At 60.6% G+C, this 115,343-nt stretch carries 93 protein-coding genes and 1 tRNA gene (2 of these 94 cut by a window edge); 30 read left to right on the top strand and 64 right to left on the bottom strand.

Annotated elements, in window-relative coordinates; translation table 11 throughout:
* Window positions 1-2,497, bottom strand: the 5' portion of a protein-coding gene (locus NW808_RS06380) for a cation-translocating P-type ATPase (RefSeq protein WP_414420658.1). The gene continues 269 nt to the left of window position 1, outside the view; only the first 2,497 of its 2,766 coding nucleotides appear in the window; it begins with the start codon at window positions 2,495-2,497; its stop codon lies beyond the left edge, outside the window.
* 154 nt (window positions 2,498-2,651) lie between these two features.
* Here NW808_RS06380 and NW808_RS06375 point away from each other — a divergent pair, with 154 nt between their 5' ends.
* Both NW808_RS06375 and NW808_RS06370 read left to right on the top strand, forming a co-directional pair.
* Window positions 2,652-4,430 (top strand): flavin reductase, encoded by a 1,779-nt coding sequence (locus NW808_RS06375; protein ID WP_414420657.1) that lies wholly within the window; start codon window positions 2,652-2,654, stop codon window positions 4,428-4,430.
* An 802-nt stretch (window positions 4,431-5,232) separates the two neighbouring features.
* Window positions 5,233-5,814 (top strand): DUF726 domain-containing protein, encoded by a 582-nt coding sequence (locus NW808_RS06370; RefSeq protein WP_414420656.1) that lies wholly within the window; start codon window positions 5,233-5,235, stop codon window positions 5,812-5,814.
* A gap of 27 nt (window positions 5,815-5,841) precedes the next feature.
* Here NW808_RS06370 and NW808_RS06365 read toward each other — a convergent pair whose 3' ends face one another.
* Together NW808_RS06365 and NW808_RS06360 are read right to left on the bottom strand one after the other, a co-directional pair.
* Window positions 5,842-6,225 (bottom strand): class I SAM-dependent methyltransferase, encoded by a 384-nt coding sequence (locus tag NW808_RS06365; protein WP_414420686.1) that lies wholly within the window; start codon window positions 6,223-6,225, stop codon window positions 5,842-5,844.
* Window positions 6,194-6,514: a hypothetical protein gene (locus NW808_RS06360; RefSeq protein WP_414420655.1), complete on the bottom strand. Its 321-nt coding sequence runs from the start codon at window positions 6,512-6,514 to the stop codon at window positions 6,194-6,196. Before NW808_RS06360 ends, NW808_RS06365 begins: the two co-directional genes overlap by 32 nt.
* Window positions 6,515-6,796: 282 nt before the next feature.
* Here NW808_RS06360 and NW808_RS06355 point away from each other — a divergent pair, with 282 nt between their 5' ends.
* Window positions 6,797-7,084: a gas vesicle protein GvpG gene (locus NW808_RS06355; RefSeq protein ID WP_414420654.1), complete on the top strand. Its 288-nt coding sequence runs from the start codon at window positions 6,797-6,799 to the stop codon at window positions 7,082-7,084.
* A 245-nt stretch (window positions 7,085-7,329) separates the two neighbouring features.
* A complete protein-coding gene (gene gap / locus NW808_RS06350; RefSeq protein WP_414420653.1) occupies window positions 7,330-8,349 on the top strand; it encodes a type I glyceraldehyde-3-phosphate dehydrogenase in 1,020 nt (339 codons plus the stop codon).
* Window positions 8,350-8,360: 11 nt separating this feature from the next.
* Here gap and NW808_RS06345 read toward each other — a convergent pair whose 3' ends face one another.
* Window positions 8,361-8,930, bottom strand: a complete 570-nt coding sequence (locus tag NW808_RS06345; RefSeq protein ID WP_414420652.1) for a 2'-5' RNA ligase family protein — start codon at window positions 8,928-8,930, stop codon at window positions 8,361-8,363.
* 79 nt (window positions 8,931-9,009) lie between these two features.
* On the opposite strand from NW808_RS06345, the gene NW808_RS06340 reads away from it, so the two are divergent.
* On the top strand, window positions 9,010-9,411 hold the full coding sequence (locus NW808_RS06340) for a (2Fe-2S) ferredoxin domain-containing protein (RefSeq protein WP_414410642.1): 402 nt from the start codon (window positions 9,010-9,012) through the stop codon (window positions 9,409-9,411).
* On the opposite strand, the gene NW808_RS06335 is transcribed toward NW808_RS06340, so the two are convergent.
* A complete protein-coding gene (locus NW808_RS06335; protein ID WP_414404926.1) occupies window positions 9,399-10,031 on the bottom strand; it encodes a lysophospholipid acyltransferase family protein in 633 nt (210 codons plus the stop codon). The genes NW808_RS06340 and NW808_RS06335 overlap by 13 nt on opposite strands.
* A gap of 197 nt (window positions 10,032-10,228) precedes the next feature.
* On the opposite strand from NW808_RS06335, the gene NW808_RS06330 reads away from it, so the two are divergent.
* Window positions 10,229-11,344 carry an NAD(P)/FAD-dependent oxidoreductase gene (locus NW808_RS06330; protein ID WP_414420651.1) on the top strand — a complete coding sequence of 372 codons (1,116 nt, stop codon included), beginning with the start codon at window positions 10,229-10,231 and terminating at the stop codon, window positions 11,342-11,344.
* 13 nt (window positions 11,345-11,357) lie between these two features.
* On the opposite strand, the gene galE is transcribed toward NW808_RS06330, so the two are convergent.
* The 4 genes from galE to NW808_RS06310 all read right to left on the bottom strand — a co-directional run bounded on the left by galE (window position 11,358) and on the right by NW808_RS06310 (window position 14,633).
* Window positions 11,358-12,353 (bottom strand): UDP-glucose 4-epimerase GalE, encoded by a 996-nt coding sequence (gene galE, locus NW808_RS06325; protein WP_414411387.1) that lies wholly within the window; start codon window positions 12,351-12,353, stop codon window positions 11,358-11,360.
* 68 nt (window positions 12,354-12,421) lie between these two features.
* Window positions 12,422-13,903 (bottom strand): cobyric acid synthase, encoded by a 1,482-nt coding sequence (locus tag NW808_RS06320; protein ID WP_414420650.1) that lies wholly within the window; start codon window positions 13,901-13,903, stop codon window positions 12,422-12,424.
* 99 nt (window positions 13,904-14,002) lie between these two features.
* Window positions 14,003-14,074 (bottom strand) — tRNA-Gln (locus NW808_RS06315).
* A 67-nt stretch (window positions 14,075-14,141) separates the two neighbouring features.
* Entirely contained in the window at window positions 14,142-14,633 is a 492-nt protein-coding gene (locus NW808_RS06310) for an FHA domain-containing protein (protein ID WP_414410647.1), read from the bottom strand.
* A gap of 275 nt (window positions 14,634-14,908) precedes the next feature.
* On the opposite strand from NW808_RS06310, the gene NW808_RS06305 reads away from it, so the two are divergent.
* The 3 genes from NW808_RS06305 to NW808_RS06295 are packed head-to-tail and all read left to right on the top strand — an operon-like array spanning window position 14,909 to window position 17,649.
* Entirely contained in the window at window positions 14,909-15,757 is an 849-nt protein-coding gene (locus NW808_RS06305) for an inositol monophosphatase family protein (RefSeq protein WP_414404931.1), read from the top strand.
* A 30-nt stretch (window positions 15,758-15,787) separates the two neighbouring features.
* Window positions 15,788-16,699 carry an ABC transporter substrate-binding protein gene (locus tag NW808_RS06300; protein WP_414420649.1) on the top strand — a complete coding sequence of 304 codons (912 nt, stop codon included), beginning with the start codon at window positions 15,788-15,790 and terminating at the stop codon, window positions 16,697-16,699.
* Window positions 16,657-17,649, top strand: a complete 993-nt coding sequence (locus tag NW808_RS06295; protein WP_414420648.1) for a DnaJ domain-containing protein — start codon at window positions 16,657-16,659, stop codon at window positions 17,647-17,649. Before NW808_RS06300 ends, NW808_RS06295 begins: the two co-directional genes overlap by 43 nt.
* A gap of 12 nt (window positions 17,650-17,661) precedes the next feature.
* Here the strand turns inward: NW808_RS06295 and NW808_RS06290 are convergent, their stop codons facing one another.
* The 13 genes from NW808_RS06290 to NW808_RS06230 all read right to left on the bottom strand — a co-directional run bounded on the left by NW808_RS06290 (window position 17,662) and on the right by NW808_RS06230 (window position 34,918).
* Window positions 17,662-19,215 carry a lysostaphin resistance A-like protein gene (locus tag NW808_RS06290; RefSeq protein WP_414420647.1) on the bottom strand — a complete coding sequence of 518 codons (1,554 nt, stop codon included), beginning with the start codon at window positions 19,213-19,215 and terminating at the stop codon, window positions 17,662-17,664.
* Window positions 19,216-19,282: 67 nt separating this feature from the next.
* A complete protein-coding gene (trmB, locus tag NW808_RS06285) occupies window positions 19,283-20,005 on the bottom strand; it encodes a tRNA (guanosine(46)-N7)-methyltransferase TrmB (protein WP_414420646.1) in 723 nt (240 codons plus the stop codon).
* Between the two features lie 62 nt (window positions 20,006-20,067).
* Window positions 20,068-20,988, bottom strand: coding sequence for an L-lactate dehydrogenase (locus NW808_RS06280; protein WP_414410669.1), 921 nt, complete (start codon window positions 20,986-20,988; stop codon window positions 20,068-20,070).
* A gap of 75 nt (window positions 20,989-21,063) precedes the next feature.
* Window positions 21,064-21,906 (bottom strand): ABC transporter ATP-binding protein, encoded by an 843-nt coding sequence (locus NW808_RS06275; protein ID WP_414420685.1) that lies wholly within the window; start codon window positions 21,904-21,906, stop codon window positions 21,064-21,066.
* Between the two features lie 34 nt (window positions 21,907-21,940).
* Window positions 21,941-23,932, bottom strand: coding sequence for a nitrate ABC transporter ATP-binding protein (locus NW808_RS06270; RefSeq protein WP_414420645.1), 1,992 nt, complete (start codon window positions 23,930-23,932; stop codon window positions 21,941-21,943).
* Between the two features lie 54 nt (window positions 23,933-23,986).
* The gene (gene ntrB, locus NW808_RS06265) at window positions 23,987-24,940 is read right to left on the bottom strand and encodes a nitrate ABC transporter permease (RefSeq protein WP_414420644.1); all 954 of its coding nucleotides are present in this window, start codon (window positions 24,938-24,940) and stop codon (window positions 23,987-23,989) included.
* A gap of 133 nt (window positions 24,941-25,073) precedes the next feature.
* Window positions 25,074-26,396 carry a CmpA/NrtA family ABC transporter substrate-binding protein gene (locus NW808_RS06260; protein ID WP_414420643.1) on the bottom strand — a complete coding sequence of 441 codons (1,323 nt, stop codon included), beginning with the start codon at window positions 26,394-26,396 and terminating at the stop codon, window positions 25,074-25,076.
* A 32-nt stretch (window positions 26,397-26,428) separates the two neighbouring features.
* Window positions 26,429-27,982 carry a ferredoxin--nitrite reductase gene (locus NW808_RS06255; RefSeq protein ID WP_414420642.1) on the bottom strand — a complete coding sequence of 518 codons (1,554 nt, stop codon included), beginning with the start codon at window positions 27,980-27,982 and terminating at the stop codon, window positions 26,429-26,431.
* Window positions 27,983-28,157: 175 nt separating this feature from the next.
* Window positions 28,158-29,057: an ABC transporter substrate-binding protein gene (locus NW808_RS06250; protein ID WP_414420641.1), complete on the bottom strand. Its 900-nt coding sequence runs from the start codon at window positions 29,055-29,057 to the stop codon at window positions 28,158-28,160.
* 32 nt (window positions 29,058-29,089) lie between these two features.
* Window positions 29,090-30,412, bottom strand: a complete 1,323-nt coding sequence (locus NW808_RS06245; protein WP_414420640.1) for an energy transducer TonB — start codon at window positions 30,410-30,412, stop codon at window positions 29,090-29,092.
* Window positions 30,413-30,458: 46 nt separating this feature from the next.
* Window positions 30,459-32,888 (bottom strand): TonB-dependent hemoglobin/transferrin/lactoferrin family receptor, encoded by a 2,430-nt coding sequence (locus NW808_RS06240; protein ID WP_414420639.1) that lies wholly within the window; start codon window positions 32,886-32,888, stop codon window positions 30,459-30,461.
* 63 nt (window positions 32,889-32,951) lie between these two features.
* Window positions 32,952-33,785 carry an ABC transporter ATP-binding protein gene (locus NW808_RS06235; RefSeq protein ID WP_414420638.1) on the bottom strand — a complete coding sequence of 278 codons (834 nt, stop codon included), beginning with the start codon at window positions 33,783-33,785 and terminating at the stop codon, window positions 32,952-32,954.
* Window positions 33,782-34,918 carry a FecCD family ABC transporter permease gene (locus NW808_RS06230; protein ID WP_414420637.1) on the bottom strand — a complete coding sequence of 379 codons (1,137 nt, stop codon included), beginning with the start codon at window positions 34,916-34,918 and terminating at the stop codon, window positions 33,782-33,784. The genes NW808_RS06235 and NW808_RS06230 overlap by 4 nt, the downstream gene beginning before the upstream one ends.
* A 372-nt stretch (window positions 34,919-35,290) precedes the next feature.
* Here NW808_RS06230 and mutS point away from each other — a divergent pair, with 372 nt between their 5' ends.
* Window positions 35,291-37,966, top strand: coding sequence for a DNA mismatch repair protein MutS (mutS, locus tag NW808_RS06225; RefSeq protein ID WP_414420636.1), 2,676 nt, complete (start codon window positions 35,291-35,293; stop codon window positions 37,964-37,966).
* 4 nt (window positions 37,967-37,970) lie between these two features.
* Here the strand turns inward: mutS and NW808_RS06220 are convergent, their stop codons facing one another.
* Window positions 37,971-38,534: a cofactor assembly of complex C subunit B gene (locus NW808_RS06220; protein ID WP_414420635.1), complete on the bottom strand. Its 564-nt coding sequence runs from the start codon at window positions 38,532-38,534 to the stop codon at window positions 37,971-37,973.
* Between the two features lie 549 nt (window positions 38,535-39,083).
* Between NW808_RS06220 and sigC the strand changes: the two genes are divergently transcribed.
* Complete coding sequence (sigC, locus tag NW808_RS06215) at window positions 39,084-40,184, top strand: RNA polymerase sigma factor SigC (protein ID WP_414393961.1); 1,101 nt, start codon at window positions 39,084-39,086, stop codon at window positions 40,182-40,184.
* Here sigC and murJ read toward each other — a convergent pair.
* The 6 genes from murJ to NW808_RS06185 form a co-directional block, all read right to left on the bottom strand.
* Entirely contained in the window at window positions 40,181-41,776 is a 1,596-nt protein-coding gene (gene murJ / locus NW808_RS06210; protein WP_414410838.1) for a murein biosynthesis integral membrane protein MurJ, read from the bottom strand. The two genes, sigC and murJ, sit on opposite strands and share 4 nt — an antisense overlap.
* Window positions 41,777-41,945: 169 nt before the next feature.
* Window positions 41,946-42,290, bottom strand: a complete 345-nt coding sequence (locus NW808_RS06205) for a DUF4278 domain-containing protein (RefSeq protein ID WP_414420634.1) — start codon at window positions 42,288-42,290, stop codon at window positions 41,946-41,948.
* A gap of 171 nt (window positions 42,291-42,461) precedes the next feature.
* Entirely contained in the window at window positions 42,462-43,298 is an 837-nt protein-coding gene (locus tag NW808_RS06200; RefSeq protein ID WP_414420633.1) for a HEAT repeat domain-containing protein, read from the bottom strand.
* A gap of 18 nt (window positions 43,299-43,316) precedes the next feature.
* A complete protein-coding gene (locus NW808_RS06195; RefSeq protein ID WP_414406279.1) occupies window positions 43,317-44,174 on the bottom strand; it encodes a phycobilisome rod-core linker polypeptide in 858 nt (285 codons plus the stop codon).
* 187 nt (window positions 44,175-44,361) lie between these two features.
* On the bottom strand, window positions 44,362-44,844 hold the full coding sequence (locus NW808_RS06190) for a phycocyanin subunit alpha (protein WP_414393953.1): 483 nt from the start codon (window positions 44,842-44,844) through the stop codon (window positions 44,362-44,364).
* 85 nt (window positions 44,845-44,929) lie between these two features.
* Window positions 44,930-45,448 carry a phycocyanin subunit beta gene (locus tag NW808_RS06185; RefSeq protein WP_414393951.1) on the bottom strand — a complete coding sequence of 173 codons (519 nt, stop codon included), beginning with the start codon at window positions 45,446-45,448 and terminating at the stop codon, window positions 44,930-44,932.
* A gap of 691 nt (window positions 45,449-46,139) precedes the next feature.
* Here NW808_RS06185 and NW808_RS06180 point away from each other — a divergent pair.
* Window positions 46,140-46,751: a chromophore lyase CpcT/CpeT gene (locus tag NW808_RS06180; protein ID WP_414420632.1), complete on the top strand. Its 612-nt coding sequence runs from the start codon at window positions 46,140-46,142 to the stop codon at window positions 46,749-46,751.
* A gap of 112 nt (window positions 46,752-46,863) precedes the next feature.
* Window positions 46,864-47,865 (top strand): phenylalanine--tRNA ligase subunit alpha, encoded by a 1,002-nt coding sequence (gene pheS / locus NW808_RS06175; RefSeq protein ID WP_414420631.1) that lies wholly within the window; start codon window positions 46,864-46,866, stop codon window positions 47,863-47,865.
* Between the two features lie 6 nt (window positions 47,866-47,871).
* Here pheS and NW808_RS06170 read toward each other — a convergent pair whose 3' ends face one another.
* From NW808_RS06170 to NW808_RS06115, 12 genes are all read right to left on the bottom strand, one after another.
* The gene (locus NW808_RS06170) at window positions 47,872-48,165 is read right to left on the bottom strand and encodes a PipX family protein (protein ID WP_414393947.1); all 294 of its coding nucleotides are present in this window, start codon (window positions 48,163-48,165) and stop codon (window positions 47,872-47,874) included.
* Between the two features lie 101 nt (window positions 48,166-48,266).
* The gene (locus tag NW808_RS06165; RefSeq protein WP_414393945.1) at window positions 48,267-48,848 is read right to left on the bottom strand and encodes a TIGR04376 family protein; all 582 of its coding nucleotides are present in this window, start codon (window positions 48,846-48,848) and stop codon (window positions 48,267-48,269) included.
* A 112-nt stretch (window positions 48,849-48,960) separates the two neighbouring features.
* Entirely contained in the window at window positions 48,961-49,716 is a 756-nt protein-coding gene (locus NW808_RS06160) for an ABC transporter ATP-binding protein (RefSeq protein WP_414393944.1), read from the bottom strand.
* Between the two features lie 59 nt (window positions 49,717-49,775).
* Window positions 49,776-51,536 carry an MBL fold metallo-hydrolase gene (locus NW808_RS06155; protein ID WP_414420630.1) on the bottom strand — a complete coding sequence of 587 codons (1,761 nt, stop codon included), beginning with the start codon at window positions 51,534-51,536 and terminating at the stop codon, window positions 49,776-49,778.
* Between the two features lie 203 nt (window positions 51,537-51,739).
* A complete protein-coding gene (locus tag NW808_RS06150; RefSeq protein WP_414420629.1) occupies window positions 51,740-53,233 on the bottom strand; it encodes a cellulose synthase in 1,494 nt (497 codons plus the stop codon).
* 104 nt (window positions 53,234-53,337) lie between these two features.
* Complete coding sequence (rpmA, locus tag NW808_RS06145; protein ID WP_414393939.1) at window positions 53,338-53,601, bottom strand: 50S ribosomal protein L27; 264 nt, start codon at window positions 53,599-53,601, stop codon at window positions 53,338-53,340.
* A gap of 37 nt (window positions 53,602-53,638) precedes the next feature.
* Window positions 53,639-54,031, bottom strand: coding sequence for a 50S ribosomal protein L21 (gene rplU / locus NW808_RS06140; RefSeq protein ID WP_414420628.1), 393 nt, complete (start codon window positions 54,029-54,031; stop codon window positions 53,639-53,641).
* Between the two features lie 102 nt (window positions 54,032-54,133).
* A complete protein-coding gene (locus NW808_RS06135; protein WP_414420627.1) occupies window positions 54,134-54,883 on the bottom strand; it encodes a photosystem reaction center subunit H in 750 nt (249 codons plus the stop codon).
* Between the two features lie 61 nt (window positions 54,884-54,944).
* Window positions 54,945-55,226, bottom strand: coding sequence for a chaperone modulator CbpM (locus NW808_RS06130; protein ID WP_414393933.1), 282 nt, complete (start codon window positions 55,224-55,226; stop codon window positions 54,945-54,947).
* On the bottom strand, window positions 55,223-56,155 hold the full coding sequence (locus NW808_RS06125) for a DnaJ C-terminal domain-containing protein (protein WP_414410848.1): 933 nt from the start codon (window positions 56,153-56,155) through the stop codon (window positions 55,223-55,225). Before NW808_RS06125 ends, NW808_RS06130 begins: the two co-directional genes overlap by 4 nt.
* 202 nt (window positions 56,156-56,357) lie before the next feature.
* Window positions 56,358-57,212: a M28 family peptidase gene (locus NW808_RS06120; protein ID WP_414420626.1), complete on the bottom strand. Its 855-nt coding sequence runs from the start codon at window positions 57,210-57,212 to the stop codon at window positions 56,358-56,360.
* Entirely contained in the window at window positions 57,212-57,991 is a 780-nt protein-coding gene (locus NW808_RS06115; RefSeq protein WP_414420625.1) for an HAD family hydrolase, read from the bottom strand. Before NW808_RS06115 ends, NW808_RS06120 begins: the two co-directional genes overlap by 1 nt.
* Window positions 57,992-58,103: 112 nt before the next feature.
* On the opposite strand from NW808_RS06115, the gene lpdA reads away from it, so the two are divergent.
* On the top strand, window positions 58,104-59,486 hold the full coding sequence (gene lpdA, locus NW808_RS06110) for a dihydrolipoyl dehydrogenase (RefSeq protein WP_414420624.1): 1,383 nt from the start codon (window positions 58,104-58,106) through the stop codon (window positions 59,484-59,486).
* Between the two features lie 71 nt (window positions 59,487-59,557).
* A complete protein-coding gene (locus NW808_RS06105; RefSeq protein WP_414410852.1) occupies window positions 59,558-60,859 on the top strand; it encodes a class I SAM-dependent methyltransferase in 1,302 nt (433 codons plus the stop codon).
* Between the two features lie 23 nt (window positions 60,860-60,882).
* Here the strand turns inward: NW808_RS06105 and NW808_RS06100 are convergent, their stop codons facing one another.
* Together NW808_RS06100 and glgB are read right to left on the bottom strand one after the other, a co-directional pair.
* Window positions 60,883-62,277, bottom strand: a complete 1,395-nt coding sequence (locus NW808_RS06100) for a TldD/PmbA family protein (protein ID WP_414420623.1) — start codon at window positions 62,275-62,277, stop codon at window positions 60,883-60,885.
* Window positions 62,278-62,301: 24 nt separating this feature from the next.
* A complete protein-coding gene (gene glgB, locus NW808_RS06095; RefSeq protein ID WP_414420622.1) occupies window positions 62,302-64,602 on the bottom strand; it encodes a 1,4-alpha-glucan branching protein GlgB in 2,301 nt (766 codons plus the stop codon).
* A gap of 239 nt (window positions 64,603-64,841) precedes the next feature.
* On the opposite strand from glgB, the gene tatA reads away from it, so the two are divergent.
* The 5 genes from tatA to NW808_RS06070 all read left to right on the top strand — a co-directional run bounded on the left by tatA (window position 64,842) and on the right by NW808_RS06070 (window position 69,475).
* Complete coding sequence (tatA, locus tag NW808_RS06090) at window positions 64,842-65,096, top strand: twin-arginine translocase TatA/TatE family subunit (protein WP_414420621.1); 255 nt, start codon at window positions 64,842-64,844, stop codon at window positions 65,094-65,096.
* Between the two features lie 197 nt (window positions 65,097-65,293).
* Window positions 65,294-65,659 carry an NAD(P)H-quinone oxidoreductase subunit M gene (locus NW808_RS06085; RefSeq protein ID WP_414420620.1) on the top strand — a complete coding sequence of 122 codons (366 nt, stop codon included), beginning with the start codon at window positions 65,294-65,296 and terminating at the stop codon, window positions 65,657-65,659.
* 42 nt (window positions 65,660-65,701) lie between these two features.
* Window positions 65,702-66,133: a DUF2996 domain-containing protein gene (locus tag NW808_RS06080; protein ID WP_414412301.1), complete on the top strand. Its 432-nt coding sequence runs from the start codon at window positions 65,702-65,704 to the stop codon at window positions 66,131-66,133.
* A 129-nt stretch (window positions 66,134-66,262) separates the two neighbouring features.
* Window positions 66,263-67,738 carry a glycogen synthase GlgA gene (gene glgA, locus NW808_RS06075; protein WP_414393913.1) on the top strand — a complete coding sequence of 492 codons (1,476 nt, stop codon included), beginning with the start codon at window positions 66,263-66,265 and terminating at the stop codon, window positions 67,736-67,738.
* 123 nt (window positions 67,739-67,861) lie between these two features.
* Window positions 67,862-69,475 carry a glycoside hydrolase family 57 protein gene (locus NW808_RS06070; protein ID WP_414410858.1) on the top strand — a complete coding sequence of 538 codons (1,614 nt, stop codon included), beginning with the start codon at window positions 67,862-67,864 and terminating at the stop codon, window positions 69,473-69,475.
* Between the two features lie 70 nt (window positions 69,476-69,545).
* Here NW808_RS06070 and ilvB read toward each other — a convergent pair whose 3' ends face one another.
* Window positions 69,546-71,342 (bottom strand): biosynthetic-type acetolactate synthase large subunit, encoded by a 1,797-nt coding sequence (gene ilvB, locus NW808_RS06065; RefSeq protein ID WP_414420619.1) that lies wholly within the window; start codon window positions 71,340-71,342, stop codon window positions 69,546-69,548.
* Window positions 71,343-71,585: 243 nt separating this feature from the next.
* Window positions 71,586-72,002, bottom strand: a complete 417-nt coding sequence (locus NW808_RS06060) for a thioesterase family protein (protein ID WP_414420618.1) — start codon at window positions 72,000-72,002, stop codon at window positions 71,586-71,588.
* A gap of 105 nt (window positions 72,003-72,107) precedes the next feature.
* Here NW808_RS06060 and NW808_RS06055 point away from each other — a divergent pair, with 105 nt between their 5' ends.
* Window positions 72,108-74,291 carry a tetratricopeptide repeat protein gene (locus NW808_RS06055; protein WP_414420617.1) on the top strand — a complete coding sequence of 728 codons (2,184 nt, stop codon included), beginning with the start codon at window positions 72,108-72,110 and terminating at the stop codon, window positions 74,289-74,291.
* Here the strand turns inward: NW808_RS06055 and NW808_RS06050 are convergent.
* The 6 genes from NW808_RS06050 to NW808_RS06025 form a co-directional block, all read right to left on the bottom strand.
* Window positions 74,244-75,116: a M56 family metallopeptidase gene (locus NW808_RS06050; protein ID WP_414420616.1), complete on the bottom strand. Its 873-nt coding sequence runs from the start codon at window positions 75,114-75,116 to the stop codon at window positions 74,244-74,246. The two genes, NW808_RS06055 and NW808_RS06050, sit on opposite strands and share 48 nt — an antisense overlap.
* Window positions 75,113-75,547 carry a BlaI/MecI/CopY family transcriptional regulator gene (locus NW808_RS06045; RefSeq protein WP_414393902.1) on the bottom strand — a complete coding sequence of 145 codons (435 nt, stop codon included), beginning with the start codon at window positions 75,545-75,547 and terminating at the stop codon, window positions 75,113-75,115. Before NW808_RS06045 ends, NW808_RS06050 begins: the two co-directional genes overlap by 4 nt.
* Before the next feature lie 90 nt (window positions 75,548-75,637).
* The gene (gene serS / locus NW808_RS06040; RefSeq protein ID WP_414420615.1) at window positions 75,638-76,945 is read right to left on the bottom strand and encodes a serine--tRNA ligase; all 1,308 of its coding nucleotides are present in this window, start codon (window positions 76,943-76,945) and stop codon (window positions 75,638-75,640) included.
* A 23-nt stretch (window positions 76,946-76,968) separates the two neighbouring features.
* Entirely contained in the window at window positions 76,969-77,961 is a 993-nt protein-coding gene (ilvC, locus tag NW808_RS06035) for a ketol-acid reductoisomerase (RefSeq protein ID WP_414420614.1), read from the bottom strand.
* Between the two features lie 70 nt (window positions 77,962-78,031).
* Complete coding sequence (locus tag NW808_RS06030; RefSeq protein ID WP_414420613.1) at window positions 78,032-79,459, bottom strand: glycosyltransferase family 2 protein; 1,428 nt, start codon at window positions 79,457-79,459, stop codon at window positions 78,032-78,034.
* Window positions 79,460-79,639: 180 nt separating this feature from the next.
* A complete protein-coding gene (locus tag NW808_RS06025; RefSeq protein WP_414410866.1) occupies window positions 79,640-80,101 on the bottom strand; it encodes a YlqD family protein in 462 nt (153 codons plus the stop codon).
* A 275-nt stretch (window positions 80,102-80,376) separates the two neighbouring features.
* Here NW808_RS06025 and hemC point away from each other — a divergent pair, with 275 nt between their 5' ends.
* A complete protein-coding gene (hemC, locus tag NW808_RS06020; RefSeq protein WP_414420684.1) occupies window positions 80,377-81,363 on the top strand; it encodes a hydroxymethylbilane synthase in 987 nt (328 codons plus the stop codon).
* A 989-nt stretch (window positions 81,364-82,352) separates the two neighbouring features.
* Here hemC and NW808_RS06015 read toward each other — a convergent pair.
* The 4 genes from NW808_RS06015 to NW808_RS06000 all read right to left on the bottom strand — a co-directional run bounded on the left by NW808_RS06015 (window position 82,353) and on the right by NW808_RS06000 (window position 87,874).
* Window positions 82,353-83,762, bottom strand: coding sequence for a DUF2157 domain-containing protein (locus tag NW808_RS06015; protein WP_414420612.1), 1,410 nt, complete (start codon window positions 83,760-83,762; stop codon window positions 82,353-82,355).
* Between the two features lie 49 nt (window positions 83,763-83,811).
* On the bottom strand, window positions 83,812-84,582 hold the full coding sequence (gene purC, locus NW808_RS06010; RefSeq protein WP_414410883.1) for a phosphoribosylaminoimidazolesuccinocarboxamide synthase: 771 nt from the start codon (window positions 84,580-84,582) through the stop codon (window positions 83,812-83,814).
* An 18-nt stretch (window positions 84,583-84,600) separates the two neighbouring features.
* Window positions 84,601-86,007 carry a sugar transferase gene (locus tag NW808_RS06005; protein ID WP_414420611.1) on the bottom strand — a complete coding sequence of 469 codons (1,407 nt, stop codon included), beginning with the start codon at window positions 86,005-86,007 and terminating at the stop codon, window positions 84,601-84,603.
* A 142-nt stretch (window positions 86,008-86,149) separates the two neighbouring features.
* A complete protein-coding gene (locus NW808_RS06000) occupies window positions 86,150-87,874 on the bottom strand; it encodes an electron transfer flavoprotein (protein WP_414420610.1) in 1,725 nt (574 codons plus the stop codon).
* Between the two features lie 359 nt (window positions 87,875-88,233).
* Here NW808_RS06000 and NW808_RS05995 point away from each other — a divergent pair, with 359 nt between their 5' ends.
* Window positions 88,234-89,655, top strand: coding sequence for a DUF2079 domain-containing protein (locus NW808_RS05995; RefSeq protein WP_414420609.1), 1,422 nt, complete (start codon window positions 88,234-88,236; stop codon window positions 89,653-89,655).
* A gap of 139 nt (window positions 89,656-89,794) precedes the next feature.
* The gene (locus NW808_RS05990) at window positions 89,795-90,286 is read left to right on the top strand and encodes a bis(5'-nucleosyl)-tetraphosphatase (protein ID WP_414420608.1); all 492 of its coding nucleotides are present in this window, start codon (window positions 89,795-89,797) and stop codon (window positions 90,284-90,286) included.
* A gap of 21 nt (window positions 90,287-90,307) precedes the next feature.
* Here NW808_RS05990 and NW808_RS05985 read toward each other — a convergent pair whose 3' ends face one another.
* From NW808_RS05985 to mrdA, 4 genes are all read right to left on the bottom strand, one after another.
* On the bottom strand, window positions 90,308-91,219 hold the full coding sequence (locus NW808_RS05985; RefSeq protein WP_414420607.1) for a hypothetical protein: 912 nt from the start codon (window positions 91,217-91,219) through the stop codon (window positions 90,308-90,310).
* A gap of 202 nt (window positions 91,220-91,421) precedes the next feature.
* The gene (locus NW808_RS05980; RefSeq protein ID WP_414420606.1) at window positions 91,422-92,579 is read right to left on the bottom strand and encodes a pyridoxal phosphate-dependent aminotransferase; all 1,158 of its coding nucleotides are present in this window, start codon (window positions 92,577-92,579) and stop codon (window positions 91,422-91,424) included.
* A 60-nt stretch (window positions 92,580-92,639) separates the two neighbouring features.
* Window positions 92,640-92,948 (bottom strand): HU family DNA-binding protein, encoded by a 309-nt coding sequence (locus NW808_RS05975; protein WP_414393879.1) that lies wholly within the window; start codon window positions 92,946-92,948, stop codon window positions 92,640-92,642.
* 280 nt (window positions 92,949-93,228) lie between these two features.
* Window positions 93,229-95,121 (bottom strand): penicillin-binding protein 2, encoded by a 1,893-nt coding sequence (mrdA, locus tag NW808_RS05970; RefSeq protein WP_414420605.1) that lies wholly within the window; start codon window positions 95,119-95,121, stop codon window positions 93,229-93,231.
* On the opposite strand from mrdA, the gene NW808_RS05965 reads away from it, so the two are divergent.
* The gene (locus tag NW808_RS05965; RefSeq protein ID WP_414410877.1) at window positions 95,120-96,463 is read left to right on the top strand and encodes a lipopolysaccharide biosynthesis protein; all 1,344 of its coding nucleotides are present in this window, start codon (window positions 95,120-95,122) and stop codon (window positions 96,461-96,463) included. The two genes, mrdA and NW808_RS05965, sit on opposite strands and share 2 nt — an antisense overlap.
* Before the next feature lie 120 nt (window positions 96,464-96,583).
* Window positions 96,584-97,876, top strand: coding sequence for a serpin family protein (locus tag NW808_RS05960; protein ID WP_414420604.1), 1,293 nt, complete (start codon window positions 96,584-96,586; stop codon window positions 97,874-97,876).
* A 3-nt stretch (window positions 97,877-97,879) separates the two neighbouring features.
* On the opposite strand, the gene NW808_RS05955 is transcribed toward NW808_RS05960, so the two are convergent.
* Window positions 97,880-99,661 (bottom strand): NFACT family protein, encoded by a 1,782-nt coding sequence (locus NW808_RS05955; protein ID WP_414420603.1) that lies wholly within the window; start codon window positions 99,659-99,661, stop codon window positions 97,880-97,882.
* 82 nt (window positions 99,662-99,743) lie between these two features.
* Window positions 99,744-100,313: a DUF3727 domain-containing protein gene (locus NW808_RS05950; protein WP_414393870.1), complete on the bottom strand. Its 570-nt coding sequence runs from the start codon at window positions 100,311-100,313 to the stop codon at window positions 99,744-99,746.
* 155 nt (window positions 100,314-100,468) lie between these two features.
* Here NW808_RS05950 and NW808_RS05945 point away from each other — a divergent pair, with 155 nt between their 5' ends.
* From NW808_RS05945 to NW808_RS05930, 4 genes are read left to right on the top strand one after another with little or no spacing between them, the layout of a single operon-like run.
* Entirely contained in the window at window positions 100,469-103,342 is a 2,874-nt protein-coding gene (locus NW808_RS05945; RefSeq protein ID WP_414420602.1) for a helicase-related protein, read from the top strand.
* Window positions 103,339-108,024 (top strand): DUF559 domain-containing protein, encoded by a 4,686-nt coding sequence (locus NW808_RS05940; RefSeq protein WP_414420601.1) that lies wholly within the window; start codon window positions 103,339-103,341, stop codon window positions 108,022-108,024. Before NW808_RS05945 ends, NW808_RS05940 begins: the two co-directional genes overlap by 4 nt.
* 30 nt (window positions 108,025-108,054) lie before the next feature.
* On the top strand, window positions 108,055-108,324 hold the full coding sequence (locus NW808_RS05935; protein WP_414420600.1) for a type II toxin-antitoxin system VapB family antitoxin: 270 nt from the start codon (window positions 108,055-108,057) through the stop codon (window positions 108,322-108,324).
* A gap of 30 nt (window positions 108,325-108,354) precedes the next feature.
* Entirely contained in the window at window positions 108,355-113,406 is a 5,052-nt protein-coding gene (locus NW808_RS05930) for a DEAD/DEAH box helicase (protein WP_414420599.1), read from the top strand.
* Here NW808_RS05930 and NW808_RS05925 read toward each other — a convergent pair.
* The 3 genes in view from NW808_RS05925 to pds are tightly spaced (at most 50 nt apart) and all read right to left on the bottom strand, a layout consistent with a single transcriptional unit that may run on beyond the window.
* A complete protein-coding gene (locus tag NW808_RS05925) occupies window positions 113,403-114,218 on the bottom strand; it encodes an ABC transporter permease (protein WP_414420598.1) in 816 nt (271 codons plus the stop codon). The two genes, NW808_RS05930 and NW808_RS05925, sit on opposite strands and share 4 nt — an antisense overlap.
* A gap of 50 nt (window positions 114,219-114,268) precedes the next feature.
* On the bottom strand, window positions 114,269-115,156 hold the full coding sequence (locus NW808_RS05920; RefSeq protein ID WP_414420597.1) for a phytoene synthase: 888 nt from the start codon (window positions 115,154-115,156) through the stop codon (window positions 114,269-114,271).
* 48 nt (window positions 115,157-115,204) lie between these two features.
* Window positions 115,205-115,343, bottom strand: partial view of a 15-cis-phytoene desaturase gene (gene pds, locus NW808_RS05915; RefSeq protein WP_414410914.1) — the end only. Its footprint extends 1,274 nt past the window's final position; 139 of the gene's 1,413 nt are visible here — the last part of the coding sequence; the start codon falls outside the window, past its right edge; its stop codon occupies window positions 115,205-115,207.

The following is a 115,343-nucleotide window of genomic DNA, read 5'->3' as shown; positions in this document are numbered from 1 at the left end:
CCATCTGAGCAATGCACAGGGTGGTAAAGACCATCGTGCGCCAGTGGGGGATATGGGCTTTCACGATGGCCATCATTAGGATCGTGGAGATGGCAAAGACCACGCCGACGCGCACCATGTAGGCTCCCAGCCCCTGGGCGAAGATGCTTTCCTTGGGGTTGAAGGGAGGGCGCTGCATCACCCCCGGCTCCGCTGGCTCCATTGCCAAAGCCAAAGCCGGCAGCCCGTCGGTTACCAAGTTCATCCACAGGATCTGCAGGGGCGTCAGCGGCACGTCCTCTAGGCCCAAGAGAGGTGTAGCCGCCACAGTCAACACCTCGCCGATGTTGCTGCCCAAGATGTATTTCACAAAACGGCGGATGTTGTTGTAGACCACCCGTCCTTCTTCAATGGCCGCCACGATGGTGGCAAAGTTGTCGTCCAAAAGCACCATGTCGCTGGCCTCTTTGCTTACATCGGTGCCGGTAATCCCCATGGCGATGCCGATATCTGCTTGGCGCAGGGCAGGGGCGTCGTTGACCCCGTCCCCCGTCATGGCCACAAACTGGTTTTGTTTCTGCAGGGCCTGCACGATGCGCAGCTTGTGCTCGGGGGCCACGCGGGCATAGACGTTGACCCTTTGCACCGTCTGCAGCAGCTCCTCAAAGCTAAGGCGGGAGAGGGTGCGCCCATCAATGGCCTGGCTCTCGGAGTCGAGAATGCCCAGCTCGCGGGCAATAGCTATGGCAGTGAGTTGGTGATCGCCGGTTACCATGAGGGTGCGGATCCCGGCCTGGCGGCAGCGGGCTACGGCTTCCCGCGCTTCGGGCCGAGGGGGATCGTACATGCCCACTAAGCCTAGCCAAACCAAGTTGCGCTCGATCTCCTCGAGGTTCTCCGGGATCCCCTGCAGCCGCTGGGTGGCCACCCCCAAAACCCGGATGCCCTGGGCCGCCAAACGGTTGTTGGCAGCCAGAATGGCTTGTCGATCGGCTTCTGACAGCGCCTGCCAAGTTCCACTTTTCTGGATATAGGCACACTGCTCCAGCACCAGCTCGGCAGATCCCTTGACGTAGACGCCATAGCTGCCCTCCTCTTGCACCACCACGCTCATGCGCTTGCGCTCCGAGCTAAAAGGGATCTCCTGCACCCGCGGGTGCTGCTCCTGCAAAGAGGCTTTCTGCAGGTTGGCCTTGGCAGCAGCCACCAGCAGGGCGGCTTCCGTGGGATCCCCCAGAATCGACCAGGTGGGGGCGGCGCCGCGCTGGGCTGGGAGGGCAGCTTGCAACAGGGCGTCGTTGCAGAAGACCACAGCCCTGAGAAGGGCCTGCAGGTCGGGGGCGCTCTGGGGATCGATGGGCTGGCCGCCGCAGTAGAAGGATCCCTTGGGAATGTAGCCAGTGCCGCTGACGTGGTAGTGGCGGTCGGGAGTGAGGATGTCGGTGACCACCATTTTGTTTTCGGTGAGGGTGCCGGTTTTGTCGGAGCAGATGGTGGTGACGGATCCCAGCGTCTCCACGGCTGGCAGGCGGCGGATGAGGGCGTTGCGGCGCGCCATGCGCTGGGTTCCAATAGCCAAGGTAACCGTGGTTACAGCCGGCAGCCCTTCCGGAACCACCGCCACGGCCATGCTGAGGGAAGTTTCCAGCAGCGAGGTGAAAGGCGCTAGGCTTCTGGCCTGCAGCAGCCCAACGATCACCACCAGAGCCACCAAGACCAGGGATCCCGACACCAGCACATTGCCCAACTGGCTCATGCGCCGCTGCAGGGGAGTGGGCTCGTTTTCCACTGCTTGGAGCAGCTTGGCCACCTTGCCCAGCTCCGTGTTCATGCCGGTGGCAGTAACCAAGAGGATCCCTCGCCCCTGGAGCACCTCGGTGCCCATGAAGGCCATGTTGCGCCGCTCTCCGAGCTCAGTTTCCTCGGGGAGGACACAATCGGCCTGCTTGGTAACCGGCACCGCCTCCCCTGTCAAAGCCGCCTCCCGCACCTGGAGGTTGACTGCTTCCACCAAGCGCCCGTCGGCTGGGATCTGCACCCCGGCTTCCAGCAGCACCCGATCCCCTGGCACCAACTGGTTAGCAGGGATCTCCTGCCACAGGCCGTCCCGCTGCACCCGCACGCTGGGGGAGGCCAGTTTTTTCAGGGCGGCCAGCGCCTTTTCCGCGCGGCTTTCTTGCAAGTAGCCCAGCAAGCCATTGAGACCCACCACCAGCAGAATGGCCAGGGCGTCCTTAGGAAACTCTCCCTTTTGCAGATCCAAAAGGGCTGAGATCGCCGCCACGGCGATCAGCATCAGCAGCATGACATTGCGGAATTGGTCAAGGAAGAGCTGCCAGGCGCTGCGGCCAGGAGAGGAGATCAGCTCGTTGGGGCCGTATTCCCGCTGCCTTTGGGTAACCTGCTGGCTAGTCAGGCCACAGTCGGGGTCGCTTTGCAACTTCTGGATAACAGCCGGAAGAGGCAGGCTATGCCAAGCAGGGGCATCCGAATGAGGAGATCCAGCAGCTTGGATCATGGGGACACTCAGGGTCAATAGACAAATTGTACGTTAGCTGTTGTCAGCCCTCTGATCCCGCTCCAGTAGCGGGTCTTTCGAAGTTTTCCAAAGAGGATCCCAGTCTCGCTGATTTCGTGGCAAGGTGGGGACAGATGCCGCATCGGAGGCTGCTATGGAGAGCAAGACTCCTGCTCGCGATGTCCAGGTGGCCACCATTGGCTCCTCTACCCTGGTTTTTCGCTCCCGCACCTGGAATCGCCTAAAGTTTGAGCTGGAATATGCCCGGCAGCGGGGCACCACGGCTAATAGTTATCTCATCCAGGCGCGGCAGACCTTGCTCATCGATCCCCCAGGAGAATCCTTTACCGACATCTTCTTGGAGGAGCTGGCCCAACACCAGTACCTGCAGCGGCTGGACTTTATCCTACTGAGCCACGTCAACTTCAACCGCATCGCCACCCTCAAAGCGCTTCTGCCGCTGGCTCCCTATGCGGTGGTGCTCTGCTCTAAGCCCGGATCCCTCACCCTGCGAGCGGCCTTTGAAGGCATGGAATCCCCAACTCCTAGCCGTGACGAAGAGGAGGCTGCCGATTTTGGCATTGCCTACGGAGCTAACCAGTCCTTTCGCCTGCGCGTGATCCGAGATGGGGATCGCCTGGATCTGGGGGAAGGCCATGAGTTGCATTTTCGCACCGTGCCCACGCCCCGCCACCCCGACGCCCTCTGCACCTACGATCCGGCCACGGGGATCCTCTTTACCGACAAGCTGTTTGGCGCTCATGTGTGCGACGAGCAGGTGTTCGACGAGCATTGGCGGCAGCTCAGCGAAGACCGCCGCTACTACTTTGACTGCCTGCACCGCAGCCAAGCGCCCCAGGTGAAGGCAGCCCTGGCCAAGTTGGAAGAATTCCCCGCCCAAATCTACGCCCCTGCCCACGGCCCCCTGGTGCGCCACAGCCTGCGACGGCTGCGATTGGATTACCACCTGTGGTGCGAGGAGAATCCCCTGGAGCAGCGGGTAGCTCTCCTGTACACCTCCGCCTACGGGAACACCGGCCTGATGGCGGTGGCTATTGCCCAAGGCTTGGAGCGGGCGGGAGTTACCGTGGAGCGGATTAACTGTGAATGGGCCACTCCTGAAGAGATTGCACAAGCCCTAGAGCGCTGCCAGGGGTTCATTATCGGATCCCCCACCTTGGCCGGCCATCCTCCAGTTCAAATCCAAACGGCCCTGGGCATCATTCTCTCTTCCGTTCCCACCACCAAGCTGGCCGGGGTCTTTGGCTCCTACGGCTGGAGCGGCGAAGCCGTGGATCTCATTGAGAGCAAGTTGCTCAATGCCGGCTTTACCCTGGGGTTTGCAACCATCCGCGCTAGGTTCAAGCCTACCCATGCAATCCTGGAAGCCTGTCAGGAGGCGGGATCCCAGTTTGCCCAAGCCTTGCGCAAGGCCAAGCGAGCCCGCACCTCCCGCCAAGGGGGTGTTGAAGCGCAGGCGGATCGGCTAGTGCAGGCCTTCAGCCGGGTAGTGGGATCCCTCTGCGTGGTTACCGCCCTGCAAGATGGGATCCCGCGCGGCTTTCTCACCTGGTCAGTGGCCCAGGCCAGCTTCAACCCCCCAGGCCTTACCCTCTCTGTGAGCAAGGAAAGCGAGGCAGAGTTGCTTACCCGTCCCCAGGTGCCCTTTGTACTCAACATTTTGCGGGAGGGCAAAAGCAGCAGCCTGCAGCGGCACTTTCAACGGCCTCAACGCCCTGGCGAAGAGCGCTTTGCTGGTCTAGCCATTGCCACTGCCGAGAATGGCTGCCCGATCCTTTTGGATGCCCTGGCTTACCTAGAGTGCCGTGTCAAAAGTTGGATGGAGTGTGGCGATCGCTACCTAGTCTATGCCGAGGCAGAGCGCGGCAAGGTGCTAGATCCCACAGGAGTTACCGCCATGCGGCGCGGGTAGAGTAAAGTGGAACAAGTTAAGTTCTTTGCTAAGTCTTCGCTCTCACGGGAGAAGTAACCATAAAAGAGATTTTTCAGAGCCTCCTAGACGCTCCTACCCAGATTGGCGGAAAAGCTGTAGAGGCAGTCGCTGGCACTGCTGCGGTTGCTTGCCAGCTTGCCGAGACAGTTGCGAAAACTGTTGTTGATCCAGCTACCGAAGCTACGAAGAAAACCGCAGAAGCGCTTACTGAGATCAGCAAAGAAACTTCCAAAATTGCAGAAGCCCTCATTAATGAGGATAAAGACTACAAGCCTTATGTGATTCCCATACTAAAGACTATCGCCTCGAAGAAAGTATTCTAGGTGGGCAATCTCTGCTGGTCTCTGCTTTCAAGGAGAAAGCAATCATGGGGATCATCGAGGAAATCCTTTGGGGAGCCCCAAAGGCGGCTGCGGAGATTGCTGCCGAGGTTGTGGGAAAATCTGCAGGTGCTGTCCTTGGCACTGCTAAGGTCGTCGGTCAGGCGACTCAAGCAGTTGCCCAAGCTGCTTTCGACCTAGGTACTAAGGTCGATCGAGGAGCAGGAGAAGTTCTTGCTGGAGCTAGCGCAACTGCTCTCCATCTTGCGGGAACTCTTGCTGACGGAACCTGAAACTATCTTGTCGAAGAAGCTGTCCACCACAAGCCTGAGCTGATCCCTATCGAGCCCTCCCTAGGCTGGGACGAGGCCCCGGTTTTTATCAACGGTTTTCTCAGCGAAGGCGAAACCCAACCTTGGAAAAAAAGACTATTGTGGGAAACACTCCGACGGGCTGGGTGCATGGGATCCCTATACTACCTCTGGTGGGATGCTTCCAATCCGATGAGCTTGGCCTTATCTACCCTCAAGCTTGGCGTAGGACTACTTGCCCATTGGGAAGCCCACAAAGCTAAAGCCAAAAAAGTGGGGCTTGACTATGGCTATCCTCTGCTCTCCTCTTTGCCGGAAAGACAGATTACGCTGATGGGGTTTTCCTTGGGAGCTAGGGTAGCCTACTACATTATGCGAGGTTGGCCTAAGACTGTAGATCCGCGCCTTAAAGATATCATTCTGCTCAGCGGTGCTGTCAGAAGGCAAGCCGATAAGCAGTGGAGCCTGCATGTAGAAAATATCACGGGAAAACTGGTGAATATCTACAACGAAGACGATCTGGTTTTGGCCTACGTCTTCAAAGTCCCATCCCTCAACCGCAGCCCCTGCGGGATCAAGCCAATTAAAGAGTTTCACCCCAGAATCGAGAACCTTAATGCCACTCACTCAATTGGCTCTGTAGAGCACAGCTACAAAGCCTATCTACCTCACCTGGAGCTCCTTCTGGATCAGAAGCTGGACTGGAAAGCTCGCTGCAGTCGCCTGCGCTAGGTGGTTAACTGCAGCTAGCCTCTAGCCCTAGAAAACCACAACCAGAGACTTTTGTTGCTGGCGGTCACCCTCCGGAGAGAGCTCAGCTTCAAGAGCAGTTGGCTTTGTCTGGAAACAGCAGTACACAAACTTTTGCACAGCGCCAGCGGGGGTGCGGTGTTCTTCTTGCTCATACTTTAGGAGGTTGAAAGCGCTACCGAACTCTGCCTGCAAGAGATCGGGCGAGTAGCGCACAACAGGCAGGCCAGTGCATTGCGTAGGCCTGTCTTCACCGAAGGCAGCTATGATAGCAAACCCTCCTGGCTTTACTGCTCTCAGGACATTGGCCACGTATGCTCGCCGATCTTGAGGATTCGTAAGAAAGTGAAACGTTGCCCGGTCATGCCAAATGTCGTAGGTGTTGGCCGGCAGAGTTAGCTGGGTAATGTCGCCCTCTACCCAGTTGACTGTGTTTCCCCAAGCGGGCCTTTGCCACTGCCAGAGCTGCCGCAGAGATATCGAGAACTGTTAGCTTGCGGTAGCCCGCCTCCAGCAGTTCATCTACCAACCTGGACGCTCCCCCGCCAACGTCAATAATCGAGGCTGAGAAGCCCAACCCCGTCTCCCGAATAAGACGCAGCGACCGCTCAGCGCGTGGCTGAAACCAACTGAGAGACTCGGCTCGCTCGGTCTTGTAGCCGTTCTCCCAGTGTTGCTTCATCTTGCTGACCTGTGTTTGCTTATATGACCATATTTTCATGCTAGCAGCCAGGCAGCACACAACACCCCCCGCTGGAGGTGCTGGAACAGAGGCAACTCGCAGTAGAGTCCACCGGCAGGGATCCCTCTGTGCGTGCCCTCTGAGCGAGAGTTGATGCTCTCGGAACAGCTAGCCCAGCCGCCGCTAGAGGAGCTGCCTTTGCTTGGCTCTGGCTAGCTGGCCTTGCGTGCAGGCAGGATCTGCGTTGAGTAGAATCGACCTGTCCTTACCAGGAAAGCAAGGATGGTTTGGCAGTTGTTGACGTGGCCAGCGCAGGGCTTGCTATGGCTAGCAGAGCAGATTCGCGAGCGGGCCGAGGCGCAACTTGACAGCAGGGAAAACCTCCAGAAAGAGCTTACAGCTCTGCAGATCCAGCTTGATCTAGGGGAGATCGACGAGGAGACCTATACCCGCCGAGAAGAGGAGATCTTGCTGACTTTGCAAGCCCTGGCGGAAGCCGAAGCAGCTACCAATGGGGAAGCAAGGGATCCTCAAAACTCTTTGCCATGCCCCCAAGACAGCTTGCCCTAAGAAGGAATCTATCCCGCTGATGCAACCAAAAGCTAGGTACCTCGGAGCGGTTGCAGTCTTTGAGCCTAGCTACAGGCAAGGAGTCTGCTTGCCGTAGCAGCCGGCAGTCTGCCCCCTACCCACGCAATTGAGGAGCGCCAAGCTCGCCAGAGCCTGAACTTCATCTTCAGATTCAGAATGTTCAGGGCTTGCGGTATCATGGGCTAAGCAGCCCCCGAACAATTGGAAGCAGCGAGGTCAAGGCAGTGGTTAGGGTAGCCATCAACGGATTTGGTCGTATTGGTCGCAACTTTTTGCGCTGTTGGCTAAGTCGTCCGCAGTCCAATGTCGATATTGTTGCCATCAACGACACTTCAGACGCTCGCACGGCTGCCCATTTGCTCAAGTACGACTCCATCCTTGGAACCCTACAAGGAGTGGAAGTGGAGGCTAGCGAGGGTGGTTTGCTAATTAACGGCAAGCACATCCATGCCGTTTCCGAGCGCAACCCCAGCAACCTCCCCTGGAAAGAGTGGAAGGTGGATCTTGTAATCGAGGCCACCGGCGTTTTCTTGGACTACCAGGGGGCCTCCAAGCACCTGGAGGCGGGAGCCAAAAAGGTGGTGATCACTGCCCCAGCTAAGGGAAGTGACATCCCTACCTTTGTCTATGGTGTTAACCAGCACACCTACGACCCGGTGCGGCACAACATTGTCAGCAACGCTAGCTGCACCACCAACTGCCTTGCCCCGATTCTCAAAGTGCTGCTGGACAAGTTCGGTGTGCGGCGGGCTACCATGACCACCACCCACAGCTACACGGGCGACCAGCGCATTCTGGATGGAGGCCACCGCGATTTGCGGCGGGCGCGGGCAGCAGCGCTGAGCATGGTGCCAACTACGACGGGGGCAGCCAAGGCGGTGGCGCTGGTGATTCCTGAATTGAAAGGCAAGCTCAACGGGGTGGCGGTACGGGTTCCCACGCCCAATGTCTCTTTGGTGGATTTGGTGGTGCAAACAGAGCGCCAAGTAATTGCCGAGGAGGTCAACGCCGCCCTGAAGGAAGCCTCGGAAACGACCATGAAAGGGATCATCGCCTACTCAGACGTTCCCTTGGTTTCTATCGACTACCAGGGCCACAGTTGCTCCGCCATTGTGGATGCAGAGCTGACCAGCGTCCTGGACGGGGATCTGGTTAAGGTCATGGCCTGGTACGACAACGAGTGGGGCTACTCGCAGCGAGTGCTGGATCTGGCTGAATACATGGCTGCTCGCTGGGTAGAGTAGTTGACCAGTCCTCATCCCTTAGCGGCAGAAAGGGGAAATTCGGCAAAAACTTGCCAGCGCTTGCCGTCGTGGACGAGGAGAGTGAGGGCAGAGGCGAGGAAGGATCCCTGGAAGGGACGATTCTGGAAGAGTGGCCAGGCAGCGCGGAACTGGTCTGGCCGGAGATCTCGAAAGGCTACCGTTATGTGAGGCACAAAAGGACGAGGGGGAGGTGTTGTGGCCTGCTGCCTGAGAAGAAGGCTCATGTGCTGCTGGGCCCTAGCCTGCAACTGCTGCAGCTCTGAGGAGGGCTCAACGTGAATATAGATAACCCGCGGCGCAAAAGCGCCAAAGCCATGCAGCTCAACGGTAACTGGGGCCTGCTCTTTGGCAAATTCTTCCAGGGACCCCGTCAGGGCTGCCAGCTCAGCGGTGGGCCACTCAAAAGGAGGCACGAGGGTGATGTGAGGGGGTGAGCGCAGGGCTGCTCGGCTGGCAAATTGCTCGGCAAACTGTTGTTTGATTGCCGTCACCTGCTCCTGCAGGTCTGCTGGAGGAAGAAGGGCAAGAAACAACCGCTGCTGGGGAGCATTGATGAGCATTGCCAAGCAGGCAAGAGGTACTTTCCTCCAGGCTAGGGCATCGCCTAATTATCTAGCGACGCAGTGGTAAGAATCCCCCATGACCCAGCTTTCCCCTGTCTCTCCAGAGCCTCAGCCGGCTTCGATTCCCTCCTACCATTGGCATCTATTTCTCTGCGCCGACCAGACCAAGCCCAAGTGCTGTGAAAAGGCGGTGGGGCTGGAGGCCTGGGAATACCTGAAGCTGCGGATTCAGCAGTTGAACCTAGAGCTGGCGGGCGTTGGCTCTCTGCGCGTCAACCGCACCAAGGCCAATTGCCTACGGGCATGCAACTATGGCGTTCCCGGGCCTGTGCTGCTGGTGTACCCCGGTGGGTTTTGGTACCACTCGGCCACGCCGCCAGTGATAGAGCGGGTGCTGCAAGAGCACATCCTGGGCGGGAAGCCGGTGGCTGAGTACCTCGTTGCCCAAGCTACTCTGATTGCCCCTCAGCGCCCCTGATCCAGGAGGAGGTGAATGGCCTCCACACAGGCTGCCGTTACCCGCTGCAGCTCAGCTTTCTCGCTAGAAACTGGCGGGGGGATCAGCTTGCCGATGCGCACGGTGATGGGGCAAAACAAACGCGGCCAGCGGGATCCCTTGGGCAGCACCTTCTCGGTGCCCCAGAGGGCGACAGGGAGCAGGGGTGTCTGGGTGCGCGCTGCCACCAAGGCTGCCCCCAGGTGAGGCTGGGGAATGCGGCCATCGGGGGTACGGGTGCCGTTGAGAAAGATCCCTACTGCCCATCCCTTGGCCAAAGCTGCCTCTGTGGCCTGCAGGGCGCTGCGATCTGCCCCACCTCTTTTTACTGGATAGGCGCCGTAGAACCGGATCACCTGCTTGAGCACGGGCACTCGGAACAGCTCTTCTTTGGCCATGAAGGCTACAGGGCGGCGCACCGCGTTGGCCAGCAAGGGCGGATCCAGGTGGCTAGCATGGTTGCTGACGATAATGAGGGATCCCTGGCGAGGCACATTTTCCTGCCCATAGGTGCGGCCAAAATACAGTCCCCGAAACAGCGGGTTGACCACTAGCCACTTGAGCAGCCAGTAGGCCAACCAATCCCGGCGGCGATAGCCCATCGCAAAGCTCGAGATTCTCTAGAGTTAGCAACAGCTCCCTCTTTGAGTGTAGGGGAGAGGGGTAGCGGAGGGAACAAACAGCGAACGCTAGCATCTAGACTGAGAAAAACCTCCAGCACAATTGGGGAGCGGTTCATAGGCGAAGTCGGGAGCCAGCAGTTCAAGATCACCGCGCCCGGCAGGATCGAGGAGGAGTCGTGAACTGTGACGCGTTGGTCATTGGCTGCGGGGTGGTGGGTTGTGCCATCGCCTATGAGCTAGCAGCAGCAGGGCTATCAGTCATTGGGGTAGATGCTGGGGAGCCGGCCTCAGGGGCTACCGGCGCGTCGCTGGGGGTGTTGATGGGAGTCTGCAGCCGCCAACCCAGCGGGGAGGTGGTGCAGTTGCGCCTAAAAAGCCTGGAGCAGTTTGATCCCCTGATTGCTCGGCTGGAAGCAGACTTGGGCCGCACCTTGCCCGTCAATCGGCGCGGCATCCTCCGGCTCCTCCAGGAGGAGGAGGTAGCAGCCTGGCGAGAGACCCTGGCAGCTCGTCAACAGGCGGGCTATGACCTCCAGTGGCTGAGTCCGGCGGAGGTGAGATCCCTGCAGCCTGGCCTGCGTAGCGACCTGGCGGGGGCTATCTACTCTCCCCGCGATCGCCAGATCCACCCCAAGCTCTTCACGCAGGCGCTCTTGGAGGCAGCTCAGCGCCGAGGAGCCCGCTTTTTCTTTCACCAACCGGTTTACAGCTTTCAGCGCAGCCCAGATCCCCCCTTTCGCGTAGAGGTGGTTCACACCCCATCCCTCACCTTGGCGGCGGGGTACGTTGTTCTCGCTGCTGGGCTGGGCAGCTCTGCTCTGGCCAAAGAGCTGGGCTTGCAGATGCCGCTGCAAGCTGTTAAGGGCCAGGCCCTGCGGATTCAAGCTGCTGGGATCCCGTGGGGGCCAGTGGTGGCTGACGGGGATCTCAACTTGGTTCCTCTGGGCGATGGATCCCTGTGGGTGGGGGCGACGGTGGAATTTCAGGCCTCCCACGCCGGGCCAACCCTGCTGGCTCTTCAGGATCTACTGACCCGCGCCATCCGGCTTTGCCCAGCTTTGGCGGAAGCAAGGCTATTGGAGCACTGGGCCGGCCAGCGGCCGCGACCCCTGGGGCAGCGCGCTCCCATCCTAGGGCCGGCTCCTGGCTATGCCAATCTGCTCGTTGCCACTGGCCACTATCGCAATGGGGTCTTGCTGGCTCCCATTAGCGCCGCCATCCTGCGAGACTTGATCCTAGAAGGCAAAACCGACCTGGACACCCTCAGCGCCTTTGCCCCCCGCCAGAAGTGAGTAGCACGGAGCACTAGCAACGTGGTCTTTGAAAATAGGGCCGCTTCTGCTGCCAGCACCAGGCAGTTTGAAGGATCTCAGCCAAGTTGGTATAGCGGGGCCGCCAGTTGAGGTCACGGGTAATGGCCGTGGCGTCGCCCACCAGCCGCGGCGGATCCCCGGGTCGGCGTGCCCCCACTTGCACAGGGATCTGCTTGCCGGTCACGGCCTCGGCTGTGGCAATCACCTCCCGGACAGAAAAACCTTGGCCATTGCCCAAGTTGTAAGCAGGTTGCAGAGGCTTGCCAGCCGCCAGCGCCTCTAGGGCCAAGACATGGGCTTGCGCCAGGTCGGCAACATGGATGAAGTCGCGGATACAGGTACCGTCAGGGGTATCGTAGTCATCCCCAAAGATGGTTAGGTGAGAGCGCTGGCCAGCGGCAACTTCTAGGGCTAGGGGGATGAGGTGGGTTTCTGGGTCATGGGCCTCGCCGATTTCGCCGTCAGGATCGGCGCCAGCGGCATTGAAGTAGCGCAGGCTAACGGATTGGATCCCGTAGGCAAGCTGGAAGTCCCGCAGCATCTGCTCCACCATGAGTTTGCTCTGGCCGTAGGGGTTGATGGGGCGCTGGGGGTGGGTTTCCGGGATGGGGATCTGCTCCGGCACGCCGTAAGTGGCACAGGTGCTGGAGAACACCAGGTAGGGGATCCCGTGATCCCGCATCGCCTCCAACAAGGTCAGGGATCCGGCCACGTTGTTGCGGTAGTATTTGCCCGGATCCTTGACCGACTCGCCCACGTAGGCATAGGCGGCAAAGTGAATTACCCCTTCGGGGCGGTACTGCCGGATGACTTGATCTAGCCGATGGCGGTCGGCAATGTCGCCAATTTCCAAGGGCCCCCAGCGAACAGCCCAGGGGTGGCCGTAAACCAGGTTGTCGTAGGCAATCGGCAGGTGGCCATGGGCCGCCAGGGCTTTACAGGTGTGGCTGCCGATATAGCCTGCGCCGCCTGTAACCAGAAGCCGCATAGGCCAGGGGGAAGGAAATCCCTGTCTAGAATACAGCCATTCTCGCAGGCCTCGGCTATTGCCCCGCCCTATTCCAAAAGCTGCTGCCACTCGAGATGAGGCCGCCAAGCTTCTGCCAGGCGATCCAGCAGTTCTTCCCGCTGCTGGGCGTAGTGGCCCTCCAGTTCTGGCAAGGGATCCCAGCCTTTTTGTCGGCGCAGCCAGTTTAGCCATTGCCGCCGCCAGCGGTGGTTGTCGAAGAGGCCGTGTAGATAGCTGCCCCAGACCCGGCCTGTGGGATCCCGCCAACCCAAGCCTTCTTGCTCAAAGATCGGCAGGCAGCCTGAGGAATTGGCCTGGGTAGATCCTTGGTGGATCTCATACCCCTGGACAGGGGTGGTGGCAGGCCAGCGGCTTTGTGTTTGCACCTGCTGGGTGACCTTGGTGGGCTGCAAGACAGTGGTCAGCGGCAAGAGGCCCAACCCGGGGTAGGTGCCGGCAACTCCCTCTCGGCCTTCAGGATCGGCGATGGTTTGTCCCAACATCTGCAGCCCGCCGCAGATGCCAACAATGTGGCCGGAATAGTGGCGCAGTTGGTCGGCTAGGCCACTCTGGCGCAGCACCAGCAGATCCTTGAGGGTGGTTTTGCTGCCGGGCAGGATGACCACATCGGGGGATCCCAGGCTCTGGCCAGGGCCAACCCAGCGCAGATGGACGCTGGGCTCTGCTAGCAAGGGGTCGAAGTCGGAGAAATTGGCCACCTGGGGCAGGCGAACCACGGCAATCTCCAGCCGGTCTCCCCGCCGGGGACGGCGAACTTCCCAGAGGTGGGGGCCGGCCTCCAGGCCCAGCGAATCTTCCTGCGGCAGCGTCCAGTCCAGCCAGGGCAGAACTCCAACCACGGGGATCCCGGTGTAGTTCTCCAGCCAATCGAGGCCAGGCTGCAGCAGCTCCCGCGCGCCGCGAAACTTGTTGATGACAATGCCGCGGATCAGGGCCCGTTCCTCTGGCTCCAGCAACTGCAGGGTGCCCACCACATGGGCTAGCGCCCCCCCTCGGTCAATATCTGCCACCAGCCAGGTGGGGGATCCCAGATGCAAAGCCACCCGCATGTTGGCCAGATCCCGCTGCTTGAGGTTGACCTCTGCCGGACTGCCCGCCCCCTCGCAGACAATCCACTCGTACTGCTGCTGCAGGCGAGCCAGGGCTGTTTTCACTGCCTCCCAGGCAGGCGCAAACCAGCGCTCGTAATACTCACTGGCACAACAGGTGTCCACCGCCACGCCGTTGAGGACCACCTGGGAAGTTAGGTTGCCCTGGGGCTTGAGCAAAATCGGGTTCATCTCCACGGCGGGCGGGATCCCGGCGGCCCAGGCCTGCAGGGCCTGCGCGTAGGCAATCTCGTGGCCCTCGGCAGTGACATAGGCATTCAGCGACATGTTCTGGGCCTTGAAGGGGGAAACCCTCTTCCCCGCCTTCTTCAGGAGGCGACAGAGGGCAGCCACCACAAGGGTCTTGCCCACATGGGAAGCTGTCCCCACCACCATCAAGGAGCGGCACAGCTGGGCCATTGCGGATCCCCTGAGCTTTTCGACGGGCAGACCCTCCCTCCAAAGGGGCAGAAGAAAAGGGAGGGAAGCAGCTTCCTCTCCCACGCAAACTCACTCGAGCTGGGGCAGATGGATTCGAACCACCGAATGGCGGGACCAAAACCCGCTGCCTTACCACTTGGCGATGCCCCAATTTACCTTGCCTAGCTAGCTCAATATAGCGATGTGGCCTTGAATCTGTCAACGGTTCCTTGGTCGCCTAGGTCGCGGGGAAGCTGCAGCTATTTGCCAGAGGGCCAGAGTCGACCTCAGAAGGGCTGGGCAGCTGGGGGATGGGGACCACTTCGAAGAAGTAGGCCCGGATCTCCGGCCCAAAGTAAATGACATCCCCACTTCTCAGGTAGTGGGTAGCCACGCGGCTGCCGTTGACGAATACGCCGTTGGTGCTGGAGTGCCCTTGGCGGTCGCCGTCGATGAGACAGTAGGTAAACCCTGTGCGGCTAGACCGGGTAGGCACCCGCACCAGGTAAGCATGGCGGCGCGAGACAAACTGGTTGACAATCTGGATGGTGTTGGAAGGGTCCCGGCCAATGGTGTAGATATCCCCCCGCAGGATGTAGCTGCAGGGCCGCACAGGATGACAGAGGCAAAGGGTGAACTCCGGATAGGACAGAGGTTGCTCGGGAACTGGCTCGAACAGCTCTTCTGCCAGTTCCAACTCCTGGCTAGCGGACAGCTGTGCTCCGCCCACTTCTGTAGTCGCAGTAAAAAAGTCGTTGAGGTTAGATGGCAACGGCTTTCCCTCTCCCACCTTCAAGCACACCCCATTCAACCTAGGCTTTCCAGGCAACTCACAAAACCCGCAACTTGCAGGTTCCCACCTCCTCCAAATTTTGCATCAGGCAGAGCTTTTCTCTGGCTGTCTGGGCCCGCTTGGAGCGGCAAGCCTTGCTAGCAGACAGGCTATTCTGGGTAGCAGGTCTATAGCTTACTTTATAACCCTCTTTATAAGCCTAAGGTGCGGATGTGACGGAAGCTCTGTTGCGTCGGTTGGATGTGGCTACAGAAGCGGCTCTGGAGGCGGCAGCACTGTTGCGGGAGTACGTGGACAAAGCTCTGGCTATTGAGGAGAAACGTCCAGGGGACTTGGTGACAGCAGCAGACCGCGCTTCCGAGGAGCTCATCTTGAAGATCCTGAGGCGCCACTTCCCCGAAGATGGGATCTTGACGGAGGAATCGGGCCAGCAGGGATCCCCAGAAGGCACCTACACCTGGGCGATCGATCCCTTAGATGGCACCACCAACTTTGCCCACGGCTACCCCTTTGCTGCCGTCTCTATTGGCCTGCTGGAGGGGCGGGAGCCGGTGCTAGGGGTGGTCTGCGACATCTTTCGGGGGGATCTCTTTCGCGCCGTACAAGGGATGGGAGCCACCCGCAACCGCAAACCCATCCGCGTCTCCTCTACTACCGAACTCTCCCGCAGTCTCCTGGTTACTGGCTTTGCCTACGACCGCCGGGAAACTCCGGACAACAACTACGCTGAGTTCTGCCACTTCACCCACCTCACCCAGGGAGTGCGGCGAGGGGGATCGGCTGCCCTTGACCTGGCCTACGTGGCCACTGGCCAGTTGGACGGCTATTGGGAGCGGGGTCTCTCCCCTTGGGACATTGCCGCTGGGATTGTCTTGGTGCGAGAGGCCGGCGGCAAGGTTACCGCCTACGACGGCAGCCCGGTAGATGTGTACAGTGGCCGCCTGCTGGCCAGCAACGGCTGGCTCCATGCTGCTCTCCAAGAAGAACTGGCCCAGGTCAGCCCCCTGCCGGTTTCCTTCCCGCTGCGGCGGAATCGCCAGCTCGGAGAGCGCAGCAGCTAAAGTCAAAGTCTACGTAAAGGCCAGCAAGTCATGGCGCTTTTGCAAAGCAAGGGAGGCAACTTAGTCGGGAAAAGACTCCGGCGTTGTTGTTGGGCGGCAGGGTTTGGCCTGGTGCTTCTCTTGGGGATCCCCGCCTACCCTCAGCCTGCCCAAAAGCCAGCCTCAGCCGCCCTCGTGGGTTCCGACTCCCGTTGGGCCCGAATTCGGGCGCGGGGCCGTCTGCGGGTTGGCCTGGATCCCAGCTTGGGCCCTGCCTACCTCTACACCGACCTGGGGCGAAAAACCTACGCCGGCTTTGAGTGGGAGATCCTCGAGGCCATTGCCCAGACGCTAGAGGTGCGGCTTGAACCTGTCTACATCCCCTGGAGCCAGCAGTTGACGGCCTTGCAGGCGGATGAGGTGGATCTCATTTGGGGAGCGCGGGAAGGCCTGGGCCTGGATTCGCAGCAGTTTCTCGCCACCCGACCCTACTACCTCAGCCCCCAGCGCTTGGTGGTGCGGGATCCTGGGCAAGGGGAGCCCCCTATCCAGTCTCTGGCCCAGCTCTTTGGCCGCAAGGTGGGCATTGTAGTCAATAGTACGGGAGCAGCGCTGTTGGAAGCCTACAACGAGAGGCGGGGCAACCCCATCCGGCTCTTTGCCACCAGCAACCCCGAGCGCCTGTTTGCCCAGCTCCAGGCCGGCCAGTTGGATGCGGTGCTCGTCGATCAGCCCGTGGCTGTCCTGGGCCTGCGGCAGGCGGGATCCCGGCTGCGCCTAGTGGGGCCGCCTCTCTTCCCCATACCTTTGGTGGGAGTGGTATCCTCGCAGCACCCTTCCTTGAAGGAAGCGGTGGATGCAGCGATTGCAACCCTGGCCGAAAATGGAACTCTGCAGCAAATCTTGGAGAGGTGGCAACTATGGGAGCCAACGCTGATGTCCCCCGCATTGACCGGGGGCTAGCCCGTTACGAGACTGACCACTTTGCCATCCTGGGCGTGCCCCTCACCGCCGACCCCAAGAGGATTCGGCGCGGCTACCTGCAGGCGGCCAGGGCCCTGCACCCGGATCGCTTTGTCGGGGATCCGGAAGGGGCAGAGCGGGCCAATGTCCTCTTTGCCAAGCTGGTCAACCCGGCCAACGAGGTGCTGACCAAAGAGCGGGAGCGGTCGGAATACGAGGCTCTGCTCAAGCTGCGCATCCAACGGCTACTGGAGTCGCCGCCTGCAGATCTCTGGCCTACGGGAGAGGCAGTCAAAGGTTTGGCCGAGTCTCCCAACTGGGAGGAAGAGTATGTCCAGCGGGTGGAAAAGCTGGCCAAAGAGCAATACAGCTCCCTGGCCACCCTGCTGGAGAAAACCGAGCAACTGAGCGAGCTCAACCTGGCCTATCTGTTGCTCAAGGCTGGCTACAAGGCAAGCCCAGCTCCTGCCCCTAAAACCACCCCCCTGGGCGGGATCCCGACCAGCCCCCCAGTTCCGCCGCCCCCTTCTCCTGCCGCCCCGCCTCCACCTCCCCAACCCAGTCCTGCCGAGACCCGCTTCCTGCAGGCGCTGGACATGATTGAGCGCAAGCAGTACCGGGCTGCCATCCAGTACTTAAACTTTGCCATCAGCGCCCAGCCCAACGTGGCCCGCTACTATCTGCACCGGGGTATTGCCCACCTGAAGCAGGGCAACGCCGGTATGGCCAAGGCTGACTTTCTGCAGGCCAGTCGCCTAGAACCCAACAACGCCGAGTTGATGGCCGAAGTGCGCCGCTGGCTGCAGCAGGTCACCACCCAGCAGCCGGTTCCCGTTTCCTCGGCTAGCCGTCAGACCTCCCAGCCCCAAAAAGTGGTGCCGCCCTCCCGCAAGGGAGAAAGCGGTGGCTTCTGGAGCCGCCTCTTCGGCATCTTCGGCAAGAAAAAGTAGGCTCAGCTCCCTTCAGGAAGCGCCTGCCAGCACCAGCAGCGTGACCAGGGATCCCGTGTTCCAGAGGCTGTGGAGCAGGATGGGGGCTAGCAGGTTGCGGCTGTGGCTGTACACCACTCCCAGCACTACCCCCAGCATGGTCAAGGGCAGCAAATCGGCAAGGTTGAGGTGAGCAACGGCAAAGGTGAAGGCGCTTAGAGCAATGGCAGCCCCCATCGGCAGGTAACGGCTCAGCGTCGGCAGCCAAAAACCCCGAAACAGCACCTCCTCAAAAACGGGGGCACAGACAGAGACCACAGCTAGAAATAGCAACCGCGCCCCCCAGCCGTGGCTCTCCAAAAGCAGCGGCAAAATGGGGTTGCCGCCCCCCGCCTGCGGCAGCAGTAGCTGCGACAGCGCCGCCGCCAGCACCACCAGCGGTAGGGCCGCCCCGTAGCCGCACAGGCCCCAGAGCAGCCAAGGACCCCCTAGGCGCACCTGCAGCACTTTTTGCCAGCCTGGGTAGGCACGTAGGAGCCAGGACAATAGCCCTGCCCCCAGCAAAGCCCCAGAGTTGTAGGTGAGAAACAGGATCGCTCCTTGGTGCCAAGGGCTAAGCTGCTGGGCTTCCAGGCCAAGGAGGGTGGTGTAGAGTCGAGGCACCAAGGCGTTGAGGAGAAGAAACCCCAGGAACCATCCCGTTAGCACTGCCTGCGCCCCGATCCCTGGCCAAGGCACCTCCCAGGGAGGACCCACGAGAGAACGTTGGCGCCAGAAGCTCCAGCCCAGCCAGCCCACTAGGAGGATCAGCCCCAGCAGCGCCCCCAGCAGGGGGATCCCGCCCACCACCGCCAGTCGGAACAAAGCTGCCAGAGCCAATTTTTCCTGCTGCTGGTTAAGGGCATTGAGGCTGTCGCCGCGCTGTTGTAGCCGGTAGAGCTGCTGCAGGGCCACCGCCTCAAACCAGCCGTCCAGGTGGTTGTGGAGATGTACCTCGGCCTCTGGCAGGATGCGCCGCGGCGTCCCCCATAGCCCCTGCAAGACCTGGGCCGCCTCCTTTTGCGGGGATTCCAACTCGAAGGGACGGCTGGGATCAACCACCTGCTGCCACTGCCGGTGGGCCGCCTCCAGATCCTCCTGGTAAGCGTAGAGCAAGCCCAGGCGCAGCCGTAGCCCGTCCAGCTCTGCCTGCAGCTCCTGGACAGAAGCCAGGAGAGCGGGATCCCCTGTGGACCCTTCGCCCCTCGTCTCCAGCCCTGCCACCCGTTTCAGGCGCTGTAGGCGCCCGGCGTAGTTGTCGGCCACCTGCTGGTAGCGACTGCTAGCTACCTTGAACACCTCCTGATCCAGCAGAGCTCGGGCCAGATCCTGATAGCGAGGATCGTCAAGGGTGCGGGCAGCCTGCAGGGCAAGATCAACTTGCAACAGGTCCAGCTTCGTTTGCAGCGGCGGCTGGAACCAACTGCTGGCCAACGCAAGCCCAACAATGACAAAAGCCAGCAAGCTGAGCAGGTTGAGGAGCCCCCGGCGAACAGAAAGCCAACCGAAAAAGGGATCGACAAAAGCCGTGGCTTCAGAGGGAGACATGGCAGCAACAGCGGCAACTCCAGCGGCTTATATCCTAGCTTCTCTTGGCCTCAGCCGACTGAAGGAGTCAGCGTCGCTCCAGCCAATAACGGTAGATGGGCAGCCCCAACTGCAGACACTGCCACTCCCGCTCAGTAGGAATGCCAAAGGGGTTGTCATCGAGGGGACCCTGGTAGGGATTCCAAAACTGCGGATGCTCCAGGAAACGAGCGACCATCTCCTCGGCAACTTCCTGCACGTCCGACTGCAAGAAAACAGGGCTGCCCGGTTGCAGCAGCAGCGCCAGATCCGCCACCAGTTGGGGCTGGACGATCCGCCGCTTGTGATGGCGCTTTTTAAACCAGGGATCCGGAAATTGAATGGTGACGCGGCTAAGATCCCCGGGAGCAAACAGATGCCTTAGGGAGACGTTGATGTTGGCAAACAGGAAATAGACATTGTCCAGCCCCAGCTCGTCCCGCCAGGCATTGGCCCGCTCCACCAGCGGCTGCCGAATCTCCACGCCCAAAAAGTTCCAGTCGGGCTGTTCCTGAGCCAGGCGCAGCAGAAAGCGCCCACTCCCGCTGCCGATATCCAAGTGAAAGGGCTGTCCCAGCCGCCGATACACCCGTTCCCAGTGGGGTGGGGAAGCAGGCTGTTGGTACTGAGCCTGCAGGGGGTTGACGTGTTGCCGCAGCCGTTGGCCAAGCCCCTTTTGCAGCGGGAGGTCAGCCCAGGGGGGAGAAGAAGAGCCCTCCTTGGGTTGGCTTCTAGGACTCCTAGGACTGGGCCGTTGCACTTCTGTTGCCATAAGCGCCAGCTTCGGCTCTTGCAGAGGGAACCCTCCGCCAGGGGAAATCTAAGCTACCTAAGCTACCACTGGATACTGTCAATGACCTGCCGCAAGATCTGGGCCGAGCGGTGCAATTGCTGCTGCTCGCTCTCGGTAAGGGCCATGACTAGCGTGCGCTCCACCCCTTGCCGTCCAACGACCCTGGGCAAGCTAAGGCAGACCTCCGGCAGGCCGTACTCCCCCTGGGTGAGGCTGCTCACGGTTAAAACCCGCCGCTGATCCCGCACCAGCGCCTGGACAATCTGCGCCACCCCTAGGCCAATGGCATAGCTCGTGGCCCCTTTGCGGCGGATGATCTCGTAGGCGGCGTTGCGCACCTGCTCGAAAATATCCCCCAAGTGGGCGGGATCCCAGGCCGGCGAAAGCTGGCCAATTGGCGTGCCGGCGATATTGACCTTGCTCCAGACGGCCACCTCGCTATCCCCATGCTCGCCGATGATGTAGGCGTGCAGGCTGCGCGGATCCACCCCCAGCCGCTGGGCCAAAAGGTAGCGAAAGCGGGCCGTATCCAAGACCGTTCCCGACCCCATCACCTGCCTTGGCGGCAGCCCCGACAACTTCAAAGAGACATAGGTCATGACATCAACGGGGTTGCTCACCACGAGGAAGATGGCTTCTGGACAATGCTCCATCAGGGCCGGGATCAGGCTTTTGAAGATCTCGACGTTGCGGTGGACCAAATCCAAGCGGCTTTCTCCAGGCCGCTGCTTGGCCCCTGCCGTTAAAATCACCACATCAGACCCGGCGCAGTCGGCCAGCTCCCCTGCCCAGATCCGCGTCGGCTCGACAAAGGGGATCCCGTGCACCAGGTCCATCACTTCCCCTTCCAGCTTGGCGCGGTCGATATCGTGAAGAACCAGCTCGTCTAGCGTGTTTTGGATAACCATCGCGTAGGCACAGGCCATGCCCACTTGCCCAGCGCCGATGATGGATCCCTTCAAAAGGCGACGGGAAGCCTGCTGCTTAGCCTGCTGCTGAAGGGGCGACGGAGGTTGGTGCCCAGAGGCCGTCATGGCTTAATCCAAGACATGGGCAAAGCGACGGTAGAGAAAGTCGAGGGCAGAGTGGCGCAGCTCGTAAAACTCAGGCATTTCCAGGATACGGGAGCGGATGCGCGGTCGCTCGAAAGGAATGGTCAAGATCTCGCCAATACGAGCAGCAGGGCCGTTGGTCATCATCACCACCCGGTCTGATAGATAAAGAGCCTCGTCGATGTCATGGGTAATCATCAAAACCGTGCAGCGGTGATCCCGCCAAATGGCTAGCAGCTCATCCTGGAGCTCTTCCTTGGTGATGGGATCCAAGGCCCCAAAGGGCTCGTCCAATAGCAGCACTTCAGGGCGAACGGCCAGAGCGCGCGCAATGGCCACCCTTTGCTTCATGCCGCCAGAAAGCTGCTTGGGCCGCTTGTGGGCTGCTTCGGCCAAGCCCACGAGTTCCAGGTGTTCCTGAACGATTTCCCTTTTCTCTCTGGGGGATTTATCAGGATAGACCTGATCCACCACCAGATAAACATTTTCAAAAGCTGTCAGCCAAGGCAAAAGGGAATAGTTCTGAAACACCATCATCCGATCCGGCCCTGGAGCAGTGATGGGCTGGCCCTTGAGGGTAATGGACCCGGACGTTGGAGCAGAAAACCCGGCCACCATGTTGATCAAGGTGGACTTACCACAGCCGGAGTGGCCAATAATGCAGACGAATTCCCCGGCAGCTACTTCCAGATTGATGTTTTCCAAGGCAACAAAAGGCCCTGCCGCAGTCCAGTAGGTCTTGCCCACATTCTGAAGACGCAGAAGAGGCAGCCCTGCGGCAGAAACTGTTGAAGACAACGGCGAGGAAGATAGGCGAGAGCGGGTCATCATGGCGTTTTCGGGTTGAGTAAGGTAACAAAAGCTAAACTTCGCTAAGCCGGTAGTTCTGCAGCTTCGGCTCCTGCCCTATGGCCACCGACTCCAGGTAGGCAATGGGATCCTCGCCATCAAAGCGAGATCCATCGCCAAAGAGCAAAGCTCCACGGTCGTGGGCCCGATCCGGCAGCCCCAGGTCGCTGGCAGCTAGGGCATAGGTCTTGTCGTCTAGCACTTGCTCGAGGACGGAAACCCAATTGCGAGGAAAAGCGCAGAGGCCCCAGCGAGCCATTTGCGTCAGGATCCAGAGGTGCTCCAATCTTTCCGGACAGGTGTTGCGCCCGTTGGCAAACTGATGGAAACCGACAATCACTTGCGACTCATCGGCAATTCCCCGCTGCAGGACACCCCTCCACCCCGGCTGCAGATCCTCCAGGGCCGCGCCCACATACTGGGGCTGAGCCAGCCACCCCAAGATCTCAGAACGGTGCTGCGGCTGATCGCAGTAGTGACAAGCCTCCAGTAGTGCCTTGACCAGAGCCACGTGGGTGTGGGGGTAGCTTTGGGCCCAGTCCTGGCGCACTGTTAGGACTTTCTCGATGTGGCTGGGCAAGATTTCGGGAGTGGTGGTGACGATGAACCCCAGCCCTTCCCTAACGGCGCGGGAGTTCCAGGGCTCGCCCACGCAGTAGCCATCGATGTTGCCGGCCTTGAGGTGGGCCACCATCTGCGGCGGCGGGATCACTGTCAACGTGACGTCGCGATCCGGATCCACCCCTCCGCTGGCCAGCCAGTGCCGCAACAAGAAGTTGTGCAGGGAAGCTGGGTGAACCACCCCCAGGGTAGGGACGGCCTCTGGGGTTTGCCTTAGGTAGTTGCCAAGATCCCAGGGGCTAAAAACCCCCTGCAACAGAAGTCGACGCCCAAAGGTAATGGCGCTGCCGCCGCGGGAGAGGGTTAACGAGGTTACCAAAGGCACCGGCACTCCCCCCACTCCCAGAGTGGACGCCAACGGGATCCCGGCCACCACCACAGCCGCATCCAGCCGACCGGAGCGGATCCCTTCCCAGATGGTTTTCCAGCCCGGCTCCCGCACCAGGGTGACCTGTTCCAGACCGTGCTTTTGAAACAGGCCTTTTTCTTGGGCCACCACCAGCGGGGCGCAGTCGTTGAGGGGCACAAAGCCAATTGCCAAGTTGACTTTTTCCAGCCCCCCCTTGGCAATGGCCACGCGGGTGAGAGTTTTCTGGCGGGCCCGCTTTTGCTGGTTGAGAAAGTAGATCATCTCGCCCCGCAGGCTGTAGTACTCGGGGTGATTCACCACTTCCAGGCGGTGGCGGGGGCGGGGAAACGGGATTCGCAAGATCTGGCCGACGCGGGCCTCAGGGCCATTGGTGAGCATCACCACTCGATCTGAAAGCAAAAGCGCCTCGTCCACATCGTGGGTCACCATGACGCAGGTGAGCTGCTCGGCCTGGGCAATCTCCATCAGTTGCTCCTGCAGGCTGCCGCGGGTAAGGGCGTCCAGGGCCCCGAACGGCTCATCCAACAGCAGCACCCTGGGGCGAATGGCCAAAGCCCGGGCAATGGCCACCCGCTGTTTCATCCCCCCCGACAGATGGGCCGGGCGCTTGTCGGCTGCCCCCTGCAGCCCCACACGCCGGATGTGCTCTTCCACAATCTGCTTCCGCTCCGCTTTGGGAAGGGATCCCAGCACCTCGTCTACGGCTAGAGCAATGTTTTCCCGCACCGTCAACCAGGGCAGCAGGGAATAGTTCTGAAACACCACCATGCGATCCGGCCCGGGATCCGTCACCTGCCGGCCCTCCAAGAGAACACCGCCCCGGGATGGCTTCTCTAAGCCGGCAAGGATATTGAGCAAGGTCGATTTGCCACAGCCGGAGTGGCCAATGAGCGAGACAAACTCCCCTTTTTGGATCTCTATGTGGATGTCTCTCAGGGCAGGGTAGATCTCTCCATTGTCTAGGAGAAAATCTTTGTCTACATGATCAACTTCGATGTAGGGCTGGGTCTTCATAAGGCTACCTAAGGGATCCCTTGCAGTGGATTGTTGGGAGCAGGAAAACTTAGCCTAGTGATCTTCGCTCACCACTAGCGAGCCAATCCAAGCCGTGATGCGATCCAACAACAGTCCAACTAGGCCAACATAGACCAAGGCCAGAATAATCTCGCTAACGCGGGAGCTATTCCAGGCATCCCAAATGAAGAATCCAATGCCCACGCCGCCAATTAACATTTCTGCTGCCACAATAGCCAGCCAAGACAGGCCCACCCCAATGCGCAAGCCAGTAAAAATGTAGGGCACGGTTGCCGGGAAGACGATCTTGAAGAAATACTTCCAGCCAGACAGACGCAGAATTCTGGCCACATTGCGGTAATCCTGTGGGATTCGCTGCACGCCAGCGATGGTGTTGATCAAAATAGGCCAGAGGGCCGTGATGAAGATAACAAAAATGGCAGAAGGATTGGCATCGCGAAAGGCGGCCAAGGAAATGGGCAGCCAGGCTAAAGGTGGAACCGTGCGCAGCACCTGAAAAATGGGATCCAAAGCCTCGTAGAGCCAGCGGTTAACCCCAATGATCATGCCGCCCACAACCCCCACCAGGCCGGCCAGGGCAAACCCAATGAACACCCGCCGCAAGCTGGCCCAAATTTGCCAGAACAGCCCTTTAGCATTGCCGCCATAGTCAAAAAAGGGATCTTTAATGAGGGGATCCCAAGTGTCCTGCCAGACTTGGAGAGGTGTGGGCAGGTTGGCCCCGGGCCGGCTGTAGGCAACTTGCCAGAGAATGAGCAGGATTAGAATGGCCGTGGCGGGCAACAGAATGCGGCGCAGCACCTTGTAAACCTGAACCCGTTGCCGCCAAGCAAAGGTAGAGCTAGCGGGTGAACCAATGCCGGCGTTGGCCTGAAGAGCAAAACCTGGGCCAGTTTTCAGCAGCCATTGTCCTAGGCCAGCCAGTAGGGAAAGGAAGATCCGCAAGAGGTGGTAGCTCGACTTTAGGGCGGATTTGGGAAGTCTCATAGTCTACTAGGAGTGAGGTTGAAGTTAGCTTAGAGGGATCCCAAGAGAGAAGGGGTTCAACTTGAACACTCTAGGTAGAAGTTGGCGGATCCCTTCTCTCCTGGGCAGTTACCAACTCAGGCAAGTCAGCAAGTTAGGCCAGCTTCTTAATCGCCAACTTCTCCAGATAGGCGGCAGGATTTTCGGGATCGAACTTCACCCCATCGAAGAAGGTTTCCACGCCGCGGGAGGTGCTGGGGGGAATAGCAGCCTGCTGGCCAATGGCTTTGGCGGCCTCGCGCCAGAGATCTTCTCGGTTGACCTTATTCACCAAAGCTTTGGTATCGGTGTCAGCAGGTAGGTAACCCCAGCGGATGTTTTCGGTCAAGAACCAGAGATCGTGGCTCTTGAAGGGGTAGGAAGCACTATTTCGCCAGAACTTCATCAAATGGGGGCTGTTCTCAACAACCTTGCCGGTGCCGTAGTCGAAAGTGCCTTTGGCGCGGCCCAAGATATCCGCTACGGGAACCCCCAACCAGCGACGGTTGCTAATGATGCGGCACATTTCTTCTTTGTTTTCCATCTGATCGCACCAGATCTGGGCTTCTAGGATTGCTTTCAACAGGGCCAGGGTGGCTTTCGGGTGCGCATCCACCCAGTCGGCCCGCAGGGCAAAGGCCTTTTCCGGGTGGTTGTTCCATAGCTCGCCGGTGGTGAGGGCAGTATACCCCTCTTTTTGGTTCACCAGCTGGGCATTCCAAGGCTCGCCCACACAGAAGGCTTCCATGGTTCTGGATTTCATATTGGCCACCATCTGCGGCGGCGGCACCACAATGAGGGAGACATCGCGGGTGGGATCGATCCCGCCTGCCGCCAGCCAATAGCGCATCCACATGTCGTGGGTACCGCCGGGGAAGGTCATCGCGCATTTGGGCTCTTTGCCGGCTGCTCGCAACTCGGCAAACTTAGCTTTGAGGGGGGAACTATCCAAGCCAATTTTCAGATCCCGATATTGGTTGGAAATGCTGATGCATTGACCGTCGAGATTGAGACGGGCCAAAATGTACATAGGCACCGGCTTGCCATCGGTAACTTTGCCGGTGGTGATGAGGTAGGGCATGGGACTGAGAATGTGCGCCCCATCGATGCCGCCGGCGGCGGATCCCAGCACCAAGTTGTCGCGGGTGGTGCCCCAAGAGGCCTGCTTGACCACCTCCACGTCTTTCATGCCGTACTTGGCAAAAAACCCCTTCTCTTTGGCAATGATGAGGGGGGCAGCATCGGTGAGGGCGATAAATCCCAGCCTGGCTCGCGTGGTTTCTGGGGTATCAGCTTGAGCTACCCAGTAGCCCTGCCCCAAGGATTGGGATTGGGCGCGGGGGATCCCAGCCGTAGCTGCTCCAGCCGCAAGGGCAGCTGCCCCAGCCAAAAACCGGCGACGGGAGATGGGAGAGGAAGTGTTGAATAGCTTAGACATCACAACCTCCAAAATTTCGAACGACAAACTGCCTAGTAGGTCATCAAGGGGGAAGCAGAGGTCTGAGCAGCCGAGGGATCACGACGCGGCCTGGCCCCGAAGTGCTCAATCAGCAGCTCCACCAAGACGGGCTTGAGGTCTTCGCAAGGGATCCCTTGGCGCACGCATTCGCCCAGCTTGGCGTCTTTGCCCACTTCTCCTCCCATGTAGATGTCCACCGCCTCCACCGGCTTGCCGTTCTTGCGAACGGTGGTGCCCATGAGGCCAATATCGGCCACCTGGGGCTGGCCGCAGGAGTTGGGACAGCCTGTCCAGTGGATGCGCACCGTTTGAGGAATCTCCAGCTCGGCTTCCAGCTCTTCCATCAGGGCCACGGCGCGGTTTTTGGTCTCGATGAGGGCAAAGTTGCAAAACTGGTTGCCCGTACAGGACACCAACCCCCGCTGCAAGGGTCCCGGGTTGGGGGAGAACTTTTTCAAGAGCGGCTCTTGGAGAAGCGGCCCCACCCGCGAGTCGGGCACATTGGGGATGAGCACGTTCTGCTCCACCGTTAGCCGCAGCTCTCCGGAGCCGTACACCTCCGCCAAGCGAGCCAGCTCCCTCATCTCCGGGACGTTGAGCCGCCCGACGGGCACGTGCAGGCCTACAAAGTTAAGGCCCAGTTGCTTTTGGGCGTGTACTCCCAGCAGATCCCGCTTGTGCCAGACCACCTCGTCTTTTTCCGCCGCTCTGGGCAGAGGGTGGCCAATCTGCTGCTCCACCGCCACCCGAAACTTCTCCAGGCCCCACTCGTCAATGAGCCACCTCAGCCGCGCCTTTTGCCGGTTGGCCCGCAGGCCGTGATCCCGATAGACCAGCAGCACCGCCTCACATAGAGGAACCACATCGCGGGGATCTACCCAAACGTCCAGCCCGATGGCCTCGGCACAGCGGCGGGCCGAAAAAAAGCCTCCCACCAAGACGTTGAAGCCCAGCTTGCCCTCTTTGAAAGCAGGCACAAAAGCCAGGTCGTTGATCTCGGCATGCACCGAGTTGTCGCGACAACCGCAGATGGCGATGTTGAACTTGCGCGGCAGGTTGGTGAAGGAAGGGTTGCCCTCGCCGTTGTTGGTTACCATGTCCTGCACTTTGCGGGTGAGGCCACGCACGTCGATCAGCTCATCCGGGTCGATACCGGCCAGAGGGGATCCCGTGATGTTGCGCACGTTGTCCATGCCTGACTGGATGCTGGTCAGGCCCACCTCCTTGAGTTGCCGCAGAACCTGAGGCATGTCCTCAATGGGAATGCCCCGCAGTTGCAGGTTTTGCCGAGTGGTGATGTCGGCTACGCCATCTTGGCCGTAGGGGCGGAGGATCTCGGCCAACTTGCGCATTTGGCCGCTGGTCAGGATCCCATTGGGCAGGCGCAGCCGCAGCATGAACTGGCCAGGGGTGCGCTTGCGAAAGAAGATCCCCAGCCACTTGAGGCGGTGATCTCGGTCGTCTTCGGGGATGTTCTCCCAGCCCATTTGGGCAAAAGCTTCCAGCTCGTCCTTAACCGCCAGCCCATCCTTCTCGCTTTTAAGGCGTTCAAACTGGTTCGCCATGATCGCTGCCGTGGGATAACACCGCCTACCCTAGCGATGACGAACCATTGACTTTGGTATTTAGCGTTACATTTCTTAATGGGCTATGCGATTTCGGCATAGCTAAGTTGTGGTTTATGCATAGGAGAGGGGGATCCCCTTTCCCCTGCTAGGAAAAACAGCGTTTACTGCCCCTCTATCCCACCTTCAAAAGAACCCTAGCCAACTGCTCGCAGGCTGCCCTGATCTTCTCCAGGGTGCCGGGATTGACCAAGCCGTAGTAGTCAAATCCATAAACTTTCCCAGTTTGGACGGCTTGCAACCGATTCCAAAAGGGGCGGGAACGGAAAAACGCCAAGGGATCCGCCGCCTCCGGGTTGACCACCAGCAGAACTTCTGGGTTGGCTTCCAGGATGCGCTCTGCCGAAAGGGTGACGTAGCCCCGAAAAGGCCCTTGGCTTTGCAAAGTAGCGGTGAGATTGTCCGCGCCAAAGCGTTCCAGCAGATCCCCGGCCCAGCTTTGCCGGTTGGGAGAAAGAATCGGCTGGGTGCCCACCAAGAGCAAGGTTTTGGGTCGAACGCGGGGCAGTTCCTGGGGCAAAAGGGATCCATACTGCCGCAGCAAGGGATCGGGATCCGCCCCCAAAGCAGCAGCCAGGGTGGCAATCGTCTCTTCCAAAGCAGCCCAACTGTCCACGCGGGTGAGGTAGGTGGGGATCCCCAGCTCCTGCAGCCGTTCTGCCAGAGCCTCGTGAAAGCCACTGGCCCCCACCACCCAGTCCGGTTGTAGGGCCACAAGCTGCTCCAGGTTGGGTTGGTTGCCCAGCCCCAGGCGGGTCAAGCCTTGGAAGCGGGGATCCTCCTCCAACAAACGACTGGCAGGGATCCCCACCAACCTATCGGGGGCCAAGCGATAGAGGATATCGGCAGTCAAGGTGGTGAGGCTGACTACCCGACGAAAAGGACTCTGTCTTGCTGACAGGAGTGGCTCCTGAGGGATCCGACCTTGGGCTTGGGCCAAACGCCCCATTCCCCAGGCCCCCACGCTGGCCAGACCAAAGGCGAACAGTTGACGGCGAGAAAGACGAGACAGCATAGACAATCTCCAAAACAATTCCCAAACAGCAATCAATTGAGGGTGAACTGGATGGGCACCACCACCCAAGACTCGATGGGGACGTTGTTTCTCAAGGCCGGGCTGAATTCCCACCGCTGCACCGCCTCCTGCGCTGCCCTATCCAGGGCGGGAAACCCACTGGAAGAGGCGATCTCCACCTGCTGCACCTGCCCCTGGGCATTGACCTTGGCCCGCAGCAGCACCTGCCCCTGTTGGCCGAGACGGCGAGCTTGAGGAGGGTAGGGGGGCGGAGGATTGCGACCGGGGATCGGGCGGGCCAGGACGTCCGGCTGGGGGTTGGCAGCCACTGTCGATGGGGAGGAACTGGGGGGGGTGGCAGGTGTTGGGGCAGAGGAATGGGGTTGGGCCGCACCTATACCGCCAGGTGTCCCAGTTTCAGGATCCCTTGGCCCCAATCTGCTCTCGCTGCCGGGGGAAGGCGGAGCGGCGGCAGTCTTTACGCTGGAACGAATCCCTTGGATCAAGGGGGTAAAGCGGGGCAGAGGGGTGCTTGAGGTAACCGGGGCGGAGGTGAGTGGAGTCGCTGTAGAGGTGGGGGTAGCCGCCGGAGTTGGGGTGGGCTGTTGTGGCGGAGGAGTGGGTTGCGGGGTGGCTGTCGGTAATGGGGTCAGCGGAGGAGTAGGGGTGGGTTCTGGCTTTGCCGTGGGAATGGGTGTAGGGGTCGGTGGAGGCGTAGGGGTCGGAGTTTGCAGGGCCAGCAAAGATTCAGCCTCCGGGATGGCTGGCATCTCGATCTCTTGGGGCACAGGCTCCGGTGGGGATAGATCGTCTGCAGGGGGCGATTCCGGGGCCGGGCCGGGCGGCTCTGCTGTTGGCTCTGGTGGGAGAGATTCTATGGATTCTGAATCCGGTTCGAGCAACTGTGGCTCGGGATCCTCCAGCAAAAGCGTGACTGGGATCCGGAGTTCTGCGTCTGATAAAGGCCGGGATCCCCACCAAGCCAGCCCCAGCAGCGCCATCAGGTGCAAGAGGAGGGAAATCAACCCCTCCCAGCGCAGCGGTCGGAGATCCCTGGCTCGCAGGTGGAGGACGGTCCCCGGCGGATCTTCCCCCTCCTGGCAAGCTGTCCAGAGGGCAGCCCAGCTATAGCTGGCCACCCAAGCCTCTTGCAGCAGCTCCTCGGCACACTCCAGCCAGCCGCTCTCTCTTGCGCCAGCCCAAAGCCACAACGCCAACCAAGCCAGCCCCGCCTCCCAGGCCATGCCCGCCTGCTGCCAATACCACCCCTGCAGTCGCCACAAAAGCTGGGGACAGGACTTCCGAAGAAGAGAGAGGGATCCCTTGGGGGTGCGGGCAGGTGGCTCGGCAAGCATCGGTTAGAGCAGGATCCAGAGTAAACACGGCCTCGGGTCTTGGCCCCTAAAACCGGGTGGAAAAACTGAGCGCAGCATGCCGTCCCGGCTGGGCCAGCCGTTCCACTTCAGGGCCGACAAAGAGAGAGCGGGTTTCGGAGTAGAGAAAATACCTTTCATCAAAGAGATTGAACACCCCGAAATTCAATTGCCAGTTGTCGTCCAGGTTGTAGTAGCCCAGCAGATCCACCACGGTGTAGCCCTTGGGCACAAACGGAATTTGAGGTGGAGCGTTGGGGTTCCGTTGCACTACCTCCCGTTGCGGGTCGCGGGGATCCGCCACCAGCGTGGCCACCAACCTGGCTCCCCAGATCTGGCTGGGATCGTCGTAGTGCAGTCCCAGTACTGCCGTCAGTGGCTCAATGGAAAGGAGGGGTTTGTTTTCGGTGAGGTTATCCCCCACCGCCCAGGCAAAGCTGCCATTGAGGCTCCAGCCGGTCAAATCGGGGCTGAAGAAGTACTGCCCGGTGGCTTCTACACCATAGATGCGGGCCCGACTGACGTTCTGGCTCTGAAAGAGAGTCACCGGTGGAGGTGGCGGGCTCCCTGGCGGGCCGGGGGGTGAAGGCTCGGATCCCACCGCCCGGAAAGCCTCGATAAAGTCGTTGTAGGTGTTGTAGTAGGCGGCCAAGCTAAAGCTGGCCTGGGGGTAGATCCCCCGCAACCCCACTTCAAAGCCTTGGCTGGTTTCCGGTCGCAAGTTGGGATTGGAAAGGGTGCGGTAGCGGAAGAAGGGGCTGACCAGGTTGGTGAAGCCGCTGTTGATTTCGTTGTACTGAGGGGCCCGAAAACCGGTGTTGTACTGGGCCGTAAAGGTGAGGTTGGGATTAATCCTCCACACCAGGCCCACCTTGGGAGAAATGGCATCGGCAAACAGGCTGGCGGCTTCTGCCCCACTTTTCAAGAAGGCTTCGTCAGGGCTGGGGGTGAGGCGGTAGGTGTCGTAGCGGATGCCGGGGATGAGGGTAAAGTTGCCGCCCCCAAAGTCGATCTCATCTTGCAAATACAGCCCAAAGCGCACGGTATCGGAGTCGGGAAAATCTTTGGTGGGAAAAGTGTCCGGGGGGATGTTTTGGGTGACTGCCCCGGTCAGCAGGTTGGTTTGGAAGCGGTTGCGGGGACGTTCGTTGCGGGTGGTGGAGATCTCCATTCCATACACCAAGCGGTGGGAGAGATCCCCGGTTTGGAAGCGGCTCTGGGCCTGTACGCTGGCTCCCAGAATGTTGCTGACCAGCTCGTTGAAGGTATCCCGACGCACAGGCACGGGCCGACCTTGTACCGTGAGGGTGCGTTCTTCCACGCTGGGCTCCTGGGTGCGGGCCGGCTGGTAGTAGATCTGGACGGTGGCCAGCTCAAAAGCGGGGGTATCGGGGTTGGCGTAGCGATATTCCAAGCTGAGGCGGCTGCGCTCGGTCTCAATGGTCTCCCTGAAAAAGCGGATGCTGGGATCCAGGTTGCGGGGCGAAAAGGTGGTGGTGGTGCGGTTGTTGAAGTATTCCGCCGTCAGGGTGAGGCTGTCAAAGGGACTGAAGCGATAGACCAGCTTGGCCAGAACATTGTCTCCCTCCACCGTTTGCCGATCCTTGAAACTGGGATCCGCTTTAATATCCGGCTCTCTGGCGTCGCGGCGAGTGTAGATGAGCAGGGCCTCTAAGTTATCCTGCCGACCCGCCAAGCTAAGGGTGTTGACGTACCCTTGGTTTTTGCTGTCGTACTGGCTGGACAGGCCCACATGGATGTCCCGTTCCCCCAGCAGATCGGCTGGATCCAGGGTGGTGTAGGTCACCACACCCCCCAGCGCGTCGCTGCCGTAGAGGGTGGAGGCGGGGCCGCGGATAATTTCTACAGTTTTCAGGGTCTCCAGCTCAAAGGTATCCCGGCCAATGGTGAAGGGGCCGAAGGAAAATCGCTCCGGCTGGCGGATCCCATCCACCTGGATCAACACCCGGTTGGCGTCGAGGCCGCGGATGTTGAAGTCCTGCAGGCCGTAGCGAACGCTGCGCCGCACGCTTACCCCCGGCTCGTAGCGCACCAGATCCTGAATGTTTTGAACCAGCTCCCGCCGCAACCGCTCCCGGTCGATGACGGTAATGCTGGCGGGTGAGTCGGCCAAAGTGCGCTCGGTGCGAGTACCGGTTACGGTGACCTGTTGCAGGTTAAAGATCGGCGTGCCTTCCTGCTGGAGAGCCCGAAGTTCGGCCTGTAGCCGCTCCACCTCTGCCTGATCCCCCCGCCGGCGAGCAGCCTCTATTTGCGCCTCCAGCTCCCTAATCTGCTCTTGCAAGGTGGTCGGCGCAGGAGTGGCCTGGGCCAACAGCGGCGGAGTTGTCGAATCAGGGATCCGGGCATTGGGCTGAGCCTGGGACAGGGATCCCCAGCCCACTCCCAAACTCAACCCCAAACTCACCACCCGCCACCAACGACCGTTCACGCGCATAACCTCTCAGACTCCTCAAATCCACCCCAGGAAAAACTCACTCCAAACCGGACAAACCCTCCCTCAGCCCCCTGACACCGGCAGGGAGAGGAGCCTTGCTGCCGCTGGAGCTGTGCTGCGCAGGGGGCAAAGCTGGGGCCCTACCGGAGTCGAGATCCACTCCACCTCCAGGCCAAACACCTGTCGCACCCGGCTGGGGGTCAACACCGCCAAGGGAGACCCCAGGGCCTGCATCTGGCCGGATCCCAGCAAGGCAATCTGCTCGCTGTAGCGAATGGCCAAATTCAGGTCGTGCAGCACCGTAACTACCGTCAGGCCCTGCTCCTGCTTCAGCCGTTGCAACAGCTCCAGCAGCTCCAGTTGGTGGCGCAGATCCAAAAAGGTGGTGGGCTCATCCAACAGCAACACCTGCGGCTCCTGCACCAAAGCCAACGCTAGAAAAGCCCGTTGCCGCTCGCCCCCCGAAAGGGTTTCCACCCGCCGCAGCGCCAGGGATCCCAGTCCCGTCTGCTCTAGAGCCCACTCCACCCGCTGCCAATCGGCCCGCGTCAACTGCCACGCCCACCAGGGCTGGTGGGGAGAACGCCCCAGACTGACCAATTGCCGCACCGTTAGCCCTGCCGGGATCCGCTGCTGCTGCGGCAAAAGAGCCAACTGCCGGGCCACCTGCTTTGGAGTGAGTTGAGCGTGCAGATCCCGACCGCCCAAGTACACGCGCCCAGCTTGGGGAATCAGAACCCGACTCAACAGTCGCAGCACCGTCGATTTGCCGGAACCATTGGGGCCGACAATGCTCAGCCATTCCCCCTTTTGCACGCTGAAGCTCACTTGTCGCACCACCGTCCGGGATCCGTAGCCCCCGCTCAAATCCTCGACCTGCAGGATGGGCTCTCTCATCGCCCTGCCCCCTGCTGCCACAGCAGCCAGCCGAAAAAGGGAGCCCCCATCACAGCGGTGACAATCCCCACCGGCAGCTCTATCGGGCCCAAACGGCTCAGGATGTCGGCACCGCTCAGCAGGGTCGCCCCTGCCAAGGCAGAAAGGGGCAACAGCCAGCGGTAATCGGATCCCACCCCCTGCCGCACCATGTGGGGCACCACCAAACCGACAAAGCCGATCAACCCCCCCACACTGACAGCGGTTGCCGCCAGCCAAGCCGCCACCAGACCAATCACTACCCGCGTCCGCGCCAGAGGGATCCCCAAGCTCACCGCCATCTCTTCCCCCAAGCTCAGCAGGTTTAAAGCCCGCGCCTGCCCCCATCCCAATCCCAAGCCGACCAGGATATACGCCCCGGCCACCTGCACCTCTGGCCAGCCCCGCCCGCTCAAGCTGCCGATCAACCAGGTGAGAGCCACCTGCACCCGGTCATCTGCCATCAACAACAAGGTGGAGCTAATGGCCCCAAACAGGGCGCTGACGGCCACCCCCGCCAAGATCAGCCGCTCCACCGCCAGTCCCGAGGGAGTACGCGCCAACCCGTACACCAACACGGTAGTCAGCACCCCGCCCACCCAAGCGGCCAGGGGCACCCAAGCCGTCCACTCTCCCAAGGTGAGCAACCCCACCGCCGCCAGGCCCGCCCCCGCCGAAATGCCCAGCAGGTAGGGATCCGCCAGCCCATTGCCCAGCATCCCCTGCAACAGGGCCCCTGCCATCCCCAGAGCCGCCCCCAGCAACTGGGCCAAGAGCGCCCGCGGCAGCCGCAACTGCCAAACAATCGTCTGCCGAATGGGATCCCCCTGCCCCCACAGGGCTTGCCAGAGTTCTGGGAAAGTCATGGGAACGGATCCCAAAGCAATCGAGACCAAAAGTACTAGGAAAATGAAACTCAATAGCAAACAGGTCAAACCGATTGGCGAGAGCAGCCGCTTTCTTTGCCCCCAGCCGCTGCCCCCCTCAACCTCTGTATACGGACACTCGCGATCGACCAGCACCGGGAAAACCTCTCGAGCTTTGCCCAGGAAGAGAGCCTTCTGAGGCCAAGAAACCCCCTCCGCCCGCAAGGGCGGGATGGAAAACTCAGCCAAGTTGGCCAGGCCTCCCTCCCGAGCTTTATTGAAAGTAAACTCAACAAAACGTAGTCGCTAGAATAGCAAGGCTTCTTGGATGTTGCAAGTCAGTTTCAATAGCTTGTGCCTAAATTTCTCCCTCTTGCGCTTCAGGGCTTTTGGACAAGACCGGGCAGCGCCTCTGCCCAGCCATTCGGACTTATCTCAGGGGGGATCCAACTACCCTGAGCGAGGTCATGGCAACCAACCGCGAAATGGGAATCAGGGGAGAAGGGCTGGGGAAACGTCTCAAACTTCATCTAGACCTGGATCTAGAATGGCCCAAGCTGGTCGGCCCGAGTTGGCTAGACTCCGAACCTTCAGCCCATTGCTGGCCCACGTTTTGATGCCATGAGTTCTTCCGCCGAGCCTACTTGGGATGCCTTAGAGGTGGATCCTGCCCTGCTCACCCCCATGATGCAGCACTACGTAGAGCTGAAGCGGCAGTATCCCCACGCCATCTTGCTCTACCGCCTAGGGGATTTCTACGAGATGTTTTTCCAGGACGCGGAAGTGGTGTCGCGGGAGCTGGAGCTGGTGCTCACCGGGCGGGAGGCAGGGGTCATAGGACGGGTGCCCATGTGCGGGATCCCTTACCACGCCTTTGACCGCTATGCTGCCCAGTTGGTGGCCAAAGGCTATGCCCTGGCCGTCTGCGACCAGATGGAGCCGGCGGATCAGGCCAAAGGCTTGGTGCGGCGGGAAGTGACGCGGGTCATCACCCCCGGCACGGTCATCGAAGAGGAGCTGCTGCAGGCACGGCAAAACAACTACTTGGCCGCCGTGGTCCGCCTGAGAGGCTCCAAGCAAACCCCCTGGGGCCTGGCTTACGCCGACATTTCTACCGGCGAGTTCTGGGTCTGCCAGAGCGAGGGGCAAGAGCAGCTAGAACAGGAGCTGGCCCGGCTGCAGCCGGCGGAGATCCTGCTGCCCACCGAGGAAGGGCTAGGCCTGGGCTTAATTCGGCCTGGGGATCCCCAAGCTCCCCTGGGCCTGCCCGGCCAGTACACCTATACCCTGCGCCCGGCGGAGCCCTTTGAGCTGGCGGTGGCGCGAGAAAACTTGCTACAGACCTATGGCCTGCGCTCTTTGGAGGGCTTGGGCTGCAAGGAGCTGCCCCTGGCAATTCGGGCGGCGGGAGGGCTCTTGCACTACCTGGAGGAGACGCAGAAGAACCTGGTGCAGCCTTCTCCCCAGGGGGGCCACCCCCTCCTACGTCCCCCTCGCACCTACCAGTTGACGGATTACCTCATCTTGGATCCCCAAACTCGCCGCAACTTGGAGCTCACCCAGACCATCCGCGAGGGGGCCTTTGTCGGATCCCTGCTCTGGGTGCTGGATCACAGCCGCACTGCCATGGGAGGACGCACCCTGCGCCGTTGGCTGCTGCAGCCTTTGCGGGATCTTGAGCAAATCCGCCTCCGCCAGGACACCATCCAGGAGCTGTTGGAAAACCCCTCCCTGCGCACCCGCCTGGGATCCCTGCTGGACTCTCTCTATGACCTGGAGCGCTTGGCCAACCGCGTCGCCTCCGGCACCGCCAACCCGCGCGAGCTGGTGGCCCTGGGCTCCTCCTTGGGCAAACTGCCCCAACTGGCGGAGCTGGTGGCCGAAGCCAAGACCCCTCTCCTGCAGAGCTTGCAGCAGGTGGATCCCGCCCTGGTTGACCTGGGCCGCCGCATCGAGCACACCCTCCTGCCCTCCCCTCCCCCTGTGCTCACCGAAGGGGGGCTAATCCGGCCCGGCGTCGATCCGGAGCTGGACAGGCTGCGGCAGCAGGTGGAGCAAGACCGCCAGTGGATTGCCCAGTTGGAGAAAACCGAGCGCGAGCGCACTGGGATCCCCACCCTCAAAGTTGGCTTCAACAAAGCCTTCGGCTACTACATCAGCATCAGCCGCGCCAAGGCCCAGCAGGTGCCCAAGGAGTACATCCGCAAGCAGACCCTGACCAACGAAGAGCGCTTCATCACCCCTGAGCTCAAAGAAAAAGAAGCCCGCGTCCTCACCGCTCAGACTGAGATCAACCAGCGGGAATACGAGCTGTTTGTGCACCTGCGCCAAGAGGCGGGATCCCAAGCTGCCGCCATCCGCCAGGTGGCCCAGACCCTGGCCGCCGTCGATGCCCTCTTTGGCCTGGCCGAGGTGGCCGTGCAGCAGGGCTACACCCGTCCCGTGATCACGGAAGATCGCCGCCTAGTCATCGAGGAAGGGCGCCATCCGGTGGTGGAGAAGTCTTTGCCCCAGGGCCTATTTGTCCCCAACTCGGTGCGTCTGGGATCCCCCCACGGCCCGGATCTGATTGTCCTCACTGGCCCCAACATGTCGGGCAAATCCACCTATTTGCGGCAGATCGGGCTCATCCAGATCCTGGCCCAGATGGGCAGCTTTGTGCCGGCAAGGCGGGCGGAGCTGGGCCTCTGTGACCGCGTGTTTACCCGCATCGGCGCTGTCGATGACCTGGCCACGGGACAGTCCACCTTCATGGTAGAGATGAACGAGACGGCCAACATCCTCAACCACGCCGGCGAGTGCTCCCTGGTGCTTTTGGACGAGATTGGCCGCGGCACCGCCACCTTCGACGGCCTCTCCATTGCCTGGGCGGTGGCTGAGTACCTCGCCACCCAGGTGCGCGCCCGCACGATCTTTGCCACCCACTACCACGAGCTCAACCAACTGGAGACCCTGCTGCCCAACGTGGCCAACTTCCAGGTGGTGGTGAAAGAGCTGCCGGATCGCATCATCTTCCTGCACCAGGTGCAGCCCGGGGGGGCCGACCGCTCCTACGGCATCGAGGTAGGACGCATGGCCGGCCTGCCCCAGCCGGTGATCGAGCGGGCCAAGCAGGTGCTGGCCCTAGTGGAACAACACAGCCGCATTGGCCTAGGTCTGCGCAGCCAAGGGAAAAGCCGCCTTTCCCCCAAGAAAAAACAGGCTGAACAACACCCTGAGCCCCTCGAGATCCGCAACCCCGCCCCGGCGGAGCAACTGTCTCTGATCCCGGGCTCCCTCTTTTCCGAGGAGCCTTAGGGCTCTACCCTCGCTCCGGCTCCCGCTCTTGCAGCCCCAAGCTGGCGGCCAGCACCTCCAGCTCATCCCGCTGCCCCTCCACCCACAGCAGGGATCCAGGGGGTGGGTCAGCCTCTTGCAACTTCAGGCGAAGCCGCTCCAGGCGGTAGTTGCGCCGCCAGTAGTACCAGCCTGCCCAAGGAGCGGCCAGCACCAGGGTCCAGGGCCAGGCTCCCCACGCCGGCTCCAGCATGGACAGCACCAGAGCCAAACAGGCCAGACCCACTCCTGCTAGCCCTGTCAAAAAAACAGCCAACCCCACACTGGGCCGAGCCTGACCGATAAAGGTGGCGATCCCCTCGGCATCGGCAAACTGCAAGCGATAGGCCCGCCCTTCCAGGTGCTTTCGGAGAAGGGATCCTATTTCCTCCAGGCTGTGGCTGCTAGAATAGAAGCGGGTTTCGCTGCGATCTCTACCTGAGGCTCGCAGAAAAAAGAATAGGCCGATCCCCAGAAGCAGCGTCAGCGCTAGGGTAGAAATGGCCTCTCCCTTCAGGGAGAGGGGGAGTGATGTAGCTACCCAATTCATAGGGATGACAGGAACGAGCCCCATCTGGTCGGGCGGCTTGACCTGTAGCCTCTCCACCGTAGCAGGAAAGGGGCAGAAAAATAGCTCGTGGAGGTTGACCCTCTACCTCCTAGTTTAAGTTCTGCAGAGAGGTTGGTTGCCGCCGGCAGTAGCCACGCTTGGTAGATCCTACCTCGACGCAGGAGCAATGGCGCAGGAGCAATGGCGCATCAGCAAAAACCCTGCGCTTTCCAGCAACCGTGACGACGGCTCAGGGGGGAGAAATCTGCGCCCAATCTCATGCAGCTAAGCTGAGAGAGGCAACTATAATTAAGTTATGATAAGGGGCTTACACTTCGCCAGCAGGTGGCTTCCTTCGTGGCTATCTCAGCCGTTCCCTACCGAGGGCAGGATTCCAGGGTTGGACTTAGCCAGAGGAGAGTGTTGTCTCCGCGGGGATGATGACAGCGCACAGCCACTGTCCCTGGGGAACCCTCAACTTAGCCCCCTCTTCAATGTTAGTCCAGCTGCTTGACTGTCTCTGTTGCTATTTCACTCAGTAGCACTTACATGTCTATCTACGAACCTGAAGCCAACGACACTTTGTTTGAAACCCCAACCGACCTCCTCGACCTGACGGAGGAGGAAGAGGCGGAGTTTGCCGAAAGCGAGTACGCCGAAGAGGGTCCAGCTCGACCCTCCACCGACCTGGTGCGCCTTTACCTCCAGGAGATTGGACGTGTTCCTCTCTTGGGACGAGACGAGGAGGTGGCGCTGGCCCAAAAAGTCCAAGACTACATGAAGCTCTTGGATGTGCGCCTGCGTTTGCAGAAAGAGCTGGGGCGGGAGCCTACTCTGGCAGAATGGGTGGCTAGGGCCAACCAGTTCCCTGAGTGGGCCAACCTTACGCCTGAAAAGCTGCAACAGATCCAGCGCATCGGCAAGCGGGCCAAGGAGCAGATGATCAAGGCCAACCTGCGCCTGGTGGTGTCGGTGGCGAAAAAATACCAAAACCGCGGCCTGGAGCTGCTGGATTTGATCCAGGAGGGCACGCTGGGCCTGGAGCGAGCAGTGGAGAAGTTTGACCCCAAAAAGGGTTACCGCTTCAGCACCTACGCCTACTGGTGGATCCGGCAGGGGATCACCCGGGCTATTGCCACCCAAAGCCGCACCATCCGCTTGCCTGTCCACATTACCGAGAAGCTGAACAAGATCAAAAAAGCCCAGCGCAAGCTTTCTCAGGAAAAAGGCCGTACCCCCACCATTGAGGACATTGCTTCCGAGCTGGAGATGACAGTACCCCAGGTCAGGGAGCTGCTGGTGCGGGTGCCGCGCTCGGTTTCTCTAGAAACCAAGGTGGGTAAAGACAAGGATACCGAGCTAGGGGATCTGCTAGAGACCGATGACATCTCTCCCGAAGAGATGATGATGCGCGAGGCCCTCCAGCGCGATTTGCAGCAGCTGTTGGAGGATCTCACCAGCCGCGAGCGGGATGTGATTCGCATGCGCTTTGGGCTGGGGGATGGTCGCACCTACTCCCTAGCGGAAATTGGCCGCGCCTTGGATCTATCGCGGGAGCGGGTACGGCAAATCGAGGCCAAAGCCTTGCAGAAGCTGCGGCAGCCTAAGCGGCGCAACCGGGTACGCGATTACCTGGAGGCCATCAATTAGGGGCGAGCAAGCCGCCTCCAGATCTGGAGGGCCAGCCCCTCCACCTCCGGGATCCGCAGATACAGAGCTCCAGCTACCACTAGGCTTAGGCCCAGGCCACCGGCCAGCCCAGCCCAGACAAGGGCGGTGAGCAGGGGGGATCCCAAGATCTCGTAGGCGCGTAGCTGCATCCACAGCCAGTGGCTAAGCCCACCAGCTAGGACGGTGATCCCCAGCAGGGGCAGTAGGGCTTGTCCCATCTCTTGCCAGGGGATCCCTGGCAGGCGCTGGTGAAGGCAGATCCCCAGTCCAATCAGGGCTACTAGGTTAACCCCTGCTGTGGCCAGGGCAATGCCTGGTGCCCCAAAGACCTGTAGAAATAGGAAGTCCAGAAGGGCGTTGAGGCCAATGGCTAGGCCACTGATGCGCAGGGGCGTGGTTCCGTCCTCCAGAGCGTAAAAGATGCGCACCAGCACATCCCGCAGCAGGTAAAAGCTCATCCCCAGGCCATAGGCCATCAGCAGAGCCGCCACCTCCTGGGTTGCCTCCGCCGTAAAGCGACCCCGTTGGTAGGCCACCTGGACAATGGGTTCGGCCAAGGCCACCAACAGCATTGCAAGGGGCAGGGTGAGGATGGCGGTCACCATCAACCCTTGCCGGATGCGCCGGCACAGCTCGGGCCATCGGTCTCTCTCTCCTGCTAGTTGGGCATAGAGGGGCATCAAAGGTACCAGCACCATGTTGGAAAGGATCCCCAGGGGGGTTTGCACCAAAAGCTGGGCGTAGCCCAAGTTGCCGATGGTGCGATCCCCGGGCACAAAGGAGGCAAAAAAGAGATCCACGTAGACATTGATGTGGATCATGCCAGAGGAGATGACCGCTGGCAGCATGAGCAGGCCCACGGCTCGCACCTGCGGGGATCCCCACTCAAAGCGCAGCCGCAGCCGCCCCAGCCCCAGCCGCTGCTGCAACGGTACCTGAGCCAACCACTGGGCAATGGCCCCGACAAGTACGCCCCAGGCCAGCAAGGTTGGGATCCCTGTCCACCCCAAGCTAAGCAGGATCCCGATGACTGCCAGGCTGGAGATTAGGGGGCTGAGGGCAGGCAAGAGGTAGTGCTCGGCCGCATTGAGTGCCCCAAAGCCAATGCCAATCCACCCCGAGAGCAAGGCCAGCGGCGCCATGATCCGCAGTTGCTGGGCAGCAAGGGCATGGACTGCGGGGCTGGATCCCGGCGCCGTCAGGCGCACTACCCAGTCTGCTCCCCACCATAGGCCCAAGGTCACGGTTAAGAGAAGACAGCCCACCAAGGTGGAGATTGACTCCAGCCAGCGGGCTGCTGCTTCTCCTGAGAGCTGCTGCTTTTTAAGAATGCTGACGATGGCACTGTGAAAAGGACCGTTGATCCCGCCCAGCAGGATCAACAAAAAACCGGGCAGGACATAGGCCACCCCAAAGGCGCTGTACTCCAGCCCCGAGCCGTAGATTGCCGCAATCAGGGCCTGCCGGACAAACCCCATGCCCTTGCTGAGCAGGGTAGCACCAGCCACTAGCCCCGCTACTGAGAGCAAGGAACGGCGGGAGGAAGAGGCCCCTGGGATCCCTTCCTTCATGCCCTAGCTCCCCACCGCCGCCTTGGCAGGGGGCAACTGGCGAGATGCTGCCGTCCCTTCCTTCTCGAAATCCACCCGCAAGCTCACAGCCGCTACCCCCCTCGTTCGGCATAGGGCAGCACTATTATCCCGAATTCTCCTGATCTATGCAGGGAGGTCGAGGAAGAGCTCAGGCCAGGAGTTGTCGCTCCTGTTCCAGTTGCTGCAACAGATGCTCATCCCCGCGGGCCTGGGCGGAACGGATGCGCTCCTGCAGCCGGCGCAGCAGATTCTGCCGATGGGTTTCCATATGCGGGGAGATAGCTGCCGGCGCCCTGCTCGCTGTCTTCGCCACTGGGTTGAGGACAAGGCCTCGATACGTCAGGGCAAAAGACTGTGGCAGCGCCACAGATGCCGATTGAGCTGGCCAGTCCCACGCTAAGCCCCGGTACCGCACTCGCACCGCCTGCCGCTGGCAGCTCGCGGGGGCAGAAGGGACAAAGACGTAGGCAATGCCGCGATAGGTCAGTTGCATATGAAGAGTCCCCCAAGTAGACGGCGGCCATCTGACGGGGAAAGCAACTTCCGTAGCCCGCTTCTCGGGAGCTGTAGGACAACAGCTTCAGCTTCCCTGGCGTGGCCCAGAGGGTAAAACCCAACTTCATTCTGTATCAGTTTTAACAAAATAAGCCTTTGGATGTCAACTTTAAAGCAGCTCGTCGATTAGCCGTAGCACCTGGTGCAAGTTAGTTCCGTCTTCCTTTCCACGTCTGAGGCTCACCTCCACCAACTGCTTGAGGGCAAGCAGCTTGAGGTTAGCCTCTACTGCCGCTCTCGCCATGGCCGGAGCTGCCGGCAAATAGCCGCTGGCCCCTAGATCCAGGAGGGCAGCCCGCCGCAGATGAACGTTGGGATGAGCCAGCAGCGACAGCAGAGGCTCAAGAAAAGTGGGATCTCCCGTCAAGCGGTAACAGGCCTGCCCTGCCGCGCATTGCAAACGAAGGGAGGGGTGATCTCGGTAGAGGCGAATCGGCTCCAGGGCAGCAGACACCTGCAGTTGTCCAAGCGCCTCGATGAGGGCCTCTAAGGCAGCAAGGTTTTCGGTCTGGAGACCCTGCTCCGCGCGGCGCAGCCCCTGCAGCAATGCTCCTCCCAAGTCTTCAAGCTGGGCGGGATCCCGGTCGAGGAAGTTGGCCAGGGCAATCTCGACCAGCGCCTGGGCTGCTGCCGCCACCACTTGGCCGTCGGAGCAGCGCAAAGCCTCTTTTAGAGCCGGGATCGCCGCAGGGGATCCCAGCTTGCCCAGGGCGCGGGCGGCATTGCGCCGTAGCGGATATCCCCCCTGAGCCGTGCGATCGGTCTCATCGGCCAGCGCCTCGATGAGGGCCGGGATCCCCTCTCTCACCCGCATGCGCCCCAGCCACCAAGCCGCGTAGTAGCGTTCTCCCGGATCCCCGTATCGCAGCTTGGCAATTTGCCCAGCCGGGGTGAGATCCGCCGACGGATAGGAGTCTGGAGGAGCTACTGGGCTCAAGGAGTCCACAGGCCAAAACTCCAACAGCTAGGCGCTGCGGACGCTGACAATCTTGGCGCCCGCTTTGAGAAGTCGCTGCATTGTTGCCGAGAGTTGATCGGCAGAAACGAAGATCTGCTGGTTGGATTTGCGCACGCGGCTAGAAGTCGCTAGGGCCGAGGGTGGGTTGAGCAGCCGCGTTACCTCAATGCAAAACATGCGGTCAGACTGACCCGTGGGCGGCCCCAAGTGCTTGGAAATGGGGCTGGGTGGCAGCAGTCCTCGTACCCCAATGCGGCGAATAGCTGGGGTAAACCCAGTGGCCAGGGGAATCATCAGGCGCGGCCTCCGCCCCTGGGAGCGGTCGTTGTTGGCATAGCCTCCGTAAAGAGCAAAGAGGTTGGTAAAGTCGCGGGTAGTGTGGGCCTTGCGGTATTCAAAGCCGCGTGGATGGGGAACAATGTTATCGCCAAACGCTTCTAGGTATTCTGGGCTGTCAATGTAGGAGTCAATCTCCGCGCTGTGGCCTCCCGAGTGATAGATATCTAGGTGGCGGGCAATGTCTTTTGGGCTGGTGGGAGCTCGCCCCAAGAGATGCTTAAAGTTAAGCTCAATGGCGCGGGTTTGCGAGTTGGGGTAGAGAAACCGCCGCTTGTAGGCTTCCGACTTGGCAAGCAAACGCACAAATTCTCGCACCGTCAAGCTGCCCTGGCGCAGCAACGATTCCGCACTGGCCAGCTCCTTCCTGTCGGAGGCAAATAGGTGATCGTTGCCCAAAACCTGGCGATAGATAGCCCGCAGGATGGCGTTGAGCTGCTCCTGGCTAGCATTGGGGCGCAACTCTAAAGGAGTTGTCTCTGTGATGCCCCGGATCCCCATCCGGCTTGCCGCTGTAATTCCGCTCATGCTAACTCCTCAAATCCAACAAACCAGCTAGACCAACTTTGAAACTGAAAGATTTACCCCCTCAAGTGAAAGATTTACCCCCTCAAGATCTCCTCCCTGCAGAGCCACGGCCACTGCAGCCTACGGAGAGGGATCCCCTTCACCCCGGGGATCCCTACTGCCTTGAACCCAGCTTTGGGGTTAAGAACTAGCTGAGCGCGTTGATGGCGTAGTCAATATAGGCGTTGGCTTCAGTGGCTGCTTGCCCGGTCAGGCCATGGTTGGCCTTGATGTAGCGCAGGGCTTCAATGTACCAACTGGGAGAGAGTTCAAAAGCAGCATTGATCTCGCGGATCCCGGCCAGCATACATTCGTCCAGGGGGCCAGTGCCACCGGTAACCAAGCAGTAGGTGATATAGCGCAGATAGTGGCGCACGTCGCGGGCACACTTGTCTTTACCCGCCTGGGTGTAGCATTGTCCCCCTGGCTGAGTGGTGTAGGGGAACTTGGCATAAACGGCCTCAGTGGCACCGCGCACCAGCTCCTCGGCACGGCTGCTCAGGACGCGAGCTGCTTCCATGCTAGCGGCTGCCCGCTGAAAACGGCCGCTGATGGCTTGCAATTCGCTGTTACTAAGATAGCGTCCTTGGCTATCGGCAGTGGCAATGGCGTCAACAATTGGGGTTTGCATGACTCAAAACGCTCCTTTACCTCAGCTCAAGTCAAGGCAACAATACAAAGGATTCAAAGCTTAGCTTGCCAATAGCTGCGGAATACTAGACCACTGCAGCAGCGGCGCGATCGAAGTAGGACTCGATTTCGGCAATCAAAGCACTGCAGTCACCGCGCGTAATGCCATTGGGATCATTGACCACTGCCACTGCCGCCTTTTTCATCTTCTGGATGCCATTGGCCACAGAGCTGCCAGGGGTGCCAAGAGCTTGGTAGGTTTCCCGCAAGCCATTCAGGCAGCGCTCATCCAGGACGCTCGGGTCTCCAGCCGCCACGGCGTAGGTAATGTAGCGGAGGATGATGTCCATATCCCGCAAGCAGGCAGCCACGTTGCGGCTTGGATAGGCAGGGCCGCCAGGAGCATTCAAATTAGGCTCCTCAGCAAACAATTCGCGGACAGCATCGGTCACGATTTTGGAGGCGTTGCTGGTGATGCGGTTCACTGCGTCCAAACGCTTGTTTCCGTCAGCAATCACCTGCTGCAGTGCCGCAAACTCGTTTTCTCCCAGGAAAGCGCCTTTGGCGTCAGCTTGGGCAACAACTTTGCTAAATACGTCGTTCATGGTTCTCAATCTCCTAGCGAAAGCAAAAGAGGTTAAATCTCTACTAGAGGGCAAAAGCGCTCTACGAACCCAGCAGTCTTTTGCAGCTTCCCTACCGAAGAGCCCTGTTAGCGCAAATCTTTGCCCCAACAGAACCACCGGCAGGAACCTCCTCACCTCCCCTTGCCTAGCCAGCTTCAAGAATGAAGCCACTTGCTGGCAGACTGTGGGGAATCGGGGTGAAACAAGGATTTTTTGCTGCTGACACCCTGCACTAGGTAAGTGAGGAAAAGCCAGCTTGCCTTGCTTCCAGTTCTTACTTCTACCGCGAGGGCGGGGAGGGATTGAATCAAAAAATGTAAAGGGTCTTTACTAGATGCAAACAGCCCCAGATCTGCTCCTAGTGGGCAACTCTGGCCTTTTTGTCCAAATCCTTTGAGGCCTTGGTTTTTACAAAAAACAATGCTACTTTACATGAGTTTACAATATCAGGAACAACGACAGCCTTGCTCATGGCTTTGCAGTCAAGTCAAGAGGCCCGCTTCTGTATCCAAGTAAACCTTCTCATAAAGTACACATAATTTAATACTTGCGCCAGTCTCCTAGGTAAGGCAAAGCTGAGAGAAAATCTGAGCAGGCTTTCACCGGGAAAACGCGGCCCGGAAAACCCCAGACTTAGCCGTGTAGTGGCCCCTACTCCGGCTTTGAGGCTATGGCGATCCAGTTGCAGCCCACCTTCTCTTCCGAGCTGCTGCAAATGGCGCGGTGGCTAGCGGGAGACTTCAGCAACCAAGAGCAAGCCTGGGAGAACCCGCCTTTTTTTGCCTCCATCCGGGTGGCTTATCGCCCCTTGCCAGCCGGTGTGTTGGCAGGGATCGGCTTTTATGTGGAGCAGGCCTACAGCGGCCATCTGGAGGAGCCCTATCGTCAGGCGGTGGTGGAGCTTACCCAAGTAGGGGACGGGATCGTGATTCGCAACTACCGTCCTCTGGAGCCCCAGCGGTGGCGGGGCTGTGCCCGCGAAAGAGCCGGGCAGCTCAGCCAATTGAGCCCTGCGGATCTGGCCTACCTGCCGGGGTGTGATGTGCATGTGAAGAGGCAGGGATCCCAGTTTGTCGGCACCACAGAGCCGGGGTGTCGCTGTTGGGTAGTGCGCAACGGCCAAACCACCTATTTGCAGACCACGCTGCAGTTGAGCGAAAGCGAGTTCTGCAGCCACGACCGGGGCATGGATCCAGTTACCCACCGCCAGGTGTGGGGGGCATTGGCAGGCCCTTTTCGCTTTCGCAAAGTTGTCGATTGGCAGAGGGAGCTGCTGCAGTAGGAGGCGCTGCAGGCAAAAATGATACGGTTGAAGAAGTGACCTAGCCCACAGCAGGGATCCTCCTTCCTAGCTGCTTGGCTGGGCTACCACAAGTGGGGGAATAACCGACTCCATGCAAGAGGAACAGGACATCCTGCGCCAACAGCTGCTTGCCCTCCAGGAAGAAGCACTTGCCCAAGTGGCTCAGGCTGCCGAGCTAGACGCCCTGGAGCAAATCCGCATCGACTACCTGGGCAAGAAGGGAAAGCTCTCCAAGATCTTGGGGGGAATGGGGAAGCTGCCGCCGGAAGCAAGGCCAGCTATCGGCGCTTTGGCCAACAGCTTTAAAGAGGCCCTGCAATCCAGCCTGGAGGAGCGCAAACGGACCCTAGCTGAAGCCAAGCTCCAAGCCCGCCTAGAAGCAGAGCGTTTGGATGTCACTATGCCGGGGCCGCGCCGGCCGCTGGGCCGGGTTCACCCGCTGCAGGCCACCATTGACCGCATGCTCGACATCTTTGTGGGAATGGGCTATACGGTAGTCCATGGCCCGGAGATCGAGACGGAGTACTACAACTTCGAAGCCCTCAACACCCCTGCCGACCACCCGGCGCGGGACATGCAGGATACCCTCTATCTAGAAAAGGGTTATCTGATGCGCACCCAAACTTCTTCGGTGCAGGTGCGCTACATGGAGCAACACCAGCCGCCTCTGCGCATTGTCCACGCGGGACGGGTGATGCGCCGCGACAAGGTCGATGCCACCCACTCGGCCGTGTTTCACCAGGTGGAAATCTTGGCAGTAGGGGAAAACCTTACCTTCACTGACCTCAAGGGCACCCTCAAGGAGTTCGTGGCTCGCCTGTTAGGCCAGCAGGAAACCCGCTTTCGGCCTAGCTACTTTCCCTTCACGGAGCCCTCGGCTGAAATGGACGTACGCTTTGGCTCCAAGTGGCTGGAGATTTTCGGCTGCGGCATGGTGGATCCCAATGTGTTTCAGGCAGTTGGCTATGACCCAGAGCGCTACACCGGCTTTGCGGCAGGGATCGGTGTCGAGCGGGTGGCCATGCTCCTGCACGGCGTTCAGGATATCCGGCTGTTCTACAGCAGCGACCTGCGCTTTCTGTCGCAATTCTAGAGCGGCTTAGGAAAAGGTGCGTTTGTAAACCAACTGCAGATGTTCCAGCTCGTCTTTGCGGTTGGCGCGGCGCAGCAAGCGCATCTGCTCTTCGAGAACTTGGCGGGCTTCGTTGCGGCTAATCGGGTCAAAAACCAATTCTTCCACAGCAGAGGGGTCGTCGTCAGCGGGGGGCTTGAAGTAGACCCGAAAAAACAGCCTTTGGGCATAAAGGGTGGTGAAGATGGCCTCCCCTTCGTTAACCTGACACAGGCCGTAGAGCAGACCAAATGTGGGGTGATTTAGATAGAACTCTTTCATGCGCAATAGCGTACCACTCTTGGGCCGCTCTTGGGGGAAGGAACTTGTTTCAAAGACAGCATCACCGGGGCTATAAGAAAGAGTTTTTCACGAGGAAGCCGTTATTGCCGCCGCTGTTCCTGCACCTTCTTCCTTATGGTGTCCAATTCTTTTTCCACTTCGAGCTGCATCTCCAGCCGCCGAAATTCCTCCTCCAACTTATCCTCAAACAGACTGCCCCAGGGGTTGAACTTCCGATCCGGCTCGCTGGCCTTCTGGGTTTGGGCGGCTTTGACTTCTTGCAGCTTGGTGCGCACCTCTTGGCGGCGCTGGGCAATTTGCGGCAGCAGAGCTTCCAGTTGCCGGATTCTCTCCTCCAGGGCCTTCCCTTGGTTGAATAACCGGCTCCCTTGCTCCAAAAGCTCGGCTTCCCGTCGGCGCGCTCCCTCAGCCAGATCCGGGCGGTTGGCCCGTTCGGCCTTTTCGATGCGAAAGTGCCAGGTCTTGATTTCCTCTGCCAACTGGAGAATGCTGCGCTGGAGAGCTTGCCGCTGGGCAAGGCTTTCCTGGAGCAGCTGCCGAGTTTCTTCTTCTTGCTGGCGCAATTCCTCGGCAAGGAGCTGCAGCTCAATCTCCGGATGGGCTCTGAGGAATTCCTCTAGGCGGGTTTCCAAAAACCGGCTGATATCTTCAATGAGTCCCATAAGTTTGCTAGAGGCTCAGGGGATTGTGTTTAGACTAGCGCAAGCTAGCTAGTCCTAGAGAGGAGGAAGCCGGCCAGTCCTCAAGAGCCCAATTGTTCAGGCAGGTCCAGGTCTAGGGCAGCAAATGTCCATCGGCAACGTGGATGAGGCGCTGGGCGGCCCGCGCCACCTCTAGGTCATGGGTAACTACGACGAGAGTAATGCCCTGGCTGTGGAGCTCGGCAAAAAGGCTGAGCACTTCCTGGGCGGTGCGCCTGTCCAGGGCGCCAGTCGGCTCATCGGCCAAAAGCAGTTGTGGCCGGTTAACAATGGCGCGGGCAATCGCCACCCTCTGCTGCTGGCCGCCAGAGAGCTGGGCTGGGCGCTGGTGGAGTTTACTTCCCAAGCCCACTTGTTCTAGAGCCTGTTTAGCTCGCCGGCGCTGTTCTGACTCGGGGATCCCGGCATAGGCCAGGGGCAGCATCACGTTCTCCAGGGCGGTTAAGACGGGCAGGAGGTGAAACTGCTGGAAGACAAAGCCAATTTTTTGGTTGCGAATCCGGGCCAGCTCCCCATCCGGCAGGGCAGAGACTTCCACGCCGTCTAGCCAGTAGCGCCCCGAGCTAGGCCGATCCAAGCAGCCCATGAGGTTCATCAGGGTGGACTTGCCGGAGCCCGAGGGTCCCATGATGGCGCAATACTCTCCCGGCCAGATTGTCAGGTTGATGTCGTAGAGAGCCTGGAAACTGCCCTCTAGCAGCGGGTAGACTTTGTTAACCCCCACCATTTGCACCAAGGGCAGGCGGGTTGGGGCCAGGGTCTCGGCGGGACGCTCCAGGGATCCAACCGCCCCCTGGCGACGATCTGCCCAGGGTTGTTGCTCGAGCATGGTTGACACCGCAACTGGCCCCATTCTAGCCGGCTTTTGGGCGGCGACTGCCCTGGGCACTAGCCGGAAGAGCAGATCTCCCGCGGTTGGTGATAGGGGCAGCTCCCCTGGGGATCTACCTGGAGGCGGTAGAGGGGGGAGCGCTCTTGATCGCAGCGAAGAACTTGGGTGTGGGCGGACAAGCTCTGGCGGGCAAAGCGGCAGCTCTGGCACCTCATGCCCCCGGCAGCAAAGATAGGGGCGGGTTTGGGGCGCAGCACAAGGCCAGAGGAGGGGGCAACCTCCGCCGGCCGGATCAGCTCTCGCGGCGAAAGGCCGCGCAGCACCAGTTCGGATCCCTGCCAGCGAGCCTCCACCAAGCCGGTCTCAGCCCAGGCGGCCCAGCGAGGATCCTCGGTAATCTGGGGGGGTAGGCGCACCTGAACCCCGGCCAAGGAGCGAGGCGAGCCCTGTTCCTGCCAGATCTCCTCCACCTCCCCCTCGTAGCGCACGCCGGGATCCCCAAGGAACTCGGACGGCTTGACCAAGGTTTGCAGGCGGCTGTCGACCAGCTCCAGCCAATGGCCAGGCTGGGGGCAGTGGACATGGTAACGGTTGCACAGCTCGGGCAGATCCGCCAGCTCCTGCGCTTGCTGGGGGCTGGCGTGCACCAAAACCACATGTTGGGGGCGAAAGGTGTGGACGATCTGGGCAAGATGCCCAACATCGTTGTGGCTGTGCCAGGCCAACCACTCCACCCCAACGCGGGAGCGCAGCGGCGCTGGCCACTGCTCAAACGGCGTAGCCAGCTCCACTTCCGGCAGCCGCAGCAGCAGGCAGGAGCGCTGCGGTTGGGCCAACAGGCGTAACCAGATGGGCTCCCAGGCTTCCGGATCGGCATCGGCGTCGCACAGCAACAGGCCCTGGGGCAAGGGATCCACCGCCGTAAGGGGCTGCACCCGCGGCTGCAGGCGGTCTTCCCAGAACAAGGGCTGGTAGGTGGCAAAATTGCGCACGGGCTCCGGCAGGTAGGGGAGCAAGCGTTCGTAGAGATCGCAGCCTGCAGCTAGGCCTGGCGCCACCCACACCGTCAGCTCCTGGGAAGCTTGGGTAAAGCGGTGGTGAGCTTTGAGGAGGAAAATCAACTCCTGGCCCAACCCCAGCACTGGCAGCGGGAACAGCACCGTCTGGCCTGCCGCCAAGGCGCCAAGCAGGCGCTCCACCAGGCGGTTTTCCAGATGGCGACGGGGTGGATGGCGAGTAGAGCCTAGGGAGGCCTCGATGAGCAGCACATCCGGCTGCCAATGGCGCAAGGCGCTCAGATCTAAGCCAGGGGCAAAGCGAGTTGAGGCCAGGGAACAGTCGCCAGTGTACAGGCAGGTTTGGGCTGGAGTAGTCTGGGTATTTTGCAACAGGGTTGCCGCTGCCCCCGGCAGGTGCCCGGCGGTAAAGAAGGTGAGCATCAAGTGAGGCAAGATCTCCCGCGCCTGGCCAAAAGGCAGCGCCCGAAAAGGAGGAAAGCGAATCTCCCGGTCGTAGTCTGGCCAGATGCCGCGCTCCCAGAGGCCGCTGGCCAAATGAGCCGTTACCGGGGTGGCGTAGATGGGCACCTGTGGGTAGCGGCGATAAAAGCCAGGTAGCCCCTGCACATGGTCAAAGTGGGCGTGGCTGCAGATAACAGCATCGGGGATCCCTGGCAAGGCTTTGAGGAGAGCGGGAGCAGGCAAGCCACAATCGAGAAGCAAACGGTAGGATCCCATCTCCAGCCAGTAGGCGCAGCCCTGCCGGTGGGGATCTGTGCCCAGGGGGAATAGTCGAAGGGGAGGTCTCTTTGACTCCACAGGCGCGTTGTCTTCGGTTGTCTTTTAGAAGAGCACGCTCAAGCTTTGCCGAACCCACGGAGGGCTTAGGCGGGGATCCCTGCTCTCCATCCGTCCATGGGGGCAGTCTCTAGCAATTCGCCCTATCGATAGCGCTATTGCTTCTCCAGTTCCAGCATAGCTTTTGGCCTCTGCCTGCCTCCAGCTGGCTGAGAGCTTCCACTTTAGGAGTTGGGGAGTGCATCTGAGATCTCTGCTGGCGCCGGGTTGCGGCTACCCAAGGCAAAGCCGGCAAAATCGTGGTCGTCCGGGCGCACCGTCAGGATCATCAGGTTGTAGAAGGCCCAGACCAGGCCAAACAGCAGCTCTAGCCAGGTTGGATCCCAGTTGCCAGCAAAGCGCAGGGATCCTACCCCCATTGCTGCTAGGGTCAACGCAATGGCCAAGGCCTGCGGGCCGAGAGAGAGTTGGGATGGCTGCTCCGGATAGGGAGGCACCCCCCGCATTGCCTGCACCAACGCCTGGATGGACTGGAAAAACTGGCTACCTGTCTGCCGTTCTGACTGCCACGCAGCCCCCCACCGAGAGGGAGGAAAGGCCAACAGCCAGCTGAGCCGCCCCAGCAGGGCATAGGGCAGAAACCAGGCAAAAAAAACCCTGTCAAAGGCCGGCACTGGCATCCAGCCCGTCCAGAGGAAGAGGATCGGCACCGCCAAATAGGCTAGCTCCGCCGCCCCTCCAGCGGCCCAGAGGGCCAGCCACAGGTACTGAAAGCGCTGCTGCTGGGTGGTCGGCTTGCCCCAGAAGGGATTTTCCCGCAAGGCCGAAAAAATTGCCAGCAGAGCCACGCGGCGGTTGCGCAAGGGTAACAAAGCGCCGGTGACCTGGGCTTGGCGAGCCAGGTAGGACTGCCAGCCGCGACAGTGCATCTGACACCCCAACTGCACAGGACGGCGAATGTCGATGTGCGGGATCCCCTCCAGGGCCGCCCGCCGAATGAGACAGCCGGATCCCAATAGCGGCGCTGCCTGGTAGCCTTGGGATCCCACCGCCAGCAGTTGCTGCAGGGGGTGAACGGCCTGGGGCCGACCTAGGGTGCGCAGCATGGCCTGGACAAAGCCGGTTGAGTTGGCGATGGGGGCCCGCTCTGGAAAGTCGTAAAACAGAGGCAGAGTCTGCCACAAAAAGTCCGGCTCGACAAAATGGCCTGGCTGCAGTAGCAGCAGGTACTCTCCTTGCAGATGGCCGGATCTCAGTAGGTAGGCTAGCGGATCGGTCGTGGGGCTGGGGCAAGGCCAGTACTCGCAGGGAATGGCCTGCGCCACCTTGGCCATTTCCCTGTCTTCAACCCGATCCACAATGTGGACAAATAGCCGCTCCCAGGGGTAATCCAAGCGTAGGGCCGAGAGCACCGTCTGCCGAGTGGCCTCCAGAGAGTCCTGCTGGCGTATGACCAGCACGTCCACCTGCGGCAGTTGAAAAAACGCCCGCCGCAGAACCTCGGGAGAGGGAAGGGTCTCGCTCGGCACCTGAGCGTAGCGGCTGAGGGTAAACCCCACCGCTGCCAGCCAGACGTAGGCTTCCGCACCCCAAAACAGAAGGGATCCCAGACCGGTCAGCCCCTCGGTAATCCGCCAGTAGAGATAGGCCACCCCGGCAATGAGGTGCAGCAACCCCACCCAACGGAACAAATGCACCCGCACCCCCCTCGATCTCACAGGCACTCTCCACAAATTGGGCACCAGGACAAACTGGGATCTCTGGGATCTCTCCCCTTGCCCAGGGGCAGGCTGGGGGACAGGTTGACTGGAAAAATCGCTGCCTATTGCGCAGCTACTGGGTAAACGCTCACCTTCTGCCGCCGTTTGCCGTAGCGCTCAAAGGTAACAATGCCTGTAGCTACCGCAAACAAGGTGTCATCCCTACCAATGCGCACGTTCACCCCTGGGTGGAACTTGGTGCCCCGTTGCCTGACCAGGATATAGCCGGGATGAACCAGCTCGCCGCCAAAGCACTTCACACCCAACCGCTTGGAATTGGAGTCACGGCCGTTGCGGGTGCTGCCCGTTCCTTTTTTATGAGCCATAGCGCCTCCTATGCACCTGTGTTGCCGCTGAAAACTTCTAGTTCTCCGCCGCAGGGATCCCTGGCTCTGGAGCAGGCTGCGAAGTTGCTGGGGCTGTGGCTAGCGGTGTCCCGTTCAGTTCGATGGACTCAATGAGCACACGGGTCAAGAGCTGACGGTGGCCTCTTTTCTTGCGGGTTCCCTTCTTCGGCCTCATCTTGTAGACGATGATTTTGTTGCCCCGGCGGTGCTGCAAAACCCGCGCCCTCACCACCGCCTCGGGAATATAGGGACGCCCTAGGGTTACTTGTCCCTCGTGGTTGATCAACAAGACCTGGGAGAGGGCCAAAGAGCTGTTTTCCTCTGTGTCAGGCAGGTGATCGATGTCGTAAAAGCGCCCCGTCTCTACCCAAAGCTGCTTGCCACTGGTTTCCACAATCGCGTAGGTCATGCCTTTTCCTTGCCGTACAGGTGCCCCTGCGGGTCTTAAAACCTGATCCGAGCATTGACAGCGATTTATAATCCTAGCGGAAAAACTTGCTTCCTGTCAGCTTCATTCGGTCAGCTTTTCCCAAGCGGCCTGGAGGGCAGCTTGCATGCGCTGGGCAGCCCGTTTAAGGCGCTGCTGCCAGCTTTCCCATTTCTGCTGTAGGAACTCTGCCGCTTCATCCAGCAGGGAAAGGTCGAACTTGCCCCCTTTGGCTAGCTCGTCCCGCACTTGGTTGACCTTGACGCGCACTACCTCGGGCGGATCCTGCGGGCTGACTAGGGCTTTGAGGCGATCCCCCATGCGCTGGATGAGCTGCTTGACTTGGCGAGACTTTTCGCTCCAAAAGTTCTTTAGGCCCTCGGCCTCCGATTGGAGTCGCTGGGGAGCATCTTCCTTGACTACCACCGCGTCCACGTCGATGGCCTCTACGTCCTCAGGTAACAGGACGGCCCGTCCCCCCCAGGGCTCAGCAATGCTGCCCCCCAGGATATAGGCAGCAATGGATCCAGTCTCCCAGTCGAAGAGAAAATCCTCAATCCAACCCACTGGCTGATCCCCAAGGCGCACGGTTCGCCGATAGAGGGAGCTGAGCGGCATAGCGGGGGTGGTGACAACGCTGGAGTAGGTCAGCAGCGCGTCCGGCCCGATGAGAGAGATTTGCTCCAAGGGGGTGTATCCCTGCTGGCTGGTAAAGTAGCAGACCCGTCCCTGCCCATCGACCCAGACTTCCTCGACAGTGCCCAGGGCTGTGGCAGTGCTGCCATCTATGGCCAGCAGGCCCACCACTTGGCTGCGTCGGACGATTTGGTCCATACAGAAGTTCTCCTGAAGTTGACAAGCAGCGGGGTTCAAGGGGGCTAAAGCCTTGGGCTGCTTAGCCTCCACGGTAGTAGTGTAGCTGCGCCCTGAGGCGGGCAATTTCCTGGGCCATGTCCAAAACCATGGCCGCCCCGACCCAGTTAAGGCCCAAGTCGCGATGCAGGCGGGTCATCTGGATTAAGCGCCGCAGTTGCTGGGGGTTGAGGTAGCAGCTTTCGGCTTCCACCAGGCCTTGCCCGAGCAACCACTCCAGCAGGTGAGGAGGGATCCCGGCTACTTCGCTTGCCTGCTCAAAGGTATAGAGCCGCTCCTCCACCCGCACAATGGCCAGGCTCATAGACTCACCTCCTGCAGCCGGGCGCGGGGATCCCAGCTTCGATTTTGCCGCAGTTTTTCGTAGAGATCCCGCTCAGTTGGGGAAAGGGATTTGGGCGTGACGACCTTCAGCCGCACCAGCAGGTCACTTCGCTGGCCTTGGGGATCCCGCCAGCCTTGGCCCCGCAGCCGCAGGGTTTGGCCGCTATCCACGCCGGCAGGGATCTTCAGCTGCACCCGACCGGTGGGGGTGGGCACTTCCGCCGTGCCGCCTAAAACCGCCTCGTCAGGGGTGATGGGCAGCTCGCAAACCAGGTTGTCGCCCTCGAAGCGGAAGAAGGGGTGGGGAGGCAGCTCCAGGGTGAGGTAGAGATCTCCTCTTGGGCCGCCAAAGGGGCTATATTGACCCTTGCCCTTGACGCGGAGGCGGCTGCCCGGTTTGGCGCCGGGGGGGATGCGGATGGTGAGGGTTTCGCCGTCCACGCTTAGCCGCTTTTGGGTGCCGTGGAAAGCTTCTGCCCAGGTGAGGCCCAGCGTAGTTTCTATGTCTTGCCCCGGCAGATTCACCGAGACGAACGGCCCAAACCCGGTGGTGAAGCCCTGAAAGCCGCCGCGGCGGGATCCCATGCGGCCCAGCAGCTCGTTGATGAAGTCCTCAAAGGTGGCGTACTGGGCAAATCCCTCCATGCCCGGCCCTGCCGCCGCACCAGTGCCTACTCGCTGCCAGTACTGGCCAAACTGGTCGTAGCGCCGCCGCTTGTCTGGATCGGAGAGCACCTCGTAGGCTTCGTTGATTTCCTTGAAGCGCTCCTCGGCTGCTTTGTTGCCGGGGTTAACGTCGGGGTGATACTGGCGAGCCAGCTTGCGATAGGCGCGCTTGATCTCCTCTAAGGAAGCATCTCGGCTGACGCCCAGGATCTTGTAGTAATCCTTAAAATCACTCGCAACCATGGGCTCACCTCATACTGTCAATCGGTTAGGCTAAGGCTTTCAAAATATCCAGGTAGGCTAAGCGGGGCCGGCACTTAAAGTGGCTGAGGTTTCCCGTGCAGCCTATTATCTCCGTCTGTGACCCAAGTGGGGGTCAAGGGATCGCGAAACTCCTGGAGCGATCTCCGTACTGGCTGCCAGGGAAAGTGAGGGGTCGTTTTCCCTAGAGGGATCGGATCCCTTGCATTAAGCCGCGGCAGACCCCACTCAGAAAGTCAAGATCTAGGGTCTCGAGGGTGTCGCTCAGCTTGTGATAGTGGGGATTGCGCAAGAAGGCGGTGTCGGTCACCATGACGGCGGGGTAACCCGCATCCCAAAAGGGGGAGTGGTCGCTGAGGCGAGTGGCAGGCAGGATTAGGCCTCGCTGTCCGGCTGGCAGCCAGCAACAGGGGATCCCCACTTTCTGAAAATCCCGCTGCAGCTTGAGCAGATCCCTCCAGGTGGGCCAGTTGCCAATTAGGCCAATGTAATCTCCCCGGTTGGGGTAGAGCCGCTCCAGGCCGGCGGGGTAGCGCTGGGATCCGGGGGTGGGATCCCGGTAGCCCAGCATCTCCAACGACAGCATTAGCCGCAGGGGCTGGCGCTGCTGTTTAAGAAAGCGGGCGTAGGCTGTGCTGCCCACCATTCCCCGCTCCTCCAGGTCAAAGGCCACCAGCCACAGAGGAGAAGGGGCAGGGTCAGCAGCAAAATGGCGGGCCAATTCCAGCAGTACCGCCACGCCGCTGGCGTTGTCGTCGGCTCCAGGGGTGGCCGGAGCGGCGTCAAAGTGGGCTCCCACCAGGATAGGCGGCCGACCCGGGCGGGATCCGGGCAACTTCAAGATCCAGTTGCAGTGCTGGCGGCCGTTGGCCTCAAAGGGGAAAGGCTCCACCGGGCCGCACTCGGAAAGCTGTTTTTGGATATACTGCTCCACCTGCCGGTGGCCCCAAGGCGACCAGTCGGGATCGCGGGGCTGGGCTACCTGGCGGAGATGGGCTTCTAGGCGCCGCTGCAGGTCTTCGCTCCCCACCTCCGGCATCAGTTTTCTACCTCAGAGTGGATGGCTTGGGCGTGAACCTGGCGGGCCAGCTCCAGGCTGAAGTAACTGTGGGATCCTGCCGTTCCCGCCAACACTTGAAAAGGCAGATCAGGCTCTCCCAAATGATCCAGCACCAAAGCTGCCCCAGAAAAATCCTGATCTCGAGTGTAATCGTTAACCGTCACCACGGTGGGGACACCTGCCTGCTGTGCCGAGCGCAGCCCGTTCTCCGAGTCCTCAAAGGCCAGACACTCCTGGGGATCTAGGCCCATCCGCTCCAAGGTGTAGAAGTAGATGTCGGGGGCAGGCTTTTTGGCAGGGACGATATCGCCGGCAGCGATGACCTCAAACCAGCTCAGGCTCTCTGGCAGGGCGCGCTCCAGAAGAGCCGTCACGTTTTCGGGCGTGGTGGTGGTGGCGATGGCCAGACGGATCCCGGCGGCCCTGGCTTCCTGCAAGAGGCGCTTGACGCCGGGGCGCAAAGGGATCCCTCCTTGGGCCAACAAAGCTGTGTAGTGGCGAGTTTTAGCCTGGTGCAGCCGAGCTATCAGGGCCGTCAGGTCTTCCCCAGCAGGCAGTGGCGGCTGGCAGGTCTCGATGAAGTGGCGAATGCGCTCTTTGCCGCCTGTGGTAGCCAGGAGCTGGCCGTAGAGCTCCACCGACCAGTGCCAGTCCAACCCTGCCTCAGCAAAGGCCGCGTTAAAGGCCACGCGGTGCCCATCCCGCTCTGTATCTGCCAGCGTGCCATCCACGTCGAAAATCAAAGCTTGCAGCTCCATCCGGCCAGCCTCTGGTCAAGGGGGCAAGCCACCCTATGCTAGATCCTCTTAGCCGGTTCCTAGGAAGGCCAACAAGATGAGAAAATGAGGCACCGGTTATCCAAGTCTCGCCATGAGCTTTGACTTTGACTTGATCATCATCGGTGCCGGCGTTGGCGGCCACGGCGCGGCGTTGCATGCCGTCGAGTCCGGCCTGAAAACCGCCATCGTCGAGTGCGCCGAAATGGGCGGCACCTGCATCAATCGCGGCTGCATCCCCTCCAAGGCGCTGCTGGCCGCCTCAGGACGCCTGCGGGAACTGCAAAACAGCTCCCAGCTAGGACTGCAGGTGGGATCCGTCCAGGCTGACCGGGGGGCGATTGCCGCCCACGCTGCCCAGGTGGTGGAGAAGATCCGCGCCGACATGACCCGCTCGCTGGAAAAGCTGGGGGTAACGATCCTGCGGGGACGGGGCAGGCTGGCAGGGCTGCAAACGGTCGAAGTGCAGGGGGAAGAAGGATCCCAGGCCTACACAGCGCGGGACATTATCTTGGCTACGGGTTCTCGACCCTTCGTGCCGCCGGGGATCGAGGTGGATGGCCGCACGGTGTTTACCAGCGACGAGGCGGTACGGCTGGAGTGGATCCCGGAGCGGCTGGCCATCATCGGCAGCGGCTACATTGGACAGGAGTTTGCCGACGTCTACACGGCGCTGGGATCCCAGGTCATCCTCATCGAGGCCCTGGAGACGCTGATGCCAGCCTTTGACCCCGACATTGCCCGCTTGGCCCAGCGGGTGCTGATCAAATCCAGGCAAATCCAGACCTACGTAGGGGTTTTGGCCAAACAGGTAATCCCTGGTCAGCCGGTAACCATCCACCTATCCAATGGCGAGACGCTGCAGGTGGATGGTTGTCTGGTGGCCGCTGGGCGGATCCCGGTCTCAGAGGAACTGGGCCTAGCAGAGCTAGGGGTGGAGTTAGACAAGCGCAGCTTCGTGCCGGTGGATAGCCGCATGGCCACGGAGTTGCCTCACCTGTGGGCCATCGGCGATGTGACGGGCAAGATGATGTTGGCCCACGCGGCAGCAGCCCAGGGGAGGGTGGCGGTGGAAAACATCTGTGGACGCCCTGCTTACATGGATTACCTGAGCATCCCGGCAGCAGTGTTCACCCACCCTGAGATGGGCTTTGTGGGGCTAACCGAGCCCCAAGCCAAAGCCGAGGGCTATAGCGTAGGCACGGTGCGCACCTACTTTGGCGGCAACTCCAAGGCCATTGCCTCTGGCGAGACTGAGGGCATGGTGAAGCTGGTCTTCGACAAGGAGACGGGGCTTTTGCTGGGATCCCACATCTTTGGTCCCCACGCAGCGGATCTCATCCACGAGGCGGCCCAGGCCATTGCCCGCCGCGCCACGGTGCAAGAACTGGCTCGCCTGGTGCATGTTCACCCCACCCTGGCAGAGACGCTGGAAGAAGCTTACCGGCGAGCTGCCCACAGCTTGGCAGTGGCCTAGCCAGCAGGTTTCCCCTCCAGCCCTTGAGAAAGCCATAGGATTGGGAGGGAAGTACGCAGGAGGAAGTCCTCTTGGTTACCGAAGCCGAGATTACACGGGCAGTGCAAGCCCAGTACGAAACCTTCCCCTATCCCCCTATTCCTTACGACCAGCCCTTTGAGGGCTTTTCCAGCCTGGGCAGCTATACCTTGGCCCAATACGCCCGCACCCGCACCTTGCAAGAGCCCACTGGGGCCAGGTTTTTGGTGGCCGGCTGCGGCACTGGTTGGGAGATGCACGTCATCGCCGCCAGCAACCCCGGATATGGCGCCGTGGTAGGGATCGACCTCAGCCGCCCAGCCCTGGAGATTGCCCAGAAGCGGATCAAGTACCACGGCCTGCGCAACTGCTCGGTGCATTATGGGGATCTCATGGATCCCTCCACCTGGCCGGAGGGAAGCTTTGACATGATCAGCTCCTATGGGGTAATCCACCACACCGCCGATCCTGTCAAGGCCCTAAAGAACTTGGCCTCGCGCCTGGCTCCCGACGGGGTAATGGCCCTGATGCTCTACAACCGCTCAGGCCGTTGGCATGTCTACCGCATTCGCCGTGCTTTGGAGCTGCTGGGGATTACTCCACCGGCCACCCGAGAAAAGATCGAATTTGTGCGGCAACTGCTGAAGGCAGCTCATCCCAACTCCCTTTTGGCCAAGCACGCCAAGGCCCATGAGGAATACTACCTAGCAGACGAGAACATCGTCGACAACTTCTTCCACGCCAACGACATTCCTTTTGACATCGGCGAAATCCCCGACCTTCTGGCCCAGGCGGGCTTGGAGTTTATCGATGTAGCCCCCTACTTGGACTACTGGAACGCCAAGCCTTTAATTGCTGCTACTCACACCGAGTTCCATCGCCGCTACGAGGCCCTTTCTCGCCTCGACCAGCTACGAGTTATCGAGCATCTGGAGCCTCTTTACCACACGCAAAATCTCTTTTGGTGCTGCCATCAGGGCAAAAAGGTGGCCAGTTGGGATCCTTTTACCCCTGAGTTTTTCCAAAGCTCCCGTTGGCAGCTCAACCCCCTCTTTGTCCAGCACGGCAAAGTGCGCTACTGGGATCAAACCATCCCCTTTTCGGATCTGCTGGGCAAGGTGGATCCGGCCCAGATCGCGGCTCAAAAAATGGACATCTTCTGGTCCATTGCTCGCATTCCCGGCAAGATGATTGCCTCCAGCCGCTACCAGGTGGTGGAGCTGTTGTTGCCCCTAGCCAAGCAAGCTCGTTCTGGCGCCGAGATCTTGGCCGACCACGCCGAAAGAGCCGAGCACGTCCTTCGCCTGTTCCGGGAGTGGGAGGCGGATCGGCTGGTGCTGCGAGTTGCTCCCTAACTAACTCCCCCCTACCCAAGGAGCTACGAGGCGGGCTGGCGGCCACCCACAATGGCACGGCAGCGAATGTAGGGCCCGCCGGCATCCACCTTGGCTGGCTGGCCCTTGCCACAGTGGCCGGATCCGAGATCCCAAAGGAAATCTCGCGACACAGCGTCCACTGACTGCAACACCTCAAAGGCATTGCCGGTGATGGTGACTCCCCGCAATAGCTCCGCCAGCTTGCCATTGCGAATGCGGTAGGCCCGCTCCACGCCAAACATGAACTCGCCCGTGGAGTCCGCTTGCCCGTTCCTGGCCCCATCCAGGAAGTAGCCGTCGGGGGTGCTGGCGAGGATCTCTTCTAGCGTCTGGGATCCCGGCTCGATGTAGGTGTTGCGCATGCGGATGAGCGGCTCGTCGGCGTACTCCCAGGCGCGGGCATTGCCGGTGGGCTCGACGCCAAAGTGGGCGGCAGTCTCCCGGTTGTGCAGGTAGCTCACCAGGATGCCATTCTGGATGATGGTAGTGGTTTGGGTGGGAACACCTTCATCGTCCACGGGCAGCGTTCCCCCTGCCCCCGGCATAAATTCAGAACGGCCAGAGTCCTTGAGAGTAACCAGTTCGCTGGCCACCCGCTGCCCTAGCTTGCCAGCCGCCACCGAGCCCGCGAGGACGAAATCGGCCTCGACCGTGTGGCCAATGGCTTCATGCACCAGCAGTCCCACGATGGAAGGGGAGAGGATGACGGTGGCCCATCCCCCCTCGGCATAGCCTGCAGAGAGGAGATCAACTGCCGTGGCAGCCGCCTTCTCCGCCATCTGCAAGGGATCCGTCCGAAAAAGGCAATCCCACCCCCCCGTCACGCCAATGGACTCCGTGCCGCTGCTGAGTTGGCCATCGGCCTCAGCCACCGCCTGCACCCGCAATTCGGGGCGCACCAGCCGGAAGGCTACATCCGCCCCATCGGTGGTGACGATGGCTTTCTCCTCGTAGATCTCGTTGTAGGTGCAACTGGCGGAGGTGATGCGAGTGGAGGACTTGCGCGCCTGGGCTTCTGTTTCCAAAGCCAATTGAATCTTCGCCTCGAGCGGCTTGTTGACCACTTCCTCCACCCCGGGCTCACAGAACTCCCCCTGGGCTAGTTGGACGCGGGGCAAAGTCTTCAGCTTCTGCTTGCGGCAGTTGGCGCTGGCGCGGGCCGCTTGCTGGGCCTCGGCAATGGCCTTGCGAATGGCTGCGGGTGAGAGATCCCCAGTGGCGGCAAAGCCCCAGGTGCCGTCTTCTAGCACCCGCACCCCCACCCCCGAGCGCCGCCGAACTGCCGTGCGCTCAATGCGGCCCTTTTCCGCCGTAACGCTGCGAAAGACTTTGCTGTGGTAGCGCAGCTCCACAAAGCCGGAGTAATCCCGAAGGATGTCGCGCAGGAGATCTCGCATGGCAATGAGGAGGGAAGGCCGTACTCAATCCAGCATAGCTTTGTCTTCAGCGGAGTCCTCCGGCTGCCACTTCAGCACCAAGGTAGAAAGGGGGGGCAGGCAGAGATCAAGAGAGTAGGGCAGGTTGTGGTAGGGCCAGTCCTCTGTCCACTTGCCTCCTAGGTTGCCAACGCCGCTGCCCCAGAACTCCACCGCGTCGCTGTTGAGGAGCTCCCGGTAAAACCCCCGCTCCGGCACCCCAATGCGGTAGTTTGGCCAGACCACGGGGGTGAAGTTGCAGACCACCACCAGCCACTCCTTGGGATCCTCCCCATAGCGGATGAAAGAGATAATGCCCCGATGGTCACTGCAGTCGATCCAGCGGAATCCTTCCGGCTTGGTGTCTTGGGTGTAGAGAGCCGGTTGCGAGCGCAGCAGCTGGTTGAGAGTGGCTACGTAGTGGCGCAGCTTGGCGTGGGGCTCATACTGCAGCAGCTCCCAGTCTAGATCTGCCCAAACATTCCACTCGTTCCACTGGCCAAACTCCATGCTCATGAACAAGGTTTTCTTGCCAGGGTGAGTGAACATGTAGCCGTAGAGAGCCCGCAAGCTGGCGAACTTGTGCCACAGATCTCCTGGCATTTTGCCCAGCATGTGGCTTTTGCCGTGTACCACCTCATCGTGGGAAAAAGCCAGCATGTAATTTTCGCTGAAGGCATACATGAGGCTGAAAGTCACGAGGTTGTGGTGGAACTGGCGAAACCAGGGATCCATGCGGAAATAATCCAGCATGTCGTGCATCCAGCCCATGTTCCACTTCAGGTTAAAGCCCAGACCGCCCACGTGAGTTGGCCAGGTCACCATTGGCCAGGCAGTCGATTCCTCGGCAATGGAAAGAACGCCAGGGTAGTACTTGAAAATAAGGGTATTGAGCTGACGGAAAAAGTCGATGGCCTCTAGGTGTTCCCGACCGCCGTAGCAATTGGGGATCCATTCCTTGCGGTCGTAATCCAGATAGAGCATCGAGGCCACTGCATCCACCCGAATGCCGTCAACGTGGTATTTGTCAAACCAAAAGAGGGCGTTGGCCACCAGATAGTTGCGCACCTCGTTGCGGCCGTAATTGAAAACTAAGGTGCCCCAGCCTTTGTGTTCGCCCTTGCGGGGGTCAGCATATTCGTAGAGGTGGGTACCGTCAAAAAAGGCCAGCCCATGCCCGTCTTTGGGAAAATGCCCTGGCACCCAATCGATAATGACACCAATTCCCTCCTGGTGAGCGCGATCGACAAAGTACATAAAGTCCTGCGGGGAGCCGTAGCGGGAGGTTACGGCGTAGTAGCCGATAACCTGGTAGCCCCAGGAGCCGTCGAAGGGGTGCTCGGCCACGGGCAAGAGCTCGATGTGGGTAAAGCCCATCTCCTTGACGTAGGGGATGAGTTTGTCCGCCAGCTCCCGGTAGGTGAGAAAGCGGGTGTTGGGCTTGCGCTCCACTGGCACCAGGTGGCCATCGGCGGGCGGGTCTTCGGTGGAGGCGTGCATCCAGGATCCCAGGTGGACCTCGTACACCGAAATGGGGGAGCGCAGCGGGTCAGTGGCAGCCCGTTTTTCCATCCACTCCTGGTCATGCCAGGTGTAGGTGTTGAGGTCAACCACAATGGAGCCGGTTTTGGGGCGAACCTCCTGTTGGAAGCCGTAGGGATCCGACTTTTCGTAGATGTCCCCCCAGGAGGCCTTCACCTCGTATTTGTAGATGGCTCCTGGCCCAAGGCCGGGGATAAACAGGACCCAGATGCCGCTTTCGTCTAGGCGCTTCATCTGGTGCTGGCGCCCATCCCAGTGGTTGAAGTCGCCAATAACACTGACGTTGCGGGCATTGGGAGCCCAGACGGCAAAGTGCACTCCCTGAACCCCGTCCACGCTTATGGGGTGAGCGCCCAACTTCTCGTAGATGCGGTGGTGGTTGCCCTCGTTGAAGAGGTAGCGATCCAGCTCGCCGATGTGGTTGACCTTCTCCGGCGGAAAGCGATAGGGATCCTCCCATTCTTCCAGGTGTTGGCCCTCCGGATCCCAAACCCGCTGCGCTCGCAAAAAGTAGTCTGGCAGGGGGGTTCCTGGCTCGAAGCGCAGCTCAAACAGGGTTTCTGGATGCAGCGGCTGCATGGGGTGGGCCTGCCCAGTGGCACGTTCCACCAGCCAAACCTGCCGCGCGTTAGGCACCAAGGCACGCACCAGCCAGAAGGACACCTCCCCCTGCTCTATCTGCTGTGGCCCCAAAACAGCATAGGGATCCTGCCATTGGTTGGTAACAAACTGAACCACTTGCTCGGCAGACAGGAGAAAGCCCATGGCAACCCCCAGCAGACCCTTGATCTCAGTCTAACGACGGCTGGCTACCGCTCTAGCTCGAGCGTCCCCGCTAGGAGTTCTCCAGCTTGCCTTGACATTATCCTCCTCGAGAACCAGCTCCCAAGAAAGCAGGAGCCAAGCGCTTTCTCCTGGAAGGGAGAACTTGCTAGAGTGAGACGGGCAATCCCTTTCCAAGCTGGGTTGGTCAGCCTGTTCTGTTTTTCAGGTTCTGAGGATTTATGGCTATCCTGCTGTTGAGCAAACCTATCCTGGCTGTTAGCATCTTTGGCATGGGCCTGCCAGAGCTGGCGGTGATTGGGCTGATCGCAGTGGTGGTGTTTGGCCCCAAGAAGCTGCCAGAGTTGGGCAGCGCCCTTGGCAAAGCCTTGCGCAGCTTTAAGGAAGAGATGAATAACCCCAGCCGTGAAGAGGAGTCTCCTACTAGCACTGAGAAGCCAAAGGCAGAGAAGGTGCCTGAAAAGGATGCCGCCTAGGTATGACCTATCCGCATCGATGGCTGTCTTTGTAGCTGGCTGATCCCCCCTTGGACGTCGAAGTCCCTGCCTGCCCCACCTGCACTCTGGGGATCCTGCCTCTTCCCCTCCATTGGCGGCAGAGATCCAGGTGTCCCACACGCCTCTAGGAGTGATACCCTGAGGAAAAGTGTAGGATTGCAACCGGAGCGACCGCCATGCTCAAGTGCACCACCCGCCACGTTCACATCTTTGCTGGCGAGGTGACGGCTGATAACCGCTTGGTGCCCCGCGACGATGTGCTGACCCTCGATGTGGATCCCGATAACGAGCTAGTCTGGAACGACGCTGCTCTGCAGAAGGTCTATGCCCGCTTCGAGGAATTGGTGGAGGAGTACCGAGGCCGGGATCTGACGGAGTACAACCTACGGCGCATCGGATCTGAGCTGGAACACTTCATCCGCTCCCTGCTGAGGCAAGGGGAGATTGCCTACAACCTGCAAGGGCGCACCCTCAACTACAGCCTAGGCTTTCCCCAGATCCCTGCGGAAAAAGTTGTGGATCAGTACATTCCCAAGAGATAGCTTTTCCCCCCTTCCCCATTAGCTGTTATCGGAGTCCAGCCCATGTCTGGAGAACCTACCCCCGCCCAGGAGACTACCGCCGAAGTCGCCAAGCCTGCTGAGGAAGCAACCCGCCCTCCCAAGGCTGCTGCAAAAAAACCCGCCAAAGAAGTCAAAGAAGAAAAACCCTTCGAGCAACTGATTACAGAAGAGGTGATCCCGGCGGCCATTGCCGCTTTTCAAAAACGCGGCGTCCACGATTTGCAGTTGCGCCTGGAAGGCAAGACGCTGATTGGCTCCTTTGCCGGCGGCCAGAAGCAGTTTAGCGTCCTCTTTGCCGAGGGATCCCTAAACGGCCGTAAGTTCTTCCGCTGCACTACTGCAGGATCCCCGGCCAGCACCCTCGAGTCTTTTATGATCGACGAGCGCCGCGTCGATGTGCCCTTGTTTGTGTTCTACTTGGTGCAGCGCCTCTACGCCCAGCAGTGGTATTGAGGGAGCCCCTGGCTAACCCTGTGGATCCCGCCAGCGGGATCCTTTTTTAGCCTTGCGGGAGATCTGCTCACAAGGGGGGAGGGATTATTTTGTGAAGAAAGGTAAGGCGATGCTGCAGGGGATTGCGAAATGTACATCGTGCAGATTGCGTCGGAATGTGCCCCAGTCATCAAGGCAGGTGGGCTGGGGGATGTGGTGTACGGCCTCAGCCGGGAGCTAGAAGTGCGGGGGCACTGCGTCGAGCTGATTCTACCCAAATACGACGTCATGCGCTATGACCAAATTTGGGGCCTGCACGACGCCTACCGCGACCTCTGGGTGCCCTGGTATGGCGGGGCTATTCACTGCTCGGTGTACTGCGGCTGGGTGCATGGCCGCCTTTGCTTTTTCATTGAGCCCCACTCCAGCGATAACTTTTTTAACCGCGGCTGCTACTACGGCTGCCCAGATGACAACATGCGCTTTGCCTTTTTCAGCAAGGCTGCCCTGGAGTTTCTCCTCAAAAGCAACAAGCGCCCCGACATCATCCATTGTCACGACTGGCAGACAGGCCTGGTGCCGGTGCTGCTGTTTGAGATTTACAAGTACCACGGCATGGAAAACCAGCGGGTGTGCTACACCATTCACAACTTTAAGCATCAGGGCTTTGGGGGGCCGGAAATTCTGTGGGCCACGGGACTCAATCGCGAGCCCTATTACTTCCACTACGACCGCCTGCGCGATAACTTCAACCCTTTTGTCCTCAACTTTATGAAAGGGGGGATTGTCTTTTCCAACTTTGTAACAACAGTCTCACCCACCCACGCCCTGGAAGCACGATTTGGCGACTACGGCTATGGACTGGGACACACGCTCTACTTGCACCAGCACAAGTTTCGCGGCATTTTAAACGGCGTTGACTACGACATTTGGAACCCCGAGATTGACCGTTTTATCCCTTTTCAATACACCGCACAGACCCTAGAAAACAAGGCCAAAAACAAGAAAGCCCTGCGGGAGCGGCTATGGCTACGCGATGTTGACAAGCCTATTGTGGCCTATATCGGGCGGCTAGATGAGCAAAAGGGCGTACATCTGGTGCATCATGCCATCTATCGCTCCTTGTTTAAAAATGCTCAGTTTGTCCTGCTGGGATCCGCCACCGAGCCAGGAATTGGCGCCTGGTTTGCCCATGAGAAACGCTATCTCAACGACAACCCCGATGTTCACATCGAGTTAGCTTTCAACGAAGAGCTCTCCCACCTCATCTATGCAGGGGCAGATATCCTCGTGGTGCCCAGCCACTACGAACCCTGCGGACTGACGCAGATGATTGGCTTAAAGTACGGCACAGTGCCCGTGGTGAGAGGGGTGGGCGGCCTGGCGGATACGGTTTTCGACCGCGACTACGACACTCGCAAATTGCCGGAGCAACGCAATGGCTACGTGTTCTACCACACAGATCACGCGGCTCTGGAGTCGGCGCTGGATCGGGCCATTGACCTGTGGTACACCGCTCCCGACCAGTTTCGCCAGCTGCAAATCCAGGGCATGAGCTATGACTACTCCTGGAACTACCCCGGCAAAGAATACCTAGAGATCTACGAGTTCATTCGTCACCGCTGATCCAGCCAGCGATCCCCAGCGATCCCCGCCCTTGACCGCAAGGGGGAAATGCTGGACGATAGGTAGCGATCCCGCTCTTTTTTATTGCCCAGGAAGGCGAGCTTACTCCGCTATCTTCTACCTATGAGTTTGGGTTATCTTGCCCTGGTACTCCACGCGCACCTGCCCTTTGTGCGCCACCCCGAGCAGGACTTTGTGCTGGAAGAGGAATGGCTCTACGAAGCCATTACCGAGACCTATGTCCCGCTGCTGCACATGTTTGAGGGGCTCCGGAGAGATGGCATTGACTTTCGCCTCACCATGTCCCTGACGCCACCTCTGGTGTCGATGCTGCGGGATCCCTTGCTGCAGGAGCGCTACGACCACTACCTCACCAAGTTGGAAGAGCTAGCCCAACTGGAGTACGACAAGAATGCCCACAACGGCCACATTCGCTACCTGGCGGAGCACTACATCAAGCAATTTGCCATGGTGCGGGATCTCTGGGAGCGCTACGACCGGGATCTGGTGCAGGCCTTCAAGCAGTTTCAAGACAGCGGCAACCTGGAGATCATCACCTGTGCCGCTACCCATGCCTACCTGCCCCTGATGCAGATGTATCCCCAGGCGGTCTGGGCGCAGTTGATAGTAGCCTGTGAGCACTACAACGAGCACTTTGGCCAATGGCCGCGGGGGGTCTGGCTACCCGAATGCGCCTACTACCAGGGGTTGGAGCGGATGGTGGCCGATGCTGGGCTGCGCTACATGATTACCGACGCCCACGGCCTGCTATATGCCAAGCCACGGCCCCGCTACGGCATGTACGCCCCCATCTTTACCGAGACCGGCGTTGCCGTCTTCGGTCGCGACCACGAGTCTTCCCAGCAGGTGTGGTCGGCGGAGGTGGGCTACCCTGGGGATCCCGTCTATCGCGAGTTCTACAAAGACCTGGGGTACGAGGCCGACTACGAGTACATCAAGCCCTACATCATGCCCAATGGCCAGCGGAAGAACACCGGCATCAAGTACCACCGCATCACCGGGCGCAACCTGGATCTGGGGCAAAAGGAACTCTACGATCCCTACTGGGCGCGAGAGAAAGCAGCCGAACATGCCGGCAACTTCATGTTCAACCGCCAACGGCAAATCGAGTACTTGTCCAGCGTCATGGGACGCCCGCCGTTGGTGGTGGCTCCCTACGATGCCGAGCTCTTTGGCCACTGGTGGTATGAGGGACCCTGGTTTTTGGATTTCCTCATCCGCAAGAGCTACTTTGACCAAAATACCTATCGCATGACCCACCTGGCGGAGTACCTGCGAGAGAACCCTACCCACCAGGTGTGCAAACCTGCTCAGTCTAGCTGGGGGGCGCGCGGCTTCCACGAGTACTGGCTCAACCCCACCAATGCCTGGATCTATCCCCACCTCCACAAGGCTACCGAGCGCATGATTGAGCTGAGCCGCCGTGAGCCTGCCGATGACCTGGAGTGGCGAGCCCTAAACCAGGCGGCGCGGGAGCTGATGCTAGCTCAATCCTCGGACTGGGCTTTTATCATGCGCACGGGGACGATGGTTCCCTACGCGGTACGGCGCACCAAGTCTCACCTACTGCGCTTCAACCACCTCTACGAGAAGATTCAAGCGGGTCAGTTTCGGCGGGAAAAAGTTACGCCCGAAGATGAGCAGTGGCTGGCCAAGGTGGAATATATGGACAACATCTTCCCCAATATCAACTACCGGGTTTACCGGCCGCTCTAGAGTGCCCAGAAGGGCTGGAGTTCCAACCACCCTCAGCTAAAGCCGGGGATCTCTGCAGGGATCCCTGGCTCTAGAGCTTGGCGCCGCACTCGGGGCAGAACTTGTGCGAGCTGGGGTTCTTAGCGCCGCAGTTGGGGCAATAGATCAACTCGGCAGCCTGCTCCAGTTGCCGCTTTTCCGGCAGGCCAATCATCTGGTAGTTGGCTTTGCCAGCAGGCACCATTGGGTAGCAGTTCTCATCCCGCTTGACCACAAAATCAGCCACTACTGGCCCCTCATGGCGCAGCATTTCCTGGATAGCGTCGTCCACTTGATCGGGGTGATCGACGCGCATGCCCTTGATACCAAAGGCTTCGGCCAGCTTGACAAAATCTGGCATGCCCGCCGCCATATCGGAGTGAGAATAGCGCTCGCCGTGGAAAGCCTGTTGCCACTGCCGCACCATGCCTTGCCAGCCATTGTTGATAATGGCCACCTTAGTGGCAATGCCGTACTGGGCCACCGTGCCCAGCTCCTGCATATTCATCTGGAAGCTGGCATCGCCACTGATGCAGATGACTTCCTCGTGAGGCAGGGCCACCTTGACTCCTATGGCTGCTGGAAAGCCGTAGCCCATGGTGCCCAAGCCGGCGCTGGAGATCCAGCGGCGGGGTCCAGTGCGCAGAAACTGGGCCGCCCACATCTGGTGCTGACCCACATCAGTGGTGTAGTAGGCGTGGGGAGCATGGCGCCGAAACGCCTCAATGACCTGCTGCGGGGCAATCACGCCCTCATAAGAGGGCACTTGCAAGGGGTACTCCCGTTTCCAGCGCTCGATCCGCGCCAGCCAAGCTTGCGTTTGGCCAGGGGTGTAGGGCATTTTACTTAGCTGCGCCAACAGCTCCACCAAAACGGTGCGCACATCTCCCACAATCGGCACGTCAGGGACGCGGTTTTTGCCCACCTCCGCTGGGTCGATGTCGACGTGGATAACTTTGGCATGCTTGGCGAATTCGTCCAGCTTGCCGGTTACACGGTCGTCGAAGCGAGCTCCAAGGGCAATGAGCAGGTCGCACTCAGTAACAGCAAAGTTGGCGTAGGCCGTGCCATGCATGCCCAGCATCCCCACTGAGAGGGGATCATTCTCATCAAAGGCCCCCTTGCCCATGAGGGTGGTGGTTACCGGGATCTGGTAAGTGTGGGCCAGCTCCGCAATCTCAGCATGGGCTCCGGAGATGATGGCCCCGCCGCCCACGTAGAGCAAGGGTCGCTTGGCCTGCAGGATAAGTTTGGCTGCCGCGTGGATCTGGCGAGGGTTGCCCCGCACAGTGGGCCGGTAGCCGGGGATATGGACCTCACTGACCGGCTGGTAGTCGAACTCTTCCAGGCCCACATCTTTGGGGATGTCGATCAACACTGGACCGGGTCGCCCCGTGCTGGCGATGTGGAAGGCCTCGGCCACAATCCGGGCCATCTGCCGGGGGTCGCGCACCACGTAGGAGTGTTTGACAATGGGCAGGGTGATGCCAAAAATGTCAGTCTCCTGAAAGCCATCAGTACCAATCAAATGGCGGGGCACCTGGCCGGTAATGGCCACCAGAGGCACAGAGTCCATCATGGCGTTGGCGATGCCTGTCACCAAATTGGTTGCCCCCGGCCCCGAGGTGGCAAAGCACACCCCCACCTTGCCGGTAGCGCGGGCGTAGCCATCGGCAGCATGGGCAGCGGCCTGTTCGTGGCGGACTAGGAAATGCTTGAGTAGCCCTTGGGATTCGGCCTTGTACAGCTCGTCGTAAACGGGCAGGATTGCTCCTCCCGGATAGCCGAAAATGTGCTGCACCCCATGGCGATGTAAGCTATCCACCAGTGCGTAGGCCCCTGTTGCCACGATGTCCTCTCCCCCCTACCGAGCGTTCAACCTGGAGCGGCTGCATCGGAAGACTGGCCAGCTTTTTAATTCAATTCAACAGTCTAGCAGGGGTTTGCTCTGGGGCTCTGCTTGGGGGTGGATCTCTGTAAAGACAGCGTCTGCCGCGCTCTGGATAGAAGAAAGTAGCCGCTAGCCCCCTAGCTCGTTGGCGAGGTTGCCCCATGAGGCAAACTCCCGCAAAGCTGGCCAGCAGCTATCCTCCTAGGAGCTTGAGCACCGACTGGGATCCCCTAACGTCAATCCATAGCGGGCTAGAAAACGGGGCAAATCAATCACCTGACAGGTATAGGATCCCTGCATTACCAGTCGCCCCTGCTGGGTGATCTCTGCCTGAAACTGAACGCGCCTTCCCTCCACAGCCACGACTTCAACCTCAACCTGCAAGGGATCCCCCACTACCGCCGCCGAGCGGTGTTCCAGGGCAAAGCGGATCCCGACGGCAGCTTCTTCTGCCTCGTAGAAGGGCTGCAAGGTGGTGTGGCCACATCGCTCAATCAGCGCCAACAGAGCCGGGGAGGCGATGACCTGCACACCGGGATTGCCCAGGGCCTCTGCCGTGTGCTCAGGGCCAGGGATCCCTTGCCAAGTGCCACGGGTGCCAAGGGGAACGGGTTTCACGGAAAAAGACGCAGCACAGAAGCGCTGTCCTCGCGATATTTTACAGCCCCAAGCCACTGAGGCAGTAGCAAAGATAAGCTGGAAGGAGGCAGCAAGGGGGCGTTCATGTCCTCAGGACCCTACAAATTCGATCTCTTCCTGCGCTACCACCGCGCCCAGACCCGCTGGGTACGGCAACTGGCCGAGCGGCTGGACCAAGAGGGGTTCAAGGTCTGGTTCGATCGCTGGATGCTGCAACCCGGGGATAACCGCAAGCTGGAACTGCAACTGGCCATCGAGCAGTGCCGCTGGATTGGGGTGGTGGCCTCGCCGGAGTTTGTTGCCAATCCCTGGCCCCGAGATGAGCTCTACAGTGGCTTCTCCCACGCCCCGCCCCGGCAAAACCAGCGTCTCTTGACCCTGCTCCACACGCCCACTGAGCTGCCTCAGCCCCTGGCAGAAGCGCCGCTGGTGGATTTTAGCGGCTCTGAGGAAGACCCGGTGCTGTTTGAGTACCGGGCCCGCGAGCTGATGCACTTTTTGGACCCCAGCTTTCCCGCCCCTGGGGATCTCCAGCGATTTCGGCTGCACTACCGCCGCCGTGAGGAACCTCCTGAAGATGAGGAAGTGCGGGGGTTCCAAGCTTTTCTACGAGCCATTCAGCTAGCCATCCTGCGCATTGCCACTGGCGAACTGCCTTCCGCTACACCAGAGGAAGGGGCACGCAAGATTGCCATTTTGCAATTTCTTCAGCGCCTGTTTCAGTGGAATAGCGCCGATATCCAGTTTGAGCGAGCGGAGGAATGGCGCAAGCGGGGCAACCTAACCGAGGCTCTAGCTGCCTACGACCGCGCCTTGAACATGGATCCCAACTTTGCCCTGGCCTGGAGTCGGCGCGGCGACGTGCTGGTGCAGTTAGGCCGCTACCGCGAGGCAATCGACAGCTACCACGGATCCCTGAGCATTAACCCCTATGACGAGGAGACGCGGCTGCGCTTGGCCCTAATTCTGGGGCGCCTGGGCCAGTACAAAGCGGCGGTGGTCAACTACGACAGGGTGCTGGAGAGCAACCCCGAAGATGCCTTGGCCTGGCACAATCGCGGCATTCGTCTGCTGCAACTCAAACGGCCAAAGCTGGCCCTCAACAGCTTGAACAAGGCGTTGCGACATAACCCCAAGCAACCCCGCAGCTGGTTGGCGCGTGGGATTGCCCTGCGACGGCTGCGGCGGCCCAGTGCAGCGGCGGCCAGTTTTGCCCGGGTCTTGAAGCTCAACCCCAGAAGCGCGCGGGTCTGGCGCTACCAAGGCAATGCCCTCCTCCACTGCCAGCGGCTGCGCTCGGCCATTGAGTGTTACAAGCGCTCGCTGCGACTGCGCCGTCGGGATCCCGTGACGCTATACAACTTGGGCGTGGCCCTGTTGCGCCTGGGGCAGTACCGGTTAGCCAGCAAAGCCCTGGAACGCGCCCTGCGCTATGACCCTGACAACCCCAAAGGCTGGTATGCCCGCGGCGTGGCTTTCCAGAAATTGGGCTACCTCAAAGAGGCCTGCATCCACTTCGAGGAGGCCCTGAAGATCCAGCCAGAGAACTTTCCGGCCCGCTATGCCCTGGCAGCGGTTCTGCAAGCGTTGGGGCAGTACGAGGCTAGTTTGGAGCAGTTCCAACGCCTACTGCAGCAGCGTCCTGGCAGCGTAGCCTGCTGGTTTGGCCAGATCACAAGCCTGCGGCGCTTGGGTCGGCTGGAGGAGGCCCTTGCTGCCAGTCGGCAGAGAACCAGCCTCAATGAGCAGGATCCCTGGGGCTGGTTTGCCTTAGGGCTGGTCTATGGCGACCTGAAAGAGGCAGAAAAAGCGGTGGAGGCCTACTCGCGGGTTTTGCAGCTGACCCCCGAGGACGCAGTGGCCCTCAACAACCGCGCCTGGGAAGCCCTGAAGCTGGGGAAATTGGAGCTGGCTTTAGCCGACGCCCAACGGGCCACAGAACTGGAGCCCCAGCGGCCTGCCTTTTGGCATACCTTGGGGCTAGCCCAACTGCGGACTGGCCAGCAGGAAGCGGCCCAGGCTAGTTGGCAGCGCTGCCTAGAGCTAGACCCCCAGTTTCAGCCAGCCCAAGCGGCGCTGCAGGAGTTGGCTCTTGTCAATCCCGCCGCGAGCCCTGCCCCTGCGGCAATGCCAGGTTCAGCCTTGCCAGCGCTGGAGACCCTCAGCCCTCAAGAAGACCTGCCCACCCCTGTGCAGCAGCCACTAGGCAGAGCTGGACTTTTAGGTGTGAAAGGGAATAGCGAGCAGGGGCAACAGCGCCAACCCTAGCCAACCCCAACTCCCCGGAAACGGCGAGAGCCCGGAGACCTCAGGCCCTTTGGGCTGCAGCAAAGCCTCAATGCGCTCCTGCAGGCGCCCTCCTGGAGGGGGGTCCATTTCCAGGGCAAAGCCAACCCAGGCATTTGACGGCTGCTGTCCCCTCCCATAGCTCACCACCTGCAGCAGCGCCTCTCCCAGCACCAAGGGATCCACCCGCTGGGCTGCCCAGCGATCCGCTCGCAGTTCCCGCAGGGTCAGCAACTCCTGCCAGAGGAGCTCCGTATTTGGCAGCCAAGCGCTAAAGCGGCGCAGCCAGCCCACCGCCGACATCCACAGGGTATCGCGGTAGTGGCGATGGGCCTCTTCGTGGATCAGCACTGCCCGCAGGTGTTCTTCATCCAACTGCTGCAGCAGGCCGCGGCTAACTACCAGTTGCGAGTTCCACACGCCTACCTGAGCGGCAAAAGGGATCTCCAAGTCCAAAACGTAAGCCGAAAAGCCACACAAATTCACCTGCGCCAGGGCCTGCCGGTGGGCGCGTTGACAGGAGCACCAGTACTCCCCAATCCAGCGCAAGGCCAGGCCTGTGGCTGCCGCCAGTACCAACAGCGCACAGCCGTAGGAAAACCACCCTCCCGCTCCAGCCATTTGTCCCCGTGGCCCCATCCAGGCCAAAGCCAGGGCGGTTGTTAGCAAAAACAGGGGCGGCAGCAAGAAGTGGATCCAGGCCCACTGCCAGCGCTGCGCCCAGGAGCCCGCTCTATCTAGCCGCACTTGGGCTCGCCACAGCCAACTGAAGGCCAAGCCCAACAGCAACAGGCCCAGGTGGCTCACTGGGGATCCCTCCTAGCCTGGCGGGCTGCTCGCAGCCGTTCGGCAATCGCCTGCAACTGGGAAACACTGGCCTGATCCAGGCTGTCGGCAAAGGCGGCCACGGTGTCTGGGTCGCTCACTGCCAAAAACTGCTGCAAGTGGGCAAAGGCTCTTAGGCTAGCAGCTTCCTGGCGAGAGAGACGGGGCCGCCACAGCATTGGCAAAGACCGCCCCTCGGCATCGGTGCGCCGCTCACAGCTTACCCAGCCCTTTTGGCTCAGGCGCCGCAAAACGGTAGTTACCGAGGCATAAGCCAGCTCCCGATCCGGGTCGGCCAGAATGCGCTCGTGGATTTGACGAGTGCTGGCACTGCCGAGATCCCAAAGGATTTCAAGGATCTCCGACTCCAGAGGGCCCAGTGACAGTTGCTTGGGACGATGCTTTGGCAACATGATCCCCTGCCTGAGAAGGGGCACTTAGTCCAGGCTAGCTTAAGCCTCGGCAGCGCCCTTCCTTCCTGAACAAGAAGTCTATAGAAAGGCTCAGGGAGCACTCTGGAGAGTGCCGTCTTCTGTTAGGAAGCGAGGGCTTAGAAAAGGACGCAGCGCCTGGGGAATGCGGATCGAGCCGTCTGGCTGCTGGTGATTTTCCAACAGAGCGGCTAGAGTCCGTCCCACCGCCAAGCCGGAGCCATTGAGGGTGTGGACGAAGTGGGTGCCCTTTTGCCCAGCCTCTTTGTAGCGCAGGTTGGCGCGGCGGGCCTGGAAATCCCAGCAGTTGGAGCAACTGGAGATCTCGCGGTAGCGGTTTTGGGAGGGGAACCACACTTCCAGATCGAAGCAGCGGGCCGCCGAAAAACCGAGATCGCCGGTACACAGCTCCACCACCCGGTAGGGCAGCTCCAGCATCTGTAAGATGGCCTCAGCATCCTGCACGAGTTTTTCGTGCTCGGCCTCCGATTGCTGGGGATGGGTAATCTTGACTAACTCTACCTTTTGAAACTGGTGCAGCCGGATTAGGCCCTTGGTGTCCCGGCCATAGCTGCCGGCTTCGCGGCGAAAGCAAGGTGTGTAGGCACAAAAATAAAGCGGCAGACGTTCGGCCGGGATCACCTCATCCCGGTACAGGTTCGTGAGGGGCACTTCTGCCGTCGGAATTAGCCAGAGGTCGTCCTCAGCACAGCGAAAGCTCTCTGAGGCAAACTTGGGCAGTTGCCCTGTCCCCTCTAAGGCGGCGCTGTTGACCAAAAAAGGAGGGATCACCTCGGTGTAGCCAGCGGCAATGTGGCGCTCCAGCATCATGGCAATCAAAGCCCGCTCCAGAGCTGCTCCTGCCCCTACCATGGCCACAAAGCGGCTCTGGGCTACCTTGACGGCACGGCCAACCTCCAAGAGGCCCAGCTTCTCGGCAATCTCGTCATGGGGAAGAACGGGGTGAGTGGGTTTTAGCGCATCCCCCCAGCGGCGCACCTCCACGTTTCCCGTCTCATCCTGGCCCACTGGCACGTTGGGTAAGGGCAGATTGGGCAGGGTGAGGAGAAGAGTCCGTATCTCCTCCTCCAGCTCCCGCTCCCGCTGCTCCAGCTGGGCAATCTCAGCCTTGAGATCTGCTCCTTGCTGCCGCAGGGCCGTCACTTCCGCTCCCTGGGGATCCGCCCCCTGCCGGATGAGCTCGCCCACTTTCTTGCCCAGGCTGTTGCTTTCGGCCTGCAGAGCAACGCGCCGGGTCTCCAACTGGCGCCGCTTGCCATCCAGCTCTAGGATCCTATCCAAATCGGCAGCAGCCCCGCGCTTGTTCAGGGCTTGGCGTACTTCCTCCGGGCGATCCCGCAGCAGCTTTAGATCCAGCACAAGACCTGCCTAGCAAGAACTTCTTACTTTTTCAGCCAGCTAAACATGGCCCGCAGCTCCTTGCCCACTTTCTCAATGGGGTGCTCGGCCTCGCGGCGGCGCATCGCAGTCAACACCGGTTTACCTGCCTGGTTTTCTAGGACAAACTCGCGGGCAAACTGGCCACTTTGGATCTCAGCAAGGATGCGCTTCATCTCGGCACGGACTTGCTCCGTGATGAGGCGGGGGCCACGGGTGTAGTCGCCGTATTCTGCCGTGTTGGAGATGCTCTGGCGCATTTTCTCCAGCCCCCCCTCGACGATGAGATCCACAATTAACTTAACTTCGTGCAGGCACTCGAAGTAGGCCAACTCCGGCTGATAGCCTGCTTCCACCAACGTCTCAAACCCCGCTTTGATCAGGGCCGTAAGGCCGCCGCAGAGCACCACTTGCTCGCCGAAGAGATCGGTCTCGGCCTCTTCCCGAAAGGTGGTCTCGAGGATGCCAGCTCGAGTGCCGCCAATCGCCTTGGCATAGGCCATGGCCCGCTCCCGCGCCATCCCGGAGGCATCCTGATAGACAGCAAAGAGACAGGGCACCCCCTGCCCCTCTAGGTAAGTGCGCCGCACCAGGTGACCAGGGCCTTTGGGAGCCACCATGATGACATCGATATCCGGGGGGGGTTGAATCTGGCCAAAGTGGATGTTGAAGCCGTGGGCAAATAGAAGCACCTTGCCCGGCCGCAGATGGGGGCAAATCTCGCTCTGGAAGACAGCCTTTTGGACTTCATCGGGCAAGAGGATCATCACCCAGTCAGCGGCAGCAGCGGCATCGGCCACCGTCTTGACGGTCAACCCCTCCTGCTCGGCTTTGGGCCAAGAGGGGCTGCCGGGGTAGAGGCCGACGAGGACGTTGACACCGCTGTCGCGCAGGTTGAGAGCGTGGGCGTGCCCCTGGCTGCCGTAGCCAATGATGGCCACCGTCTGGCCGTTTAGGAACTCTAGGTTGGCGTCGGTATCGTAGTAGAGGCGAGCCATACTTAGGCTGGGTAGGGAGTAGCTGCGTTTGAACTAGGATACCAGGATGGCAGGGAAAAACAGAGCAGGTTCAGTGGCCATAGTGAACGGTCTTCACCCACCTCAGCCGTTTGGGTTGCACACACATCCGAGCCGTGGTGACAATCATAACCGGCAGCCAGTGGAGCATGTAGAGCAACCCCAGGACCATACGCCACCACAGTTGCCGCCCGCGTAGCCCCTCCACCTGGCGCAGGCCGCGATAGAAGGCCAGGGTCAGGGATCCCATGACCAGAGCGTTCAGGGGAAGCAGCACTGAGGAGTGGCCCGTCAACAGCACCCAGAGGGTATCGGGAACCAAAGCCATGGGCAGCAGATACTGGGAGATAAAGAAAGCCCAGAGATCAACGGTCTTGGCCATGCCTAGGCGACCGCTGAGGATCCCTGGCCAATAGTCAAGGTAACGCTGGTAACCCCCTTCTGCCCAACGACAACGCTGGTACCAAAGGCTTTTCCAAGAGGTAACCCCCTCTTCGACAATAGCGGGCTCGGTGAGGAAGGCAATATCCACCCCTGCCAGGTGGAGCTTCAAGGTGAGGTCCAGGTCGTCGGTGAGGGTGCTTTCGTTCCAGCCGCCGCACTTTTCCAGAACATCTCGCCGTACCAACTGGCCGTTGCCCCGCAGTTCGCCAATACCGCCGATGAGTACCCGCTGCTGTTGCAAGTAGGCATCGGAGGCCATCTCTGCCACCTGGCCCAGCGTCCAGAAGTTGACGTCGGGGTTGCTCAGGGCTTTGCGCACCTGTACAGCACCTACTGCCCGCCGACCAGGACGAGGAGGCTGAGCAAATAAAGGCAGGGTGCGAACCAGTAGATCCGAGGGCACAATGGCGTCGGCATCACAGACAAGGATAATCTCTCCCTGGGTCAGGGGAAGGACCTCGTTAAGGGCACCAGACTTTCCGCCCCCTCGCCCTGGGGGCCGCCGGTAAACTCGGAGGTGCGGCAGCCATTTTTGGGCCTCCTGCAGGATGTCTGGGGTGGCATCGCTGCTGGCGTCATCAATGGCCCAGAGCTCTAGATGGCTGCGAGGGTAGTCCAGCTGGCTAAGGCTGTGCAGCAGCCGCGGTAGCACAGCGCTCTCGTTTTTGGCCGGGATCAGCACCGTTACCCGCGGCAGAGGCGGCTCCTGCAAGGCCAAAGCCTCTGAGGGAAGGTTGGGAGATCCCTTGTCAACCTCGTCTCCAACTGGGGTTTCCAGGGAGTGAAGCCGCAAGGGAGGCGGCGGCTCTGCCGGCTGCAGGCGAAACAGGCGGTTGACGTGGATAACCATGAAGGTAGCTAGGCCAACAGTAAGCCAACGGGCCACGGCTACCTGATGCATCAGGCTCACTACCCCCCACACCATCGCCAAAACTAGCAGAGCTTTAAGCCGGCGGCGCTGGGCTGAGGTAAGCAGCCACTCGGGGAGATCCAGATCCTCAAGGGGAACCGCCTCTGACCAGACAAACTCAGACATGGGGAGCATCTTGTCGGTAACAGCTTTGCCCAAATCAACCGGCTTGCCTAAACCTAGGCCTGGCGGCTGTTCAGAGGTCGTTAATAGTCACCACCGGGTTGTCACCGAGTTGGGCTGAAAACCTAAGCTCCTGGGCTGCCACCCCTGCAGCAAGGGATCCCTCCTGCCCCAATGGGGAGCTCATGGGTTGCCACGAATTTCCTTGATGACCCCATCTTCAAGCAGGATCTCCACCTGCATTTTCTGAATCAGATTGTCTCCCTTTTGCACGTAGAAGAAGCTCTCCACGCTGCCCTGCAGCACCTCCCGGTTCAGTTCCAGGTCGCTCAGTTGGTTGAGCTGCTGGAGCAACTGGTTTTTCTGATCCAGGAGCCTAACCTTTTGCTCGTTCACGCGGCTTTTCACTGCTTCCACCTGCTGGAGCACCTGAGGGCTATTGGGGTTAGGGCTTTGCTTTTCGATTTCGGCAATGGCCCGCTTACCCTGAAACTCCAGTTGCTGTATCTGAGCATCGGTGGCTTCAATCTGCCGCTCCAATTGCTCCCGCATTTCTTTCTTCCAGAGGGGGGTGACCACCACCTTAACAGGGATGGTGCGCTTGAGCAGTAACTGAGTGCCGTTGCCGACGTTGTTTTCTTCCATAAGACCGATACCAGGCAGACAATCGAGCAAACTGGGGCTGTAGAAATCTCCCCTCAAAACCCTGGACTTAGGGAAGGAAAGCTCAGCAGACTAAATCCTCTCCTGCTGAGCCGAAGGAAAACACACCTACTCTATCCTACTGGCTGGGATCCCTGCGGTAAAGTCTGGGCTGGGGCGAAATGGCAGCTTTGGTTAAGGATCTTGAAGGTCGCTGCCCTGCGGCGGCGCGAAGTCAGTTAGCGTGAAAGACGGTGTTCTCGGATTTTGCAGCAGCCATGAGCGAACTGGCCTCAACTCCCTTGCGGCCCTCGGCAGGGGCTGCCCAGCCAGTGCGGATCGCCTCCCGCAAAAGCGAGCTGGCTTTGGCCCAGACCTACTGGGTAATGGGACAGTTGCAGGCCCACCATCCAGGATTGCCGCTGGAGCTGCACACGCTTTCCACCCAGGGAGACATCATCCTAGATGTGGCGCTGGCCAAAATTGGAGACAAGGGCTTGTTTACCAAGGAGTTGGAGGTCAGTCTGCTCAACGGCAGTAGCGATCTGGCAGTGCACAGCCTCAAGGATTTGCCCACCCGTTTGCCAGAGGGCCTGGTACTAGGAGCGATTACGCAGAGGGAGGATCCTTTGGACGCGCTGGTGCTGCGGGAGGAGCTGCGTGGCTACCAACTCGCCACCCTGCCCGAAGGGACGGTGATTGGCACTTCGTCGCTACGGCGACTGGCCCAACTGCGCCACGCCTTTCCCCACTTGCAGTTTAAGGACGTGCGGGGCAACCTTAACACGCGCTTGGCCAAGCTGGATCGGGGGGAGTACGACGGCCTGATTTTGGCGGTGGCCGGCCTAAAGCGGCTGGGCAAAACCGACCGGATCCACGAGGTGCTGGATCCCAGTGTGTCTCTGTACGCCGTTGGCCAGGGATCCCTCGGCATCGAGTGCCGGCAGGGGGACGAGCGGATTCTGGAGCTCATCCGACCCTTGGCTGATGCGGAGGCGACAGCCCGCTGTTTGGCCGAGCGAGCTTTCCTGCGGGCTTTGGAAGGAGGGTGTCAAGTGCCCATCGGCGTCCACAGCCAAGTTCGAGGGGAAGAGCTGCACCTGACCGGCATGGTGGCCGACCTAGAGGGGCGACGGCTCATCCGCGATACCCAGACGGGATCCACCGCCGATCCGGAAGCGGTTGGGGTGGCCCTGGCGGAGAAGCTGAAGCAGCAGGGAGCCGACGAGATCTTGCAGGAGATCTTTGCCCGGGCTCGCTGCTAAATTCTCTTGGCTAGCTCTCGGGAAACTGGCCAAGGGAAAGAAAAACGGCAGGGAGAGTTTTAGATCCCCCCCTCTGCCGTTACTGCTGCCAAGGACTTGCCTCAGATAGGGAACTCACATTCACAGCAGCAGTAGTTGAGCTCCACCTTAGCTTCCAAGACAGCCGTGTCGTCTTGAACCACCAACGTAACCTTGTTGTTGGCAACTTCAGCGGGCGAGAGCGTTAGGGTTTTGGTAAAAGTCTGACCTGTCGAACTAACAGGTGAAGCGTATAGGAACCCCGATTGAGTTAGAGTGCCGCCGTTATACACGTAGTACTTGTCGTTGCCCGCATCCGGAGAACTGTTGCTGCTAGCCGGCAAATTGTTGCGGTAGGCAAACGTCAGAGTACCTCCCAGCCGGCAGCCTGCTTTACAAGGAGGATTCCATTGAAAAGTGTGAGCAAAGACTTTATTTGGGTTTGGTTCTGACCAGTTGGTAGTTCCATAAGGACCCTGGAGCTTGTTCCAAATGGTGGCTGGAATCTCTGGCTGCAAAGGAACAGCGGGGCTGGGTGGCGGAGCCTGCAGCCTCACCGACTGCAACCTCATGGGCCGAGGGCAGGGGAGCGTGGGCAACGGTCTTGGAGAGGGGAGAATGGGGATCTGGCGGAACAGCTCATCGATGGCCTCAGTTTCGGGAACAGGGGAGGGCGCGGGTTCTGGAGTCCTAGGCCTTGCTGGCACAGCCGGCCTTGGAGCTTGCGCTACCGGAAAGTGCCCCCAAAACAGATCTCTACCAGAGGCAATCGAGGAAGGGCCATAGCTCCAGAAACCAAAAGAGACTAGAGCCAGTATACCTAGGCCCAGGCCTGTTTTTTTCATTGACGTTCTCCAAGAAACTTTCTACCAATAAAGACTTTTCAGAGAAGAGTAAGTTCCCTAAGTGTCGCGATTTTTTGTAAACTTCTATTGACTCTTGAGCTCCTGAGAAAGCCAAAGGAAAGATTCCTAGGCATTGAAGATACGTCTCTCAAACTTCAGCCCAAGCCAGATCACGCCGATCCCACAGACCACCAGCACCGCCGACTTAGCCAACAGGCCGGTTGGGTACTCGAAAAAGCGGGTCAGCACCACCAAGGTCAGGCCCAATAGCCCCTGCCAGAAGCGGCTCCGCCGCCCCTGCTGCAGCCCTTCCCAGCAGAGCACCACCGACAATCCCACGAGCAAAAGGGTCACGATCCAGGGAGCAAAGAAGGCCAAGGCTACCTTTGCGGTTAGGTTCAAAGGCAGGGCGCTGCGGATCCCCAGCAAAAGCGCCAAGGCAACCAGCGAGAACAGAACGGCAGCATCCTTCAGCCAAGCAGAAACGGGCTGGGAACTCTTTGCCTGCCAGCCCTGCCACCAGCTCCAACCGGCTAGCAATAGCAATCCTGCTGCCGACAGGCCCGCCCAGGGATCCACAGTTTGGACTAAGGGTACAGGTTTGAGATCCCAGTCCCAAAGCTCACGAAAGCTCCAGAGGTAGAGGAGAAAGCCCAACCCCAGGAAGGCCAGCCCCTCCGCCGTCGAGTCCAAATCCAAGCCTTGCTCCTGCTCGCCCTCCTGGCCATCTTCTCCGGTCAAGATCTGGCCTAGCCACTGCCCATGGCGTTGGTGCCAAAAGCCCAGCCCCCAGACGACAGCAAGACCAAGCAGCAGCCAGAGGGTCAAGCTTTCTGCAGACCTGTCCCAGCGCCCTGCCAGCCTTTCTAGCGCCAGGCCGAAATTCACCAATGCCAAAGCCAAGATCCAACGGGAGCGGCACCCATAGGCAAGGGGCAGCAGTAGGCCAAGGGCCAGCCAGGGGTAGAGAGGATCCAGAGCCGAGCCGATCCCCTCCTCCCACAGGGTAGTTATCCCAGCCAGGGCGAATAAGAGACAGGCCAAGATGCCGCTGGGGGTGTGGACCAAGCTGTAGGCCATGGCCAGGCTGCCTAGCCCCCAGGCCAAGAACAAGCCCGCCGGGGATCCCCCGATTTGAACCCACTGGGCCGTCAGGCCAATGGCAGCCCCCAAAGACAGCTCGCCGGCAATCAACAAGGCGCTGCCCAAGCGCGGGGAGCCCTGCTGCCTAAGCCGAAAGCCGGCCCCCTGCAGCCCCAGCGTGAGAGCCAGGGATCCCAAGGCTCTGGCCCAGCGGGGAATGGCGTCCCAGTTGGCGGCCACGAAGGAGATCGCCCCCAAGCCCACTAGCACGGCGCCAAACAGCAGCAGCAACAGGGTAAAGCGGCTGCCGGCTGTTCGCGGCAAGCTCTCTAGCTGGTAGTACTCCCGCAGGCGATCCCGTTGGGCAGGTTCGATCAACCCCTGCTCCACCCAGGTGTTCAGCAGGTCGGCCAGTTGACGGCGGAAGCGGTCGTCGGGGCGGGGAGAAGTCACAGGGGATCCCGTCAAGGTGCCGGGTGTAGCAGGGTATGTCGCCAGTATTCTAGCCCCCACCCCCAACCCCTTTCCCAAAGGGAGAGGGGAGATTGGGATCCGTAGCCTGGAGCACCCGCTGCAGCACCTCTTGGTAGCCGGCTGCCGGATCGCCGAGATCAAAGCGAAAGAGGTCTTTATCCAGCACTCGTGGCTCAGCTCCCTCCAGATCCCACAGGCGGCAGGTGTCGGGGCTAATTTCGTCCGCTAGCCAGATCTGCCCTTCCTCGTCCAAGCCAAACTCCAACTTAAAGTCCACCAGCTCCAGCCGGCAGCGCCTCCAGAAGTCGCGAAGGTGAGTGTTGACTGCCAAAGCCAGGGATCCCAACACCTCCACTTGCTCTGGCGTGGCCAGGCGCAACAGGCGGATGTGGTCGGGAGTCACCAGGGGATCCCCCAGGGCGTCGTTTTTGTAGTAAAACTCCACCAGCGGCGGCTGGATAGGAAGCCCCTGCTCCAGGCCCAGGCGCTTGCAGAGGCTGCCGGCAGCACGGTTGCGCACCACCACTTCTAAGGGCAGGATCCGCAGGGCGCGCACCTGCATCTCATGAGGGCCGGTCTGGGCCAGAAAGTGGTTGCGGATGCCCTGCTGCGCCAGGTAGGCAAACACCCGGCTAGAGACGGTGCAGTTGACCTCCCCCTTGCCGGCGATAGATCCCCGCTTTTGGGCATTAAAAGCCGTGGCGTCGTCTTTGTACTGGCAGAGGTAAACCTGGGGATCGGCGGTGCGGTAGACCCGTTTGGCTTTGCCCTCGTAGAGGAGCTCTTGGGGCGTGGGCAAGGAGGACATGAGCAACCCCTAATATCCGTTCAACCGTCCGCGGATCCCTTGCCAGAGGGTGATGGCCAGGATGCGCAGATCCAGCCACAGAGACCAGTTTTGCACGTAGTAGAGATCATACTGGGTGCGGCGGGCAATGCTGGTGTCTCCCCGCAGGCCGTGGATCTGGGCCCAGCCGGTAAGGCCGCTTTTCACCAAGTGCCGATCTGGATACTTGGGGATCTCCTGGCTAAACTGCTCCACGAAGTAGGGCCGCTCGGGGCGAGGGCCCACCAGGCTCATTTCCCCCTTCAAAACGTTCCAAAGCTGGGGAAGCTCGTCCAGATTGGTGCGGCGCAAAAAGGCTCCTATCTTGGTTCGACGCGGATCCCCAGGGCGCGTCCAGCCCGGTTGCCCAGGCTCCTCCGCATCTACCCGCATGGTGCGGAACTTGGCAATCCAAAAGCGCCGCCCATCCAAGCTTACCCGCTCCTGCCAATACAGGATGGGGCCAGGGCTGCTGCAGGCCACCAGCAGAGCGATGACCAGGAAGAGCGGGCTAAGCAACACCAGACCCAGGGAGGCCCCTAGGATATCTACAGCGCGCTTGAGGAAACGGTTGTGGGCATAGCGCAGAGGGGGCTGCCGCAGCGTCAGCAGCGGGATCCCATCCAGAGAGTGGAACTGGAGGTTAACGGTTAAGAAGCTGAGAAGATCTGGCACCAGGCGCACTTGAACGGAGAGGGCTTGCAAGCTCAGCAAGAGGGGCGCAGAGGCCAACTGGGGCTGCCCAAACCACACCTCCTGGATCTCAGGGTGAGCCTGTACATAGGCCACCAGATGAGCGGGCTCAAGCCGCTCCAGCTTCTGCAGAGGCCCCGGCTCTGGCGCCGAGGGATCCCCAGCCACGGCCCAAGCCTTGATCTCGAACCCCAAGGCTGGACAGCGCTCTAGCCGCTCCAGCACCTCAGCCAAAAGCAGTCCGGATCCCACCCAGATGACCCGTCGCCTCCCCTGGCCGCGGGCGTATAGCCAGCCCATGCCCAGCCGCAGCGCTGCCCGCATTACCGTCAAGCCGAGCAGAGCCAGCAGGCCAGCATAGCCCACCACCAAGCGTGAGAGCGAGACGGAGCGCACGAAGAAGGCCCCTGCCAGCACCAGGCCGAAGGTCACCCCCAGCCCCAGCAGCAAGCTGGCCCATTCTTCAAAGCGAGATAGGCGCTTTGATTCGCTGTATCCTCCCAAACCGGCCTGAACGCCCCAGTAGCTGAGAACGGTCAGCAACCCCAAGCCAGCGTAAACATCCCACGGCAAAAGCTGGTGAGGGCCTAGGCTGCGCAGCCAGTAAGCTGCCCCGAAGGCCAGCCAAATACAGAGCCCATCCCCAAAACAGGCCAAGGGCACCCACAGGTGGTGCGGATCTAGGCTCAGGGTGTAGCTACCCAAAAAGGGCCCCGTCCTCCTCCAAGAGGACTGCCTCTGGCTAAAGGGATTGGCCAAGAACTGTCTCCTCTAGAGTCCAGACTGGGATTCTAGTGGTTGGCCGTCCCAACTGGCCAGAGAGCTGCCCCAGCCAACCTAGAGGACACTACAGCCCGTAGAAATCGGGGCCGGATCCCTCGTAGCTGGGGTTAACCCGCAAGTTGAGATAGGGGCAGACAATCTCGCAGGTGCGGCACTGGATGCAGTTTTCCAAAGCCATGGCGTGGGAGCGGAGGCCGTTGCGTTCCCGGATGTGGTGGACTTCTGCCGGGCAATCGGCCACGCAGGGGGTAGGGCGGTTAAGTTTGTCGTAGGTGGCAATGCACTGGCGGCAGGTGTCGGCGCTAAACTCGAGGATATGGCGGTTGCCTTCGGGGTAGCGGGGATCCGCAAAAAAGACGGCCTCGGATCGCGAGAAATAGCCCGCTCGAGTGGTCAATGTTTCGGGATCCACAACGCTGGGGGCCACAAAGTCCGCCTGGATGGCGGCATGGGGGGCCACATATCCCCGTGGGGGTGGCTCGCTGGCGCTGACCCGTCCCGTCAGCAGGGTATAGGCACGCAGGAGTTCCCCGCCGCGACGCACGGGATCCTGCAGGCCCCAGCGCAGGGATCCCAGCCAAGGGTGGCCGGCATCCACGCTGCAGCAGATCTGGGGCAGGTACGCTTCCAGCAGACGGGAGTTTTCCAAAAAGGCCTCCCGGAAGTAGCGGCTACGGTAGAGATCTTGGCCAACGGAGCTCTCCATCACCGCCTTTTGGTAGGCCTCTTGGATCCGCAGATCTCCTTTCAAGAAGCCGTCGTGAATGAGGCCCGCTGCTAGGTAGCCGGTCTCCATGGCGTTGTTGATCCCGGCCAGGCTGCCCACATCCAGCACCCCCAGGGCATCGCCCAAGAGCAAGGCCCCTTCGACGCCAAAGCGGGTGGGCAAGCTGTAGTAGCCCCCTTCGGGAATGACAGCCGCCCCGTACTTGAGCAACTTGCCGCCAGCAATCAGGGACTGGATCCAGGGGTGGGCTTTGAACTCCTGCAGGCGCTGCTGCGGGTTGAGGTTGGGATTTTTGCTGTCGAGGCCAATGATGAGGCCCAGAGCCAGGCGGTTATCTTTGAGACCATAGACAAAGCCGCCGCCAAAGCTGCCATCCAAAACGGGGTAGCCCAGGGTATGCCACACCTGCCCCTGCAGTGAGCCAGGAATCTGCCACAGCTCCTTGACCCCCACTGACCACAGTTGCGGGCGGGGGCGCAGGTGAAATCTTTCGATCAGGTCCTTAGAGATAAACCCCTTGTCGCCAAAACAAGTGAGCTCGGCAAAGACACAGTCTTCATAAACCTGGCCGGAGTCGCTCACCCGCACCCCAATGACTCGCTCCCCCTCATAGAGGATCTCATGGGCGGCAAAGCCAGGGAATACGTCCAGGGTGACGTTGGGGATCCCTTTGGCCTTTTCCTGGAGGGTTTCGGCCAGCCAGCGAATGACATGGCTGAGGGTGAGGATGAGCTGCCCCTGTTTGCGCAACCCCTTTGGGATCACTGCCTCTGGCAAGTCCCAGCGTTCCTGGGATCCCAATATGCTCAGGTGGCTCACCTCCACCCGCCCCTCGTGGGGAAATCCTTGGCTCTCAAAATCCGGGAAAAGCTTGGCAATCACCTGGGGGTTGCAGATAGCGCCACTGACAATGTGCCCACCAAATTGCCGGGCTTTTTCCAAAATGGCAATGGAGATTTTAAGCCCAGAGAGCTTGGCCAGATCCAGAAGGCGATGGGCCAGGATTAGGTTCGAGCAGCTCCCCCCCACCAAAAGCAGGTCGTAGCGGATGGCTTCACCCATGCAGAATTCCCCACGCAGCGGCTTTGGATGGCCTGCCTGTATCCTAAAAAGAGGCGGTGGAAAGAAAGCAAAACTTTAGACCTTCTCAAGCTTCTGCGCTGCCTCCACAGCCGAGACAATGGCCAACTCTCCTTCTCATCGGTGGACGGTCGCGGTGCCTCTTCTAGCAAGACTGTCGGGGTTTTTCCTCAGACTTCGGGCCAAGCTGTCTGCACTGCCGTCTGGGTTCAAGCAATCCCTAGCTTTTGCGATGGCAATACGGCTTCGGTGGGTAGAACCGACAGTTCGTTGGCAGCAACTGGATCTGCTCCAGTGGGATCCCCCAGTCTTGGCGGATGTCGAAGAATCGTCCTCTGCCTATGTCTATGTTGGCAATGCTGCTCTGCGCCTTCTTGGCTCTTTTGAGCTGCAGCGTTGTGCGACATCACTTATTTCAGTCGGGCGGCTATGACCTTGGAATTTTTGACCAATCAATTTATCTAATTAGCCGTGGAGAAGTTCCTTTTTCCACCATCCGCGGGATCCACATCCTCGGGGATCATGCGGCCTTCATCCTATATCCCATCAGTTTCTTGTACCGCATTGTCCCCTCGGTTTATTGGCTGTTCGGCATCCAATCTCTGGCGCTAACTTTGGGAGCGCTGGCCGTTTACCATCTTGCGCTCCAGGCCGAGGTTGATCCTGGAAAGGCAAAGACCATTGCCGCCGCCTATCTTCTCTACCCGGCTATCTTTAACGCCAACCTTTTTGATTTTCACCCAGAGGTGTTGGCCGTTCCCCTTTTTTTGGCAGCTATACTCTGCATTCGCTCTGGCAAGCTGTGGGGGTTCTTGCTGTGCCTGAGCGGTATCCTTGGCTGCAAGGCAGTGTTGTCTCTCAATGTTGTTGCCCTGGGAGTTTGGCTACTGCGTTTCGAAAGCAGGCGAATCCAGAAGCGCTGGCAACAGCGCTGCCAGGTGGCCGGCTGGGTGGCCATAGCCTTAGGTTCAGCCTGGTTTGGCATAGCCACTTTTTGGATTATCCCTCACTTTAGCGGCAGCGAGCCGGCGGCCATCTCCCACTATAGCTATCTGGGCAGCTCTGTTTCTGAGATCATCCAAAACTTGGTGCTCAAGCCAACATTAGTCCTGGGCAAATTCTTCTCTCTCGATACCCTATTCTATGGATTTTTGTTGATTATCCCCGTGGCCTGGGGGCTCTCTTGGCGCCACTGGGATCCCTGGATCCCTGCTCTGCCAACTTTGGGGCTGAACATTCTCTCCAGCAATCCTGCCTATCGGGATCTGGTGCATCAGTATGCGCTGCCTGTTGTCCCCTTCTTATTTCTGGCTATTATTGAAAGGATGAAAACGCCTTGCTTTCAAGCTCGTTTTGCCAAGAAAGCGGCCCTGACCTGGTCGCTGCTGGCTTTTCTGGCTCTGGGCAAATACACTTTTTTCGGATCTATCTATCTCCAGTCTCTCGACACTTGGCAGGCCACTCGAGAGGCCCTTGCCCAGATCACCACTCAAGGGGGCGTTCTCACCACCCACGAGATCTGCCCCCACCTCACCCACCGGCGGGTTATTTACTTTACCGACGAAAGCCGCTTTAAGGGATCCCCCCTTGACCAGTGGGATTTTTTTGATTATGTGCTACTGAACAGCCGCCATCCAGGATGGCGCAGCAGCCCAGAGTTCTCCCATGCTCTGATCCGAGCTTTACAAAAAGAAACCTCGTTTCGACTGCTCTACCATCGCGATGGGGTGTACCTGTTCTCCAGGCTACGGGAAAAACCTTAGGCTTAGCCTGCTATAGTCAAAAGCTCGGCCCAGAATCCCGAACCCCACCAACAGCAGTTCCGGAGATGAGCTGCTGGCATCCTCCCTCTCTGCTGAGGCCTAGGATTTGGGGGGCAAGAAAGCTAGAATCTCTAAAAACATGGCCTACTTTTCCATGCTGACGGACGCTGCCTACGGCGTGATCCCAGTGCTTCCTCTGCCACCTGCCCAGGGATCCCATCTCTATCTGCTTATCCAGCACCAAAAGGGGCACTGGGCCTTCCCCAAAGGACACAAAGACGAGGGTGAGAGCGAGCTGGCGGCAGCCCAGCGGGAGCTGCGCGAGGAAACCGGCCTGACCGAGTACTACTTTCTAGTGTTGCCGGGTCAGTCCGAGCCTCTATCGCTGCAGGAGGTTTACACCTTCACCGATTCCGCCGGGAATGCCGTGGCCAAGACCGTTACCTACTACGTCGCTCTCCTGCCAACCCAGTTCCCTCCCCCTGAGCTACAGGTTCAACCGGAGGAGGTGGCTGCCTACCGCTGGTGCTCCTACGCCGAAGCTTTGGAACAAATGACCTTTGAAGAAAGCCGCCAGCTTCTACGCCGCTGCCAAGCTTATCTAGAAGAGCTGTGGGGAGGCCAAAGGTGATTGCAACTCAACCGGCCCAAGCTACTGCTCGACAATCGTGACGTTAAAGCCCTGATTTTTCAAGGTCTCGGCATGGTAGCGGGCATATTCTAGTTGTGCAAAGGCTGCTACCTGTACAAACTTTTGGCCGTTCACCTCTTTAACAAAGGCGTCACGGGCAATGCGGCGAGCCTGCGCCAAGCTCTCCTCCCCAGAGTAGGTGGTCAGCACCAAGAAAGTGCCCTCGCCGCGGTTTGGCCCCAGCGAGTCGGGATCGCTGCCGGTCAAAGGTACCGCCCGGGGCAGCTTGTCTTGGGAGGGACGCTCCAGGCTAGCTGCCAATTTCTCCACCCATGTCTCCTGGCTGGGAGGAGTTTGCAGGCTATCCAGCGGGTTGGGGACATTTTCAAGGGGCTCGACTTGCAGTCTCTCCACCGAAGGAGTGGTCAACCCCAGCGCTAACTCAGGGGGAGTCACCCCAGCTGAATACGACTCTTCCCCCACCTCGGGAATCAGGGGTAGCTGGGCCAAGTCCACCAAAGCAAGTTTCTTTTCAGCTTTAGGCAGCGACAGCTCCTCTGGCCAGAGTAGCCAGCGCACCCCAAAGCCAATCCCCACCCAAGAGAGCACCCAAACCAGCAAAGCCGCCAGGGGCGAAACTCCTCTAGAAGGGCGGGGCACTTCTTCTTCCTCTAAATCTTCCACCACCTCTTGGATCAGCACAGGCAAAGGACGGTGGGTGGGAAGGCTGCTAGCGGACTGGCTCCCCCGCAGCTGTGAGATGGACTCCCGGCGCTGTAAACGCGGCCAGAGACGGAAATGTTTCCCTTCTTTGGGCGGATCCAGATGCAGACGGCTAGGGACTTCCGAAAGCGTTCGTTGGGGCGTCAGCTGCGTTTTCTGAGGCGGCGGCAGGGGCTGAGTAGGATCTGAGTGAAGTGGAGAAAAGTCCATAGATAACCTACCCTCCCTCGCTTAGGAACCAGTATGCAAAGCCAACCTCACACTCTAGCCGTTGACAGCTTGACAGCAGGACTGGGGCAAGGGACAGAGACAACGCCATTAATACCATGCCACAGACCTAAGGCCAGCTTCTAGGGCCTGGCCGCAAGGAGCTGCAGTGGGCGAGCAGGGGCAAGCAAGGCCTCCACCCAGGTCATTTTTCCAGGATCTCCCGACAGGCCGAGAGCAGGCGCTCTTGCTCCGGCAGAGTTCTTAGGCCAATACGCAGATAGCGATCCCCCAGCTCTGGGAAGCTTAGGCAATCCCGCACTAGGATGCGGTACTGCTGCAGCAGCTGTTCTTGAAGCTGCGTGGCGGAGAGGGGGCAGCGCACCAGCACAAAATTGGCTTGGCTGGGCCAGGGATCCCAACCGGGCAGCGCCTGCAGACCTCTGAGCAGATGCTCGCGGGCCCTGGGCAACCACATCAAGGTGCGCTGGCGAAAGTCCGCGTCAGCCAAAGCCGCTGCCGCCGCCACTGCCGCCAAGCCATTGACGCTCCAGGGATCCCGCCACTGCCGCCAGCGTCGCCAGCGCTCCGGATGGCCCACTGCAAACCCAATGCGCAACCCGGGTAAAGTAAAAAACTTGGTCAGCGAGCGAATGACAAGGGTGTTAGGGTGGGCCTCAAGGTAGGGGATCAAGGTTTGGCTGCGGGGCAAAGGGGCCACTGACCCGTTGGGGCAAGCAGCTGCAGCGCAGAGATCAATTGGATCTTGCGGCGCGTCTCCCGGGAGAAAGTCCATAAAAGCCTCATCCACCACCACCTGCTCAAAGTGGGGTAGAAGAGGCAGAATGGCCTCCCGCGGGATCAGCTGGCCCGTCGGGTTGTGGGGATTGTTTAGCCAGAGCACCCGGCCTCTCTTGTTGCCAGGGATCCCTTCTGGCAGCAAAGCGGCAGTGGGCGATCCCGGACAAGACCACCAATCCAGCGGCTTGATCACGGCACCTGCTGCCCGCAGTGCCCGCTCATAGTCGCCAAAAGCGGGACGGGGCAGCCATACCTCCAGCCCCTGTGCCTCCCGAGCAGCCCAGGTCAGCAATTCCGCCGCCCCGTTGCCGACAAAAATCCACTCCGGGTCGACTGACCAGCGCTGCGCCAAGCAAGCACGTAGCTCTCGATAGTCGGGATCCGGGTAGCAGCTGATGGCAACTGGGTCCGGTGCCGCCAGCGCTCGAACTAGGGCTTGCACAACCGACTGCGGCGGGCCCAGGGGGTTGAGGCTAGCGGAAAAATCCACGATGGCCTCAACCGGGCAACCAGCAATCGCTGCTGCCCAAGCTCGGTGGCCACCATGTCGAGGCCGTTGCACGTCAATCCCCTTAGGACTCCCTCCCGCCTATGCGAACGGGACTTAGCCTAACCCAGCGGTTCAAGACCTGTGGCCAGCTGCCACCGCATCGCGAAAAGCTTTGCCGGCGGTGAAAGTGGGGACAACGCTGGCGGGAATCACCATCTTCTCGTTGGTTTTCGGGTTGCGGCCTTCCCGTTCTTTGCGCTTGCGGGCCTCAAAGGAACCAAAGCCCACCAGGGTGACCTTTCCTTTGGGTTCTCCGTTTTCGTCACGGGAGGCAACTTCTTCCACGATGATCTCCAGGGCTGCCGTCAAGACAGCCTCAGCCTCTTTTTTGGTTACGTTAGCGCGATGAGCGACGGCTTCCACAAGCTCTGCCTTGTTCATCCTGGTCTCCTCAATGAGCGGCTCAGAGAAGTTGTGGCTGTAGGAGCAGGGCTAGCCTTGTGCCAGGGCACAGCCGCTGCCGACGATAGGATTGTAGCCATTTGGCTCCAAATCACTGACCTATTTTACAGCCAACTTAGGCTAGAAGCCGGCTAGAGAAGGAGCTTAGGGACTCCCTCGTGCTAACCCAATCGAGGAGCAGAGCAGAATTTTTTGACCACAAAGGTAGCACTGAGATCATGCTAATGCTCTTCTAGCAAAGGGTGGAGCTGGGGTATCACTAGTTGCTTTGGAAGTAAGCCCGCATCACCTCGCGGAAGATCGGGGCTGCCCGGGATCCACCCCCGCCGCCACTGTTTTCTAGAAAAACCACGACCACCAACTCAGGCCAATCGTAGGGAGCGTAGCCGACAAACCAGGCGTGGGAGCGCCGCGGCGGATCCTCAGCGGTGCCAGTTTTGCCTGCTACGGGAGGAAAGCCTGGGCCCAGGTTGGCGTTGCCGCCGGTGCCGTAAACTACCACATCCCGCAACCCCTGCTGCAGGATCTGCAAGGTGGCAGGGGAGAGGCCCACCTTCTGTCGCAGGGGCACAGGGCTTTCCGGGATCACCTGCTGGGAGAGCAAGGGACGAACCCGCCAGCCCCCATTGGCCACGGCTGCCGTTACCACCGCCATTTGCAGCGGCGTAGCGGTAATAAATCCCTGGCCGATGGCCATGTTGACCGTGTCGCCCACATACCAGGGCTCGCGCCAGTGGCGCTGCTTCCACTCAGCATCCGGCACCAGACCCGCGGCTTCCCCTTTGAGGCCAATCCCGGTAGGCTGGCCTAACCCAAAGCGGCGCGACCATTCTTGCAAGGGGGCGGCCTTGGTGCCTAGAGCAATTTGGTAGAAAAAGGTGTCGCTGCTGTAGGCTATCGCCTGACGGTAGTTCAGCCGCCCAAAGCCGGCGCGGTTCCATTCCCAGAAGCGCCACCCGCCTACGCTAATGTAGGGAGCCGTCTGCAGCACCGTATCCGGAGGGAAGACCCCCGATTCAATCCCGGCGGCAGTGGTGATGATTTTGTAGGTGCTAGCGGGGGGATAGGGCCGCAGGGCGCGGTTGAGGAAGGGAAAATCCTGCTTTTGCAGGCTCTCCCACTGCGCTTGGGTGATGCGGCCAGAAAAGAGGTTGGGATCAAAGGTGGGATAGCTGGCCATAGCCAGGATCGAGCCGTCGCGGGGATCCATGGCGACCACTGCTCCTTTCTGCTGGCCCAGGGCTCGCTCTGCCGCCTGCTGCAGTCGCACGTCCAGCGTCAGCTGCAGGGTTTTGCCCGGCTGAGGAGGCTGTTCGCCTAGCACCCGCAGCACTTCTCCCACGGCGTCCACCTCCACCTGGCGCCCACCCCACTGGCCGCGCAGATGGCTCTCAAACAGTTCCTCCACCCCCATCAGGCCGACAATGTCCCCCAGGCGATAGCTGGGATCGGCTCGCAGCTGCTCCGGGGGGATCTCGCCGGTGTAGCCCAGCAGGTGGGCAGCCAAGCTGCCGTGGGGATAGAAGCGTACCGTCTCCGCCTCCACCATCACCCCTGGAAGTTCCCGGCTTCTCTCCTCCAGCCGAGTTACCACCTCGGGGCTGGCGTTGCGCAGGATGCGCACAGGGAATGGGGAGCGATAACCTGCTTGCTCCAGTTTTTGAGCAATTTCTTTGGGGTCCAGGTTTAGGTACTGAGCCAGCTTGGGGATCGTCTCCTGCCAACCTTGCCGCGACTGCACCAACGGCCAGAGAAAGACCGAGTAGGACAGTTGACTACCGGCCAGCAACACGCCGTTGCGATCGACAATGCGTCCCCGCTCCGGCGGCTGGGGCAACAGGCGAATGCGGTTGGTGTCGGCCAACTGGCGGTAGTACTGGGCACGCACCAGTTGCAAGTAGGCCAGCCGCGATCCCAGTCCTCCCCACAGCAACCCGCTAGCCAGCAAGAGCAAGGCAAGGGCTCGATAGCCTTGGCCTACTGTTTTGGCCGGGGGGGATCCCAGGCAAGGGGGGCTAGGGGACGGCGGTGGGGGAAGGACTTGTCGCAGTACGGCCGGCTTGGAGTGGGGGGAAAACAAGGCTTGAGGCTTCCGCTCCCCTAAGGCGCTGGAGCTGGGCGGGGCAGGAGCAACAGGGTAAAGTTTGGCCATGAAAAACTGCCGGAAAAAGAATGGGAGCCAGCTAGGCGGACAGCCTCAGCATCTACTCAGTATCTCTAGCCTTGGCAGGCCTCGTCCAGGAAAAGCAAGGCACCGACTGCGCCAGGCAGCCTGGCTGATGCTGGGCAATGGGCTGCGCTTAGGGTTGTCTGGAGCCTATTTCGTCCTGTTGGCGCGGCTGTTGGGCCCAGAAGCATTTGGGGTGTTCTCCGCCATCTTGGCCTGCAGCAATCTAGCTGCCCCCTTTGGCTATTGGGGCCAGTCAGAACTTCTGATCCAGCGCCTAAGCGGCCGGGGAGCCGCAGCATCTGCCCAGGAGATCGCTCCCAGCTTGTGGCTGGTCGGACTGGGCTGCGGTGGGATAGTGCTGCTGTTAACACCTCTGCTGAGCCTTTGGCTAGCCGGGATCTCCCCCCTTGAGGTGGGCATCCTGCTGGGGAGCGACCTGCTGTTTATTGCCCTCCCCGAAGTGTACAGAGGGATCCTCATTGGGCAAGAGCAAGTTGCCGGGGTAGCCTTCATCGACACCGGCATGGCCCTAGGGCGGGTTAGCGCCGTGCTGCTGGCGATGGTTTTGGGCTGGGGATCCCTGACCCAATGGGCTATCCTCTACGGGCTAATGGTGTTGGCAGTGCTGGGGGCAATGAGCTGGAGGATGCGGCGGTGGTGCGCTCCTTCTCTTGCGGCTCTGGACTGGCAAGAGGTAGGGCCACGGCTGAGAGCAGGTTGGGACTTTGCCGTAGGGCTGGCTGCGGCAAAAACCTTCGCCGACCTAGACAAGCTGCTTTTGCCTCGCCTGGCCTCGAGCGCAACAGGGGGGCTCTACAGCGCCGCCTACCGGGTCATCAACTTCTCGCAAACGCCGATGATTGCGCTGCTCACTAGCCACTTTGCCGAGCTGTGCCGCCAGGGTCAGCAGGGCCTGCCGCAGGGCTGCCGCTACGCCCGCCAGCTTTTCCCCTGGGTGGTCGGCTATGGCAGCTTGGCTACTCTGGGGGTGGCCCTAGGATCCTACGGGATTCCTTGGCTGCTGGGATCCGCCTACCAGGAGACAGCTCTCATCCTGCGCTGGCTTAGTCCCGTCATTTTGCTAGAAGGGCTCCACCTGCTGCTGTCTCATCTGCTCACTGGCGCTGGCCTGCAAAAGCTGCGAAGCCGCCGACAACTGGCAGCCCTAGTCCTGAATGGAGCTTTGAACGGGATCTGGATCTCGGCGTGGGGGTGGCGGGGTGCAGCCCTGGCCACCTTGCTCTCGGAAGTGACCTTGGTGCTGGCTCTGCTGCTGCTAATCCGACAGGAATTGGGCCGCACCGCTGTCGCGAACGAGGACTAGAGGAAAGCCTTGGCCAGTTTGGCCGGGATCTCCTCAAGCGCAGCCACAACGGCCAGTTTGGGCAAGAGCCCTCCACCCCTAGCCCGATACCATAGCCTCAGAGTCGTTCCCCAACCAAGAATGAGCAGATTCTCGGCAAGCCAGATCCCGCTTTTGGTTCTGTTTGGCCTGTTGCTCTTGGGCCTTTGGCCCACGCACGGGATGGGATCCCAGGAAACCCCTCTGCGGCTCCCGTTCCAGCCGACCGTGACCTACGGGGAAGGGTATGGAGAAGAGGCGGTGGCCCAGCAAGCCCAAAGTCGCTTTGCGCTAAAACTCTTCGATCACTTGCTCCGGCAGCAGCCGCGAGAGAACCTTTTTTTCTCCCCCTTGAGCATTCGCCTAGCCTTGAGCCTGCTGTACAACGGCGCTGCTGGAGAGACCCAAGCGGCAATGGCCAAGGTCCTGGAGGCCCAGGAACTCTCCCTCGAGGAGTTGAACTGGACCACTGCTCAGATGGTGCGCTGGCTGGCGGAAAGGTCGCAAACAGCAGGGCCAATCCAGGTGCAAATGGCCAACGGTCTTTGGGTTGATACCACCCTCACCTTGCGGCCTCCCTTTTTGCAAGCCCTGGCTACCTATTACCAAGCAGTGGCCAATCGGGTGGAGCTGGGATCCCCTCAAACGGTGCAGGCCATCAACCGTTGGGTAGCCGAGCGCACCCAGGGCAAGATTGACCGCCTTGTGGACCGCCTCGGCCGTGAAGACAGGATGGTTTTGCTCAACGCCATCTATTTCAGGGGAAAGTGGACCCAGCCCTTCGATCCGGCCCTGACAGAGCCCCAGCCCTTCACCCGCCCGGATGGCAGCCGTGTCCAAGTGCCGATGATGGCCCAATCCGGCCGCTACGGCTACCGGGAGACCAAGCAGCTCCAGGTGGTGCGCCTGCCCTATGGGGAAGGGGAGCTGGCCCTGCTGATCCTGCTGCCGAAACCGGGAGTAAGCTTAGAAGCCCTGCGGCAGGAGCTCAGCCCAGAAACGTGGCAAGAATGGACGGGATCCCTGCCCACCCGCCCCGGCTCGGTGCGGATCCCCAAGCTTAAGCTGGCCTACGAGACCGATCTGGGGCCGGCTTTGCAGCAGTTGGGCCTGGGGATCGCCTTTTCCCGTCGGGCCGATTTCAGCCAGATGACCCCAGAGCCGACACGGGTCAGCAGAGTCTTGCACAAGGCGGCCCTCGAAGTCAACGAAGAGGGATCCGAGGCGGCAGCCGCCACTGGCGTGCTTGTCTCGCGCACCGCTCTCGACCGGCAAGAACCCTTCCAATTCGTAGCGGATCGCCCCTTCTGGTTGGCCATTGTGGCCTCGGGATCCGGCGGCAACCCGGCGGCTCAAACGCTGCTGTTTATGGGATCCGTAGTAGACCCGAAGTAGAGGCTACAACAGAGCTGGGAGGCTTTCCACAAGCAACTGAGCGCGGCTGGGGCGCCCCCACAGCACCTGCTCGTGCTTGTAGACCACCATTCCAGGGGGGGATCCCTTGGGCTTAAAGACGCATTTGGGGCGGGTATACACCACAGGCACCTGCTCGCTGAAGCGGCCGCGGCTAAAATAGGCCGCCAAGTCGGCAGCCGCTTGGAGATCTTCGCTTTCGGCCACCGCCCCTGGAGGCAGGCGCAACAGCACATGGCTGCCCGGGATCTCCTGGGCATGGAACCACCAGTCCTGGTCTTGGGCGACGCGAAAGGTCAGCCGCTCATTTTGCCAGTTGTTGCGCCCCACCCAGATAGAAAAGCCACTGGGGCTAGTGAAGCGATAGGGGTTGAAGCTGGCTGAGGAGGCCCGCCTAGATCCCTCTAGCCGGCTGGGGCTTTCTAGGTAGCCTTGCTGAATCAGCTCCGCCTCAATTTCCTGGAGGACGGCCAAGTCCTGGGGCTCGCGGTAGGCTTCTAGCTGCTGCAGGGACGCTTCCACCTGCTCTAGGTAGCGGATCTCTTGCGCTACAGCTTCTAGCAAAGGTCGGACGGCCTCCTGGGCTCGCTTTTGTTTGCGGTGCTTGCGATAGTAGGCCTGGGCGTTGAGAACAGCGTTTTTCTCCGGATCCAGGAGGATCTTGACCCTCTGGCCGCTGGCAAAATCCGGCAGCTCAATCGAGCTCAGCCCTGGCCGCCAGAGGTGGAGATGGGCCATGAGGAGATCGGCAGCCTGCTTGGAGGCTTCGGCCTGGGCCGAGTCGGCCAACATCTTCTCAAAGTGCTCGCGCCGCTGGCGGAGTTTTTTCAGCAGGGCAGCTAGCTTTTGCCCCAGACGCTGCCGCTCCCGCTCAAAGCGTTCGCGGTTGAGCTGGGCTTGGTAGTAGGTTTCTAGGAGCTGGTGCAAGTTGGGCTGAACGGGATCCCCGCTGGAGCCCCCCCAGCCGAGAACAGTGTACCCCTGGGGGGTGAGTGCCGGCTCAAACCGGCCTGTTTCCAGCCGAGCCAGCCAGTCCTGCCACCAAAAAAACAGGGCCTGCCACTCCTGGGGCGAGAGTTGGCTGCTGGGGGTTTGGGGTGGGATCCCGGCCTTCAGGCACATCGCCTCTGCCAAATGCCGGCTGAGGCCACGGTAGCCGCGCAGCAGCCGTTGACTGATGGGGCCAGGGATCAGGGCAAGGCGCTCCTGCCACTGGGAGAAGGGCTCGGCTTGGTGCGGGATGGGATCGCTGAGGGCAGGGGGAGCTTCGTAAGGTAGACCCGGCTGCACGGGGCGAACCCGCGACTGCCGCTCGCTGACCCCGTGGCCACAGGCCAAGATCACGCCCCCCTCGTCCACCAGGATGGCATTGCTGTACTTGCCCATGACTTCGAGATAAAGGTGGCGTTGAGGGGGATCCCCAGGGCGAGGACCAAAGCGAAAGTCAATCACCCGCTCCCACTCGTCCAGCAGCGCCAACTCTGTCAAGGCCAAGCCCCGCAGGTGCCGCTGCAGCTGTTGGCCAAATGGGAAGTCCTCTGCCTCCTTAGGGGGAGCCTGACAGAGGTGAACTCGGGCCGCCTGGGGATGCCAAGACAGGAGCAAGCAAGGCCGGGCCGTGAGGGTGCGTAGGCCAATCACCACTGTCCAGAGATCCGTCTGCTGGATCCACTCCACGCGGGCAGGCAGCAAGGGATCCCCGCCGGCCTCAGCCCGTTTGAGATCCGCCAGCACCGCCCGGAGGGTGGTCAGGTCAACCGGTTGCATCCCTGCTGCTCCTTAGGGCGAGCTAAAGTCTAGGCGCCCTGCCACCGCCAGCAGCTCAAAGCCGCAGGGAGAGAGGCGTCACCTACTCCTCATCCTCGCCCGCCTCGTCTAGATCCAAGAGCAGCGCACTAAGCTGATTGAAAAGAGCAGGAGAGTCCTCTGGATCCAGCAGGTAGGGATCCCCCTCGTCGGGCAGGGCGACGTAAATGAGCGGCGGCTCAAGGGGCGTAAAGACGCCGTACTTTTTGTCCTGGTGGAAGAAAGTAGCCAACAGTTGGAACTCCTGGGCTTCCTCCTCGCTTTCGCCCAGCTCAAACACATCTTCCTCTTCCACGGGGGGCAGCTCTCCCTGCACCGTCAAGATGTCAAAGCCGTTTTGCTGCAGGGTCAGGTTCAACTCCCCCAAAACCGCTTGGAGGGTGGGGAGAGCCGCCTGGAGCTCCTCGGGATCCGGCTCATCCAGGATCCCTTCCATCTCTGCATCTCCATTCTGCCCGGGCTCCTCCTCCCACACCAGCACTTTGATGACGGCATCCAGGGGGGTGGCCAAGGCATAGACCTGATCCTCAATGACCACCCGTCTTAGCACCTCGCACTTGAGAGGCTGGTTTTGCTCGTCGCGGAGCTCCAGGGTTTCGCAAGACTTAGCCATGGAAAACAGCCCAGATTGACATCCTCCCCACCCTCTTGGCTTGCCAAAGCCCACTGCCCACCCAGGCAAACCCGTAGCAGTAGGGCGAGGCTTCTTCTTGATTCTACTGGGACAACAGCTAGTTTAAGCTTGTTCCGTGGCGCCTTTTGGGTTCCATGCAGCCTGGCTCAGTTGTTCGCTTTCGCCACCGCGAGTGGGTGGTGCTCCCCGGCGAGACCAAGGAAGTCCTGGTGCTCCGGCCCCTGACTGGCACCCCTGAGGAGGGGGTTCACGTCCACCGGCGGCTTATGCATCTGGTGGGAGGTACCCTGCCCTTTGAGCGGGTTACCCCTGCCTCATTTCCCCTGCCAAGCGCCAAGAATGTTTCCGACGCTACAAGCACTTACCTTCTCTGGCAGGCTGCCCGGCTAATTCTACGGGAGGGAGCCACCCCCTTCCGCTCTCTGGGCCGCATCTCCATCCGTCCACGGGTGTACCAGTTTGTGCCGCTGCTCATGGCCCTGCGCCTGGATCCGGTGCGGCTGTTGATTGCCGACGACGTGGGGGTAGGCAAAACCATTGAGGCGCTGCTGATAGCCAGAGAGCTTTGGGATCGCGGCGAGATCCGACGCCTTTGCATCCTGTGTCCCCCTTACCTCTGCGAGCAGTGGGCCAGTGAGCTGGCGGAAAAGTTTAACCTGGAGCCCGTGATCCTCCGCTCGGGAACGGTGGGGCAACTGGAGCGGAAAACCCCCCCTGGGCGCAGCCTCTACGAACACTTCCCTGTCCAGGTGGCCAGCATTGACTTTCTCAAGACTGAGCGCAACCGCCACCAGTTTCTGCAGTTTTGTCCTGAGCTGGTCATTGCCGACGAAGTCCATGGGGCAGCGGCAGCTCCAGGCAGAAGCCAGCAGGAACGCCATAGCCTGCTCAAAGCGGTGGCCCAAAAGCCCAGCCGCCACTTGATCCTGCTGACGGCCACCCCCCACAGTGGCATTCCAGAGGCCTTTCGCTCGCTGCTGGGGCTGTTGCGGCCTGAGTTTGAGGGGTGGGATCTCCAGGCTCTCTCAGAAGAGCAACGTCTCCAGCTAGCCCGTCACTTTGTCCAGCGCACCCGGCGGGACATTAGGGAGACCTGGCAAGAGCTGACCTGTTTTCCAACCCGCGAAGCTGGGGACGCAACCTACACCCTTTCTGAGCGGCAGCGGGAGCTGTTTGAGCGCACCTATGCCTTTTGCTCAGAGCTGGTGCGGACAGGAGAACACCTGGAGCAGCGGCGGCGGCGAGTGCGCTACTGGGGGGCTCTGGCTCTCTTGCGCTGTGTGATGTCCAGTCCAGCAGCAGCCGTGGCCGCCTTGCGCTATCGCAGCGGCCTAACCCCGGAGGCAGAAGACCTTGAGGCGGAGTTGAGCCGCTGGGTGTTCGAGTCGGCAGAAGAGCGGGTTGACGATGAATGGTCAGCGCTAGCTCTAGAAGCTGGAGATAGCGACCGCCGCCGGCTACAAGCTCTGGCTCGGCTAGCTGAACACCTGCAGGGCCCCGAGCACGACACCAAGTTGGCGCGGGCCATTGAGTTGGTGAAGAGGTTGCTCGAAGAAGGCTTTCACCCCATCCTCTGGTGCCGCTACGTAGCCACAGCGGAGTACCTGGCCAGCCACCTGCGGCAACACCTGGGATCCGCCGCCCAAGTAGCCTGCGTAACCGGCAGGATGGGGGACGAGGAGCGCAAGGCCAAGATTGCCGAACTGGCCGTTGAGCAGCCCCGGGTACTGGTGGCCACCGACTGCCTTTCGGAAGGGATCAACCTGCAGGAAAAGTTTACCGCCGTCATCCACTACGACCTACCCTGGAACCCCAATCGGCTGGAGCAGCGGGAGGGGCGGGTGGATCGCTACGGCCAAAAAGCCGACCGGGTCAAGGTGATCCGCTTTTTTGGGCAGGACAACCCCATCGACGGCGTGGTGCTGAAGGTGTTGCTGGACAAGGCGCGGGAAATCCACCGCACCCTCGGCACCCCGGTGCCTGTCCCAGAAGCCAGCGAAAGCGTTACCCAGGCTGTGCTGGAAGCCCTCTTCCTGCGCCAAGGAGAGTGGTCAGCCGAGCGCCAGTTGGTGCTGGATCTGGACGGAGAAGTGCTCAAGTTTCACCAGCAGTGGGAGGAGCAGGCCCAGCGGGAAAAGCTCAACCGCACTCGCTTTGCCCAGCGGGCCCTCAAGCCTGAAGAAGTGCAGCGGGAGCTGGAGGCTGCAGATGCTGTCCTAGGGGATCCCGACGCCGTCCGCGAGTTTTTCTTGACTGCCGCCCAGCGCCTCAACCTGACGGTAACCCCCCAGAAGCAGCCTGGAGTTTACCAGGTGAGTGTGGGCGCCGAGGCCACCGCCACCCTGCCGGAAGCCCTTCGCCTGGCTCTACCCGCTTCCAAGAGCGGGCGCTGGCTCATTAGCTTTGACTCGCCTACACCGCCAGGGGCGGAGTATGTTGGCCGCAACCACCGCTTTGTGGCTGCCCTGGCCCATTTTTTGCTGGAGGAGGCCCTCAGCGCTGGGGAGAATCCCCTCATCTGCCGCTGTGGCGCTCTCCGCAGCCGGGCTGTAGCTGAGCTCACCACCCTCTTGCTGCTGCGGGTGCGCTACCTGCTGGAGCTATCCCAAAACCAGCCTCTTTTGGGGGAGGAGGTGTTGGTGCTGGGTGGGGTTGGCCTGGAAAGGGGGGAGGCCCAGTGGCTGGAGACAGCCACCGCTTGGCAACTGCTGGCCAAAGCCAAGCCGGATGCCAACCTGCCCTTGGCAGAAAAACAGGAGCTGGTCGAGCATCTCCTGGCCTGTCTTGGCCCCTGGCCGGAAACAGGGGAAAACTGGGGGACAGGGCACCCCCTGCAGCAGGCGGTGCGGGAGCGGATTGGCCAGCGGGCTAGTGAGCTGGAGGCTGCCCACAGGCGCATCCGTCAGGCGGTGTCGCTGCAGGTGCGGGGCCTGCAGGTAAAGCCGCAGTTTCCCCCGGATCTTCTGGGACTTCTGGTTCTCCAACCTTTGGTGGGCGGGCAGAAATGAGTGAGTGGGCTGGGGTACGCATCGAAGGGGGCCTGTTGGGGCCTGACATCCTGGAGAAACTTCTAGCCGGGGATCTGCCAGGACAAAAGCCAGAAGACTTTGGCCTAGCCAGCAAGCGCAGCCTCACCGAAGAGATAGCCATGGCGCTGGCCACTGCCCGCACCTACTGGGAGGCTTTCCAGGGGCGGTTGGCCCGTCTGCCCCAAGAGGAGCTGGGCACTTCGGTTACGCGCGACGCCTGGGTTATCCCGTTCTTGAGCCTGCTGGGCTACGAGCTGCACTACAACCCACGGGCCCAGGAGGTTGATGGTGCTACCTTTGCCATCTCCCACCGGGCAGGGGAGGCGGAAGAGGCGCCGCCGGTGCACATTGTGGGCGTGCGGCAGGAGCTGGGGCGGCTAGCTCCAACGGGCCGACCTCGTCTAGCGCCCCATTCTCTGTTGCAGGAGTATCTCAACCGCAGCGAGCACCTCTGGGGCATTGTCACCAACGGCTTGACCCTGCGCCTTTTGCGCGACTCCACCTATGTGCGTCGGCAGGCCTATGTGGAGTTTGACCTAAGGCAAATCCTAGAGGAGCAGCGGTTTAACGACTTTGCCCTTCTCTTTCGGCTGCTGCACCGCAGCCGGCTGCCCCAAGTTGCAGGGCAAGCGGCGGATTGTCTGTTGGAAAAGTACTACCAGCAGGCTCTGGAGCAGGGTGGCCGGGTACGGGAGCGACTGCGGGATGGGGTGGAAGCCTGCCTCAAGGGCTTGGCCAATGGGTTTCTCTCCCACCCCAAGAACTCCCAGTTGCGGGGTTGGCTGGCTTCTGGCAGGTCGGCAGCTTTGGAGTTCTACCGCCAGTTGCTGCGGCTAGTCTATCGCTTCTTGTTCCTGCTGGTCTCGGAGGAGCGGGGGCTTATCAGCGCCAGTCCTCTCTACCGGGATCACTACGGCGTGGGTCGGCTGCGGCAGCTTTTGGAGCGGCGGAGCGCCTTTACGGAACATGAGGATCTCTGGTGCAGCCTGCGAGTGCTCTGGCGGGTGCTCTCCCAAGAGGAGCTGGCCCAGCTTTTGGGGGCTGCCCCTCTCAATGGGGACCTCTTTGCCCCTCTGGATCTGGATAGCTGCAGCCTCAGCAACCGGGATCTGCTGCAGGCCTTCTGGCACTTGGCCTACTACCAGGAAAGCCCCACCTCTCCCCCTCGCCGGGTGAACTACGCTGCCCTGGACGTGGAGGAGCTGGGATCCGTCTACGAAAGTCTGCTGGACTACCAGCCCCAGGTTGTCACCTCCCAGGGGGTGCCTCGCTTTGAACTTGGCTACGGCTCTGAGCGCAAGAGCACGGGCTCTTACTACACCCCACCGGAGCTAGTGGCTGAACTGGTCCGCTCGGCGTTGGAGCCCGTCCTGGAAGCACGGCTAGAGGAAGCAAGAAAGATAGCTAGCAGGGAGTGGAGCTCGATCCCTCCAGCCCTTCGCCAGAGGCTTGCCCGCCAAGTCGCTGCAAGACTGGCAAAGCCCCCTGGAGGTCAACGGCAGGCAACTCCCTCGGAAGAAGAACTGGCCCTAGCCTGGCAGTCTACCCCCTTGAGTGACCGCCATATTCTTGCGGCTGAGCAGGCCCTGCTTTCCCTGCGCATCCTGGATCCTGCCTGTGGGTCGGGGCACTTCCTGCTGGCAGCGGCCCGGCGTTTGGGCAAGGAGCTGGCCAAGATTCGCAGCGGCGAAGAGGAACCTGCCCCAGAGCGGGTGCGGGAAGCCATCCGGGATGTTGTAGCCCATTGCCTCTATGGTGTGGACAAAAACCCCCTGGCGGTGGAGCTCTGTCGGGTGGCCCTGTGGCTAGAAGCCCACTGTGCCGGCAAGCCCCTTACCTTTTTGGATCACCGCATCAAGTGTGGCGACTCGCTGGTGGGGGTGCTGGATCCCAAGGTGTTGCAAATGGGTATTCCCGATGAAGCCTTCACCCCGGTCAGCTCTGACTCCAGGGAGGCTGCCCAGTCCCTCAAGAGGCGCAATCGCAGCGAGCGCAAAGCTTTGCAAAGCGGGCAACTTTCCCTTCCCCTTGAACCTGAGGAGGCGCTGACCAAGCTAAGCCAGGAACGACAGGAGCTAGAAGCCATTCCAGATAACTCCCCGGAGGAGGTGAGCCGTAAGCAGCAGCTCTATAGCCGCTCCTGCCAAGACCCGGAACACCAAAAGCTGGTGGAAGCCTGCCACCTCTGGACAGCGGCCTTTTTCCAGCCCTTGACCTCTGACTTCTCCAGAGCCATTACCACCCAAGCGGTGATTGACCGGCTGGAGGGTAGGGCCCATCCCCAAGCTCTAGCAACTGCCCAAGCCCTGGCCTCAGAGCAACGCTTCTTCCACTGGCCGCTGGAGTTTCCTGAGGTCTTTGAGCAGGGCGGCTTCGACGTCATTCTGGGCAACCCGCCGTGGGAGCGGATCAAGCTCCAGGAAGAGGAGTTTTTTGCCAGCCGCGATGCCCAGATTGCCAAAGCACCCAATGCTGATGCCCGCAAGCGCTTGATTAAGCAACTGCCTGAGGTCAACCCTGCTCTGTGGGCAGAGTATCAACACGCCCTGCATGCTGCCGAAAGCACCAGCCGCTTTTTGCGCAGCAGTGGAGCCTATCCGCTCACGGGTCGCGGCGACATCAACACCTATTCCGTTTTTGCCGAGAGGGTGCGCCTCCTGCTTAGCCCCCGCGGACGGGCGGGCATCATCATTCCTACCGGCATTGCCACCGACGACACCAACAAGCTTTTCTTTGCCGATGTGGTGGAAAAAGGGCAACTGGCCAGTCTGTTTGATTTTGAAAACCGCGACAAACTCTTCCCGGCGGTGGATAGTCGCATGAAATTCTGCCTGCTCACCCTCACCGGCAGAAACGTATCAGCGAGTGCCCCTGCTTTCGCCTTCTTCGCCACCCGTGCCGACCACCTGCGCGACCCGCGTCGGCTCTTTAGCCTAACGCCGCAGGACATTGCCCGCATCAACCCCAACACCCGCACCCTGCCCGTCTTCCGCACTCGCCAGGATGCCGACCTGACCAGAGCTATCTACGAGCGCGTGCCGGTACTGGTGAACGAACGCACGGGTGAAAACCCTTGGGACGTGCGCTTTCTGCGCATGTTCGATATGTCCAACGACTCGCACCTCTTCCGCACCCGTGCAGAGCTGGAAAAGCAAGGTTACCGGCTGGTGGGGAACCGGTTTGCGCCCTCACCCCCTAACCCCCTCTCCCACGCTGCGGGAGAGGGGGGAAGGATCGCAGCCCCCGACCTCTCTTCTCGCGCTGCGGGAGAAGGAGGGTACGAATTACCCAAGGCCAGCCAGGAACTGATTGCCAGGGCGCGGCAGTTGCGTCGCGAGGCGACTGCCGCCGAAAGCCTGCTCTGGGAATTGTTGCGTGACCGTCGGCTGCTAGGCCGAAAATTCCGGCGTCAACATCCGATTGGACAATTCATCGCCGACTTCTTCTGTGACGATGCCCGCCTGATCATTGAGATAGATGGCGCCGTGCACCGTGAACCCACTCAGCAGGAACGCGACCGTCTGCGGGAGGAAATCCTGCGCGAACATGGCTTTGCCATTCTGCGCTTTACCAATGACCAGATACTCGACCGCACAGAACAGGTCCTCCAAGAAATTGCTGCCTATGTCACTGCCCATTCCTACGAGCATCCTTCTCCCCTCTCCCAAAGCCTTGGGAGAGGGGCCGGGGGTGAGGGCTACCTCCCCCTCTACGAAGCCAAGATGATCTGGCACTATGACCACCGCTACGGGACGTACGAGGGCGTGCGCGACCGCTCCAGCACCCAACTGCCCACGCCTGATGAGCACCAGCACGCCGACCCGCACTTCGTCGTCCAGCCCTGGTACTGGGTGCCGGCGGAAGAAGTCCGAGCCCGCCTGGGCGAGTGGCAGCGTGGGTGGTTGGTGGGATTCCGCGATGTTACTAACGCCACTAACGAGCGCACTGCCATCTTCAGCCTGCTGCCCAGAGTTGGGGTAGGGAATAAAATTCCAGTTCTCCTCTTTGAAGCGGCCGGATCGATCATTCAGATGTGTTTGCTGGCAAATGCCTGTTCGATCCCATTTGACTATGTGGTGCGTCAAAAGCTTGGTGGAACAACTATGAATTTCTTCTACGTCAAACAACTCCCCGTCCTGCCGCCCGAAGCCTACACCCCCGAAGATTTGCGCTTCATCGTCCCGCGCGTGCTGGAGCTGGTCTACACCTCCTGGGACATGAAACCCTTCGCCGACGACGTATGGCGAGAGGCAGACGAAGGATTGCGGGCTGTGATTAGACCTCACCCCCCGACCCCCTCGCCCGCAGCACTGGGTGAGGGCTTCCCCTTCCCGCCGTTCACCTGGAACGAGGAACGCCGCGCCATCCTCCGCGCTGAACTGGATGCGTACTACGCCCGGCTCTACGGCCTCACCCGCAAGCAACTGCGCTACATCCTCGACCCGGCAGATTTGACCGAACGCGAACTGGAAGACATACTCGACCCGCGGGAAGAGGTGGCAGACCCGCTCGACCCGGCTGGCTACGCTACCCGCGCTGCTGCTAGCACCTTCCCCGGCGAAACCTTTCGCGTGCTCAAGGAAAAAGAAATCCGCCAATTTGGCGAGTACCGCACCCGGCGGCTGGTGCTAGAGGCATGGGAGAAGCTGGCGCAACACTAATTTCATTATGCGTAAACAGGGGAGCTTCCCATGCGGACTAACGTTGTCTTGGATGACGAGCTGATCGAGTTGATCGAGCGGGCTCGCCAGCTAGCCGGCCTCAAGACCAAGCGCGAGATAATTCACGAAGCGCTGCGCACCCTCATTCGGCTCTACGAGCAAGCCGAGATCCGCAACTTACGCGGCAAGTTGAAATGGGAGGGAGATCTGCACGAGCAACGCCTCTCCCTAAGATCTCCCAGCCCAAGCCTCAGGGCGATCCTCTTGCAGTCGCTAGAACACCTGCTAGGCTTAACCTAGCCAAAATGGCTTTGGGGAGCAGCAGCCCGGATGGCCACCATTTTTGACCTGCACGAGAGGGTTCTAAAGGACTACGCCAATTTCGTCCGCTCCTTTTTTCTCATTGCCGACCCACGGGCACAGGCGTTTGTAGACCAAGCTCTGGAAGAAGGGATCCACCTCTGGCCAGAGCCGCTTATGCAGCTTAGCCCTGCCTACGTAGCCGGCCCAACCGTTGATGAGTTGGCTGAAACGGGGCGGATCACTGAAGAAACAGCCCGCATCTTCCGCTCTGAGGACGGCAGACCCTTTCGTCTCTACCGCCACCAAGAGGAGGCCATCGCCAAAGCCTTGGCCAAGGAAAGCTTTGTGGTAACCAGCGGCACCGGTTCCGGCAAAAGCCTCTGCTATTTCCTCCCCATCATCGACAACTGGATCCGCCAGGGGGGATCCGTGGGCCAGGTGACGGCCCTGGTGGTCTATCCCATGAACGCGCTGGTGAACTCCCAGTACCAGGCTTTACAAGATCTCCGCCAGCGGTATGAGCGCCGCTACAGTCGCCCCTTTCCGCTGCGCTTTGCCAAATACACCGGCGAAACCGAGGAAAGCGAGCGGGAAAACCTGCGGCGGGATCCACCCCAGCTCCTGCTGACCAACTACGTGATGGCCGAGCTACTGTTGGTGCGCCCCGAAGATCAGCGCTTCCTCAGCCCCAACGGCCTGCGCTTTCTGGTCTTTGACGAGCTGCACACCTACCGGGGTCGGCAGGGGGCCGACGTGGCCATGCTGGTTCGCCGCCTCAAGGGACGCTGCGCCGCCAAGAACCTGGTGCACATTGGCACCAGCGCCACCATGATCTCCCGCCCCGAGGCCAGTGCCCTGGAGCGCCGCCAGACCGTGGCCGACTTCGCCAGCCGCTTCTTTGGCCATCCCTTCACACCGGAGCAGATTATCGAGGAGACCCTGGCCCCTTTGAGCGAAGGTGGCCCGCCTTCACCTGAAGAGCTCAAGCCCGCCCTCGATCCCCCCTGGCCCACCGACCTAGCTAGCCTGCGCCGCCACCCCTTGATGCGCTGGTTGGAGTACGAGCTGGGCCTAGAGTTAAGTCCCGACGGCAGCCTCAAGCGCCGCGTGCCCAGGGAGCTCTCCGAGGTGGCCGCCCAACTGGCCCAACTGACCGGCACCGCTAGCGAAAACTGTGCGGCAACGCTGCGCCGGTTCCTCGCCCACGCCAGCAGCCTCAAAGACGGCCACAGCCGAGGAGTGGCCTTCAAGCTGCACCAGTTTATCTCCCAAGGCCGCACCCTCTACGCCACCCTGGAGAGTCGGGAAAAGCGGCAATTTTCCCTAGAAGGGCAGATGCAGGCGGGGGAGGGCAAGCTCTTTTTCCCCGTCAAGTTCTGCCGCCAGTGTGGGCAGGACTACTACCACGTCCTCAAGTCCAGGGATCAGTTCCTGCCCTATCCCGTGGGAGAAGAGGTAGAGCAGGACGAAGACCAGCAAGCCGGTTACCTGAGCTTGGATCCTCTTGACAACGAGTGGTCGCTGGAGCAGATCCCCGAAGACTGGTACACCCCTGAGGGCAGACTCAGGCCCAACTGGGGAAAGCGCGTCCCCCAAGCGGTCTGGGTGCGCCCGGATGGCTCCTTTTCCGAGTACCCCCAGGCGGAGGCGCAGAAGATGTGGTGGCAGCCCCACCCCTTTTCCCTGTGCCTGGCCTGCGGCGAGTACTACAGTGGCCGCGAGCGGGAGTTTGTCAAGCTGGCTTCCCTTTCTAGCGAGGGCCGCTCCAGCGCCACCACCATCCTTGCCACCTCCCTGCTGCGCCATGCCGAGCAAACCCAGGCCGCTTGCAGCAAGCTGCTGACTTTTACCGACAACCGCCAGGACGCCTCCCTGCAGGCCGGCCACTTCAACGATTTTGTGCATGTGGCCCTTCTGCGGGCCTCGCTCTATGCTGCCCTCCTCAAGAAAAAAGAGCTGGGCTTTGACGAGGTGGCCCAGGAAGTGGTGCGGGCTTCTGGCCTGGAGCTTGCTGACATCGCCCAAAACCCGGCTTTGGACCCTGCCTCGCCCAGTGCCGAGGAAGTGTGGCAGACCTTTAGCGAGCTAACCGAATACCGGCTCTATGAAGATCTGCGGCGCGGCTGGCGGGTTACCCACCCCAACTTGGAACAGGTGGGCCTGCTGAAAATCGAGTACCGCGGCCTCGGGGAGCTCTGCCAAAATTCAGCCCTGGCTTCCCTCCACCCCTGGTTTGCCCAAGCCAGCCCTGAGGAGCAAGAGCAACTGCTGCGGGCTCTGTTGGATCAGTTTCGGCGCAAATTGGCCATCGATGTGCCCGTGCTCAAGGCAGAGCCCCAGAGAAGGCTGCGCCGGCGCGCCCAGCAATATCTCAATGAGTTTTGGGGCCTGGAAGAGCATGAGGAGTTGCGGACGACTAGCTGCTTTGTGCGCCAAAGCCCTTCCCGGGAAAACGGGCAAATGCTCAGCCTGGGCCCCCGCAGCACCATTGGTCGCTTCCTCCGCAGGCGCCTTGATCTAACCCAGGAAGCCTACGACAGGTTCTTGGAGTCCCTGCTGTCTCTCCTGGTCAGACAGGGCCTGCTACGGCGCCACGTGGAAAATGGCCAGGTAGCCTACCAGCTAGACGCCGGCTGTCTGCGCTGGTGTCTGGGGGATGGCCTGCCGCCGCCGGATCCTCTGTATTCCCGCAGCGCCCAGCAGGAGGGCTACACCTCTGTCCGCCGTCCCATCAACCCCTTCTTTCAGGAGCTCTACCGAGCCGGGGCAGCAGGGCTAGGATCCCTGGAAGCCAGAGAGCACACCGCCCAGGTGGTCCAGCCGGGGGAGCGGGAGCGGCGAGAGAGACGCTTCCGCAATGAGCCCGGGGAGCGCCGCCTTCCCTACCTCATTTGCTCTCCCACCCTAGAGCTGGGGGTCGACATTGCCGATCTGGATCTGGTGCACCTGCGCAACGTTCCCCCAACGCCAGCCAACTACGCCCAGCGCAGCGGTCGAGCCGGTCGCCAGGGGCAGCCGGGGCTCATCCTCAGCTACTGCGGCGCCTTCAACAGCCACGACCAGTACTACTTTCGCCGCCGGGCCGAAATGGTGGCTGGACGGGTGCGACCTCCCCGCCTGGACCTGGCCAATGAGTCGCTGCTGCGGGCCCACATCCACGCCGTCTGGCTGGCCCAGGTGCGCCTGCCCTTGGGCAACTCCATCGAAACGGTCCTCAACTTGGATCGGCCAGAGTTGCCCCTGCGGGAAGAGGTGGTTGCCTCCATCCAGCTAGGGGAGGCAGCCCGCCAAGAGGTGGCAGAGCGGGTGGAGGCGCTCTTGGCTGCTGACCGGGAAGTGCTAGAGCGCAGCGGCTGGTTTAGCCGGCGCTGGATCCAGCAGGTTATTGAAGAAGCCCCCCGCGCCTTTGACCGCGCTTTTGACCGCTGGCGGGAGCTCTATCGGGCCGCCACGCAACAGTTGGAAGCCGCCAACCAGCAACTGCAGACGGCTCGCCGCCGGGAAGACCAGCAGGAAGCCAGGCGCCGCCAGCAGGAGGCTCTGCGCCAGCGGAACTTGCTGTTGCAAATCGATACCCAGCGGGAGGAAAGCGACTTCTACCCCTACCGCTACCTAGCCAGCGAAGGGTTCCTGCCCGGCTACAACTTCCCTGCCTTGCCCGTGCGGGCCTGGGTGCCCCGCGGCAGCGAAGGGGAGTTTATCGCCCGGCCCCGGTTTTTGGCCATTCGCGAGTTTGCCCCCCACAACTTCCTCTACCACGAGGGCTGCCAGTGGGAATCGGTGGCCTTTCAGGCTCCGCCCGGCGGCCTGGAGGAGCGCAAAAGCAGCCACAAGCTCTGCTTTAGCTGTGGGGCCTTTGGGGATCCCTCCTTGGATTGCTGCCCCGTCTGCGGTACCCGCTTCGATGGGCAAAATAGCCTTTTAACGCAGCTTCTGGAAATGCCTAATGTGCGCATGCGGCGCCGGGATCGCATTACTGCCGACGAAGAAGAGCGGCGGCGACAGGGATACGAGCTGCAGACTTTCTTTCAGTTTGCTCCCGAAAGTTCAGGCTACCGCGTCCAGGAAGCCGACGTGCTAAGGGGCGAAACTCCCCTGCTGCAGTTGCGCTATGCCCCAGCCGCCACGCTGCTGCGCATCAACTCCGGCTGGCGGGGCAGTGGGGGGCGAGGTTTCCTGGTCAACTTTGACAACGGCGAAGTCCCTTCTCGAGATCAGCTTGGAGGCAATAGGGCTAGCTCGTCTAGCCAGATGTCCTTGCAGCCCATCCGCCTGGCAGTGCGCGCTACCCAAAACCTCTTGCTGGTGCGGCTGGTTCAGCCCAGCCTGGGGAATCTGCAGGCCCTAGAAACGACCCTGCGCTATGCCCTCAAGCGGGGCATCGAGGAGACCTTTGAGCTGGAGGAGACGGAGCTAGCTGCCGAGTCTATTGGCCAGGGATCCCATCGCGCCATCCTCCTCTACGAGACCGCCGAAGGGGGAGCTGGCGTCCTGCGGCGGCTGGTGGAAGAGCCCCATGCCCTTGCCGAGGTGGCCCAAGTGGCTCTGGAGATCTGCCACTTCCAGCTTTCGGAAGAGGGGATCCAAGATCGGCAACCGGAGTGCCGGGCAGCCTGCTACGAGTGCCTGCTTAGCTACGCCAACCAAAGGGAGGCCCTGCAGCTTGACCGTCACCAAATCCGGGATCTCTTGGGGGCGCTGGCCAACAGCCGCACCGAGCTGCGCTCCCTGGGCCGCTCCCGTCAAGAGCACCTGGAGTGGCTGCGCCAGCTCATCGATCCCCGCTCGGAACTGGAGCGCCGCTTTCTGGAGACCCTCGCAGCAGGGGGTTATCGCCTTCCCGACGACGCTCAGAAAGCCATTGCCGATCCCCGCTGTGTTGTCGACTTCTTCTATGATCCCAACGTCTGCATCTTCTGTGATGGCGCTGTGCACGACCAGCTTCCCCAAGTGGAGCAGGATCACCAGATTCGAGCTCAGCTCCTGGGGCGGGGCTACCGGGTAATTGTCCTGCGCTACGACCAGGATCTGCGGGAGCAACTGGCTCGCTACCCCGAGGTGTTTGGCCAAGGCAACTAGTCTTGCTGGTGGGAAAACAGGTAGGCTCCCACCAGGGCTAGGATGGCCGCTAGGCCCGCTAGCACCACAACCGTGTACCAGGGGAACTGGGAGAGGGGCTGGTAGGCCGCCGCCCGCATGCCAATGCTGGCGTAGGAAAGGGGCAGGCAGTAGACCAAAACCTGCAGGTAGGCGGGCAACTGACTGGGATCGAAAAAGGTGGCCCCTAGGAAGGACATGGGTGTAATTAAAAAGTTGGTGAGCACGCCCACGCTCTCCAGGCTGGGCACCTTCAAGCCAGCGATGACCCCAATGCCGGCAAAGACGGCGCAATCCAAAAGCAGCACCAACAGCGCCAGGGGGTGAAGCAGGCCCCAGGCCCCCGTACCTAGCACCCCCACCGCCAAGACGCCCAAAGCCGTCAGCAAACCCCGGGCAATGCCGGCCAACACCTTGCCCAGGTGCAGCGCCAGCGGATGCACAGGCAAAAGCAGCAACTCTTCAAAGCTTTTGGTAAATAGCCGCGCTCCACAGATGGAGAAGGTGGTGCCGGCAAAGCTAATGGTCATGGCGGAAAGCGCCACCATCCCCGGCAGAATAAAGCGCAGGTAAGAGCCCGCCGCCGTGGATCCCGCTACATCGGCCAGGGCTTCTGAGCGTAGGGATCCGCCCAGCCCCACCCCAAAGGCAACGATGTAGATAAGGGGGGCTACCAGCCCCGAGGCCACCACCTGCCAGACCCGCCCGCGCAGATCCAGCCAGTCGCGCCAGAAGATGGTTAAACTGTCTTCCCAGATTTGCCGATAGGATAGGCTCAGGGCACGGCTGACCATAGGTTTTCCTTTCTATTTCTTGGTTTTCTGCCGCTACTGCCAACGGCTCGCTAATAGCCGTAGTAGTTGGAGCGGCGCGACCGCCACCAGGCCACCGGCAGCGCCAAGGCTTTGCCCAGCGTGGACACATAGGCGCGGGTGCGAAACACCTGGTAGTGGTTGCGCTCGATGGCGTTGAGAATCTGCCGGTAGAGCATCAATGAAGCCGCCACCGGCCAGCGGGAGTCCGGCTGCAGGGTGGGGATCCCCCGTTCCGCCTGGGCGTAGAGCTCTCGAGCCCGCCGGATCTCGTAGTCCATGAGCGCCATCCAGCGCTCGTCGATGACGTGGTTAAACAGATCCCGCTCCGAGTAGTTGAAGCGGCGCAGATCTTCAAGGGGAATGTAGATCCGACCCCGACGGGCATCTTCCCCCACATCGCGCAAGATGTTGGTCAGTTGCATGGCAATCCCCAGGGCCACCGCCTCCTCGCGGCCATCCCGCCCTGGCACAAACCCCATGATCTCGGAGCACATCAGGCCCACTACCCCAGCCACGCGGTAGCAGTAGACCTGCAGCTCTTCCCAGGTGGCATAGCGCCGAATGTCCAGATCCATGCTCTGCCCCCGCAACATCTCGCGGAAGGGCTCAATGGAGAGACGGTAGGTGCGGATGGTGTGGATAAGAGCCGGGTCAGTGGGCACTTGCGGCTCCCCTCCCTGGAACAGAGACTCCAGATGAGCTCCCCACTGCTCTAGCTTGCGGCGGGTGACTTCCACCTCTACTTGGCTGGCCTCTAGCCCATCCAGCAACTCATCGGTTTGCCGCAGCCAAGCATAGATGGCCCAGATGGCCCGCCGTTTGGGTCGAGGCAGGAGTAGGGACCCCAAATAGAACGTCTTGGCGTGCTTAGCCGTGATCTGGCGGCAGAGGGCAAAGGACTGCTCAAGCGGACTCATTGGGCTCGTCTCCAGAGGCGCAGGGCCACATCTCAACACTATGGGAAGCTAGACCCCTGCCGGTGCCAAACGTGAGCAAGCAGCCGCTGGGGAGGGGATCCCTTTGTGGATAGCCTCAGCCGCCCACTTGCCGGAGAGGATGGCTCCCTCCATGCTGCCTAGGAAGGGCTGCAAGGTGTAGCTGCCG

Source organism: Synechococcus sp. W70.1 (assembly GCF_047461515.1).
Taxonomy (GTDB): Bacteria; Cyanobacteriota; Cyanobacteriia; order Thermostichales; family Thermostichaceae; genus Thermostichus.
This window is presented reverse-complemented; position numbering and strand designations above follow the sequence as displayed.

What these genes read in the sequence shown, in the direction of transcription:
- NW808_RS06375 (WP_414420657.1), top strand. Translation starts at nt 2,652, where the DNA reads ATGGAGAGCAAGACTCCTGCTCGCGATGTCCAGGTGGCCACCATTGGC.
- NW808_RS06370 (WP_414420656.1), top strand. Translation starts at nt 5,233, where the DNA reads ATGGGATCCCTATACTACCTCTGGTGGGATGCTTCCAATCCGATGAGC.
- NW808_RS06360 (WP_414420655.1), bottom strand. Translation starts at nt 6,514, where the DNA reads ATGAAGCAACACTGGGAGAACGGCTACAAGACCGAGCGAGCCGAGTCT.
- NW808_RS06355 (WP_414420654.1), top strand. Translation starts at nt 6,797, where the DNA reads ATGGTTTGGCAGTTGTTGACGTGGCCAGCGCAGGGCTTGCTATGGCTA.
- NW808_RS06345 (WP_414420652.1), bottom strand. Translation starts at nt 8,930, where the DNA reads ATGCTCATCAATGCTCCCCAGCAGCGGTTGTTTCTTGCCCTTCTTCCT.
- NW808_RS06340 (WP_414410642.1), top strand. Translation starts at nt 9,010, where the DNA reads ATGACCCAGCTTTCCCCTGTCTCTCCAGAGCCTCAGCCGGCTTCGATT.
- NW808_RS06335 (WP_414404926.1), bottom strand. Translation starts at nt 10,031, where the DNA reads ATGGGCTATCGCCGCCGGGATTGGTTGGCCTACTGGCTGCTCAAGTGG.
- galE (WP_414411387.1), bottom strand. Translation starts at nt 12,353, where the DNA reads ATGCGGCTTCTGGTTACAGGCGGCGCAGGCTATATCGGCAGCCACACC.
- NW808_RS06320 (WP_414420650.1), bottom strand. Translation starts at nt 13,903, where the DNA reads ATGGCCCAGCTGTGCCGCTCCTTGATGGTGGTGGGGACAGCTTCCCAT.
- NW808_RS06300 (WP_414420649.1), top strand. Translation starts at nt 15,788, where the DNA reads ATGGCGCTTTTGCAAAGCAAGGGAGGCAACTTAGTCGGGAAAAGACTC.
- NW808_RS06295 (WP_414420648.1), top strand. Translation starts at nt 16,657, where the DNA reads ATGGGAGCCAACGCTGATGTCCCCCGCATTGACCGGGGGCTAGCCCGT.
- NW808_RS06290 (WP_414420647.1), bottom strand. Translation starts at nt 19,215, where the DNA reads ATGTCTCCCTCTGAAGCCACGGCTTTTGTCGATCCCTTTTTCGGTTGG.
- trmB (WP_414420646.1), bottom strand. Translation starts at nt 20,005, where the DNA reads ATGGCAACAGAAGTGCAACGGCCCAGTCCTAGGAGTCCTAGAAGCCAA.
- NW808_RS06275 (WP_414420685.1), bottom strand. Translation starts at nt 21,906, where the DNA reads ATGACCCGCTCTCGCCTATCTTCCTCGCCGTTGTCTTCAACAGTTTCT.
- NW808_RS06270 (WP_414420645.1), bottom strand. Translation starts at nt 23,932, where the DNA reads ATGAAGACCCAGCCCTACATCGAAGTTGATCATGTAGACAAAGATTTT.
- ntrB (WP_414420644.1), bottom strand. Translation starts at nt 24,940, where the DNA reads ATGAGACTTCCCAAATCCGCCCTAAAGTCGAGCTACCACCTCTTGCGG.
- NW808_RS06260 (WP_414420643.1), bottom strand. Translation starts at nt 26,396, where the DNA reads ATGTCTAAGCTATTCAACACTTCCTCTCCCATCTCCCGTCGCCGGTTT.
- NW808_RS06255 (WP_414420642.1), bottom strand. Translation starts at nt 27,982, where the DNA reads ATGGCGAACCAGTTTGAACGCCTTAAAAGCGAGAAGGATGGGCTGGCG.
- NW808_RS06250 (WP_414420641.1), bottom strand. Translation starts at nt 29,057, where the DNA reads ATGCTGTCTCGTCTTTCTCGCCGTCAACTGTTCGCCTTTGGTCTGGCC.
- NW808_RS06245 (WP_414420640.1), bottom strand. Translation starts at nt 30,412, where the DNA reads ATGCTTGCCGAGCCACCTGCCCGCACCCCCAAGGGATCCCTCTCTCTT.
- NW808_RS06240 (WP_414420639.1), bottom strand. Translation starts at nt 32,888, where the DNA reads ATGCGCGTGAACGGTCGTTGGTGGCGGGTGGTGAGTTTGGGGTTGAGT.
- NW808_RS06235 (WP_414420638.1), bottom strand. Translation starts at nt 33,785, where the DNA reads ATGAGAGAGCCCATCCTGCAGGTCGAGGATTTGAGCGGGGGCTACGGA.
- mutS (WP_414420636.1), top strand. Translation starts at nt 35,291, where the DNA reads ATGAGTTCTTCCGCCGAGCCTACTTGGGATGCCTTAGAGGTGGATCCT.
- NW808_RS06220 (WP_414420635.1), bottom strand. Translation starts at nt 38,534, where the DNA reads ATGAATTGGGTAGCTACATCACTCCCCCTCTCCCTGAAGGGAGAGGCC.
- sigC (WP_414393961.1), top strand. Translation starts at nt 39,084, where the DNA reads ATGTCTATCTACGAACCTGAAGCCAACGACACTTTGTTTGAAACCCCA.
- murJ (WP_414410838.1), bottom strand. Translation starts at nt 41,776, where the DNA reads ATGAAGGAAGGGATCCCAGGGGCCTCTTCCTCCCGCCGTTCCTTGCTC.
- NW808_RS06205 (WP_414420634.1), bottom strand. Translation starts at nt 42,290, where the DNA reads ATGCAACTGACCTATCGCGGCATTGCCTACGTCTTTGTCCCTTCTGCC.
- NW808_RS06195 (WP_414406279.1), bottom strand. Translation starts at nt 44,174, where the DNA reads ATGAGCGGAATTACAGCGGCAAGCCGGATGGGGATCCGGGGCATCACA.
- NW808_RS06190 (WP_414393953.1), bottom strand. Translation starts at nt 44,844, where the DNA reads ATGCAAACCCCAATTGTTGACGCCATTGCCACTGCCGATAGCCAAGGA.
- NW808_RS06185 (WP_414393951.1), bottom strand. Translation starts at nt 45,448, where the DNA reads ATGAACGACGTATTTAGCAAAGTTGTTGCCCAAGCTGACGCCAAAGGC.
- NW808_RS06180 (WP_414420632.1), top strand. Translation starts at nt 46,140, where the DNA reads ATGGCGATCCAGTTGCAGCCCACCTTCTCTTCCGAGCTGCTGCAAATG.
- pheS (WP_414420631.1), top strand. Translation starts at nt 46,864, where the DNA reads ATGCAAGAGGAACAGGACATCCTGCGCCAACAGCTGCTTGCCCTCCAG.
- NW808_RS06170 (WP_414393947.1), bottom strand. Translation starts at nt 48,165, where the DNA reads ATGAAAGAGTTCTATCTAAATCACCCCACATTTGGTCTGCTCTACGGC.
- NW808_RS06165 (WP_414393945.1), bottom strand. Translation starts at nt 48,848, where the DNA reads ATGGGACTCATTGAAGATATCAGCCGGTTTTTGGAAACCCGCCTAGAG.
- NW808_RS06160 (WP_414393944.1), bottom strand. Translation starts at nt 49,716, where the DNA reads ATGCTCGAGCAACAACCCTGGGCAGATCGTCGCCAGGGGGCGGTTGGA.
- rpmA (WP_414393939.1), bottom strand. Translation starts at nt 53,601, where the DNA reads ATGGCTCATAAAAAAGGAACGGGCAGCACCCGCAACGGCCGTGACTCC.
- rplU (WP_414420628.1), bottom strand. Translation starts at nt 54,031, where the DNA reads ATGACCTACGCGATTGTGGAAACCAGTGGCAAGCAGCTTTGGGTAGAG.
- NW808_RS06135 (WP_414420627.1), bottom strand. Translation starts at nt 54,883, where the DNA reads ATGGACCAAATCGTCCGACGCAGCCAAGTGGTGGGCCTGCTGGCCATA.
- NW808_RS06130 (WP_414393933.1), bottom strand. Translation starts at nt 55,226, where the DNA reads ATGAGCCTGGCCATTGTGCGGGTGGAGGAGCGGCTCTATACCTTTGAG.
- NW808_RS06125 (WP_414410848.1), bottom strand. Translation starts at nt 56,155, where the DNA reads ATGGTTGCGAGTGATTTTAAGGATTACTACAAGATCCTGGGCGTCAGC.
- NW808_RS06120 (WP_414420626.1), bottom strand. Translation starts at nt 57,212, where the DNA reads ATGCCGGAGGTGGGGAGCGAAGACCTGCAGCGGCGCCTAGAAGCCCAT.
- NW808_RS06115 (WP_414420625.1), bottom strand. Translation starts at nt 57,991, where the DNA reads ATGGAGCTGCAAGCTTTGATTTTCGACGTGGATGGCACGCTGGCAGAT.
- lpdA (WP_414420624.1), top strand. Translation starts at nt 58,104, where the DNA reads ATGAGCTTTGACTTTGACTTGATCATCATCGGTGCCGGCGTTGGCGGC.
- NW808_RS06100 (WP_414420623.1), bottom strand. Translation starts at nt 62,277, where the DNA reads ATGCGAGATCTCCTGCGCGACATCCTTCGGGATTACTCCGGCTTTGTG.
- glgB (WP_414420622.1), bottom strand. Translation starts at nt 64,602, where the DNA reads ATGGGCTTTCTCCTGTCTGCCGAGCAAGTGGTTCAGTTTGTTACCAAC.
- tatA (WP_414420621.1), top strand. Translation starts at nt 64,842, where the DNA reads ATGGCTATCCTGCTGTTGAGCAAACCTATCCTGGCTGTTAGCATCTTT.
- NW808_RS06085 (WP_414420620.1), top strand. Translation starts at nt 65,294, where the DNA reads ATGCTCAAGTGCACCACCCGCCACGTTCACATCTTTGCTGGCGAGGTG.
- NW808_RS06080 (WP_414412301.1), top strand. Translation starts at nt 65,702, where the DNA reads ATGTCTGGAGAACCTACCCCCGCCCAGGAGACTACCGCCGAAGTCGCC.
- glgA (WP_414393913.1), top strand. Translation starts at nt 66,263, where the DNA reads ATGTACATCGTGCAGATTGCGTCGGAATGTGCCCCAGTCATCAAGGCA.
- NW808_RS06070 (WP_414410858.1), top strand. Translation starts at nt 67,862, where the DNA reads ATGAGTTTGGGTTATCTTGCCCTGGTACTCCACGCGCACCTGCCCTTT.
- NW808_RS06055 (WP_414420617.1), top strand. Translation starts at nt 72,108, where the DNA reads ATGTCCTCAGGACCCTACAAATTCGATCTCTTCCTGCGCTACCACCGC.
- NW808_RS06045 (WP_414393902.1), bottom strand. Translation starts at nt 75,547, where the DNA reads ATGTTGCCAAAGCATCGTCCCAAGCAACTGTCACTGGGCCCTCTGGAG.
- ilvC (WP_414420614.1), bottom strand. Translation starts at nt 77,961, where the DNA reads ATGGCTCGCCTCTACTACGATACCGACGCCAACCTAGAGTTCCTAAAC.
- NW808_RS06030 (WP_414420613.1), bottom strand. Translation starts at nt 79,459, where the DNA reads ATGTCTGAGTTTGTCTGGTCAGAGGCGGTTCCCCTTGAGGATCTGGAT.
- NW808_RS06025 (WP_414410866.1), bottom strand. Translation starts at nt 80,101, where the DNA reads ATGGAAGAAAACAACGTCGGCAACGGCACTCAGTTACTGCTCAAGCGC.
- hemC (WP_414420684.1), top strand. Translation starts at nt 80,377, where the DNA reads ATGAGCGAACTGGCCTCAACTCCCTTGCGGCCCTCGGCAGGGGCTGCC.
- NW808_RS06000 (WP_414420610.1), bottom strand. Translation starts at nt 87,874, where the DNA reads ATGGGTGAAGCCATCCGCTACGACCTGCTTTTGGTGGGGGGGAGCTGC.
- NW808_RS05995 (WP_414420609.1), top strand. Translation starts at nt 88,234, where the DNA reads ATGTCTATGTTGGCAATGCTGCTCTGCGCCTTCTTGGCTCTTTTGAGC.
- NW808_RS05990 (WP_414420608.1), top strand. Translation starts at nt 89,795, where the DNA reads ATGGCCTACTTTTCCATGCTGACGGACGCTGCCTACGGCGTGATCCCA.
- NW808_RS05985 (WP_414420607.1), bottom strand. Translation starts at nt 91,219, where the DNA reads ATGGACTTTTCTCCACTTCACTCAGATCCTACTCAGCCCCTGCCGCCG.
- NW808_RS05975 (WP_414393879.1), bottom strand. Translation starts at nt 92,948, where the DNA reads ATGAACAAGGCAGAGCTTGTGGAAGCCGTCGCTCATCGCGCTAACGTA.
- NW808_RS05965 (WP_414410877.1), top strand. Translation starts at nt 95,120, where the DNA reads ATGAAAAACTGCCGGAAAAAGAATGGGAGCCAGCTAGGCGGACAGCCT.
- mrdA (WP_414420605.1), bottom strand. Translation starts at nt 95,121, where the DNA reads ATGGCCAAACTTTACCCTGTTGCTCCTGCCCCGCCCAGCTCCAGCGCC.
- NW808_RS05960 (WP_414420604.1), top strand. Translation starts at nt 96,584, where the DNA reads ATGAGCAGATTCTCGGCAAGCCAGATCCCGCTTTTGGTTCTGTTTGGC.
- NW808_RS05955 (WP_414420603.1), bottom strand. Translation starts at nt 99,661, where the DNA reads ATGCAACCGGTTGACCTGACCACCCTCCGGGCGGTGCTGGCGGATCTC.
- NW808_RS05950 (WP_414393870.1), bottom strand. Translation starts at nt 100,313, where the DNA reads ATGGCTAAGTCTTGCGAAACCCTGGAGCTCCGCGACGAGCAAAACCAG.
- NW808_RS05945 (WP_414420602.1), top strand. Translation starts at nt 100,469, where the DNA reads ATGCAGCCTGGCTCAGTTGTTCGCTTTCGCCACCGCGAGTGGGTGGTG.
- NW808_RS05940 (WP_414420601.1), top strand. Translation starts at nt 103,339, where the DNA reads ATGAGTGAGTGGGCTGGGGTACGCATCGAAGGGGGCCTGTTGGGGCCT.
- NW808_RS05935 (WP_414420600.1), top strand. Translation starts at nt 108,055, where the DNA reads ATGCGGACTAACGTTGTCTTGGATGACGAGCTGATCGAGTTGATCGAG.
- NW808_RS05930 (WP_414420599.1), top strand. Translation starts at nt 108,355, where the DNA reads ATGGCCACCATTTTTGACCTGCACGAGAGGGTTCTAAAGGACTACGCC.
- NW808_RS05925 (WP_414420598.1), bottom strand. Translation starts at nt 114,218, where the DNA reads ATGGTCAGCCGTGCCCTGAGCCTATCCTATCGGCAAATCTGGGAAGAC.
- NW808_RS05920 (WP_414420597.1), bottom strand. Translation starts at nt 115,156, where the DNA reads ATGAGTCCGCTTGAGCAGTCCTTTGCCCTCTGCCGCCAGATCACGGCT.